Origin of the sequence: Pseudomonas sp. B6001, from assembly GCF_013386015.1 — a bacterium.
Taxonomy (GTDB): Bacteria; Pseudomonadota; Gammaproteobacteria; order Pseudomonadales; family Pseudomonadaceae; genus Aquipseudomonas.
In genome coordinates, this window is the sequence record NZ_JACAOX010000007.1 from 57672 (window position 1) to 172296 (window position 114625).

The following is a 114625-nucleotide window of genomic DNA, read 5'->3' on the forward strand; positions in this document are numbered from 1 at the left end:
CAACCCACATCGAGGATGCGTTTGCCCTTGAGGTCCAGGTGCGGCGCGACCCGCGACCATTTCCAGTCCGAGCGCCATTCGGTGTCCACGTGCACGCCGAACAGATCGAACGGGCCCTTGCGCCACGGGCAAAGGCCCATCAGCGCAGTACGCATTTGCGCACGGGTGTCGTCGTCGCAGTCGGTATCGAGCACCAGGCCGTTCAGCAGGTCGATTTCACTGGGCATGATCTTCGGCAGCGCATCCAGCGCGCTCTGCCAGCGTTCCAGGTCGCCATGGCCTTTTTCCATCTTTGCATCGAGTTGCGCTTGCAGGCCCTGGGCCCATACGGCCAGGGGAGTGCCGACCAGGTGGCGGGCGAGGGGAGACAGATCAATCATGGCAAGGCAATCAACGAGGCAAAGTTAAGACACTGGAACCACGGCACGACTTTCGAGAATCCGGCCGCCAGCAGGCGTTCGCGGTGTTCTTCGAGGCTGTCGGGCTTCATGACGTTTTCGATGGCGCTGCGCTTCTGGGCGATTTCCAGTTCGCTGTAGCCGTTGGCGCGCTTGAAGGCGATGTGCAAATCGGTGAGCAGCGCATGTTCTTCCGGGTCATTGAAGCGCAGCTTTTCCGAAAGGATCAGCGCTCCGCCCGGCAGCAGCGATTGGCGAATGCGCGAGAGCAACGCCTGGCGTTGTTCGGGGGCGATGAATTGCAGGGTGAAGTTCAGCGCCACTACCGAAGCCGGCTGGAATTGCAGGGCGAGGATATCGCCCTCGATCACCTCCACCGGCAGCAACTCCTGGAACATCGAGTCCTGGCCGTTGAGGTATTCGCGGCAACGCTCGACCATCGCCGCCGAGTTATCCACCGCGATCACCCGGCAACCGTCGGTGCGCACGTGACGGCGCAGGGCCTGGGTCACCGCGCCGAGGGATGAACCGAGGTCGTAGAGCACACTATTGGGCTGGGCAAACTGCGCCGCGAGTACGCCGAGGTTCTCGACGATGGTCGGGTAGCCGGGCACCGAGCGCTTGATCATGTCCGGGAAAACCCGCACCACGTCTTCGTTGAAGGCGAAGTCCGGCACCTGGGGCAGGGGCTGGGCGAATAGGCGATCGGGTTCTTTGCTCACGGCTGTTCCGGCGACGAAGGGGGAGAGCCGGGCATTTTAGCGTAGGAGCTGGCTTGCCGGCGATGTTCGTTAACGATGACGCGGACTTTCTGGATGAACGCGGCAACTGTGGGTTTTTTCGCTGGCAAGCCAGCTCCTACAGGTTGACGGTTTTTTTCTGAGGAAAGGAAGAGGCCGTAATGCCCCACTGCCCCAGCCAGTAGCTGACGATCAGCAAATACGGCGCCGCTTCAAACGCCACCACAAACCGATTGATCCCGATCAGCGTGTCGGAAAACACGAACGACGCCGCACCTGCGGCCGCCAGGTATGCCGAGCGCTTGGGTACATCGCTGCCCAATCGTGCCAGCGCTCGCCACAGCATCGCGCTGATCACCAGTGCATAAACCACCACCGGCACCAGCAATGGGCCCAGGCCATGGGAAATCAGGATGCTCAGCAAGATCGCACCCACCACCAGCGCCAACACCAGCGGCAAAATGGCCGGGCGGCGGCAGTCGCTCAAGTAGGCTTTCAGGTACGCCAGGTGCGCGAACAAAAATGCCCCCAGGCCGAAGATGAACAAGTCGCCGGGCCAGGCCAGCAGTACATCGCCCACCAGGGAAAAAATCAGCCCCAGGCTGATCCAGCGTCGATAGTCAGTGGGCGGCGCATCATGCAGCCAGCCCAGCAGCGCCAGTACCGGCAATGGCTTTACCAACAGGCAGAGCAGGGTGGCGTGGGTGCTCAGGCCGTAGATAAAGGTTACCGCCCCCATCAACGCAAGGATCATCCATGGCATATCAGTTCACCGTAATGGCGCAGTCGAAGGTTTCGGCCGGTTCTGCTTCCGGCTCCCAGGGTTGTTGTGAGGTGAGGCGCAAACGGCCCTGGCCGGCGTTGAAGGCCTGGAAGCGCCAGGTGGATTGGCCGCCACTGCCGACCACGCCGGTGTCGTCGGTGTTGCTGTAGACCTCGGGGCTCAGGCTGCGCAGCACGCCGCCGGCCGAGTCCTGGATGGCCCAGCGGTAACCGGTGGTGGGATTGCTGGGCAGGGTCAGGATCAGGTTTTGCCCGGTCTTGAGTTGCAGCGGGCAGGCGCTCTGTTTTTCCACGGTGACGTTTTGCTTCGGCGCACTGGCGCAGGCGGCGAGCAGGCAAAGGCTCAGGGGGAGAAGCAGACGGGCAGCGGTCATGGGGGCTCCGTTGTTTGGCGACGAAGGGCGAGCATAACCGAAGATGAGACAAGGTGTGACAGATGGCGTTGTGTTGGCTGCACCGGCCTCTTCGCGAGCAAGCCCGCTCCCACATTCGACCGCATTCCAAAGCATGGACTCGGTCAAGTGTGGGAGCGGGCTTGCTCGCGAAGAGGCCAGCTCAGGCGCTACATAACTATCAGAACAACACCTTCGCCACATCCGCAAAGCGCTTGGCAAAGTGCACCGTCATCCCTTCCTTCAGGTACTCCGGCAGCTCTTCAAAGCTCCCCCGGTTAGGCTCCGGCAAGATCAACTCGTGAATCTTCTGGCGCCGCGCCGCAATCACCTTCTCGCGCACCCCGCCAATCGGCAGCACATGCCCGGTCAGCGTCAGTTCACCGGTCATCGCCACGCCTTTTTTCGGCGGCTGGTTACGCGCCAGCGACAGCAGCGCACTGGCCATGGTCACGCCCGCGCTCGGGCCGTCTTTTGGCGTGGCACCTTCCGGCACGTGCAGGTGCACGAAGGCTTCATCGAAGAACTTCGGGTCACCGCCAAACGACTTCAGGTTCGAGCTGATGTAGCTGTAGGCAATCTCGGCCGACTCCTTCATCACTTCACCCAGTTGCCCGGTGAGCTTGAAGCCACGGTTCAGCGTGTGGATGCGCGTCGCCTCGATCGGCAGGGTCGCGCCGCCCATGCTGGTCCAGGCCAGGCCGGTGATCACACCGGTGCCCGACAGCACTTGCTCGTTACGGAACACCGGCATGCCCAGGGAGGCTTCCAGGTCCTTGTTGCCGATCTTGATTACCGAGTCCGGCTCATCCAGCAGCTTGACCACCGCCTTGCGCACCAGTTTGCCCAGCTGTTTCTCCAGCTGGCGCACCCCGGCTTCGCGAGCGTAACCATCGATCAGGGCGCGCAGGGCGCCGTCGCTGATGGACAGGCTGTTTTTCGACACGCCGGCTTTTTCCAGCTGCTTGGGCCACAGGTGACGCTTGGCAATCGCGACCTTTTCTTCGGTGATGTAGCCCGACAGGCGAATCACTTCCATCCGGTCCAGCAACGGGCCGGGGATCGAATCCAGGGTGTTGGCGGTGCACACGAACAGCACTTTGGACAGGTCCAGGCGCAGGTCCAGGTAGTGGTCGAGGAATTCGACGTTCTGTTCCGGGTCGAGGGTTTCGAGCAGGGCCGAGGCCGGGTCGCCCTGGTAGCTCTGGCCCATCTTGTCGATCTCGTCGAGCATGATCACCGGGTTCATCACTTCCACATCTTTGAGGGCTTGCACCAACTTGCCCGGCATCGCACCGATGTAGGTGCGGCGATGCCCCTTGATCTCGGCCTCGTCACGCATGCCGCCGACGCTGAAGCGGTAGAACGGCCGGCCGAGGGATTCGGCAATCGATTTGCCGACACTGGTCTTGCCCACGCCCGGCGGGCCCACCAGCAACACGATGGAGCCGGCGACTTCGCCCTTATAGGCGCCCACGGCGAGGAACTCGAGGATGCGACTCTTGATGTCATCCAGGCCGGCGTGGTGTTTGTCGAGCACCTTGCGGGCGTGCTTGAGGTCGAGTTTGTCCTCGCCATACACGCCCCACGGCACCGAGGTGGCCCAGTCCAGGTAGTTGCGGGTGACCGCGTACTCCGGCGAACCGGTTTCCAGGATCGACAGCTTGTTCATTTCTTCGCTGATGCGTTTCTGCGCCTGGGTCGGCAGGACCTTGTCCACCAGGCGTTGTTCGAATTGCTCGACGTCGGCGCTGCGATCGTCCTTGGTCAGCCCCAGCTCTTGCTGGATGACCTTGAGTTGTTCCTTGAGGAAGAACTCGCGCTGGTGTTCGCCGATCTTGCGGTTCACTTCGGCGGAGATTTCTTTTTGCAGGCGCGCGACTTCGACTTCCTTGCGCAGCATCGGCAGGACTTTTTCCATGCGCTTGAGCATGGGCACGCAGTCCAGCACTTGCTGCAGTTCAGTGCCGGTGGCCGAGGTGAGGGCGGCGGCGAAGTCGGTCAGCGGCGACGGGTCGTTGGGGCTGAAGCGGTTGAGGTAGTTCTTCAGTTCTTCGCTGTACAGCGGGTTGAGCGGCAGCAGTTCCTTGATCGCATTGATCAGCGCCATGCCGTAGGCCTTGACCTCGTCGGTCGGCTGGGTCGGCTGGTGCGGGTATTCGACTTCCACCAGGTACGGTGGGCGGTGGTGCTTGAGCCAGGTCTTGATCCGCACGCGGGTCAGGCCCTGGGCGACGAATTGCAGCTTGCCGTTTTCGCGGCTGGCGTGGTGCACCTTCACCAGGGTGCCGTACAGCGGCAGGCTGGAGGTGTCGAAGTGGCGCGGATCTTCGGGCGGGGTTTCCATGAAGAACAGGGCAAGGGAGTGGTGGTCGGACTTGCTCACCAGCTCCAGGGTTTCGGCCCACGGCTCTTCATTGACGATCACCGGCAACACTTGCGCCGGGAAGAAAGGCCGGTTGTGGATCGGGATGATGTAGACCTTGTCGGGCAGGTTTTGCCCTGGGAGGGCCAAGCCAGTGTTGGCGGAAGTGTGTTCAGCGTTTTCCGGGTCGGCGTAGTCGTTGAGGTCGATGTCCGGGAATTCTTGCTGGTCGCTCATGGGGCACCTGCATAAGGAAGTATGCAAGTTAGATGGGGCGGGTCGGCAGTGGTTTCAATGGGTGGGGTGAGATAGCAACATATTGCACAATATTTTCAAAAGCACCGCTGAACAAATGTGGGAGCGGGCTTGCTCGCGAAGGCGGTCTGTCAGTCAATGCATCTTTGACTGATGCGCCGCCTTCGCGAGCAAGCCCGCTCCCACATTTTCGATTGCATTTCGTCAGCTGAGTTTGTGCAAGTAGGCCGGTAAAGGTTGTTCAGGCAGCACCGACAGCACCTTCAAACGCTGCAACATCCGCTGCCGGGCCCGTTGCAGGTGCTCGCGCAGGTTCAGGGCGGCGGCGTCGAAGGCGCCATGCAGCAACAGCTCAAGGATCAGCCGGTGCTCGGCCAGCATCGCCGGATCGGCACCGATGCCCAGCAGCCGGTAGAAAATCCGGCTGATGATCATCGGGCTCTGCCCCTGGCGAATCAGCGCGGCGATCTTGCGATTTTGCAGGCCGGCGAGGCAGTGCTGGTGCAGGTCTTCCTCGATCTGCTCGATCTCTTCCAGGCTGCAATGGGCGCTGTTTTGCGCATCGAGCACGCGCTGCAACATGGCGTGCAGCAGGTCGCGGTCGAGGTTCGGCGCGCTCTGGCGCAGGGCTTCGGGCTCCAGGCAGGCGCGCAGTTCGTAGTCTTCGGTGACTTCCCGGGCAGTCAGTGGCCCGGCCAGCCATTGGGAATAGGGTTCCTTTTCTACCAGGCCACGGTCCCGCAGGCGCATCAGCGCTTCACGCACCACCGCGCGGCTGACGTTGTAGTGCTCGGCGGCGGCCTGTTCATCGAGGCGATAATGCCCGAAGGCGATACAGGTCGAGAGCGCTGCGCCGATTTCCTCGACGATGCGCTCCCCCAGTGGCCGGGTGTCCACCAATTCATCTTCACCGTTGAGGCCCAGGTGCGCATGGCTCAGGGGCAGGCGCAGCGGCTCCATGTCCAGGCCGTCGGGGTTGATCAGGTAACCCCGGCCATCGAAGCGGCAGATCAGTCCTTCGTCATGCAACAGGTTCAGCGCCTTGCGCACCGGCACCCGGCTGGTGCCGAACAATTCGGCCAGCGGCGCTTCCAGCAACACCAGGCCATGGCGGGCGGTGCCGTGGGTGATGGCGTCGCGCAGAACCTGGTGAATCATCGCGTAACGGGAAGCCGAGGCTGACACTGCTTTCATCGGGCTCTCTGGAGCAAACGGGTCGGTGGCCGGGGATTCTCTCATAGTTGCGCCTGTCACTCTGCGCCACGTCGGTGGCACTTTTTTGGGGCCTTCAGAGGGTTGATGTTACTTTTCTGCACCAAAATGTATTTATTAATAAAAGATACATTATTTCATTCCAGGCGAGCCTTAAACTCCAGCCGATATTTCTTTTAATGCCTGAAACCCATCTAGCCCGTGGATCTGCTCCAAAGTGCCAGGTGTGGCAACCGAGCTGTCCACGAGACTGGCACGAAAGCTGCCTTTGTAAAATGTACATTTTATTAATATGTACATTTTTCAAAGGTCATTCCCATGTCAGACGCCACTTCAATGGCCGAGGATTTCGCCAGCGGTCGCAGCGACCCGGTGCAGGTCCTGGAACAGGCACTTGCCCACGCGAGCATGGCCCCCTGCGTGTTCATCTCCCTGACCGCCGAGCGCGCCCGCCGTGAGGCCGAAGCGTCGGCCGCCCGTTGGCGTGCCGGCCAGCCGTTGAGCGTGTTCGACGGGGTGCCACTGGCCTGGAAAGATCTGTTCGATGTGGCCGGCAGCATTACCACGGCGGGCGCGGCCTATCGCCGTAATGCGCCGGCCGCCTTGCTGGACGCGCCAAGTGTGGGCCTGTTGTGCCGCGCCGGCATGGTCAGCGTCGGCAAGACCAACCTCAGCGAGCTGGCCTATTCCGGCCTGGGCCTGAACCCGCATTTCGGCACGCCGCACAACCCGAGCAGCGTCGACCAACCGCGGATTCCCGGCGGTTCGTCGTCGGGTTCGGCAGTCGCGGTGGCGGCCGGCATCGTGCCGATCGCCATGGGCACCGACACCGCGGGCTCCATCCGTATTCCGGCTGCGCTGAATGGCGTGGTGGGGTATCGCAGCAGTTGCCGGCGCTACAGCCGCGACGGCGTTTTCCCGCTGGCTCACACCCTCGACAGCCTCGGCCCGCTGACCCGCAGCGTGCGCGATGCACTGGCCATCGACGACCTGCTCAATGGTCGCGACCAGCGCCCACCACGCCCGCCCCGCAGCCTCAATGGCCAGCGCTTCTGGGTCGAGCAAAGTGTGCTGGAAGACGCCCGGGTTGAACCTGCGGTGCGCGATAACCTGCAACGTTGCGTGGACCAATTGAAGGCGCACGGCGCACTGATTGAGGTACGCCCCTCGAAGACCTTCCAGGCCACCCTCGACCTGATCCTGCACCAGGGCTGGCTCGGCGCCTTCGAAGCCTTCGCCCTCCACGAAGCCCTGCTCGACAGCCCTGATGCCGAGCAACTCGACCCCCGCGTTCGCCGTCGCCTTGAAGCGGCCCGCACACTGCCGGCCAGCCAACTGCTGGCGCTGTACGACGCCCGTCGCCGCCTGCAACAGCAGCTTGTCGACGAACTCGACGGCGCGATCCTCATCACCCCCACCGTGGCCCATGTGGCCCCGGCCCTGGCGCCGTTGGAAGCCGACTTTGAACTGTTCGTCAGCACCAACCTCGCCACCCTGCGCCTGACCATGCCCGGCAGCCTGCTGGACATGCCCGGCGTCAGCCTGCCCAGCGGCCGCGATGTCCTGGGCCTGCCCACCGGCCTGTTGCTCAGCGCCCCCAGCGGCGAAGACGCGCGCCTGCTTCGGGCCGCGCTGTCAGTAGAAACCGCACTCACTTTTTAAGGAGACACATCATGGCTAAAGACATCCTCTGTGCATTTGGCGTCGACGTCGACGCGGTCGCCGGCTGGCTCGGTTCCTATGGCGGCGAAGATTCCCCGGACGACATTTCCCGCGGCCTGTTCGCCGGTGAAATCGGTGCGCCACGCCTGCTCAAATTGTTCGAGCGCTACGGCCTGCGCACCACCTGGTTTATCCCCGGCCACTCGATGGAAACCTTCCCCGAGCAGATGAAGGCGGTGGCCGACGCCGGTCACGAAATCGGTGTGCACGGCTACAGCCACGAAAACCCGATTGCGATGACGGCCGAGCAGGAAGAAATCGTCCTCGACAAATCCATCGAGCTGATCACCCAGGTCACCGGCAAACGCCCCACCGGCTACGTCGCGCCGTGGTGGGAATTCAGCAAGGTCACCAACGAACTGCTGCTGAAAAAAGGCATCAAGTACGACCACAGCCTGATGCACAACGACTTCCACCCGTACTACGTGCGCAAGGGCGACACCTGGACCAAGATCGACTACAGCCAGCACCCCGACACCTGGATGAAACCCCTGGTGCGCGGCGAAGAAACCGACCTGGTGGAGATCCCGGCCAACTGGTACCTAGACGACCTGCCGCCGATGATGTTCATCAAGAAAGCCCCCAACAGCCACGGCTTCGTCAACCCGCGTCACCTCGAAGAAATGTGGCGCGACCAGTTCGACTGGGTCTACCGCGAGCACGAACACGCGGTGTTCACCATGACTATCCACCCCGACGTGTCCGGCCGCCCGCAAGTGCTGCTGATGCTTGAGCGGCTGATCGAACACATCCAGAGCCATGCCGGCGTGCGCTTCGTCACCTTCGACGAAATCGCCGATGACTTTATCCGCCGCCAACCGCGTACCTGACACCCGTACCTAAACCCTGGCCAACCTCCCGAGGCGCGATTCATGTCTATCTACAACAAGCTTGATCTGACTGGCTGGAAACCCCGGCAACTGACGCCCAAGGAGGTGCGTTTCGCCACCTGGATCGCGTTTTTCGCCTGGGTGTTTGCGGTGTATGACTTCATCCTTTTCGGCACCTTGCTGCCGGAAATCGGGCGGCACTTTAACTGGGGTGAAGTGGAGCAGGCGGAGATTGCGACATGGGTGGCGGTAGGCACCGCCGTGGTCGCGCTGGCCATCGGTCCGATCGTGGACAAACTGGGTCGGCGCAAAGGGATTATTTTCACCGTGGCCGGTTCGGCGATCTGCTCGGCGCTCACCGCCATTGGTGGTGCGTGGGGCAAGTCTTCGCTGATCCTGATCCGTTCGCTGGGCGGCCTGGGGTATGCCGAGGAAACCGTCAACGCGACTTACTTGAGCGAACTGTACGCGGCTTCCGATGATCCAAAACTGGCCAAGCGTCGCGGCTTTATCTACAGCCTGGTGCAGGGTGGCTGGCCGGTGGGCGCGTTGATCGCGGCGGGTTTGACCGCGCTGTTGCTGCCGGTGATTGGCTGGCAGGGGTGCTTCGTGTTTGCGGCGATCCCGGCGATTGTCATCGCGGTCATGGCGCGCAAGCTCAAGGAAAGCCCGCAGTTCCAGATTCACCAGCGCATCAGCGAGCTGCGTAAAAGCGGCGCGGTGAAAGAGGCGCAAAACGTCGCCGTGACCTACGGCGTGGACTATGACGAACACAGCAAGGCCGGCCTCAAGGCCGCATTCCGTGGCCCGGCCCGCCGTGCAACCCTGGTGATCGGTGCGGCGCTGCTGCTCAACTGGGCGGCGATCCAGGTGTTCAGCGTGCTGGGTACGTCGGTGATCGTCAGCGTGCACCACATCTCGTTCGAGAACTCGCTGATCATCCTCGTGCTGTCGAACCTGGTGGGCTACTGCGGCTACCTCAGCCACGGCTGGATGGGCGACAAGATCGGCCGGCGCAATGTCATCGGCCTGGGCTGGATGCTCGGCGGGCTGTCGTTTGCCGGGATGCTGTTTGGCCCGAGCAACATGGCGATGGTGGTGGGGCTGTACAGCCTGGGCCTGTTCTTCCTGATCGGGCCGTACTCGGCGGCGCTGTTTTTCATCAGTGAAAGTTTCCCCACCAGCATCCGGGCTACCGGTGGCGCGATCATCCATGCCATGGGGCCGATTGGTGCGGTGGTCGCCGGGTTCGGCGCGACCCAGGTGTTGTCGGCCGGGAGTGACTGGCAGACCGCTGCGCTGTGGTTTGGCGCAGTGCCGTGCTTCCTCTCCGGTGCGTTGATGTTTGCCGCGCGCCATGTGCGTCCGGAAACCGTCCAGTAAGGAGTTGATTCGATGAGTCGTAAAGTTGCATTGATTACCGGTGCCGCCAGCGGCATCGGCCAGGCCCTCGCGGTGGCGTACGCCCGCAGCGGCGTGGCGGTGGTGGGTGGGTATTACCCGGCCGATCCCCATGACCCGCATCACACGGTTGCGCTGGTGGAAGAGGCGGGCGGTGAATGCCTGATGTTGCCGCTTGACGTGGGCGATACAACCTCGGTGGATAACCTGGCGGCGCAGGCGGTCCAGCACTTCGGTCGCCTCGATTACGCGGTGGCCAACGCCGGTTTGTTACGCCGTGCGCCACTGCTGGAGATGACCGACGAGCTGTGGAACGAGATGCTCAACGTCGACCTGACCGGGGTGATGCGCACCTTCCGGGCGGCGACCCGGCACATGCATGAAGGCGGTGCGCTGGTGGCGATTTCGTCGATTGCCGGTGGCGTGTATGGCTGGCAGGAGCACGCGCACTATGCGGCGGCCAAGGCCGGTGTGCCGGGGTTGTGTCGGTCGCTGGCGGTGGAATTGGCGCCGTTGGGGATTCGTTGCAACGCGGTGATTCCGGGGTTGATCGAAACGCCCCAGTCGCTGGACGCGAAGAACTCCCTCGGGGCGGAAGGGCTGGCGAAAGCCGCGCGGGCGATTCCGCTGGGCCGGGTCGGGCGGGCGGATGAAGTGGCGTCCCTGGTGCGGTTCTTGACCAGTGAGGAGTCGAGCTACCTGACCGGGCAGAGCATTGTGATTGATGGTGGCTTGACCGTGCGCTGGCCGGACTAACCCCCAGTTTTAAGCCGGACTCGCTCCAAATGTGGGAGCGGGCTTGCTCGCGAATGCGGAGTGCCAGCCAATACATGCGGAACTGATCCACCGCATTCGCGAGCAAGTCGAATCGTCGCACCGCCGCTCCCACATTTTTGACCGCGTTCGCCGTTTGATTATTTCAGGAGTTCACCATGCCCCAACTCGCTAACCGCCGTGCTGTGATCACCGGCGCCGGCAGCGGCATCGGCGCCGCCATCGCCCGTGCCTACGCCGTCGAAGGCGCGCGCCTGTTGCTGGCCGACCGCGATGCCGCCACCCTCGCCGAAACCGCCATCACCTGCCGCAACCTCGGCGCCGAAGTCCTCGAGTGCGTGGCCGATGTCGGCACCGTCGACGGCGCCCGGGCCAGCGTCGATGCCTGCGTCACCCACTACGGCGGCATCGACATCCTGGTCAACAACGCCGGCATGCTGACCCAGGCCCGTTGCGTCGACCTGACCCTGGACATGTGGAACGACATGCTGCGCGTCGACCTCACCAGCGTGTTCGTCGCCAGCCAGCGCGCCTTGCCTCACATGATCGCCCAGCGCTGGGGCCGGATCATCAACGTCGCCTCGCAACTGGGGATCAAGGGCGGCGCCGAGTTGACGCACTATGCGGCGGCCAAGGCCGGCGTGATCGGCTTCACTAAATCCCTGGCCCTGGAAGTGGCCAAGGACAACGTACTGGTCAACGCTATCGCACCCGGGCCTATCGAAACGCCATTGGTAGGCGGCATCAGCGACACCTGGAAACGCGCCAAGGCCGCCGAGTTGCCCCTGGGTCGTTTCGGCCTGGCGGACGAAGTCGCGCCGACTGCCGTGCTGCTGGCCAGCGAGCCGGGCGGCAATCTGTTCGTCGGCCAGACCCTTGGCCCGAACTCCGGCGACGTCATGCCATGAGCGGGTACTAAGCATGTGCGGACTTTGCGGCCTGCTGGGCGAAGACCTGCACTGGAGCGATCCCTTGGGCGATGAATTGCCGCGCCGACGCGAACGTCTGCGCCGCATCGCGGCGATCAATCAGGTGCTGGCGGTGTTCCGGCTCAAGGTCGAAGACTTCCAGGGCGCGTCCTATCTGCTGCTGGGCGCCACCGGCAAACAGGAACTGGCCAGCGGCCTGGATCAATTGTGGCAGGCGGCAGAGACCATGCTCGGTCGACCGCTGGACCCGTTGGACCCGCGCCTGCTCGATCATCTGGAACTGTAGGAGCCCGGCTTGCCGGCGATGGCGTCCTTGATATCGCCATCGCCGGCAAGCCGGACTCCTGCAGGGGCATCATTGAGGTAGAACTATGAGCATCGCGCTAAACGTCATCACCGGCTTCCTCGGCAGCGGCAAGACCACCTTGCTCAAGCGCCTGCTGCAAGGTGAAAGCCTCGGCGACACAGCGTTGCTGATCAATGAGTTCGGCGACGTCGGCATCGACCACCTGCTGGTGGAGGAAGTCGCGCCCGACACCGTACTGCTGCCCAGCGGCTGCGTGTGCTGTTCGATTCGCGGCGAGTTGAAAGACGCCTTGCTCGGCCTGTTGCAGCGTCGTGAGCGGGGCGAGATTCCGCCCTTCAAGCGGGTGATCCTGGAAACTACCGGCCTGGCCGACCCGGCGCCAATCCTCGCCACGTTGAACAACGACGTGCAACTGCGCGGGCGCTTTCATATCGGCCTGGTGGTGACGCTGGTGGACGCCAGCCACGCCGCCCTGCAAGAGCGCCTGCACCCGGAATGGCTGGCGCAAGTGGCCGCTGCCGATCGCCTGCTGTTGAGCAAGACCGACCTCGTCGAAGACTGTGGCCCGTTGCGCTTGCACTTGCAGGCACTGAACGCCGGTACGCCGATCCTCAATACCTGCGATATCGACAGCGGTGAACAACTGCTGCTTGGCGAAGGCCTGCGCAGTGCCGAGCCCGCTGCAGAAGTCAGCCGCTGGAAACTCCATCAAACCACCGCCGCCAACCACGGCGCTGCGCAAGTCTGTTGCCTGACCTTCGATCAGCCGCTGGATTGGGTCGGTTTCGGGGTCTGGTTATCGATGCTGTTAAGATGCCACGGCGAACGTATTCTTCGCGTCAAAGGACTGCTCAACGTGAACGCCAGTAACGCTCCCATCGTCATTCATGGCGTGCAGCATTGCCTGCATGCCCCGGTTCACCTGCCTGCCTGGCCGGGGACCGATCGGCAATCGCGCCTGGTGTTTATCCTGCGCGGGCTTGACCCGGCTCTGCTGCGGCGCTCCTTTGAAGTGTTCTCCAGAAGGTTCGCCGCATGATCACGCTTCGCGTCCTCGGCACCTCGGTGACCTTGCTCGAAACCTTGCGTGTGCGAGCGGAAAAAGAGCTGGGCATTCGCCTGGTGTACCAGGTGCATGATGTCGAGCAGGCCCAGCGCATTGCGGTGATGCAACCTGACAGCTACGACCTCTACGACCAGTGGTTTCACAACGTCGACTTCGTGTGGCCGGCGCGGGCGATCCAGCCGATCGACACCCGGCGCATTGCGCTGTGGCACGAGATCAACGACCTGCCCAAGCGCGGACGCTTGTCCGCCAACGACCGTCTGGGCAGCGGCAGTGTGCCCAGCGAGCGCCTCTTCGTGCAGCACGACGGCAGCCTCGGCAGCACCGTCACCGAACGCATCAGCATGCTGCCCCTGACCCACAACGCCGACAGTTTCGCCTACCGCCCCGAGCGCTTGCCCGAAGGGTTCAACCGCGCCAACGAGAGTTGGGGCTGGTTGCTGGACCCGGCCTGGGGCGCACGCACTGCGTTGCAGAGCGACGCCGCCATCGGCGCCCTGGACGCGGCGCTGGCCGTGCAAGGCGCGGGCCTCGCGACCTTCAAGGACATCGGCAACATGAGCATCGAAGAGATCGATGTACTGGCCGATATCCTGGTGCGTAAACAGAAGGAAGGCCACTTCGCGGCGTTCTGGTCCGATGACAAGGAAGCCGCGCAACTGATGCTCAGCCCGAGCATCGATATCCAGAGCCTGTGGTCACCGACCCTGATGCGCCTGCATCGGGCCGGGGTCAAATACCGCCTGGCGGTGCCCCGTGAAGGCTATCGCGCCTGGTTCGGCGGGTTGTCGCTGTCGCGCCATGCCAAGGGCCCGGTGCTGGATGCGGCCTATGCCTACCTCAACTGGTGGCTGTCCGGCTGGCCGGGTGCGGTGATGGCGCGCCAGGGTTATTACATCGGCAACCCGGCTCGCAGCCGTGATCACCTGAGCAGTGCCGAATGGGACTACTGGTACGCCGGGCTGCCCGCCCGGGAAGAGCTGTTGGGCAGCGATGGCTTGCCGCTGATCGATGTGGGTGACGTGCGCGACGGCGGTTCCTATGAACAGCGCATGGGGCATATCGCGGTGTGGAACTCGGTGATGGATGAGCACAACTATCTCGTGCGGCGTTGGGGGGACTTCATGCGGGCGCGAACGTCGTAACGGCAGCCTGTCGCCAAATTAATGACATATAAACTCCCGTATTTATTGGGTGCACTTCTTCTCTTGCGCAGCTAATCTGGATAATTCAAATATCCCTGTAAAAAGGATATTTATTTGACGCCGGTTCAGCTATCGCGAGGGACGCGTATGACGAAGGGACGTTTCGGCTGGAGGGGGCAGGCGCTGCCAGAGGGCAACAGAATGAGGTGGCGCCATACGTTTCAAACCCGGATTGCCGGGGTGCTGGCGCTGCTGTTGCTGGTGGTCGTGGCGGCGGTGTATTTCGCGGTGAAGACCGCCACCAATCGCGCCGTGGAAAACCAGGCCCAGGTGCAGCTGGAAACCGGCAGCCAGGTGTTCGAACGCCTGCTCGACCTGCGTGGCCGGCGCCTGCAATACGGCTTGAACTGGCTGACGGCGGACCTGCCGTTTCGCCAGGCTGTCGCCGATGGCGAGCCCGACGCGATTCTCGCGACCCTGCGCCGGCATGGCACCGGCCTGAGTTCCAGCGAGGTATTTGTGCTGGGGCTCGACGGCCGCGTGATGGTCAGCACGTTACCGGCGCTGACGTCCGGCCAGGCCTTTCCCTATAACGATGCCTTGCGCCAGGCCCGGCGCAGCGGCCTGCAAATGTTGATCGTGGCCCTGGATGGCCGGCCTTTCCTGCTGGTGCAACAGGAAGTCGTCGACCCCGCACCGATCGCCCGTGTCGCCATGGGCTTTCCGATGGACGAAATCTTTGCCAGTGAATTGCGCTCCATGAGCAACCTGGAAGTGTCGTTCATCAGCGCGCAGCATGGTCAGCCCGGCGAATTGTTCAGTACTCAGCCCGAGGCGCTACAGGCGTCGATTGCCAGCGACCTGCAGGGCGCGTACATCACTCCGGTGGCGCAATTGAACCTGTTCCACGGCCAGCGCTATCTCAGCCAGGTGCTGCCGTTGGGCAACACGGCAGACGGTGGCGAGGTCCGGGTGCTGCTGCAAAGCCCGCTGGACCACGCCCTTGAATCCTTCGCGCCGCTGGACCGGCAATTTCTCGCGATCGCCCTGGTGGTGCTGCTGGTGTCGCTCGCGGGTGCGTTGTTTCTGGCGCGGCGGGTTTCACGCCCACTCAACGCGTTGGTGCAGGCGGCCGAACGCATCGGGGCCGGTGACTACCGCACACCGGTACAGGTGCGCAGCCACGATGAATTCGGCCTGCTGGCCCAGGCCTTCAACGCCATGCAAACCGGGATCGCGGTACGTGAGCGACAACTGGCCCACAACGCCTTGCACGACCCGCTCACCGGCCTGCCTAACCGCGCGCTGGCCATGGAGCGCCTGGGCAGCGCCATCAGCGCTGGCCGGCCGGTGGTGTTGCTGTACCTGGGGATTGAAAACTACCGGGTGATCAACGAAGGCTACGGCCCGGAAGGCGTGGAAGAAATGCTCCGCGAAGCCAGCCGCTGCCTGCTGTCGAGCCTGTCGGCCAGCGACACCGCCGCGCGCATCACCGGCAGCGAGTTTTTGCTGCTGCTGGAAAACACTGCGATCGACCGCGCGGTGGCCCTGGCTGACCGCTTGTATGGGCTGCTCACCGAACCCCAGCGCATTGGTGGCGATGAATTGCGCCACGAAGTGAGCATCGGCATCGCCGCCTACCCGGCCGACGGCCAGCAGGTTGAAGAGCTGATCAGCCGCGCCGCGATTGCCCGCCACGATGCGGCAGCGTTCCCGGGTTACTTACAGATCTACCAGCAGGACCGCGACCTCGCCCATCAACGCCAGATCAGCCTGATTCGTGACCTGCGCCGGGCGCCGACGGAGGGCGAGTTGTACCTGTGTTACCAGCCCAAGCTCGACCTGCACCATGGCCATGTGCGCCAGGCCGAAGCGCTGTTGCGCTGGCAGCACCCGACCCTGGGCCTGGTGTCGCCGGCCGAGTTCATTCCCCTGGCCGAGCGCACCGGCAGCATGGGCAGCCTGACCCAGTGGGTGATCGAAGAAGCCATTCGCCAACTGGCCGAGTGGGCGGTGCGCGGGTTGGAGGTGCAGTTGTCGGTGAACATCTCGGTGGATGACCTGGCCGATGACGGCCTGGCCCCGCGGGTGACCGAGTTGCTGGCGCACTACCGGGTATCGGCCCGGCAACTGATTTTCGAAATCACCGAAAGCGCGATCATGCACAACCCGGCCCAGGCCCTCAGCGTGCTGGAGCAACTGCGCGCTTGTGGCATCAGCCTGTCGGTGGATGACTTCGGCACCGGCTATTCATCCCTGGCGCAACTGCAACGCCTGCCGGTGCAGGAATTGAAGATCGACCAGTCGTTTGTGCGCAACCTCGACAGCACTTCCGGCGACGGCGTGATCGTGCGCTCGACCATCGAAATGAGCCACAACCTGGGGCTCAAGGTGGTGGCCGAAGGGGTGGAATTCGAGCCCAGCCTCAAGCTGCTCAAGCTCTGGAAGTGCGACACGGCCCAGGGCTATCTGATCAGCCGGCCGTTGAATGCCATGGCGTTTGAGATGTGGATGCGCCGCGAGCGCGTGCCGGTCTAGGGCGTCGGTGGCTGCACCGACGCCGGTCTTTCAGTGGTCAACCGTTGCATCGACCAGGGTTTGCAACCGTTCCCACAAGCCTTCGACGTGGTGGCGCTCCGTCCCCAGCGCGCCAATGGACACGCGTACCATCCAGCGCTCGTCGAGCACCGCGGGAGTGACGTAGGCGCTGCCTGAATGGTTGAGCTTTTCCGCCCAGGCCCGGGTGTAGTTATCCAGCGCCTCACCATCAAGGCCTGGTGGCTCGTGGCGAATGCACAAGGTTTGCAGGGTGACGGCGGCTACCAGTTTCCAGTGTTTGCTGCCTTCAATCTGTTCTGCCAGCCAGCGGGCATTCTCCAGGTCACGCCGCAGCCGGGCCTGCAGGCCGCTGACGCCTTGCTCGCGGATCAGGAACCACAGCTTCAGTGCGCGGAACCGGCTGCCCAGGGAGATCCGCCAGTCGCGGTAGTTCCTGACCTGGCCGTCAGCCTTGGACTGTAGATAGCTGGGGTTGGTGGTCATGATGCGAATCAAGTGCTCGGGGTCGCGTACAAAGTACACCGAGCAATCAAACGCCGCCCCCAGCCATTTGTGAGGGTTGAGGACCAGCGAGTCGGCGTTCTCGATGCCGTGCCACAGCGCGCGGCATTCCGGGAGGATCATCGCGGCCCCGGCCATGGCTGAGTCGACATGCAACCACAGGCCGTGGCGTTGCGTCAGGGCGCCGATGGCTTCCAGGGGGTCGATGGCCATGGCTGCCGTTGTGCCGGTGGTCGCAATCACCACACAGGGTCTGTTCCCGGCAGCCAGGTCTTGTTCGATTGCCCGCTCCAATGCATGCGGTGACATTGCATTGTGTTCGTCGGTTGCCACGGTACGGATATTGTTCTGGCCGAACCCCGCCAGGATCGCGGCCTTGTTCACTGAACTATGGGCGTGGGCCGAGGTGTAGACGATCAAGGGGGCGCCGCTGTTTTGCAGGCCATCGTGCATCAGCGCGTAGTGGGAGCTGCGTTCGCGGGCGCTGATCAGCGCCACCAGGGTGGAGGTCGAGGCCGAGTCCTGGATCACTCCGCTCCAGTTGGCGCTCAGGCCGATCATGTCGCGCAGCCAATCGGTGGTGACTTCCTCTATTTCGGTCAGGGCCGGGCTCGATTGCCACGACAATCCCACCACGCCCAGGCCGGTACTCAAGCAATCGCCGAGGACGGAGGACAGTTCCACATTCGACGGGAAGAACCCGAAGAAACTTGGATGCTGCCAATGCAACAGACCGGGCATGATCAGTGTTTCGACGTCGCCCATGATCTGTTCGAACGGTTCGGCTGTCTCAGGCGGGCTGGCCGGCAATGCGGACCTGATTTCGCCCGGGGCCGTGGTGGGTTGCACACCGCGTTGCTCGATGTTTTGTCGATAGTCTGCAATCAGGTCGATCATGGCGTGGCCATGTCGGCGGAATTCTTCAGGTGTCATATCAGGGTGTCCGTCAGGAAGAGAAATAAAGGCGTTAGCACCAGAAGTAAAACGGCTGGCCAGTGGTATAGCCGATAAACGACTGGATGCTGATGCGCTTGCCTGAATCGAAACCGCAAATGGCATGGGGACGGCGAGTATTGATAATCACCAGTTCGTTTTTCTGCGGCTGGATGCGCAGCGGTTTTTGCAAACGATCTTCGGGCAGTTCCGCCCCTTCGAAACGGATGACCTCGTCGTAGGTAAACGCCTCGGTATCCCAAATGACCAGTTCACCTCCCGAAGGTGGTACTTCGAGGTAAATATTCGCGCTGAATTGATGTTCCAGTTCGGCAATCGACAAGGGCAGGCAATCGACATGGGGGACTGTTTCGGAGAGGTGGGCTGTCTCCGGGAACATGGCGCGGATAATGCCGCAGAACATCGGCTGGCCCTGGAACGCCGCGGTTGTCGCACCTTCTGGCCACACCTGCCGGATATGCTCCATCAGTAGATGGATGGGTGGTTTGCGCGGGGCACAGAGGTCATCGATCACGCAGCGCATGTGGGTGGCGTCTGCGTAGTATTTCTGTTGCGAATAGCTGTCTGCGGCCTTGCCGTAGGTGGAGTTGAACGGTGTTCCCCAGCGATGGACACCATAGAAATGCTGGACAACTTTTCCGTGCTCATAGGTCTCGTGGTTATATTCCTGGAGCGTCGCCGTTTCGTTGATATGTTTATTTAGTACTTCGCTGGTTTGTTCATTCGCGTAGTCAGGTACCCGGATGGCAAGTATTTCTCCGCGAATAAGTTTTTCCAGGCTGAGTGTGTCGAGTTGCTCAAGCGCCAGGATCCCGGGCGCCTGGCTATGCGGGACTGCAGGTATTGATTCAACGCTGTTGAGGTCCGTCATGATGAAAACTCCATGTTAGTTACAGCACGTCATATAGATAACGTTTGTTTGGCTGGGGATTTACTGGCGACAGTGAGCGTCGGATGGCGCAGGGCCAAAGTTGAGGGAAAGACTTTTGGGGAGGTATAGGACTTTTCCGAGTAAACTTTTAAATACATCGGCGCTATCGGATCGCTTTATTTCACGCATAAAAAAAGGCGGCTACCCACTTAGGTAGCCGCCTTTTTCTTACTGCCGGTTTTGCTTAATCCGGCAGTTTGAACGCCATCACATAGTCACCCTGCTTGGTGCCCAGGGAACCATGACCGCCGGCCATGACCAGCACGTACTGCTTGCCGTCCTTGCCGGTGTAGGTCATTGGTGTGGTTTGCGCGCCTGCTGGCAGGCGGCCTTCCCACAACTGCTTGCCGTTTTTCACGTCATAGGCACGCAGGTACTGGTCAAGGGTACCGCTGAGGAAGGACACGCCACCGGCGGTGGTAAAAGTCCCGCCCAGGCTTGGCACGCCCATGGTCAGTGGAATCGGAACCGGCGAGCTGTCACGCACGGTGCCGTTCTTGTGCATCCAGATGGTCTGGTGGTTGGTCAGGTCGACCGCGGCCACATAACCCCACGCCGGCGCCTGGCACGGCAGGCCCAGTGGCGACAGCATGGCTTCGAGGATCACACCGTATGGCGCGCCTTTGTTCGGCTGCACGCCTTCGGTTTCGCTGACCCGTGGGCCTTGCTTGGCAATGTCGGCGGCCGGGATCAGTTTCGATTTGAACGCCATGTAGCTTGGGTTCACGAACGCGATCTGGCGAACCGGGTCGACGGAAATGCCACCCCAGTCGAACACGCCGAAGTTACCTGGGTAAACGATCGAGCCCTGCAGCGATGGCGGGGTGAACGGACCGTCGTAGCGCATGGATTTGAAGTCAATCCGGCACAGCATCTGGTCGAACGGCGTCACGCCCCACATGTCACGCTCCTTGAGGGGCGGTGGCATGAAGTTCAGGTCGGACTTCGGTTGGGTCGGTGCGGTGTGATCGCCGGCCACTGCGCCTTGCGGTACAGGGATTTCATTGATCGGCACTACAGGCTGACCGTTCGAGCGGTCGATCACGTAGATGCTGCCTTGCTTGGTCGACGCCATCACCGCTTGCTTCACGCCGTCAGCGGTCTTGATGTCGATCAGCGAAGGCTGGCCGCCCACGTCCATGTCCCACAGGTCATGGTGAGTGAACTGGAAGGTCCACTTCACGTGGCCGCTGTCGATGTCCAGGGCAGTCAGGCCGGCGCTGTACTTCTCGGAGTCCGGAGTCCGGTCGCCGCCGTACTGGTCGGGCATCTGGTTACCCATCGGCAGGTAGAGCATGCCGAGTTTTTCGTCCACCGCGAACATCGACCACATGTTTGGCGAGTTGCGGGTGTAAGTCTTGCCCTCGGCCAACGGGGTGGTGTCGTCCGGGTTGCCGCTGTCCCAATTCCACACCAGCTTGCCGGTGTGCACGTCGAACGCACGGATCACGCCGCTAGGCTCGTCGGTGGAGACGTTGTCGGTCACGTGACCGCCGATTACCACCAGGTTCTTGGTAACGGCCGGTGGCGAGGTGGAGTAGTAACCGCCCGGGGCGAAGGTGCCGATGTTGGCACGCAAGTCGATCTGGCCTTTGTCACCGAAGTCTTCGCACATCTTGCCGGTGTCGGCGTTCAGGGCGATCAGACGGGTGTCGGCGGTAGGGACGAAGATGCGTTTCGGGCAGGCATTCGGCGCGGCGGCCGGGCTGGCGCTGCCAGTCGGGCTCTGTTCCGAGGCATAGACCGCGTCATCGTGATACGACACGCCACGGCAGGTCATGTGCGCCCAACCCTTGAAGTTGGCAGCACCTTCGCTGCTGATCTTCGGGTCGAAACGCCAGATTTCCTTGCCGGTGTCCGGGTCCAGGGCAATCACCTGGCTGTGGGGCGTGCACACGTAGAGCATGCCGTTGACTTTCAGCGGGGTGTTTTCCGCGGTGGTTTCACCGGGATCGCCTGGGCCAGGGATGTCGCCAGTACGGAAGGTCCAGGCTGGAACCAGCTTGTGGGCGTTTTCCGGAGTGATCTGTGCGAGTGGCGAGTAACGATCACCGAAGGCCGAACGGCCGTAGGAGTTCCAGTCACCATCAGCCTGGGCCGGCGCAGTGCTGGCCATGCCCGGTACCGCATCGCGGTCCAGCTGGCCTTTCTTGACCATGGCGCCCGGGTCGGTGAATTGGCTGGCCAATGCAGCGGCGCCGGCCAGTACGACGGCGACGCTCAGCGCGCCAGTGCCCAGCGGCGAGGCTTGGCCACGCAGCAACGGACGGCGGAACCACGGGAGCAGCATGACGATGCCGAGGGCAAACAGCAGGGCCAGGCGCGGTACCAGTTGCCACCAGTCCAGGCCGACTTCCCACAGCGCCCATACGGTGCTGGCAAACAGCACCAGTGCGTACAAGCCCAGCGCCGCACGGCGTGTAGCCAGCAGCAACAGGCCTGTGACGGTGATGCCGAGACCGGCCAGCAGGTAATACAGCGACCCGCCGAGCATGCTCAGCTTGATCCCCCCGGCCAATAAGGCCAGGCCCATTATCAGCAGCAAGATCCCCAGCAGCCTGGGCAGCAGGCGACTTGGACTTGAAGCACCATCAGTGCTCATAGTGTGGTTCTCCGTTACGTTTTGAATTGATTGCGCACAGTTCACTGTAGATGACGTTCCGGCGCAGGCTTGGTTCAGGGCTAATTCGTTTTCTTCAGAATTTACTTACAACGTCAGAATGAGCTTTGCAGCTTGATCCCGCCGATGAGCGCGTCATCCACCTGGGCCACGGCTCCGGGGTGACGGATGTATTGCAGGTTCGGGCGCACCGTCAGCCACTGGGTGACATGGATGCCGTAATAGAGCTCAGCGCTGTATTCCGTGTGTTGAATCGGCAGGTAGGATGGGTCATCGAAGTCGTATACCGCGTGGGCCTGGTTGCTTGCCTCGGCATTCTTGCGGTAGGCCGGGTTGACGTGCACCCGGGCCACGGCGAAACCGATATCGTCCTTGGCGCGGGCGTCGAACAGGCCCTTGTAGACCACGCCGGCTTGCACGTAGTTATCCACAGCGTTGGTTTTCTTGTCGTGCATCGTGCCGTTGGCGAACACGTTCAAGCCCCGCGAATGGTCGCTGGCCAGGCTGGTGACTTGCTGCTGCACCCCCAGCCACACCCCGTGCTTGCTGGAGGCGCTGCGATAGGCCTCGCCGCTGAGGGCTGCCGGCTGGTCGTTGCGGTCTTTATACACATCGCTGGCCTTGGCGCTGCTGTAGTAGTAGCCGGCGCGGTATTCGCCGGGCAGGCCGTTCAGCGTAGGCGTCCATACCAGTTCAACCGGGAGCAGGGCGCCTTGGGTGCCGCTGCCGCTGAGCTTGAAGCCGTTGCCGCGATCGAGGTTGGACGGGTTCTGTTCGTAGGCGCCGACCTGGGCGTACAACTCGGGCGTCAGGTGATATTTGACCCGCAACGCCCACTGGCTCACCGGCCAGTTGTACCAGATGCTGCCAACCCAGTTACCGACCTGCGAGCCGCAGAATGCGAGGTTCTGGAAGTCGCAGGGGAAGCTGTTGAAGTCTTCACCTTCGCCAAAGCGCCCGGCCTTGATGTCGAGCTTTTGGTCGAAGAATTTCTGCTGGTACCACATCTGCGTCAGGCGCCAGGTCTGGCCACGGCCCCAGACTTCCTGGGACGAGGTAAAACCGCCCACACGCGGATCGTTGACCCGGTCATTGGTGATGTTGTTGCCGCTGCGCTCGGTCACCGTCAACTGGAACTCGGCGTCGTGCCAGCCGAGGATCTTCTGCAGATCCAGGTGCGTGCCCAGGCCGAATTGGTCGCTGTAGCGCGCAGTGCGGTCGTGATCCGAGCCGCCGTGCAGGTTGCTGCCCATTTCGCCGGTGTAGTCGAATTTGAAGTCGTAGCCTAGTTGAGACAGCGCTGTCCGAGTGCCGCCGAAATCACCCAGCATCCACGGTGATTCAGCGTCAAAGGCAGGTGCGGCCTGGGCACAGTTGATCAGGCCGAACGGTAACAGCGCAGCGCACAGGCGCAGGTTTGGGAAAGCAGGCATAGGCAAAATGGGGTCTTAATATTTTATGGTTTTGAAACGCAAACAGCGGCCTGGCGCGTTCGCACAAGGGCGTTGAACACGGGCGGTCGATGGTTTGGTGGAATGATGAAACGTTTCAGTTTGTTGCTGACAAGGATAAAGCCCTGGCGCGGGGAGAGAAAGGGCTAAACGGAAGATGGATTCTTTCGGATTTGGTAATAGTGCGCTGGATCGTCGGATTTGGTAGCAATCTGTGCGTTGGTTTGTGTTTGAGGGCGTGGTTATCTGCGTCACCAAAACAGATGGGGGGTCGACATGGAAGGCGACGACAACGTAGGTGAGGCAAAGGCCGTAACAGCCGGGGAACTAGTCATTATTCTCGGTCAGTATCACAGTGCAATTGCTAGGCTCGGCTCCGGCATCATTAGCTTGTCCGGTGCGCTCAAACATAGTGAAGACGTGGATGTAAAACAGGCGGCAGATGAAGCATGGGTGAAGCTGAATGAGTTTATCGACTGCATGGAGGGTGTAGCTGATGGACTGAATGCTTTGACCCAAAAGAAGGAGGCCTGAAATGGCGAATGACCTCAAGGATAATGTGAGCTATCTTCGCCAGGAGTACCGTCAAGGTTCGTCATCAGGCTACGACCGCAAAGGCGGCGCAGGCGGTGGGGGCAACGGAGGAGAAAACGATTTGGAAAAGCGTATTTCACAAGTTGAGGCAAGATTGGAGCGCGTCGAGACGAAGCTGGATGGCATGCAGGAGCACATGGCCACCAAGTCCGATCTGATGCAGACCAAAATAGACCTGCTCGAAGCAACCTCCAGGTTGGATCTCTCAATCGCCAATTTCAGAACGGATATGCAATCGTTGGAAACCCGACTGCTGAAATGGTTTGTCGGAACAGCTGGCGCCTTGTCTGCCATCGCCTTTGGCGTCGCCCGACTCGTCCACTGACGTTTTCCGTTCGAAGCCCGGCTTCCCGCCGGGCTTTTTGGTTTTTAAGCCAACTTCGCCAAACACTCTTCAAGAATATCCAGCCCTTCCTCCAGCACCGCCGCTTCAATCGTCAACGGCGCCAGCAGGCGGATGATATGCCGCGATTTGCCGCTGGGCATCAGCAACAAACCCGCCTCGCGGGCCAGTGCCAGCAGCTGGGTCAGTTGTTGTGGCGCCGGGCTGCCGTCGGCGTTGGCCAGTTCGATGCCACGCATGGCGCCCACGCCGGTCAAGCGGCCGAGGTAGGGGGAGAGCCTTTTCGAACACCATGATTCATAGCGACTGACGATCGCTTCTTCCTGCTGCGTGCCCCAACCTTGCAGGTGCTCGTCCGTCATTTCATCCAGGGTGGCCAAGGCCGCCGCGCAGGCAATCGGGTTACCGGAGTAGGTGCCGCCGAGGCCGCCTTTGGGCAGGTTGTCGAGCAATGTCTTGCGACCCACCACCGCACCCAACGGCACACCGCCGGCGATGCTTTTGCCCAGCAGGATCAGGTCCGGTTCGATGCCCAGGCGTGAGAAGGCGAAGCGCTGGCCGGTGCGGCCGAAGCCGGACTGGATTTCATCGGCAATCAACAGGATGTTTTTTTCATCGCAGAAGCGTCGCAGGGCCTGGGCAAATTCCACGTCCAGCGCCAGGAAACCACCTTCGCCCTGCACCGGTTCGATGATGAAACAGGCCACGTCGTCGACGTCGATTTCCACGCTGAACAGGCGGTCCATCGCCTTGAGTGCTTCGCCGCAGGTCACGCCGTTATCGCGGCTGGGGTAGGGCAGGTGGAACACCGGCCCCGGCAATACGCCGACTTTTTGCTTGTAGGGCGCGACCTTGCCATTGAGGTTGAGCGTCGCCAGCGTGCGCCCGTGAAACGCACCGTCAAAGGCGATGACGGCGGTGCGGCCAGTGGCGCCGCGGACAATTTTCAGGGCGTTTTCCGCCGCTTCCGCGCCACTGTTGGTGAGCATGCCACTGACCGGGTAATCCACCGGGATGAATGCGGTAAGACGGTCCATCAGTTCGATGTAGGGCGCGTGAGGCGCAGCATTGAAGGCGTAGTGGGTGAGCCTGGTGGCCTGGTCGCGGATCGCCTCCACCACACGCGGGTGGCAGTGGCCCAGGTTGAGCACGCCGATGCCGCCGACGAAATCGATGAAGCGCTTGCCGGTGGTGTCCCAGACTTCGGCGTTCCGGCCATGGCTGAGGCTGATGGGGTGGACGATGGAAATCGACTGGCTGATGGTTTGGCGGCTCATGGATCCGGGACTCAAGAATAGGATGCGTCCTTTTATCTAAGCCGTGAGCCGCCTTGCCCCGCAAACGAAATAAAGTCGCCGGGTCATTATTAAAAGTCGGGATGTGCTATGGCGAGGGAGCAAGCTCCTTCGCCACATCCACCATCCAGTTCAGGAACGCCTTCACTTTCGGGATCTCCCCGGCATGTTCGGCATGGGCGATAAAGTGCGCGCCGGCACTCGGCATTCTGTAATCCCAGGGGATCATCAGGCTGGCGTTCGCCAATTCCTCGGCCACCAGATACTGCGGCACCAACGCCACGCCGTACCCCGATTGCGCGGCGCGGATGCACATGTAGAACGTGTCGAAACGCGGCCCGTGGTAGCTGTTTTGCGAGTGCAGGCCCTGTTCCAGAAACCACTCGTGCCAGGCTTCCGGGCGCGAGGTGCATTGCAGCAAGGTGTGGCGGGACGAGGCGTCGCTGCCAGCGGCAACAAACCCGGGGGCACAGACCGGCACCACGGCTTCGCGAAACAACTCGATGCAAGTTGCCCCCGGCCACGCTCCCTGGCCGAAGAAAAACGCGATATCCGCCTTGGCCTGCAACACGTCGAACGGCTCCAGTTCGTTGCGCACGTCCAGATGGATATTGGGATGGCGCGCGGCAAAATCCTTGAGCTTGGGCACCAGCCAGCGGTCACCGAAGGTCGGCTGGGTGGCGATGCGCAGCACTTCGGTCTCGCCACCGTAGGTGAGGATGTAGCGGCTGGAAATATCCACCTGGTTGAGGATCTTGCGTACTTCCTCCAGGTACAGCGAGCCCGCCGGCGACAGGTACAAGCGCTGGCGTACTCGCTGGAACAGCGGGTGGCAGAGCATCTCTTCGAGCTGTGCCACCTGCTTGCTCACCGCGCTCTGGGTCAGGTGCAGTTCTTCGGCAGCGCGGGTGAAACTCAGGTGGCGGGCGGCGGCTTCGAAGCACTGCAGGGCGGTCATCGAAGGGGTCAAGCGTTTCGAGATCATGAGAAGTTCATTCCAAATCGGAAGGAGCCTTTGCCTAAACGTCGTTTGTGGCCAAGGTGTAAAGCCGTTGATACTGACCGGCAACACTATAAACGGCGCGGGTTTGTGGCGCCGAATAATAAAGACCGACAGGGAGCGCCTTGCATGAAGCACATGAAATCCACGTTGGCGGCATTCACCGCCGCAGCATTACTGGGACTGGCAGGGAGCGCCCACGCAGGGGCGACCCTGGATGCGATCCAGAAGAAGGGTTTTATCCAGTGTGGGGTCAGTGATGGGTTGCCGGGTTTTGGCGTGCCGGACGCCAACGGCAAGATGACCGGCATTGATGTGGACGTGTGCCACGCCGTCGCCGCAGCACTCTTTGGTGACGCGTCGAAAGTGAAGTTCAGCCAGTTGACCGCCAAAGAGCGTTTCACTGCGTTGCAATCCGGCGAGATCGATCTGATTTCCCGCAACACCACCTGGACCAGTTCCCGTGACGCGGGCATGGGCATGGTGTTCACCGGCGTGACCTACTACGACGGCATCGGGTTCCTGGTGAACACCAAGCTCGGTGTGAAGAGCGCCAAGGACCTGGACGGCGCGACCATCTGCATCCAGGCCGGCACCACCACCGAGCTGAACGTCTCGGATTACTTCCGCGCCAACGGCCTGAAGTACACGCCGATTACCTTCGACACTGCTGACGAAAGTGCCAAGGGCCTCGAAGCGGGCCGCTGCGACGTGCTCACCACCGACCAGTCGGGGCTGTACGCCCAGCGGATCAAGATGGCTCACCCGGATGAGTTCGTGGTGTTGCCGGAAGTGATTTCCAAGGAGCCATTGGGCCCGCTGGTGCGCAAGGGCGACGACGAGTGGTTCAGCATCGTCAAGTGGACGTTGTTCGCCATGCTCAATGCCGAGGAAATGGGCATCACTTCGCAGAACGTTGAAGAGCAAGCCAAGTCCAGCAAGAACCCGGACGTCGCCCGTTTGCTCGGCGCAGACGGTGACTACGGCAAGGACCTGAAACTGCGCAAGGACTGGGTCGTGCAGATCGTCAAGCAAGTGGGCAACTACAGCGAGGTGTTCGAGCGCAACATCGGCCAGGGCAGCGTGCTGAAGATCAAGCGCGGCCTTAATGCCCTGTGGAGCAACGGCGGGATCCAGTACGCGCCGCCGGTTCGCTGAGGTTTCACGAAGAAACCGTGTCCTTGCCCGCCGCCTTGGAGCGATACAACGCCTGATCGGCCCTGGCCATCAGGCAGGCGGGTGACTCATCGTTGCGTCGCTCTACCACGCCGAGGCTCAACGTCACCTTGAAGCTGCCCACGGCGGGCAAGTCCTTGAGCGCACAGCGCATTCGCTCGGCCAATTCCCGCGCGGTCTCCAACGTGCTTTTGGGCACGATGACCATGAATTCATCGCCGCCCCAGCGGGCCAGCAAGTCGCCGTGGCGAATGCAGGCCTCCAGGCATTCCACCACGCGCACCAGGGTTTCATCGCCTACGGCATGGCCGTGCTGATCGTTGATGGGCTTGAAGTCGTCAATGTCCATGGCGATCAGCGACAGCGGCAGGCGAAACCGTTGGGCGCGAGCGCACTCTTCCAGCAGGACGCGTTCAAGGCGGTAACGATTGGCCACGCGAGTCAAGGCGTCGCGTTCGGCCAGGGAGCGATTCTCGTCCAGTTGCAACTGCAGTTGTTGATTGACCCGCGACAGCTCGCGGGTGCGCTCGGCCACCAGGGCTTCAAGGGATTGATTGCGGCGCTCCAGCTGTTCGATGGACTGTTTGCGCGCCTGGATACTGCGGTGGGCGCCGACCATGCGTGCCACCGAGCCGTCGTCGTTACGTGCGATCACGTAGCCGCGGTCTTCGATCCACAGGTAGGAGCCGTCTTTCTTGCGGCAGCGGTATTCGGCTTGATAGTGAGTGGTGCGGCGGTTGATGTAGTTATCAAACAGCACCATCACTTGGGGATAGTCATCGGGATGAATCACGTTTTCCCAGGTGAATACGCTGTTTTCCAGGGAGTGATGGGCATAGCCGAGCATTTCGTACCAGCCGGGGTTGCGGTAGACGAACCCGGTGTTGGCGTTCCAGTCCCAGATCCCGTCGCTGACCAGCTCCATGATGGCATGCAGCATGTCGGCGTTAAGGTCGCAAAAGTCCTTCCTTGACGGTTCGCTGCCGGATGTATCGTCCATTGCGCACTCCCTGCGTGGACTGGCTCCTGGGGCCAGCCAAAATTGATGCCGATACTCCGTGGCTGGCGGTACTGTACAACGGCGCCTTGGCGCTTAGAAGGGGGTCTTTGGTCTAGTGAGAGTGTGGCTAAAAGCCACTACTTGTTTGGGTTCAGCTTCTGATCAGGCGCCGCCATCCTGGTCCTGGGCGCCCCATTGGCATTGTGCTGATAAATCGCCTCAGGCTGCCCCTGCCGGTTAAAAAACACCTGCCCGATCCCGGCAGAATTCCAGAGCCGTTCGCCCGCTTCAGCGTGTTCCGGAATATGCGGCACTACCTGCATGAGTCGGCGACGGGTGAACCAGTTCAGCGGTGAGCGCGGTGAGTAGAGCCATCGATTGAGACGGTCGAACCATTCCAGCAAGCGCGGCGGGAATTCGTTCTTGATGCCGCTGCTGGTGATCTGCCAGATTTTTGGACCGGCATTGCGGTGGCGAATCAGCACTTCATAGACGAACGAGTAGTGCACGTCTCCCGAGAGGATCACGTAGTTGCCCGGTGTGCGGGAGTGACGAAAGATGTTGAGGATCACCTGTGCCGCGCCGCGGTGGGCCATCCAGTTTTCCGCGTCCACCAACAGCGGGTAGCCGCACCAGCTGAAGGCCTTCTGCACGGTTTCGATCAGCTTGACGCCGAAGATCGGCGCCGGTGAAACGATGATCGCGCAAGGGTGATCCAGCAGCTCCTGTTGCAGTTCGCTCAGTGCTTCCCAGTCCAGCAGGCCGGAGGGTTGCTTGAGGTTGAACTCGCTGCGCCAGCGCCGGGTACGGGTGTCGAGCACTACCAGTGCGGGGGTGGTGGGCAGCACGTAATGCCATTGCTGGAACTTCAGCAGGTCATCCACCAGCTCATCTTGAGCGACAGGCTGCAGGTAGTTGTCGTGGGCCTGTGTGGTGAGCGCCAGGGTTTTGCCGATCACCGTATCGAACGCATCCGGGTTATTGCCCCAGCCCTGGCACAGCATGTAGGCCAGCAGTGCGTTGCCGATGATGCGCTTGGAGAACGGATGCCCGTAGGCGGTTTCTTCCCATTGGGCGCTGAGGTTCCAGTCGTCGGTGATGTCGTGATCGTCGAAGATCATCAGGCAGGAGAGGTGGGCGAACACCCTGGCCACGCCACCCAGGCCGTCACGGAACGTGTCGATCTGCACTTGCTCGTGCCCATAGCGTACGTGCCCTTCGGCGCGCAGTTGCGGCGCTTGCGGTGCGATCAGCTGCCACGGTACGGGCGACCACGCCAGCAGGTACATCGCCATGACTTCGGCAAAAGTCACCAGGTGGTTGTCGGCGCTGCTGCTGGTGAAAATAGGCTTCTTCACCCCGCCAAAAAAACGCTCGCGCAGGGTCTCGTTGCTCTTCAGGGCGGGCAACAGGTCGGCTCGATGGTAGTAGCTGGCGGCATGCTCATAAAGCGCGGCGCTGTTGTCGACGACGGCACCGTCGAGGTGTTCATCGAACAGGCCGAGGCGCGTGATCAGCGCATGAATGGCCCGCAGCATCGGCCCCGCGACATCGTCGGCGTAGACCTGGTCGCCACTCATCATCAACAAGGCCGGGCGTTCCTCCAGGGTGTTCGATTCGGCCAGCAGCCGGTCGACACACAGCAAACCGTCGGCTGCGCTGTGATGGGGCTTGCGGCAGGAACCGTGGACCAATTGGTGGATGCGGCTGTGCAGGACGAAATGCGGGCCTTGTGCGCCCGGGTAGAGCAGGTGCGGCGCCCATTCGGCGATACCGGCACGGTTTACCAGCAGGTCGTAGCTGATGCTCACGTCCTGGGGCAGGGCTTCCGCCAGCGGTACGTCGATCAGGTGGATAAAGGCCTGGCGCCCGACGGGCACCACCTTGCATTGGCTGGCGTCCAACTCGATATCGAGCGCCGCGCCTTGGGCGACTTGCAGCCTCAGGGTCAATGCCAGGGGACGACTTCCCACCAGCCACATCACCAGGCGCCGCGGTTCCAGGCGTCGCAGCAACGGGCCGGCGAGTACAGCGGGAAGTGTGTCGGGGTGAGGCATCAAGGCAACGGCTCTGGGCAAGGTTGGGCCGAAAAGGTAACGCATTGAATGTCAGCGTTTTGTTAAGGCGCGATACCCGGGCGAGCGGCAAATTACCCGGCGCCCACTGGCCCGGGCTATAAACCTTTCATCTCAAATCATGACTGCGTGGCGCAGGTCTCGCCTTCGGCAATCATCCAGCGCAGCAGTTCGGCCAGGGCCACACTGTGCTGGCGCTCGACCCAGCGCACACCCTGCGGGCTGTACCGTTCGACATAGCGGCTCAGCACCAGGCGGCCCTGCTCCGACGACAGGCTCAGGCGGGTCTCCCGGCAGAGCAGGGCGCTGGTCCCGCGTTTACGAACCTGACGTTGCAGGACCAGTGAGCTTGATTCAGAAATCATCGCCGGCTCCCTGTGCACAATTATCGGCCTGAGGCGACGTCGCCCCCTGCTTGCCCTCCAGCACAAAGGCCGCGCGGTGTTCGGCCACCACGTTACGCAAGGCACTGTAGTAGTCCGGCAGCTTTTGCAGGCTGTCGGTCAGCGGCAGCAACGAGGCGCGCGTGTCCACTGTGCCACCCACCAGGCTGATGGTGCCCAGGGTTTGCACGGTATCGCTGTCGCCCAGCGGCGCCACCAGGAAGTTCAGGACCTTGCCCGCCGCATCGCGGCTGTTGCCGGTGCCCAGCAACGGCAGTTCGACAATCGGCCCGTTGCCAATCCCCCACACGCCAAAGGTCTGGCCGAAATCGGCGGTGTGGCGAGGGATGCCCAGCGGGTCCGAGACATCAATCAAGCCGACGATCCCCACGGTGGTGTTCACCGCAAAACGTCCCAGGGTGTTGATCGAACGCCGTGGGTTGCCTTGCAGCAGGTCGTTGATGAAGACCTTGGGCTCGCTGAAGTTGCTGGCGAAGTTATGCACACCCTGCTGGAAAAACTCCGGCATGTATCGGTAGCCTCGGGCTACAGGCGCCAGGGCGTAGTCATCCACCGCGCGGTTGAAGGCGAACACGCCCCGGTTGACTGGTTCGGCGGGGTCATACACCGGGTAGGAAACCTGTGCGCAGCGTGTGGTACTCGTTACGTTGGCCGGGCTCGCGCAGCCTGTGAGGTAAGACACAGTCAGCAACAACACCGCCTGGCGAGCCAGGTGCTGGGGATACGTCAGCGAGCGCATGGGGTCAGTCTCCGGGAAAAGGAAGCCGATGCTGGCAGCCGCAGCTTGCGCAAAGATGTCTGCTTTATTGCGCCGTTGACGCTTTATTGCACGATTGAAATATATGACGGGCCGCGTCGAATGGTTTTAGATGGCGCATCGACAAGACCAAGTGATGCCCATCGGTGAGCCATCTTTTAATCGTGGACGATGACCTCGAGGTCCTCGCCCTGCTGAAGAAATTCTTCCTGCAACATGGCTACACGGTCGAGACCGCCGCCAATGGCGCCGAGCTGTGGGCGGCCATGGAGCGTACACCTGCCGACCTGATCATCCTCGACCTGATGCTGCCGGGGGATAACGGCCTGTTGCTGTGCCAGCGCCTGCGCCAGCAATACGCAACACCGGTGATCATGCTGACCGCCATGGGCGAACTGAGTGATCGCGTGGTGGGCCTGGAAATGGGCGCCGATGATTACCTGAGCAAACCTTTCGATGCCCGTGAATTACTTGCCCGGGTGCGCGCCGTACTGCGTCGGGCGGGTGAAAACCGGCCGACGTTGGGCGACGTGTCGCGCCCGCTGATTCGTTTCGCCGGCTGGCAACTGGACCTGACGCGCCGTGAGTTGCGCTCGCCGGACCAGGTGATGATCCCGTTGTCGTCCGGGGAGTTCGACCTGCTGCTGGTGTTCGTCGAACACCCGCAGCGCGTGCTCACCCGCGAGCAATTGCTGAACCTGGCGCGGGGCCATAGCCACGACGCCTTCGACCGCAGCATCGACGTACAGGTCAGCCGCCTGCGACGCAAGCTGGAGTTCGACACCAAGCGCCCGGCGATGATTCGTACCGTGCGCAACGGTGGTTACCAGTTCACCGTCGCGGTGACCCGCTCATGAGCCGCTTCAAACCTCGGGACACCGTGGCCCGCTGGATTGCCCTGACCATCCTGATTGCGATGCTCACTGCGCTGGCCTTCAATGCGCTGTTTGTGCAACTGGCTGGCGTTTGGGCCAGGCCGCCGTTGGGTGAAACCGGCCTGTTGGAGAAGGTCGCGGTGATCGTGCGGATGATCGAAGCGGCAGAGCCGTCCCAGCGCGCGCAACTGACTCGGGCAGTGGCCGATGACAGCTTCAATGTGAGTTGGTCGGCCACCCGCACAGGCATTGATGTGCCGGTTCTGGAAGACCCGGGGTTTCACTCCGACCAGGTGTTCAAGCAGCTGCTCAAGGGGCCGGAGCGGCGAATGGAAGCCTACGAACCGTCCGACTGGCCTGGCCCCGGCGGGCGCTATGCGCTGGTGGTGCAACTGGTGGATGAATCCTGGCTGATGTTCAGCGCGCCGTCGCGCAGCTGGGGCCTGGCGGAAGGCCCGCGAAGCCTGATCGTGCTGATGCTGGTACTGATTTCCACCGCGCTGGTCACGCTGATCGCCACCCGGCGCCTGGCCCGGCCGCTGCAGTATTTCGCCCAGGGTGTGCGACGTTTCGGCGCCGACTTTCGTGCGCCGCCTATCGAGCCGGTCGGCCCCCAGGAAATCCGCCAGGCGATTCTCGCGTTCAACGGCATGCAGGCGCAGTTGCAGCACTTCATCCAGGACCGCACCCAGATGCTCGCCGCGATTTCCCATGACCTGCGTGCGCCGCTGACCCGCCTGCGCCTGCGGGGGGAATTCATCGAAGATGCCGACCAGCAGCACCGCCTGTTCCGGGATGTCGACGAGATGCAGGCGATGATCAACACCGCGCTGGAATTCTTTCGCGACGATGCGCGCCTGGAACAGGCCACCCAACTGGACCTTGCGGAGTTGCTGCAAACGCTGATTGACGACTACCGCGATCAGTCCATCGACATCGGCTTCAATGGCCCGCCACGGCTGGTGTATTTCGGTCGTCCGCTGGGGCTCAAGCGAGTGATGACCAACCTGATGGACAATGCGATCCACTACGGGCTGGCGCCGCAGATTGAGCTGCAACAGAGCCCGGGAAGGGTGACGGTGCGGGTGCTGGACCGTGGCCCGGGCATCCCGCAGGAGCAGCATGAGCAGGTATTCCTGCCGTTCTTTCGTCTGGAAGGTTCACGCAATAAAAGTACCGGGGGTGTCGGTTTGGGACTCTCCACGGCACGGGCGATCGTCCTGGAACACGGTGGAACGCTGACCCTGGAAAATCGCCCGTGCGGCGGGTTGGCCGCCGTGGTGGTGTTGCCGGTTTAGGAAGGCTTAAACCCTCACGGCAAATTGCCTTTTCCCAGATCAGTCAGATTACCGCTATTCGACTGAAAAATTTGCTGGTTGGAGCTGCTACGCGAGGGCTCATCGTTTGGTTTGAGGGCCGGCTGAACAGGTTGGACGGGTTGAGTGGCTTGAGGCGAATGAGTGGGTTGATTGAAGGATTGGATATGGAAAGCGCTGCCAATGATTGGAAAGGACATAGATGTTGGCTCTCATTAGAAAGGACGTGAAGTGTGCGCATTCACCTCCCTTTGAGTGCGTCCTGATCAGTGGCCCTGGCCCGGTCCGGCGTTCCGGGCCTTTGGGTTTCCATATGCTTCGCCGTCTCGATGAGGCGCCGTTTCAAGCCGGCTTGGGCACCGTAAACCGAAATTCGCTGCCTCGCCCCAACTCACTCTCAGCCTCGATCCGCCCGCCGTGAGCCTGCACGATGCCTTGGGTGATGTACAAGCCCAGGCCGCTGCCGGTGGGATTGTTTTCGGTTTGCGTCCAGTAGCGATCAAACACGTGAGGCAACTGATCAGGGGCGATCCCTTCGCCGGAGTCACGCACCGAAAACACAATCTCTTCGCCATTGCTCAACGCACTGATGCCGATATTGCCCTGGCGCGGGGTGAACTTGATGGCGTTGCCGATCAGGTTCGACAGCACCTGGAACAACCGTTCCGGGTCGGCATGGATTTGCAGCCCGGGTTCGGCATTGAAGGACAGGTCGATGCCCTTTTCCATCGCCAGGGGCGCGAGCAGTGAATAGGCCTCCTCGAACATCTGGCTCACGTCCAGGGCCACCGGCTTGACGGTGTAGCGCCCGGCTTCGATCTTCGAGGTGTCGAGCAAATCTTCCAGCAGCACATTCATGCGCCCAGCGGCTTGTTGCATGGTATCGATGGCCGAGGAAATCCGTCGCGAGGTGTGTGGGCCATCGGAACTGAAGGCCTTTTGCATCATGCCGCAGAGCATCGAGATCACCGTCATCGGGTTGCGCAGGTCGTGGGAAACCACCGCCACCAGTTCATCCCGGGCGCGCACCGCCTGTTGTTCACGCAGCACCTGGCGGGCCAGGTCATTTTCCAGGGCCGAGCGGCGCAGGTCGTTGGCGGCGAAGCGGTCACCGTGGCTCCATTTGGTGGAAATGCCGGCCATCTCCACCTTCCAGATTTCAAACGAGGTGCGTGGGCGAAGGTGCAGGCCCGCGTCGGTGCTTTCCAGGTCCAGGGGTTTGTTCGGGTCGCCGCTCCAGTTGATGTTTTCCTTCACTTCGGGACGAAACCACAACACGCCGTTGTCCACCGGCTTGGGCAAGCTCATGGCCAGCACGCCACTGGCTACGTGCTGGTATTCAGCCGCCGGCGGGTAAACCGAGGCCAGGTTATGGCTGGCAAACACCGGCTGCCCGGTCTCTTGCAGCCACTTGTGCAGGGCGCGAATCTGCGCAGGTTCCGGGCAATTGCCGTAACGGTGCAGTTGCTTGTCTTCGATGATCGCCACACCGCCTGCGAGGGTCAGGTCCATCAGCAATTGCGGACGCTGCGCCAAGCCATCGAAGACGTTTGCGGGCGAGGCCTGCATGGCCTGGCTGAGCAGGGCCAGGGCCTCGACTTTTTCTTCGCGCTGGCGGCTTAGGTCCAGGGCCTCCATGGCGCTGATCTGCAACGACAGCACCTGGCCGATGGTCTGGCACGCGGTGCGCAAATCATTGGGCACCAGCAGCGGCTGGCGGTTGCCGCAACTGATCAGGCCCCAGAGTTTGTCGCCGGCCATCAGGGAGATGCTCATGGACGACAGCACCCCCATGTTTTTCATGTACTGGCAGTGAATCGGCGACACGCTGCGCAGGGTGGCGAAGCTCAGGTCCAGGGGCTGGCCGGTGTCCGGGCGCAACCTGGGCACCAGCGGCACTGCCTCATAATCGGCATTGGGGATGATCCGCAGCCAATTGGTGCGGTACAGCTCCCGGGCTTGTTCGGGGATGTCAGACGCCGGGAAGAACAGGCCGTTGAACAATTCCATCGACGGGGCGGACGCTTCGGCGATCACCTGGCCGTGGCCTTCCTCTTCGAAACGATAAATCAGCACCCGGTCGTAGCCGGTCATGGCCTGGATTTCGTTGACGCTGATTTCATACAACGCTTGCAGGGTTTTCGCCGCCTGCAGGCGTTGAAGCATCTTGCCCAGGTTGCTGGTCCGGCCATTGAGTGCCCGCGGCTGGAAGTCCTTGAGCCGTGGTTCGAACTCCAGCACCAGCACATCCTGATGGCGGTGCAGCAAGCCTTCGAACTCGGCGCCGTTGAGGGTCATGTGCAGCGGTGCGGCGTCGAAAAAGCTGTTTTGCGTGACCATGGCCCGGACGGCTTCGGCATGTTCAATGCCGATCAATGTGTGCAGCGGCTGGCCCAGCAGGGATTCCGGTGAGTGGTTGAACAGTTCGGCTACGTTGGCGCTCACCTGCACGATATGCAGGTCCGGCTCGGACAGGGTCAGCAGCGCACCGTGGGGCTGGATGGCCCCCGGGAAGCGGATGGGTTCGTCTGCACAGTTGGCAAGCAACTCTTCAAAATCTTCGGGTTTCATAGCAGTACCTCCTGGCTGTCGAGCCATTGCTCAAAGCAGCTGAATGTCGAGCGGGCCGCGTTCACGGCGCGCAGTTTGGCGTGCGCATCGAGGGGCACATGGCTCAGGTAGTCGAGAAAGTCTTTCCAGCGCCGACCGGTTTCAGCGCCGTACACGTTGAGAAACGCGCCGCCGTTGTCGGCATCCAGTCCCAGGCGCTGGGCCATTTCCCGGCGCAGGATTTGCCCGCCCAGGGTGGCGCCTTCCAACACATACAGCGCGCCCAGGCAGGCGGCCGGCGTGTCGAGGAGCGGTAGCGACATGCAATGGGGAAGGGCGGCGATGGCTCGGGCGTCCAGGCCCAGAGCGTGAAGATCCGTCAGCAAGGTGGGAGCTTTGCGACGCAGCACCTGATCAAACCCCACGGGTATCAAGCCGCTGTCGTGCAGCGTCGTTTCCAGAGGGTTGTAGAACCCGTAATAGGCCTGGAGCAGGCGTTTATACCGAGTGTGATCGAGCTGCGGGGAGAAAAACGGCAAGCGCTTTTCCAGGGCGACGTGCAGTAAAGCGGTACCCGAGCGCAGGGCTTCAAGTACAGGGGGCGCACCAACGTCATGGGCCTGTGAATGCATTCAGTAAACTCGAACTGGGGGCCTGCTGGCCATGTAAGGTTGCTTAATAACTGACCGCAGGAGTCGCCGTGAAGTTCGCCTTGGCTGATATCGCGATGCTATCAGTGCATGGGCGAACCCTGCACCAGGGCCGACTGCACGCAGTCGATCAGGCGCTTGGTGGTCCACGGCTTGGGCAGGAACCGCACGGTGCTGCCCAACTGCGAGGCCATTGCGGTGTTGCCCGAGGTCAGCACCACCGGCAGCGTCGGCCAGCGATGGGCGACTACTTTGCTCAAGTCGTAGCCATTGAGCAGGCCGGGCATCTGGATATCGCTGACAATCAAGTCTACCGGATCACTGGCTCGTTCAAGAAAAATCATTCCTTCGTCTGCGGACGGGAACGAGGTCACCACCGCGCCGAAATCCTCCAGTACATCTACCATCAACGAGCGAATGATTTCGTCGTCTTCCAGCACCAATATCGATGGCTGAGCCATGATCCTTACTCCACCATCCGGGTTAAGTAAGGTGGAGTGGGGCGCCGTCGATTAGGTTCGATTGGATGTTTTTTTTGCGATGGGTGGTCATTTGGTTGTCTTTGAATTGCGTCAGGGCAGGGCGCTCCACTGGCGAAACCTGCTAGAAGCGTTCATCCAGCAGCGCCGGCAACGTCAGCTCCTTGACGAAACTGGCGCCGGACAGGCTCAAGACCATACGCACCACCTGCACCACGTCATGCACCGGAATCAATTGGCCCTCACCGCGCTGTTCGGCCTGGGTGCGTGAGGTGCTCAAGGAATCTTCGGTATTCAGATAGCCCAGGTTCAGGCAAGTGACGCCCAGGCGCTGCTGGCGATAGCCTTCACGCAGCGCATCGGCGATGCCGCGCAAGGCGAATTTCGAGGCGCCGAACGCCACTTCGGGCCGGCCGCTCTGGGGCAGTCCCGAGGTCGAGCCTGTGAGGATGATGCGCGGCTGTGGGCTCTTCAATAACACCGGCAGCAGCCGCTTGATCAACAACAGCGGTGCGGTGATGTTGCAACTGACGATGGCTTCCAGTTGCGTGTCCTCGTCGGTGAGATAGCTGTACGCCGGATCAAACGCCCGCGCCTCCCAGATGCCCAGGTTATAGATCAGTGTGTCCAGCCCGCCTGCCGCCACCGCCTGCTCGATGACGTGCGCCGCTTGGCCAGGCACGCCAAGGTCTGCTTCCACCCAGCGCACCTCGGCGCCAGTGCTGCACGTCAAGGGATCAGGGCGACTGCGGGACACCCCGATCAGCGTATCCCCAACCCCGCCCAGCCCTTCCATCAAGGCCCTGCCCAATCCTTTGCTTGCACCGACCACCATGGTTTTCATCGCTTGTCTCCTGAACCGCTGTGCCGAGAGGAGCGGGCATGCAAGCAGAGTGGTGGGGTGATATCAATTGAGTGGCTGTTTCCAGATGTTAATCTCAGGTGTTTCAACGATCCCGGGTTGCCTCATGCTCACTGTTATCCGACTTGCCGCCGCACCCGACGCAGTGTGTTTACCTGCAATAGAGCGCAGTGCGGCCCAGTCCTTTCGTGCGATCGAATCCTTGAGCTGGCTGGCCGATGCCGAGGTCATGAGTGTTGAACGTCATCTGCAGTTGATCGCGTGGGGTACGTGTTGGGTGGCGGTGGATGCTGCTGGCCAGGTCCAGGGTTTTCTCAGTGCACAGATGCTTGATGACGACCTGCACATCCATGAACTGTCGGTGGCGCAGGTCATGCAGGGCCGTGGCGCAGGGCGGCAATTGCTTGAGGTCGTGATGAATGAGGCTCGCTCGCGCCGGTTGCGGGCAGTCACCTTGACCACATTTTGCGACGTGCCCTGGAACAGCCCGTTTTATCAGCGGCTGGGATTTGAGCAAGCACATTCGCTGGCGCCGGATCATCGTTTGGCAGAGGCTCTGCGTGAGGAGTATCGTCACGGTTTTGCGCCGGGCAGTCGCTGTGCCATGTCATGGCAAGTCCCCAGCTGAACCGGCACAACGGATGGAAAGTTACCCATGAAGTACGTCGTATTATTCAGCCTCGCCCTGATTGCCGGTCTCGTCAGCCTGCCGGCAGCGGCGGCGGGAGACGCCGAAGCCGGTGGAAAGTTATTCAGCAAAACCTGCGGCGGTTGCCATAGCGTCGGCGAAAATGCCCGGGGCGGTTTCGGGCCGCAGCTCAACGGCATCATTGGCCGCCCGGCCGGCACGACCACTGATTACCAGTATTCAGATGCGATGAAGAATTCAGGCGTGGTCTGGACGCGGGACAAGCTGGCCGCCTACATCGAGGCACCGAAAAAGGTCGTGAGCGGCACTCGGATGATTTTCTGGGGGATCAGCGACCAGGAGAAGATCGATAACCTGCTGGCGTACCTTGCGACGTTCCAGGCGCAGTAATTCACATTGATTGACGGCACGCGTCCCGATAATGCCTCGGGGCCTTTCCTGTCACTCGCTTGAAGGCGTTGCTGAACGCACTTTCAGAACCGTACCCCAACGACTGCGCTAACACGCCCACTGACAGATTCCCCTCGCGCAACGCTCGTTGCGCAAGGCGCATGCGCCACTCGGTCAGGTACGCCAACGGTGGTACCCCGGCAACGCTCTTGAAGTAGTGCGAAAAGGTGGTGCGCGACATCGCAGCCGCCGTAGCCAGGTCTTCCAGTGTCCAGGCACGCCCCGGCTCGCTGTGCATCAAGCGCAGCGCGGGGGCCAGGCGCTTGTCGCTGACCGTGCGCAGCCAGCCTTCGGGTAATACGCCCGAGGTCTCGACATAGGCCCGCAGGATCTGGATAAACATCAACTGCGCCAGTTGCGCCGACGCCAAGCTTGCCCCGAGCAAATTGGCTTGCCCCTCATGTGCCAACTGGCCGAGTAGCCATTGCACGATTGTCGCTTGCGGCGACGTGGCTCGCACGTGGATCAGGGGCGGCAGCGCGTTGGCCAGCAGGCCGCCACTCTCCGGGTCCAGTTGCACGTAGCCGCCGATTTGCACACAGCCCTGGCCGTCACCGATTTGCGGGAAGCGGCCGGCGTCAGCGAATAATTGCCGCGCTTCCAAAGGCGCGACCGACACATCGCCTGCAAGCACAAACGAGCGTTGCGCACACAGCAGGAACACATCGCCCGCCTCAATCAACACCGGCGCCAGTTCGCCATCCATCCACAACCAGCACTGCCCCTTCACCACCCCGAAAAACTTGATCTTGTCCGGCGCGGGAAAACGCAGGGCCCAGGCGCCGCCCGCGCTGAAGCCGCCGGTCATCACCGATTGGGCATTCACGAACGTCAGAATCTCGGAAAACGGGTCGCTGGGCATATTCGTACTTTTACGCATGTAAACGGGATGTTCGAGTATTCAGAGTACGGCTTTCGAGGGGTAGCGTGTTAACCACACGTCCAATGGAGACTCTGTCATGCCCACAGTACAAAAACCGATCCACAGCGGCTATGGAGCAGCAACCACCGTCGCCGAAGTCATCCGGGGCGTCGATCTCTCGGGCAAGGTGGCGATTGTCACGGGCGGCTACTCCGGCATTGGCCTGGTCACCGCCCGTACCCTGACTGCCGCGGGCGCCCGCGTGATCGTCCCGGCCCGTGACCTGGCCAAGGCACGCGCCGTCCTCAAACCTTACCCACAGCTGCAACTTGAACCCCTGGACTTGATGGACGCCCAGTCCATCGAACAGTTTGCCGAGCGCTTTCTGGCGACAGGCTGCCCGCTGCACCTGCTGATCAATAACGCGGGCATCATGGCGCCGCCGCTGAGCCGCAATGCCCAGGGCTACGAATCTCAGTTCGCGACCAACCATCTCGGGCATTTCCTGCTTACCCAGCGCTTGTGGCCGGCCTTGCAGCGCGCCGAAGGTGCACGGGTGGTGACGCTGTCCTCACGGGGGCATGTGCACGGCGCCGTCGACTTTGACGACTGGAATTTCGAGCGCCAGGCCTACGATCCATGGAGGGCCTACGGTCAGTCCAAGACTGCCAATGCGCTGTTCGCCGTGCATCTGGATACGCTCGGTGCGGCGAGTGGGGTAAGGGCTTTTGCGGTGCATCCCGGTGGAATCATTACCGATCTGGTGCGGCACATGAAGCCTGAAGTCTTGCAGGCATCAGGCTATGTCGACGAGCACGGGAAACCGGTGATCGACCCTGAGCGGAACATGAAAACCCCGGAGCAAGGCGCGGCCACCAGTGTGTGGTGCGCGGTGAGTGGGCAGTTGGCGGGAATGGGCGGGGTCTATTGCGAGAACTGTGATGTGGCGGCGGCAGTGAGTGCGGAATCGGAAGAGCAGTTGGGTGTCAGGCCGTGGGCGGTGGATACCGGGTTGGCGCAGCGGCTGTGGATACTTAGCGAGCAGCTTGTCGCAGGGCGATAGGCCGCAGTGTGGGGTCAGCTCACTGACCCCATCGGCCCATCAAGAACCCTGCGGCGTTTCTCCGCGCGCCAAACGCGCATTGATATCGTCGATCACCGCCGGCAGTTCGACGATGGTGTCGATCAGGTAATGCGGCCGCGAGCCCTCGAACATCTGTGTAATGCGCGCACGCTCCAGCGCCAGCTCAGCAGCAGGCAGCGCCTTGTATTGCTCGTAGGTCAAACCCAGTGCGTTGCCGGAACAGGTCAACGCCACCGTCCACATGCCGGCGCTACGGCCTTCCAGGATCCCCGGCCAGGTGTCGTCGACCTTCACGCACGCGGCCACATCGCTGACCCCCAGGGCAATCACGTTGGCCAGTGCCTGCGCCGGATGCGGGCGCCCGTTGGGCACTTCGTCGGTCGCCACCACATGGTCGGCGACGTAGCCGTTCTGTCGCGCCAGCTCGACCACCTTGGCCATCACCACCGCCGGGTACCCGGAGCAGGAGCCAATCTTCAAGCCCTGCGCGCGCAGGGTGTTGATCGCCTCAAGGGCGCCGGGAATGACCGCCGAATGCAGCGCAATTTTCTCGATCTGCAACGGCATGAAGCGCTCATACAGTGCGGTGACATCCTCGTCAGTCGGCAAGCGATCAAATACCGCCCGATAACGCTCGGCAATCTGTGGCAGGTTGCACAAGGTGCGGATGTGATCCCACTTGCCCATGCCCATCGGGCCGCGGGCTTCCTCCAGGGAAACGGCGACGCCGAACTCGCCGAACGCCTCGACAAAAATCTGCGTGGGGGCGAAGGAACCGAAGTCGACGACGGTGCCGGCCCAGTCCAGGACCACGGCTTGCAGCTTGGAAGGTTGTTGGTAGTGCATGGCAAGTCTCCATTTTCAGGTGTGAGCAGGCCGTCCCTCTCTCAAAGAAGAGGTAATCGCCTGGTGAGGGTTTAAACGGTCAAGACGATCAGGTGGCCGGGATCGGGCTGGCCTCGAATAGCTCGGCGATCATCGGTCGGTTGCGGCGGATGCCCAGGCAACACAAGTGGTAGTCGATGAAAAACGGATGGTCGACGAAGGTGATCGGCGTGGTGCCCGGGGTTTCGGCGTATTCCACGGCAGACACAAAGCCGATGCCGATGCCCTTGGTGATCGCGTGCACAATGGCTTCGCGACTGTTCAGCTGCATCACGCAGTTCACGGCGATGCCCTGGCGCTTGCAGCTTTCTTCCACCAGTTGCCGGGTGCGTGAGCTTTTCTCGCGCATCACCCACTTTTCGCGGCTGATCTGTTCCACGTGCACCTCTTTCTGCCGGGCCCACGGGTGGTCATCGCGCACCACCGCAATAATCGGATAGCGCCGGTACAGCTGGGTATCGAAGCGCTGGTCGAACTCCGAAAGGGCCAGGATCGCCACGTCGATATCGAAGTTGAAGAGCCGGTCCAGGGTTTCCTTTTCCGGGGAAAACGAGGTTTCCAGTTCGATGTCCGGGTGGCGCTGCATCAGCTCGTAGGTCAGGTTCATCGCGATCGGCGGCGACACCGCGCCCAGGCGCAGCAGTCCGGTCTTGCGCTGCTTGAAACTCTGCAACAGTTGCATGGCTTCATCCTCCTGGCCGAACAGCCCCTGGGTGATCCCGTAAAGGGTGTGCCCGGCGGCACTCATCTCGATAAACCGCCCGCGACGGTGGAACAGCTCCACCGAGAACTGCTTCTCCAGCCCGTTGACCTGCTCGCTGACCGTCGGCTGGCCGACGCTCAGGTATTCGGCGGCGAGGGTGAAACTGCCGGTCTTCGCCACCGCATGAAACGAGCGCAGCCACTTGTGGTACTGGTACATAACGAGTCCTGTTCCTGAGGTCCGCCGGGCCGGTCATCAACGTCGGATAAACAACGCCACCGCTGCGCTGCACAGGCAGGCCGAGGTCACGACGATGAAGATCAGCGAGGTATTGCCGGTACTGTCGAGCATACTGCCGATCAGCGGTTCCGCCAGGCCGGCGAACAGATAGGATGAGAAATTCATCACGCCCGTGGCCGTACCCGCACGCTTGGCGCCGACCAGGTCCGGGCACAGCGCCCAGAAACTCGACGCCGGGCCATACACGAAGAACCCGCAGAGGAACAACGCTACCAGGCCGATTGCGCTGTGGGGCGGCAAACTCCACATCCACAGGCTGGTGGCGGCGCCGAGGAACATGTAGAGCATGATCGCCAGGTAGCGTTTGGAGCCGAACAGCTTGTCCGAGACCCAGCCGTTGCTCAGGGCGCCGATGGCCATGCCCACCGGCAGGGCCACGGTGATCCACTTGGGGTCGATCATGCTGTCGCCGCTTTTCCAGTTGGCCCCGAGGAAGTGCACCGGCACCCAGACGATCAGGCCGTAGCGGGCGGCGTTCTGGAAACCCAGGGAGATCGCGGCGATGATCAGCCGCGGATTTTTCAGCACCGCCTTGTAGCGCTGCGCCGAGGATTCGACTTCGCCGTGGGCCACTTCATGATTCTTGTCTTCGGCATTCGCCACGCCAGTATCGGCCAGGGGCTCGAAGCCCATGTCTTGAGGCCGCTCGCGGGCCACCAGGTAGAAAATAATGCCGCCCGCCAACATCAACAGCACCGGCAGGCGGAAGATCCAGCGCCATTCCAGTTGGAACACTTCCAGCACCACGATGGAGGTGACGTACGACAGGACCGAGGCGCACCCGGCCGCGAACACATAAAAGCCATACACCTTGCCGCGCTCGCCGGCGCTCCACCAATTGGAAATCAGCCGGCTGCCGGGTGCCCAGCCGAGGGCCTGGAAGTAACCGTTGATGCCCCACGGCAGGATCAGCCCGGCAAAGCCGCTGGCGAAACTGGTGACCCAGTTGGCCGCGCAGGACAGCACCGCGCCCAGGGTCATGATGCGGCGGCCGCCGAACTTGTCGGCGAGGTTGCCGTTGATCGCCTGGCCAATCGCGTAGGCCCAAAGCATCGCCGCGGAGGCCCAGCCGAGGGTTTCCTTGGTCAGGCCGAACTCGGCCTGGATCCCGGGGATGGCAAAGCCGAAGGTCTGGCGGCCGGTGTAGAAAAACAGATAACAAAACATCGCCGCCAGCAGCATGCGCCACTGGGCTACGCGAAACGATGAGGTACGGACGGCAGGAACAGGCAGCACATGTGCACGATTCATGATGTTTTCCTTATTGTTATTCGCCCCGGCGACCGCAGCCGCTGGGGGGCACTCTTGATAGGTGCAACAGGAAACGACTGAATTACGGTGAGTCTAGGCCGCTTGCGCGCCGATGAAATTCTTGCCGCGTGCGCCTTGCAGGGCGAAGCGGATCATCGCCTCGGCCTCGGTGGCATTCACGCCGTAGTCGGCAAATTCGGTCTTCACGTCCAGGCTGTGGAGGAAGTCGCGCAGCTGCGCCTGGGCCTGCTGCAGGTCGGTGCCGAATACCCGTTGCAGGGTGCGGTCCCGCGCGGCGTCGTGCCCCCATGCCAGGCCCAGTACCAGCGGCAAAGTGAAGGAACAGGCGATGCCATGGGGCAGGCCGTGGTGCAGAGTCATCTCATAAGAGATGGAGTGGGCGAGGGCGGTCTTGGTGTTGGAAAAAGCCAGGCCGGCTTTCAGCGCCGCCAAGGCCATGCGCGAGCGCAATTCCTGGTTGCCGAGGTCACGCCGCAAGCGCGGCAGGCATTCCAGGATGTCTTCGATGGCGGAGATGGCGAAGGTGTCCGAGACCGGGTTGGCGTTGACGTTCCAGATCGATTCCAGCGCATGGGACAAGGCATCCAGCCCGGTGGACACCGTGACCCCGGCCGGCACCGTCAGCATCAACTGCGGGTCGATGATCGCCACTGTCGGCCAGGTGCAGTCCAGGTGCAGCGAATACTTCTTGAGGCTGGCGGAGTCCCAGATCGTCGCCCATGGCGTGACTTCGCTGCCGGTGCCGGCGGTGGTCGGTGCGGCAATCAACAGCTTGTGGCGGGCCGGCGCGAAAGGTTTACCGGTGGCCAGCAACGCCAGCAGCTCGTCGAAATCCCCGGACTCGGTCCCGACGATCAGGGCCTTTGCCGTATCAATTGCACTGCCACCGCCGACGGCGACCACCACCTGGCAGTCACCGGCCTGCAGCCAGAAACGCTCGTAGGTGTCGCGCAGTTGGGCCACGTCAGGGTTGGGCTGTACGTCTTCAATGACGTACACCAGGCGCTCACCCAGCAGGGCCTGGATGCGGTCTACCAAACCGAGCCCGCGGGCTTCGGGAAAGGTCACGAGGGCGACGGTCTGGCCTTCGGTAAGAGCGGCGAGTTCTTGCAGGCAGCCCCAGCCGAAGCGGGTGTCTACCGGGTTGTGGAAGCGGGCAGTCATGGCGGGTTCCTGGTTTTTGTTATTGGAAGTGCCGCCATAGTCGGGGAGGGTGAGGTGGACCTCAAATCGATAGATTGTGGGGATGGATTGGCTGGGCCGATAGTACAGCCCAACCGTCAGGTGACTTCAGCGCACGTTCCGGAACAACATCAATCGCGCACTCTCATGCAGGCCACGGGTCAGCCCCTGCAACCGCTCAAACTCCTCGGGATACTGCTGAGCCACATTGTCCCTCGGCGTTTGCGACGCCAGGTCATGCAGGGTCGGCGAGCTGCCGTCGTGCTCCATTTGCAGCAGGAAGTCCTTGGTCACGCCGCCGATCAGCGGGAACGTGCCCTCGCGCAATACCAGCGGCACCACGCGCTCGCCTTCCGGCGCAGGTTGCTGGATATCCCGGCCCATCGCGCCATTGCGGAACGGTATGCCCGCCATGCCGGCCACGGTCGGCAGCAGGTCCGCCAGGCCGACGGCTTCTTCGATCACCCGGGGTTGCAGGCCGGGCGCGTGGATCATCATCGGCACGTTGTTGCTTTCCAGCCCAAGCTGCTCGAATGCCGGCGCCATGTGCGGAATCTGGCTGATTCGGGTGTTGTGGTCGCCGAAAAACACGAAGATGGTGTTGTCGTAGTAACCGCCAGCCTTGGCGATTTCCATCAGGCGGCCGATGTTGAAGTCCAGCAGGCGCACGGCGTTGTACTGCTCGACGCTGCGGCTGCCTGCGGCCTGGACTTGTTCCACGGTGAGGTCATGCACCTTGAAGCCATCGTTGGTCTTGGGGATGGTGAACGGGCGGTGATTGCCGGAGGTTTGCAGGTAGGCGAAGAACGGTTGGTCCTTGGGGATGGCCCGCAGCAGTTCGTCGCCTTCCTTGAACAGGTCCAGATCCGAAACGCCCCACACGTCCACCCGTGGCGAGCGCCAGTGGCTTTCGTCATACAGCTTCACGCCGTCGATGCTCTGGCGGATCAAGGCGTTGATATTCGCCCAGCCGGCATTGCCGCCGATCATGTAGAGCTTCTGGTAGTCCTCGAACGCATTGATCAAGGTGTGTTGCCGGGTGATCAGCGGGTTGCGGGTCGCCGTCTCCTGGCGGGTAACGTCGGGCACGCCGGTGATGCTCGCCCACACGGTTTTGGCGGTGCCGGTGACGGGCACGTAGAAGTGTTTGAAGAACCAGCTTTCCTTCGCCAGCTTGTCGAGGTTCGGCGTGGGGTTCAGCGGGTTGCCATAGGCGCCCACGGCGCTGGTGCCGAGGGACTCGAGCATCACGAAGATCACGTTCGGCGGGCGCTCGCCCTTGAGCCGATAAGGCTGCACGGCTTGTTCACGGGCGAAGTTCAACTGCTCGGGGTCGGGCTGGCTGACCCCCAGATAATTCGCGACTTGCGGGTAATGCTCTCGCACCCGCGCCTCATCGAATTGCGACTGGCCGACCTTGAGGGTGTCGTACAGAAACAGCACCGGGTTGAGGCCCGCGGCGGCGATCTGGTTGTTGCCGGAAAAGAACGCGTCGCTCCAGCGCAGGGGCACGGGATTTTCGATATTGAGGTTGGCGACGCGGCCGAGCAGGGCCAGCAATACCGCGATCACGCCGACGGTGGCCACGGATGCGATGGCCAGCTTGCCAATGGGTTTGCGTTCGCCATCCAGGGTGATGCGTTCAAGGCGAACCAGGGCGTAGGTCCATAGGCCGACGGCGGCAAGCCAACTCAAGGTTATCCACAGCACCGGGTAGGTTTCCCACACCATCTGTTGTGAAATCTGCGCGTCTTCCAGGTAACGCAGCACCGTGGCGTTGATGCGCACACCGAGGTAGGCGTAGTGGCCGAAGTCGATGATGTACACCAGCCCGACGATGGCCAGCGCCAGCAGCAGATAACCCCGTGCCAGCCAGCGCAGGGCGGGGACAGTCACCAGGTTCCAGCGTGGCAGCCAGGCGAGCAGTGCCAGGGGCAACAGGATCAGCACCGCCAGGCGCAGGTCGAAACGCAGGCCGATGCCCACGGTTTCCAGCAGTGCGGGCTCCCTCAGGCCGACCCCGGAAAATCCCCATACAAACACCAGCCGCAGTGCCGCCAGCAACGCAAATACCAAACCGATCGCGCCCACGCCGTAGCGCAGGCGGCGCGAGTGCAACCATCCCATCATTGACCTCTGTGCAATTTTAAAAGAGGGCGCCAGGCAGCCATCGCCAGCATCCACAACCCGGCCACCAGGCAGTAGCCCGTCAGCAGTGGGTCGATCAGATAGTCCCAGTAGTTTTCCGAGGCCTTGAGCCGCAGCGCGAACGCCAGGGTGCCCGCCGCGAGCATCCACACCGCCAGCGTATTACGCAGCCAGAGCATCAACAGTGCTGCCGCGCCTATCAGCACGATCATCGGCCGAGGGTTGAAACCCCAGCGGTAGGGGTCAAAGTACGTCAGGCCCATCGTTGCCGGGTACAGCACCAGGCTCAGGATGCCAAACAGCAGCAGCACCTGGACCTTCAGCGGGCGCTGGAGCGGCTGCACCACACCCAACCGGCACAGGCTGACCCACGCCAGCAACACCAGGGTGCTGATGGCCAGGTCATCGGTGAAGCTGCGCACATACGCCGCCAACGGCAGTTCGTTGACCGGGATAAAACTCACCACCACCAACACCGGCAGCAGCCAGGGGCGCCAGGGTGTTGTGACGCGCAACAGGCTGAGCAGCACAAAACCCAACAGCACAAAACTCAAATGCGCTTGCCATACAGAAACCATCACAGGCGCTCCGACAGCCAGGCTTCGTTGAAGCTGACATGTTTGATAAAGGTGTTATTCCACGAGTACACCAGGTGGTACATGCCGTCCGGGCTGCGGCTGAAGTACGGGTACTCGTATTCGAAATCGCAGCCACGGGGCTTGCACACCCGGTAGTCCAGGTTGCTGAGGAAGCGTTGTTCCAGCGGCAGGCGCAGGGTGCCGCTGGAGGCGCGGAAGCCTTCGCCGATGATTTCCTTGTAGGCCTCGGGGGAGAACGGTTGGCCCAAGGGGTCGGGGGATTGATCCAGTTCCACCACGGTGCGCCACTGATTGAGCTTGGCATCGGTGCCGTACAGGCTGAGCTTGAAGCGGCCGTCCTGCAGGTCGTTGAGGGCCACGAGCAAACCGTCGCCTTCAGTGCTGACGGCTGCCAGCGAGGAGTTGGGATTGGACGGTTCCAATGGGTAAGGCTCGCTCCAGGTTTGGCCGGCGTCTTCGGTGCGACTGGCGAGGACTCGGTGATGGGTTTCGCCGGCGTAACGCAACATGGCGATGGCGCGTTGGCCGTCCTGCGGGACGATGGTCGGCTGCAGCGAGTTCTTCCCACGGCTGATACGGAATTTGTCGACCACCGCACCGTCGGGGCTCAAGTACAGGTACTCGGCGAATTTGCCCATGAACTCGTGGTACACCGGCAGGCCGATGGAACCGTCAGCGTGGAATACCGGTGCGGCGCGCACCAGCGTGCTGATATTGAAGAAAGGCGAGGTGATCAGTTGCCGAGGGGCCGACCAGTTCGTCCCGAGGTCATCCGAGACCATCACGTTGATCGCGCTGGTGGCCCAGCCGCCTACCGACACCGAAACGTAGAACATCCACAGGCGATTGTCCGGTGCCAGGGCGATCACCGGGTTGCCCAGCTTGCGGATGTAGCGGTGCGTGCCGTCGCGCGTGCTTTCGCGGGTGGCCAATACGTGCTCCGGGCCCCACTCGGCACTTTTCGCGTCAAAGCGCGCGGTGCGCACCTGCACATCGGCGGCGCCCTCGCGGGAACCGGCAAACCACACGGCCATCAGGTCGCCGCCGGGCAGGGCGGTGACCGAGGAGGAATGCACAAAGTCATTGAGCTGCGAGGAGACAAAGCGGCTGCTGTATTGCGGGGCGGCCTCTGTTGGCGAGCTGTCCTTGGGGCCTTGGGCAAACGGCGCCAATACGTGGGGCGGATGACTTTGCCAGGCAGCGAAAAACACCACCAGCAGACTGCAGATCATTAAAAGCGGGCGCATAGAGAACCTGTCGGGAAAAAGGATTACTGCGCACGGTCATCCGGCAGGCGCCTCCTGCGGCCGGTGAGCATGGATAACGGCAGGTTGTCCCGCACCTGGATACTTTCAAACAACGCCGCCAGCACATGCACGCCTACCAGGCCGGCCAGTACATTGGCGGCAGTTTCGTGCAACAGCAGCGGCCAATCGGCGCCCCACAGGGCGTCGACTTCCTGCATCAAAAAGCCACTGGCACCGATAGCCAGCAGCGCCAGCAACATCAGAATCATCACCAGCGCGCCAATGGGCGAATGGCCCAGGCGGTGCTGCGGCCGGCGGTTGAGCAGTGAACGCACATGGCCCATGAGCCGTTCCGGCGTTGGCCAGAAGTCCGCCCAGCGCGCGCTGCGCGGACCGACAAATCCCCACACCAACCGCACCAGCAACCAGGCCATGGCGTAATAGCCCAGCCATACGTGCCAGTCGTCGCCTGCTTCGTTGAAGAAGTAATTGGCCACAAAGACGCCGGCGATGGAGAGGTGAAACACCCTCACCACCGGGTCCCAGAGGCGCAGGGAGGTTGCTGGCATCAGCCCTTGATCTCTGTCTTCACGGCCTTGCCGGTGACTGGATCGTGGTAGATCTCGACCTTGCGCTTGTCCTTGTCAAAGCCATAGATCTCGTAGCAGTTGCCGTCAGTAACCTTGAACTTGCTGATCTCGTAGCCCTGGGCCTTGAGTTGCTCCTGAAAGGCCTTCTGGTCCTGCCATTGCGAGCGCTCGGCAGTGGTGCATTGCGGGCCGGCGAAGGCCATGGGGCTGGCGATAATCAGCGACAGCAAGAGAATTTTGCGCATGGAAGCACTCTCAGCAGATGTGGGAGATTTCACTGTGCAAAACCAACCTTAGCGAAAGCTTAGTTGGCAACGGCCCGTAACATCTTTCCCGAAATAGCCTCGACGGTTACACGGCATCATGCCGCCGGTTACTCCAGAGAATCAGTTATGCGCCTGCTCCTTGTCGAAGATGATCGTGCCCTTGGCCAAGGGATCCGCGTGGCCCTGGGCGCCGAAGGCTACACCCTGGACTGGTTGCAGGATGGCGTCAGCGCCTTGCACGCGTTGCGCACCGAAAGCTTCGACCTGCTGCTGCTCGACCTCGGCCTGCCGCGCCTTGACGGCCTCACACTCCTGCAAACCCTGCGCGCCGAGCAATACGACCTGCCGGTGCTGATCCTTACCGCCCGCGACGGCACCGCCGAGCGCATCGCCGGCCTGGACGCCGGCGCCGACGACTACCTGGTCAAACCCTTCGACGTCGAAGAGTTCAAGGCCCGTGTGCGCGCCCTGTTGCGCCGCAGCCAGGGCCGCGCGCAACCATTGCTGGAGCATGCGGGCGTGAGCCTGGACCCGGTGACCCAACAGGTCAGTTATCAAGGCGAGGACGTTGTGGTCACGCCGATGGAATACCAACTGCTGCACCAACTGATGGTGCGCCCCGGCAAAGTCGTCACCCGCGAGCGGTTGTCCCGCGCGCTGTACGGCTGGCAGGACCGCGTCGAAAGCAACACCCTCGAAGTCCTTATCCACAACCTGCGCAAAAAACTCTCCACCGAACTGATCCGCACCGTGCGTGGCGTGGGCTACATGGTGGAACTCAAACCATGAATTCGGTCCGCGCGCGCATCCTCATTCCGGTACTGATGCTGATCCTGCTGGGTGATGGCCTGATCAGTTGGCTCGTGCTGCGGGACAGCCACCACGAAATCGAAGAAGTCTACGACGCCCAACTCGCCCAAAGCGCCCGTTTGCTGCAAGGCGTACTGCGCCAGCGCGATCCCGGCGATGCCGACTGGGACCGCCTCTACCAGGCTTTCGATCAAGCCATGAGCCGTGTCGGCGAAGACGGCGCCGCGCACCCCTACGAAACCCGCCTGACCTTCCAGGTATGGCGCGCCGACGGCCAACTGCTGGTGCGCTCCACCGACGCGCCGATCCTCAACGCACCGCCCACCACCCTCGGGCCTCACGACCTGATGGAAAACGGCAATGACTGGTGCGCGTTCATGCTCGCCGACATGCAACAAGGCCTGCTGATCTGGGTGGGCGAGCGCGACGACATTCGCCAGGACGTGATCCAGCGCATCATCCGCCACACCCTCTGGCCCATCCTGATTGGCGTGCCGCTGCTGGCGTTGTTGATCTGGCTGACCATCGGCTGGGGCCTCAAGCCCCTGCGCGCCATGGCCCAGGCCATTCGCGGGCGGGACAGCAATACGTTGCGACCGCTGCAACTTGAACCGTTGCCGGCGGACCTGGAACCGATGCAAACCGCGCTGAACCGCCTGCTGGTGCAGGTGGATGACCTGCTGGAGCGGGAGCGTCGGTTTATCGCGGACGCGGCGCATGAACTGCGCACGCCGTTGGCGATATTGCGCATTCACGCGCAGAACGCCCAGAGCGCGGAAACCGAGGAGCAGCGGCGAGAGGCGTTGGACTTCCTGGTGAATGGCGTGGACCGGGCGACGCGTATTGGCAGCCAACTGCTGACCATGGCGCGCATCGAGCCGCAGTTGAACAACACCGTACGAGTGCGTGTGCCGTTGACGGAGTTGGTGCGCGAAGAACTTGCGGAACTGACGCCCCTGGCGATGGAGAAAGGCGTTGAGTTGGTGCTGGAAGGGGATGAGGAATGCTGGATTGAAACGGACCCCGTGGCGTTGGCGATTGCGCTGCAGAACCTGGTGACCAATGCGCTGAATTTCTCGCCGGCGGGGAGTGAGGTGAGGGTGATGGTGCGGGGGACGGATTCAGGAGGGGTGCAGCTGTGTGTGGAGGATGCGGGGCCGGGGATTGATGAGGGGGAGATTGGGCGGTTGTTCGAGCGGTTTTATAGCCGCGGGAATGCAAATGGGGCCGGGTTGGGGTTGGCGATTGTGCAGATGATCGTGGGGAAGATTGGGGGGCGGTTGGAGTTGTATAACCGGGAGGTGGGTGGGTTGTGTGCGCGGTTGAGTTTTAGCGAGGGGGCTGCTTGAAAAGGCCGTCGTTATAACCACGGCTTTCATTGCAAGGCTACGGTGCTGTGCTGAATAAATGCGGATGTTCTGCCTGAAATGCTTTGAAAGTCTTGTACTTCCAGCGGTCGCCGCCCGGGTCTTCATCCGATGAACTGACCTCGCCGAAATACCAATGCTCTGACTCGAACTGTTCTCCGTCCTCATCTTCGTGGATGAAGTGAAAACCCACCTCGTGTAGGCCTGGGGGGATGATCAACCCCCATTCGTTTGCAAGGCTTCTGCCCGTTATTCGGGTTTGACGAAAGTAGTCGTAGTCGAAGGGCAGAATAGCGCCGAGGTAGCGGCTTTTATCGATGTAGACGCAGACTTCGCTTGAGAACATGTCGGGCACCAGAATGGCTGCTACGATCCAGCATTCAGGTGTTTCATCGGGCCGGGCTTGAATCAGGTGCGCGGCCGCGTTGATCAATTGCTGAGCGCAGTGTGCCTGGATCGCCGGGGTTGTTTGCTTGCCTTCGACCAACGTTTCTATGACGGGGATTTTGAAATTTTCAAATCCTCGCCTCACTGGGAAGTCTTCTAAAAACCAGCCTTCGAAACTATCTGCCCATCGGCTTATTGCGCGCAAGCGCCTGGGGATGTTGCGGAGTTTTTTGTCTGAAAGTGCAAGACGACGCATAGGGTATGAATACTCTTGGTTTGCTTCTGTTTGTGAGGCCCGGGCTTATTCTTAATCACCAGGACTTTCTATAATCGAGAGCGAGAAAGTAGTCACTTTCCGACGAAATAATTTTGTGACTGAAGAGCGGCTGTATAGTTAATAGCCATTCTTCACGCAGCTGGAACATTCCGTTGTTAATGTCGTCTTCAACGGACAGTCTGAGCGAGTCGACAACGGTATAGTCCTCGCCCAAGTCTGCGGAGCGCTCTATTCCTAAACCAAGCTCTGTCGACTTATCGAACCATTCCAGTCTTAATTTCAGTCCCATATGCCCTCACAAAAATTTTTTGATATTTCGTTTTTTCTTAGGCTTTTTCAGCCGTTCACCAGTTATGTGGTTGAACGCCCCCAAGTGACTGCCATCGCTTGCTCTCTACGCCTCTAGTTCGCCGTGCTGCGAGTCCCACTCGTAAATTATCCGTCCTTTGTCATCAATCCAGCGCTCTCTAAGCCCTGCCCCACCTTGCTTTGGGGTCTTGGGTTTTGCCTTGCTCAGGTTTAGGAAACCGGTGATTTCGTCTGTGCCAGGAGCGGAATGGTATTTGTGATCGCCCGCCCTAACGCTAACCACCACATACAGCGGCCGAACCCCCGACTCCACCGGAAACACCAGAATAAAATCCCGATACTCCGGCGGATAAATCGGGTTAACCAGAATCTGCTCGGCAGCCTCCGTCGGCGGATAAATCCACATCACCGGAGCTTGCGGTGCAGCTTCCAATGCCGGAATGCCAAGGGTGTCGCCAGGATCAATGGCCGGCGTCCAAATCAGCTCCACACCCTCGCCAAGATCCGCCACGAACTGACTGTCACGACTCTGAAACTGCACCACATCGATCATCTGCCAGTCGGTATTTTTACCGGTGTAAAACCCATACCCCTTGAGCGTCCCGTCGTCGCGTTGCTCGATATGCAAGCGCATCCGCGAGCGGGCTTTTTGCAGGTTACGAAGCTGCTCTTCGCTATAGAGCGCACTGTCGCCAAGCTCCGATGGCCAAGCCAGCGCCACCAGCCCTGCAAGCAAGCTCCCCGCTGCGGCGCCGACCGCCGCAGCCGAGGACTCCAATGCCGCTGTGCGCAATACAAGCTGGCCAAGCCCTACGGGCAGGGCACTACCACTGATTTTCCTGAGGGACACGCCGCCGTGGCTGTCCATCTCCCGCCCGCCTAACAGCGTGAAGTGGCCGTAGTCCTTGATCAGCTCAAGCGGCACATAGCCGGTGGGATTGTTGTAGCTGATGATCCCGTCGGGCAACTGGCACGACTTGGCGAATACGTGGCCTGGAATCCTCGCGGGTTCAGGCGATGGCGGGGGAGGCGCTTCATACAAATCAATGAACGGTGAATTCGAAATCTGCTTAGGCTGCGGAGTCAGGATTCGCCGCTTCAGCTGCTCTTCTTCGGTAATTGGATACGCGCGCTCTGTCATGACGACTCACTTCCCTGTGCAAGGAAGCGAGCCTATGAGAGCGGAGAAGAACCTGAAATTCTCGCTGTTCGATGGGAGGTGTGGGAAATGTCATCAGATCAACAGCGACAATCGCGTCCCACGCTGCAGGCCGCAAAGTACGACGAGTAAGTAGATTCGTCCCCTGTGCTCCTTACTGACGAACAGCTCACTGACTAGCGGTCGTTTCGTTTATTGCGATTTTCGTTTATTTCGTCTAGCGTTGGTCTCACTCAGTTGAGTACTTGCCGGAGCGAAATCATGATTGCCAGCCATCTCCCCAAAACCGTCCTGCCGTTGGAAAAGGAAGTCGAAGCCGCCGTACAAGGCCAGCGAGCGTTGGCGTCTCTACTATCGACCAAGTTTGAGACCCAGCGTATCGACATTTTCGACAAGGAAGACAAGCCTCATACGCTGGTGCTACCTACCTCAGCGCTGCGCCTGCTGGTCGATATTTTGGGTGAGTTGGCCATTGGTAATGCCGTAAAGGTTGTGCCGGTCCACGCTGAACTGACTTCCCAGGAAGCTGCCGACATGCTCAATGTGTCGCGACCGCATTTGGTCAAGATGCTGGAAGAGGGCGCTATTCCATTCACCAAAACCGGACGGCATCGGCGGATACGGTTTTCTGATTTGATGGCGTTCAAGCAGCGGCGTGAGGATGAAAGTCAGGAGGCGATGGATGCGTTGGCGCAGCAGGCGCAGGAGTTGGGAGTGGGGTATGAGGGATGAGGTGTTCGCCTTTTACTGCGGTATACGACGCCTGTGTTCTCTACCCTGCGCCACTCAGGGACTTGCTTATGTGGCTTGGCCTTTCGGGGCTTTTTCGAGCGCGATGGACTAATCAGATTCATGAAGAGTGGAAGCGAAATGTGCTCAAGAATCGACCTGACTTAACGGTAGCTCAAATGGATTGCACTTCGGCGCTGATGGACATGGCGATACCGGATGCTCTGGTGACGGGGTACGAGGATCTTTGTTCGAGCCTGGATTTGCCTGATCCTGATGATCGTCATGTGCTCGCGGCGGCGATCAGGAGTAAGGCCGAGGTTATCGTGACCTTCAACTTGAGGGATTTTCCAGCGCGGGTGTTGGACGCTTACGACATTGAAGCGATGCATCCGGATGACTTTGTTTCGGATCTTTGGGATTTGGATCAGGCAGCTGTGTTGGCTGCGGCGCAGAAGCAAAGGCGATCGCTGAAGAGGCCGCCGATGGATGCGGGGAATTACCTGGAGATGTTGATGCGGCAGGGGTTGGTGCAGACGACTAAGTTTCTTGGGCCTTATGAGGTGATGTTGTAGAGATTGTGTCAGATGGGCTGCATCTGCCGGTCAGATGTTTCTTGGCATATCTGGAGTAAATAGATCTGCCCCCCTAAGTTTCTGACCCCTAAGTTTCTAATGTTGAGATTGATTTCACTCGTCACAGGCGAGGTAGAGCGACGCATTTTTTGGAAGAACCTGTGACGTGAGGTTTTCAATGACCTTGATCTGATTTGCTGTAAGCAGATAGTCGTAGACGCCGTCACTCTCTGTCTGCCAACCCATGATGGTGCGCAAATCTTCAGCTTTCACATTGAGGGAGATTTCAGCTGAAATGTTGTCGCTACTTATAGGCACAACGTATATCAAGTGCTTCACGGCTTTACTCTTTTCAAGTCATCTGTGTCTTTAGTTTCTTCACCCGTTATCGGATCGAAATTCGCCGCTTCAGCTGTTCTTCTTCGCTAATTGGATACGCGCGCTCTGTCATGGCTGCTCACTTCCCTGTACAAGGAAGCGAGCCTATGAGGGCGGAGGCGAACCTGAAATTCCCGTTGTTCGATGGTGTGCGTGGGAAAACTCACTTTCTGAATGGGTGCTCACCTCCTAATCAGGTGTAGGAAGCTTCCAGTTCGCGTGCAGGCGTCGAAAAACCGGTGTGTCGATATGCTAGGGTCATGCGCCATAACCGATAGGGATAAGGCGAGTGCCTGCCCTCAGTGGAAATTGGACAGGACGCCAGTTGATGATTTATGAAGATGTAGACCCGCAACTACTTGCCTTTTTGCATGACCCTATGGCGAACACGACTGCCCTCCCGCCAGCTGGCAAACGTCTCACCTGGCGCAGTCGAATGCTTTACAAAATACCCGCACTGCGTCGGCTGATTTGTCCCGAACAGGTTCAGGCAATACTCTGGGAGAAACTTAAGGCAAACCTGGAACAGGCCCGACAATCGCTGCCGCAGTATCTCTTCGAAGACAACACACCGCTCAACCCTAATACGGTTAACCGGTTCACAGATCAACTGGGTAGCTATTTCAGGATTGAGGTGGCGTCTGCAGGTCATGGTGCGTCATCAGCGTCGGGAAGTGATACGTACGCTGATTTTAGTAAAGCCTACACATGGGCGGCGCTTGAATATACGTGCAACAGGATTGCCGAAAACCTGCAGCTGCGAGCCGTACATAACTTATCCATCCTGAAGAATGCTAACTTGTGGTTGTGTTATTACCTCAGTGAAATCTATTTTCTCATGGGGCATGGGCTTCTGACTGCCAGGTTGGTTGGGAGCACTCTTCACATTGTACCTACCGCGAAACTACAGCGACGGATCAAGGGGTATTGGTTGGCGGAGGTTACTGAGGCTAATTCTAAAATCAGTGATACACGCACATTGTATGACATGGCGGAACTGTTGCAGAAATATGGCCGTTTGAATCCGGATTTGCGTGGGCTTCTGGTGGATCAGACTCTCGATAAATGCCTGTCTATACATTCGGAGTACTTGTCCGCCGCCATGACACGGCATCCCAAGTATCATTACTTGCGAGAAATAGTCGATTTTGCCGTTCACCTGGAGCTGCGTGTGATGTCGGGCGAACGTACAACCGATGAAGCTTACCTGAGGACTATTGTCAGTCCTGCCACGGTGGATATGATCAACAGTGCCTTGGCCGGACGCGCACCAACGTTGGACTCCGCCAGCAGTTTCATAGAATACAAGGGCGGCGTTTATGTGCGGGGAGCGCTGAACTTTAAGTATGGGTTGAGAAAATTCGTCAGGTACTTGCTAGGTACCGCAACCATCAATGGGAAAGAGGCGGACTTTGGCCAACTGCTCGGAGCCGGCTTCGAAAAAGATTACGTTTTAAATTACATTAAAAAACTCAACGATCCACGCCTGGAGGTGTTTGGGGAATTCAAGCCGGGCAATAATGCGAAAATCAAGGGGTATGATATTGATTTGGTGGTTCGGGACCTAGAGGATGATATTTATTACTTTATTCAGGTTAAATATCAATTATCGGAAATTCCAACCTATCTTTCGGAGCAGTGCCAGCTATTTCTTAATGCTAATTTTCGTACCGGCTTTGTCAGGCAGTTGGCCGTGCTAAGGGACACTATTTCCGATGAAAGTATTCGCCAGAAACTGAGCCAGCATGGCCTGGCCGGTGCTCACGCAGGTAATAGTCACTTTGTATTGTTGCACAATATCCCCTTCCTGAACTTTTATGAACTGGATGGTATTTTCTTTTATGAGTGGAATCTGCTTCGGAATATTCTACGTGATGGGCGGGTGCAGGTTCGAAAAGATCAACACATTACCGAAGAGCGAGTGTTGAGCAAACCACGGATGCATCGGCCTCAGGAGATGGTAGACGCTTACTTCAACCAGTCGCAGAGCGGAAGGCAGATGACCGAGCACTATGATGTCTATTGCAGGGCTAATACGCGCTTTGTTTTCGATGAGCTGGACGTGATCTGCAAACTGTTATGACGTCCAGTGGTTTGCCCCTGAGCGGGCGTGATTGTTTAGGTCCGATCACGGGCAAGGCTGGCTTCTTCAATGGTTTTTTCAGGTAGTCCTGAGCAGCGCATTGGTTCAAAGCATATGCCGGGAAATCACCCTCGATATCTCAACAATCGACGTCTTCCCCGTGAACTCAAACTTCACTTTCCCCACCGCCGAAAAGTAAATCTCCAACTCCGAATCCAGGTCAAAGGTCCCCGAGGTTTCCACCGAATACGCGACGATATTTTTATACGGCAGGGACGTGAAATCCTTTTTGCTGCCGGTAATTCCCTGCACGTTCACGGCGATGATGCGCTTGGTGGTGAACACCACCCCATCGCGCATGGCCTTATAGGAATCGATGACCTGCTCATCATCCAGCAGCAATGACGAAACGCGCTCGGCGTATTCGTTGTTCTGCTTGAGCTTGAAGAAGCCTTTGTTGTTGAAGTCGATCATGTGCCTTTCCTTGGGTGAGTGGTGCAGCGGATGCCGGTACCGGTGTATGACGTTTTGCTCGCGGATCTGTATCTAACGGCGTTCCTTTTATCGACCTACCATGGCGCCAACAACCCGCCGGCCATCACAAGGTTTTACGTCGTCAAGGAGCCACACCATGCCCGAACTCTCCAGCCTGCTTGCCTACGGCCTGATCTCGCTCGGCATGGTACTGACGCCCGGCCCGAACATGATTTACCTCATTTCGCGGTCGATCTGCCAGGGGCGATTGGCCGGGCTGATTTCCCTGGGCGGCGTTGCGATGGGTTTTGTCGTCTATATGTTCTGCGCGGCATTGGGTATCACCGCGTTGGTGATGGCGGTTCCCTATGCCTACGACGCGCTGCGGCTCGGCGGGGCGCTGTATCTGGTTTACCTGGCCTGGCAGGCGGTGAAGCCGGGTGGCCGGTCGCCCTTCCAGGTGCGGGACTTGCCCAAGGACAGCCCGCGCAAGCTGTTCATGATGGGCTTTGTCACCAACCTGCTGAATCCCAAAGTGGCAGTGATGTATCTGTCGTTGCTGCCCCAGTTTATCGACCCCAACGGGCACGCCAGTGTGCTCTCGCAATCGCTGGTACTGGGCTTTACGCAGATCATGATCAGCGTGAGCGTCAACGGGCTGATCGCTCTGATGGCGGGCTCGATCGCGGGGTTCTTCATCCGCAAACCGGTCTGGCAAACCGTACAGCGCTGGTTGATGGGCTCGGTGCTGATGGGCCTGGCTGTACGCATGGCGGTCGAAGGCAGGCGTTAAAGGATCGCCTTCAGGTAATCCTTGAGTGCGTTGAGCGGGGCATTGAGTTCTTCGAGTGTCGTCGCTTGGCGCGCATCCACCGCAAGCCGTTGCAGCTCGCGGCCCATCACGGTGTGTGCACCGCCCAGGGATTCGAGGGCCAATGCCAGGCACTCGTCGATCTTATGCTGGATGGCATTGATATCGCCCTTGCGCACCAGCAAGCCAAACACCTCCCGCTCATAGCCGTCCATGACCAGGTCGTCCCGCAGAATCGGGCTCGCGCCTTCGGTCTCATGCACCAGCTTGAGCGCAAAAAGCGCTACAGCTTCCAGCGTCTGTTCCATGGCCAAGGTTCCTCTTTTCTCGCGTTCGCCCGCCCATCATCACTTTCCTGCAGGCGAAAAAAAAGACCTTGAATTTCAAGGTCTTTTTTTAAGATGGTGCCCCGAGGGAGACTCGAACTCCCACTCCTTTCGAAAACGGATTTTGAATCCGCCGCGTCTACCAATTCCGCCATCAGGGCTCAATGGCGGCGAAGTATAGAGATGAGATTACCGTTGGTCAATCACGTTTCATGGTCAATTTTCACTATTTCCGCTAGACTTCCCGGCCCTGCTAGACGAACCCCATCATGCGCGTTGCTGACTTTACTTTTGAGCTCCCTGATTCGCTGATCGCTCGCCATCCTTTGGCCGAGCGTCGCGCCAGTCGACTGCTGACCCTGGACGGGGTCAGCGGTGCCCTCGCACACCGTCAATTCACTGATTTGCTTGAGCATTTACGCCCAGGCGACTTGATGGTTTTCAACAATACCCGGGTGATTCCGGCTCGCCTTTTTGGCCAGAAAGCATCCGGCGGCAAGCTGGAAATTCTGGTGGAGCGGGTGCTGGACAGCCATCGCGTGCTGGCCCATGTGCGCTCCAGCAAGTCGCCGAAACCGGGTTCGAAGATCCTTATCGATGGCGGTGGCGAAGCAGAAATGCTGGCCCGTCATGATGCGTTGTTCGAGCTTTGGTTTGCCGAGGAAGTGTTGCCGCTGCTGGAACGCGTCGGCCATATGCCGTTGCCTCCTTATATAGACCGCCCGGATGAAGACTCGGACCGCGAGCGTTATCAGACGGTGTATTCCCAGCGACTGGGCGCGGTGGCTGCACCGACGGCGGGGCTGCATTTCGACCAGCCGCTGCTGGATGCGATTGCCGCCAAAGGCGTTGAAACGGCCTATGTGACCCTGCACGTGGGGGCCGGCACGTTTCAGCCGGTGCGTGTGGATAACATCGAAGACCACCATATGCACAGCGAGTGGCTGGAAGTCAGCCAGGACGTCGTGGATGCGGTTGAAGCGTGCAAGGCGCGCGGCGGGCGGGTGGTGGCGGTCGGTACGACCAGCGTGCGCTCGCTGGAAAGCGCGGCGCGCGATGGCGTGCTCAAGCCGTTCAGTGGCGACACAGACATCTTTATCTACCCGGGCCGGCCGTTTCATGTGGTCGATGCCCTGGTGACCAATTTCCATTTGCCGGAATCCACGCTGTTGATGCTGGTGTCGGCATTTGCCGGTTATCCCGAGACCATGGCCGCTTATCAAGCCGCCATCGATAACGGATACCGTTTTTTCAGCTACGGTGATGCGATGTTTATCACCCGTAATCCGGCGCCGCGCGGCCCAGAGGAACAATCATGAGTCGTATGTCGTTTGAATTGCTGGCCACGGATGGTAAAGCTCGCCGCGGCCGTTTGACTTTCCCTCGCGGTACCGTCGAGACCCCGGCCTTTATGCCGGTCGGTACCTACGGCACGGTAAAAGGCATGCTGCCGCGTGACATCGTCGCCACGGGCGCCGAGATCATCCTCGGCAACACCTTCCACCTGTGGCTGCGCCCGGGCACCGAAGTGATCAAGAAGCATGGCGACCTGCATGACTTCATGAAGTGGCAAGGCCCGATCCTCACTGACTCCGGTGGTTTCCAGGTGTTCAGCCTGGGCGCCATGCGCAAGATCAAGGAGGAGGGCGTGACCTTCGCCTCCCCGGTGGACGGCGCCAAAGTGTTCATGGGCCCGGAAGAGTCGATGCAGGTGCAACGTGACCTGGGCTCCGACATCGTGATGATTTTCGACGAGTGCACGCCGTACCCGGCCGATGAAGACGTCGCGCGGATTTCCATGGAACTGTCGTTGCGTTGGGCCCAGCGCTCGAAAAACGCCCATGGCGATAACACCGCTGCCCTGTTCGGTATTGTGCAGGGCGGCATGCATGAAAGCTTGCGCAAGCGCTCGCTCGAAGGCCTGGACAAGATCGGCTTCGACGGCCTGGCCATCGGCGGCCTGTCAGTGGGCGAGCCCAAGCACGAGATGATCAAGGTGCTGGATTACCTGCCGGGCCTGATGCCGGCTGACAAACCTCGTTACCTTATGGGCGTTGGCAAACCGGAAGATCTCGTAGAGGGTGTGCGCCGCGGTGTGGACATGTTCGATTGCGTGATGCCAACCCGTAATGCCCGCAATGGGCATCTGTTCATCGATACAGGCGTGCTGAAGATCCGTAACGCGTTCCATCGCCATGATGAATCGCCGCTGGATCCTACCTGTGACTGCTACACCTGCCAGAACTTCTCGCGCGCTTATCTGCACCATCTGGACAAGTGTGGGGAAATGCTGGGTAGCATGTTGAATACCATCCACAATTTGCGTCACTACCAAGTCCTGATGGCTGGTTTGCGCGAGGCTATTCAACAGGGTACATTGGCCGCCTTCGTCGATGCCTTCTATGCCAAGCGCGGGCTGCCTGTGCCGCCCTTGGACTGAGTTTTCCGACCCTAAGATTCACTATTTGCAACTGGAGTGCTAAATGAGCTTTTTTATCTCTAATGCCATGGCTGATGCCGCTGCACCGGCCGCTGCCGGTCCTATGGGCGGTGGTTTTGAGTGGATTTTCCTGGTCGGCTTCCTGGTCATCTTCTACCTGATGATCTGGCGTCCACAGGCCAAGCGCGCCAAAGAGCAGAAGAACCTGCTGGGCAGCTTGCAGAAAGGCGACGAAGTCGTGACCACTGGCGGCATCGCCGGCAAGATCACTAAAGTGTCCGACGCTTTCGTGGTTCTGGAAGTCTCCGACACCGTAGAAATGAAGTTCCAGAAGGGCGCCATCGCTGCCACGCTGCCAAAAGGCACGCTCAAAGCGATCTAAGTAACAACCTTTACCAATCGACGGGGCGCGCAAGGCGCCCCGCGTTATAAGCGGGCGGCGTGATGCTGAACAAATACCCTCTGTGGAAATACGTACTGATCCTGGCGGTGCTGGCGATCGGTTTTATTTATTCCGCTCCCAATCTCTATCCTGATGACCCGGCTATCCAGATCACTGGCGCCAGCACTGCGCTGCAGGTCAATCAGGCTGATCTGGACCGTGCGAGCAAAGCGCTCACCGACGCGGGTATCCAGGTTAAAGCGGCAAGTTTGGCTGCTGATGCGAAGGGCGGCTTGTTGCGCCTGACCAAGCAAGAAGACCAATTGCCGGCAAAAGACGTTGTGCGCAAGGTCATGGGTGATGACTACGTCGTCGCACTGAACCTGGCACAGACCACGCCAAAATGGCTGCGCGCGATCGGCGCACACCCGATGAAGCTGGGTCTGGACTTGTCCGGTGGTGTGCACTTCCTGCTGGAAGTGGACATGGATAAGGCCCTCGACGCTCGCCTGAAAGTCTACGAAGGCGATGTGAAGAGCCTGCTGCGTAAAGAGCGCCTGCGTTATCGCAGCCTGCCGCAGCTCAACGGTGCCATCCAGCTGGGCTTTGCTGACGAAGCAACCCGCGAACAGGCCCGTGCGCTGATCCGCAAGAACTTCAACGATTTCGACATTGTTCCGGCCGACCTCAATGGTCAGGCGGTACTGCGTCTGGCGATGACCCCGGCCAAGCTGGCGGAAATCCGTGAATACTCGATCAAGCAGAACTTGACCACGGTACGTAACCGCGTCAACGAGCTGGGTGTGGCCGAGCCGATCGTTCAGCGCCAGGGTGCCAACCGCATCGTGGTTGAACTGCCGGGCGTGCAGGACACCGCTGAAGCCAAGCGTATCCTGGGTAAAACAGCCAACCTGGAATTCCGCCTGGCGGCTGAGCCGGGTGCTACCCGTGCTACTGCAGAAGAGTTCGAGTTCCGTGAAGGCAATCGTCCACCTGCACTGATCGAGCGTGGCTTGATCATTACGGGTGACCAGGTGACCGACGCCAAGGCTGGTTTCGGCGAGCACGGTACGCCTGAAGTGAACATCCGCCTGGATGGCCACGGCGGCGAACTGATGAGCCGCGCAACCCGCAGCAACGTCGGTCGCAGCATGGCGGTGATCTTCATCGAGCAGCGTCCTGTCACCACCTACACCAAGCAAGTGGTCGACGGCGTCGAGAAAGACGTACCGGTACAGACCTTTAAAGAAGAGAAGAAGATCATCAGCCTGGCGACCATCCAGTCGCCGCTGGGTGCTCAATTCCGCATCACCGGCCTGAACGGCCAGGGTGAGTCGTCCGAACTGGCGCTGCTGCTGCGTGCCGGTGGCCTGGCCGCCCCGATGTACTTCGCTGAAGAACGTACCATCGGCCCGAGCCTGGGTGCTGACAACATCACCAAGGGTATCGACGCTGCACTGTGGGGCATGCTGTTCGTCTCCCTGTTCATCATCGCCATCTATCGCTTCTTCGGCGTCATCGCCACCGTCGCGCTGGCGGGCAACATGGTGATGCTGCTGGCCCTGATGTCGCTGCTGGGTGCAACGCTGACCCTGCCAGGTATCGCCGGTATCGTACTCACCATGGGTATGGCGGTTGACGCCAACGTACTGATCTTCTCGCGGATTCGTGAAGAGATTGCTGCGGGCATGACCGTGCAACGGGCAATCAACGAAGGCTTCGGCCGGGCATTTACTGCAATTCTCGACTCCAACCTGACCACCCTGTTGGTCGGCGGGATTCTCTTTGCCATGGGCACCGGCCCGGTCAAAGGTTTTGCGGTGACCATGTCCCTCGGTATCTTTACCTCGATGTTCACGGCCATCATGGTGACCCGCGCAATGGTCAACCTGATCTTTGGCGGACGTGACTTCAAGAAGTTGTGGATTTAAGGGGCTGCCATGTTACGTACAATCAACTTCATGGGCGTTCGCAACGTTGCGTTCGGCTTCACCATGCTCCTTACCGTTCTGGCGTTGTTCAGCTGGTTCCATAAGGGCCTGAACTACGGTCTGGACTTCACCGGCGGTACGCTCATCGAGCTGACCTACGAGAAGCCGGCCGACGTTAGCCTGGTGCGCAACGAGCTGGTCAAGGCCGGCTATCACGAAGCTATCGTGCAGAGCTTTGGTGCCACCACTGACCTGCTGGTGCGTATGCCCGGCGAAGACCCGCAACTGGGTCACCAGGTAGCCGAGGCCTTGCAGAAGGTCGGCGGCGACAACCCGGCGTCGGTCAAGCGCGTCGAGTTCGTGGGCCCGCAGGTAGGTGAAGAGCTGCGCGACCAGGGCGGCCTCGGCATGCTGATGGCGCTGGTCGGCATCATGATCTACCTGGCTTTCCGCTTTCAGTGGAAGTTCGGTGTCGGCGCCATTGTGTCGCTGATCCACGACGTGATCGTGACCGTGGGCATCCTGGCCTACTTCCAGATCACCTTCGACCTGACGGTATTGGCGGCGGTGCTGGCAATCATTGGCTACTCCCTCAACGACACCATCGTGGTATTCGACCGGGTTCGTGAGAACTTCCGGGTGCTGCGCAAGGCGACGTTGATCGAGAACATCAACATCTCCACCACCCAGACCCTGCTGCGCACCATGGCGACTTCGATCTCCACCTTGCTGGCGATTGCCGCACTGATGGTGTTCGGTGGCGACAACCTGTGGGGCTTCTCGCTGTCGCTGTTCATCGGCGTGCTGGCGGGTACCTACTCGTCGATCTACATCGCCAACGTGGTACTGATCTGGCTGAACCTCAACAGCGAAGACTTGATCCCTCCTGCCAGCACCGGCAAGGAGGTCGACGACCGCCCTTGATGGGTGATTGTTGATCTGCTGTTACAAATAAGGCGCGAGTATTGAACTCGCGCCTTTTTTTTTGCTCCAAGGCTGGGTATAGCGCGGATCGTTCGGTCCGTTTGTGATGGTCAGGAGGTTCACGTGAACAAGTCGTTACTGGTTGGTGCGGTATTGGGTGCTGTCGGTGTGACTGCCGGGGGTGCTGTTGCCACCTACAGCCTGGTAAAAAGCGGCCCTGAGTATGCGCAAGTGCTGGCTGTGCAGCCGGTGAAAACCCAGATTAAAACCCCGCGTGAAGTCTGCAAGGATGTTGCCGTAACCCGGCAGAAACCTGTGCAGGATCAGCATCAGATCGTCGGTACGGTGGTCGGTGCGCTGGCGGGCGGCCTGTTGGGTAATCAGGTCGGCGGCGGTAATGGCAAGAAGCTGGCCACCGTGGCCGGGGCGGTCGGTGGTGGTTACGCTGGTAACAAGGTTCAGGAAGGCATGCAGAACCGCGATACCTACACCACCACGCAAACTCGTTGTAATACCGTTAATGACATCAGCGACAAGGTTGTCGGGTACGACGTACGTTACACCCTGGACGGCAAGGAAGGCTCCGTGCGCATGGATCGTGATCCAGGCAACCAGATCCCCGTCGACAAGGAAGGGCGCCTGGTTATCGGTCAGAACCAGCCGCAGCAGTAATCCCAGGTATAAAAAAAGCACCCCGAGGGGTGCTTTTTTGTGCTCTCTCGCTTAGCGCTTCAGCGAAGCCGGCAGATGCGGCTGGATCGCCGTCAGGACTGCCTTGAAGCATTTGGTGTTGCCGGCAACCACGTGACCCTTCTCCAGGAAGTCGTGACCACCGGTGAAGTCGCTCACCAGGCCGCCCGCTTCTTGAATCAGCAGTGCGCCTGCAGCCATGTCCCACTCGGACAGGCCCGACTCCCAGAACGCATCAAAACGGCCGGCAGCGACATATGCCAGGTCCAGGCTGGCTGCGCCGGCGCGACGGATGCCGGCGGTCTGGCCAACCAGGGCGCGGAACATGCCCAGGTAGTTTTCCAGGTTGTCCATCTGGTCGTCACGGAACGGGAAGCCGGTACCCAGCAGGGCGCCGTCGAGGCTGGTGCGACCGCTGACACGCAGGCGGCGACCGTTCAACTGGGCGCCACGGCCACGGCTGGCGGTGAATTCTTCCTGGCGAACCGGGTCCAGCACAACGGCGTGTTCCAGGCGGCCACGGTATTTGCAGGCAATGCTCACGGCAAAGTGCGGGATACCGCGCAGGAAGTTGGTGGTGCCATCCAGTGGGTCGATGATCCACAGGTAGTCTTCGCCTTCGCCGCTACCTTTGTGCAAACCGGTTTCTTCACCGAGGATGCCGTGGGTAGGGTAGGCCTTGCGCAGCGCGTCGATGATTTTCTGCTCGGCGGCGCGATCCACCTCGGATACGTAATCCTTGGCGTCTTTTTCGTCGACCTTGATGGTATCCAGGCGCTCGATGGAGCGGAAGATCAATTCACTGGCGCTGCGGGCGGCGCGCAGCGCGATATTCAGCATGGGCTGCATGGATGTGTCACCTAAGGTTGTTAAAGAAAGCCGAGCATTCTAGCAGAAACTTTCTTCAGGTGAAGGACGACGTTACCTTTCATGGCATAACCTTAGGCTGTTCTGTAAGATTTGCTCCCCTTTCCCGTGTCCGAGAGCGCCTCCCTTGCTGCAAAACATCCGTGTCGTCCTCGTCAATACCAGTCATCCCGGCAATATCGGCGGCGTGGCGCGAGCCATGAAGAACATGGGGCTGACGCGCCTGGTGCTGGTGGAGCCGCGGGTGTTCCCGCACCACGAGGCCGATGCGCGCGCGTCCGGCGCCAATGACATCCTCGAAAAAGCCCAGGTCGTTGCCACTCTGGAAGACGCCCTGGTCGGCTGCAACCTCGTGCTCGGCACCAGCGCTCGCGACCGTCGCATCCCCTGGCCGCTGCTGGATCCTCGCGAATGCGGGACCAAAGTCGTGGAAGAGGCCGCCGGCGGCGCTGAAATCGCCTTGGTATTCGGCCGTGAAGACTCCGGCCTGACCAATGAAGAGCTGCAGCGATGTCATTATCACGTGCACATTCCATCAGACCCTGAGTTCAGTTCGCTGAACCTCGGGGCAGCGGTGCAGGTGTTGAGCTATGAAGTGCGCATGGCCTGGCTGGCTGCTGAAGGCCAGCCAAGCAAGGTTGAAAAGGATGAGGTTGCATCGACCAAGAGTGGCGAACTGGCCACCATGGACGAGCTGGAGCGATTCTATGAGCACCTGGAGCAAACCCTGGTGGCCATCGAGTTCCTCGATCCGGAAAAACCGCGGCACTTGATGGCGCGTCTGCGCCGGCTATACGGACGCAGCTCGGTCAGCCGGGCAGAAATGAATATATTGCGTGGCATCCTCACGGAAACCCAGAAAGCGGCCCGTGGCGAGCTTCTTAAGCGGAAGGATTAAAAATGTTCGAGCGTTTGCGAGAAGATATCCAGAGTGTTTTCCACCGTGACCCGGCGGCGCGCAACGCCTTTGAAGTGCTGACCTGCTACCCGGGCATGCACGCGATCTGGATCCATCGCCTGTCCGGCGCCTTGTGGGGCATGGGCTGGAAATGGCTGGCGCGGCTGGTGTCGAACTTCGGCCGTTGGTTGACCGGGATTGAGATTCATCCGGGCGCCAAGGTCGGCCGTCGTTTCTTTATCGACCACGGCATGGGCATCGTTATTGGCGAGACCGCCGAGATTGGTGATGACGTGACCCTGTACCAGGGCGTGACCCTGGGTGGCACAACCTGGAACAAAGGCAAGCGCCACCCTACGCTGGAAGATGGCGTTGTAGTCGGGGCGGGCGCGAAGGTGCTCGGTCCGTTTACCGTCGGTGCGGGCGCCAAGGTCGGCTCCAATGCTGTGGTGACCAAGGCTGTACCGCCTGGCGCAACGGTTGTCGGCATTCCCGGGCGGATCATCGTCAAGCCGGAAGTGGGTGATGAGCAGGAAGCCAAGCGCAAGGCCATGGCCGAGAAGATCGGCTTCGATGCCTATGGCGTCAGCGAAGACATGCCTGACCCGGTAGCGCGTGCCATCGGTCAGTTGCTGGATCACCTGCAAGCGGTGGACGGCAAGCTGGACGGTATGTGCGGTGCCCTGAAAGACCTCGGCAGCAGCTACTGCGCCAAGGATCTGCCTGAGCTGCGCAAGGAAGACTTCGCCGAGATCAAGGACGAAAGTGCCGCCACCAAGGCTGGCTGAAGTCTCGCAATCACTGCAAAACCCATGTGGGAGCGGGCTTGCTCGCGAAAGCTGCGCGTCAGTCACCGAATATATTGACTGAATCACCGCATTCGCGAGCAAGCCCGCTCCCACATTTTGACCTTCATTAGCCCCGAATTCCCGCTTGGCCCTGTTCCCGCTGGTCCATCCCGTCCCGCCCTGCTATGATTTGCGCGCCCTTTTTACGGGTATTCCTGACTAAAGTACTAGGTCTTATAGTTGACTTAAATACTCGGGAATCGCATACTTGCTCCCATTCTGAAACACCTTGGTACTTGTCCATGAGACTGACTACAAAAGGCCGATACGCGGTGACCGCCATGCTTGACCTGGCCTTGCACGCGCAAAATGGGCCGGTGTCCCTGGCCGATATCTCCGAGCGCCAAGGCATTTCCCTGTCCTACCTCGAGCAGTTGTTCGCCAAGTTGCGCCGCAGCAATCTGGTTTCCAGCGTTCGTGGTCCAGGCGGCGGCTATCAACTGTCCCGCGACATGCAGGGCATCCAGGTCGCCCAGGTGATCGACGCGGTGAACGAATCCGTCGATGCCACCAAATGCCAGGGGTTGGGTGATTGCCACGCTGGTGACACCTGCCTCACGCACCACTTGTGGTGTGACCTGAGCCTGCAGATCCATGAGTTTTTGAGTGGTATCAGCTTGGCTGATCTTGTGACTCGCCGTGAGGTGCAAGAAGTAGCCCAGCGTCAGGACCAGCGCCGTTGCAACACCAAGGCGCCGCGTCTGGACAAGATTGAAGCGTCCGCCGTCGAGTGACAGCCGAAGAGCTAACGGCACGCCAGCCAGCCTGATTTAGGAGAAAGTCCATGAAATTGCCGATTTACCTTGATTACTCAGCGACCACCCCGGTTGATCCGCGTGTCGCGCAAAAGATGAGCGAATGCCTGCTGGTTGACGGAAACTTCGGTAACCCGGCGTCCCGTTCCCACGTTTTCGGCTGGAAAGCTGAAGAGGCAGTGGAAAACGCTCGTCGCCAGGTCGCTGACCTGGTGAATGCCGACCCACGTGAAATCGTCTGGACCTCCGGTGCCACCGAGTCCGACAACCTGGCAATCAAGGGTGCGGCGCATTTCTACGCGACCAAAGGCAAACACCTGATCACCACCAAGATTGAGCACAAGGCTGTCCTCGACACCATGCGCCAACTGGAGCGTGAAGGTTTTGAGGTGACCTACCTCGAGCCAACCACCGACGGTATCGTGACCCCGGCGATGATCGAAGCCGCGATGCGTGAAGACACCATCCTGGTTTCCGTGATCCACGTGAACAACGAAATCGGCACCATCAACGACATCGCCGCCATCGGCGAGCTGACCCGCTCCAAGGGCGTGTTGCTGCACGTCGACGCTGCTCAGTCCACCGGCAAGGTCGATATCGACCTGTCGAAACTGAAAGTCGACCTGATGTCGTTCTCTGCCCACAAGACCTACGGCCCTAAAGGCATTGGCGCGCTCTACGTCAGCCGCAAGCCTCGCGTACGTATCGAAGCCACCATGCACGGCGGCGGTCACGAGCGCGGCATGCGTTCGGGCACCCTGGCGACCCACCAGATCGTCGGCATCGGCGAAGCGTTCCGTGTGGCCAAGGAAGACATGGCTGCCGAAAACGTGCGCATCAAGGCCCTGAGCGATCGCTTCTACAAGCAGGTCGAGCACCTTGAAGAGCTGTACATCAACGGCAGCATGACCGCCCGTGTACCGCACAACCTGAATTTGAGCTTCAACTACGTCGAAGGCGAGTCGCTGATCATGGCGCTCAAGGACCTGGCGGTTTCGTCCGGCTCGGCTTGCACCTCGGCTTCCCTTGAGCCGTCTTACGTCCTGCGCGCCCTGGGCCGCAACGACGAACTGGCTCACAGCTCGATCCGCTTTACATTCGGCCGTTTCACCACCGAAGAAGAAGTCGACTACGCCGCGCAGAAAGTCTGCGAGGCCGTCACCAAGCTGCGTACCTTGTCCCCGCTGTGGGACATGTACAAGGACGGTGTCGACATTTCCAAGATCGAGTGGGCGGCACACTAAATATAGAAGCCGCCACCCAAAAGGCTCTGTAAAGACGTGGCGGAAAACGCAGGCGTGTTTGCAGGGTTCCAGAGCGGCCCTGATGAGTGAGGATTCAGTACCATGGCTTACAGCGAAAAGGTCATCGACCACTACGAAAACCCGCGCAACGTCGGCAAGATGAACGCGGAAGACCCTGATGTCGGCACCGGCATGGTCGGCGCTCCGGCGTGCGGCGACGTTATGCGCCTGCAGATCAAGGTCAACGAAGCTGGCGTTATCGAAGACGCCAAGTTCAAGACCTACGGTTGCGGTTCGGCCATCGCCTCCAGCTCCCTGGCGACCGAATGGATGAAAGGCAAGACCCTGGATGAGGCTGTGACTATCAGCAACACCCAGCTGGCCGAAGAACTGGCCTTGCCGCCAGTGAAAATCCACTGCTCGGTACTCGCAGAAGACGCCATCAAGGCGGCCGTTCGCGACTACAAGCAGAAGAAAGGCTTGATCTAAGCAATTTGGCGACGAGTAAGGAGTCACGATGGCTATCAGCATGACAGAAGCGGCTGCGCAGCACATTCGCCGCTCCCTGAATGGGCGCGGTAAAGGTGAGGGGATTCGTCTGGGTGTTCGCACCACAGGCTGTTCCGGCCTTGCCTACGTGCTGGAGTTTGTCGACGAGGTGGTCGAGGAAGATCAGGTGTTCGAGAGTCACGGCGAAAAAGTGATCATCGACCCGAAAAGCCTGACCTACCTGGACGGCACCGAACTCGATTTCGTCAAGGAAGGGTTGAACGAAGGCTTCAAGTTCAACAACCCCAACGTGCGCGGTGAATGTGGCTGCGGCGAAAGCTTCAACATCTGAGGCTGATCGTGGGTACTCCTTGTCATTTCGCTTTGTTCGAGCTGCAGCCGAGTTTTCGACTGGACCTTGAACAGCTTGCCACGCGCTACCGTGAATTGGCGCGTGGGGTGCATCCGGACCGCTTCGCTGACGCTTCCGAGCGTGAGCAACGCCTGGCGCTGGAGCAATCAGCCAGCCTCAACGAAGCCTATCAGACGCTCAAGAACCCTCCCAAACGCGCGCGCTACCTGCTCGCGATGGGCGGTCGCGAGCTGCCGCTTGAAGTCACGGTCCAGGACCCTGATTTCCTGATGCAGCAGATGCAATGGCGCGAGGAGCTTGAAGAACTGCAGGACGAGGCTGATCTGGCCGGAGTCGCAGTGTTCAAGCGCCGTCTGAAAGTGGCCCAGGATGAACTCAACGAAAGCTTCGCAGCCTGTTGGGATGATGCAGCGCAACGTGAACAGGCCGAACGCCTGATGCGGCGCATGCAGTTCCTCGACAAGCTCACCTACGAAGTGCGCCAGTTAGAAGAGCGCCTCGACGATTAACCCAGTGCCGCCCAGGTTGCACGCCTGATATACAGATAAGTCCTGATTACCATGGCCCTACTGCAGATCGCCGAACCCGGTCAAAGTCCTCAACCGCACCAGCGTCGTCTGGCGGTCGGGATTGACTTGGGCACTACCAATTCGCTGGTCGCTGCATTGCGCAGCGGTCTTTCCGAGCCGCTGCCCGACGCGGATGGCCAGGTCATCCTGCCGTCTGCCGTGCGTTATCACGCTGACCGCACCGAAGTGGGCGAGTCGGCCAAGCTGGCGGCGTCTACCGATCCTTTGAATACCGTGCTGTCGGTCAAGCGCTTGATGGGTCGTGGTTTGTCCGACGTCAAGCAACTGGGCGACCAGCTTCCCTACCGCTTTGTCGGCGGCGAATCACATATGCCGTTCATCGACACGATCCAGGGCCCGAAAAGCCCGGTGGAAGTGTCGGCCGATATCCTCAAGGTCTTGCGCCAGCGCGCCGAGACCACCTTGGGTGGCGAACTGGTAGGTGCGGTGATTACTGTTCCAGCATATTTCGATGACGCTCAGCGCCAGGCCACCAAGGATGCGGCGAAACTTGCCGGCCTGAACGTGCTGCGCCTGCTCAACGAGCCGACCGCAGCCGCTGTGGCTTACGGCCTGGATCAGCACGCCGAAGGCCTGGTGGCTATTTACGACCTGGGCGGCGGTACCTTTGATATTTCGATCCTGCGCCTGACCGGCGGTGTCTTCGAAGTGCTGGCTACCGGTGGCGATACCGCCCTGGGTGGCGATGACTTCGATCACGCCATTGCTGGCTGGATCATCACCAGTGCCGGCTTGTCTGCCGACCTGGACCCGGGTGCGCAACGTAATTTGCTGCAAACTGCCTGTGCCGCCAAAGAAGCGCTGACTGACGCTGCGTCGGTTGAAGTTTCCTACGGTAGCTGGTCGGCTCAACTGACCCGCGAAGCGTTCGATTCGTTGATCGAACCGATGGTCGCCCGCAGCCTGAAAGCCTGCCGCCGCGCCGTGCGTGATTCCGGTGTCGAGCTGGAAGACGTGGTCGCCGTGGTCATGGTGGGTGGTTCGACCCGCGTGCCGCGTGTTCGTGAGGCGGTCGCTGAAGCCTTCGGCCGTCAGCCGCTGACTGAAATCGACCCGGATCAAGTGGTGGCTATCGGTGCCGCGATCCAGGCCGATACCCTCGCCGGTAACAAGCGTGATGGTGGCGAACTGCTTCTGCTTGACGTGATCCCGTTGTCCCTGGGGCTGGAAACCATGGGCGGCCTGATGGAGAAGGTGATTCCACGCAACACCACCATCCCCGTTGCCCGCGCCCAGGACTTCACCACGTACAAAGATGGTCAGACGGCCATGATGATTCATGTGCTGCAGGGCGAGCGTGAGCTGATCAGCGACTGCCGTTCCCTGGCGCGCTTCGAATTGCGCGGCATTCCGGCGATGGTGGCTGGTGCGGCGAAGATTCGCGTGACCTTCCAGGTCGACGCCGACGGCTTGCTCAGCGTTGCCGCTCGCGAACTGGCCTCCGGCGTTGAAGCCAGCATCCAGGTCAAGCCGTCCTACGGCCTGACCGACGGTGAAATCGCCAAGATGCTCAAGGATTCGTTCCAGTACGCCGGTGACGACAAGGTCGCCCGCGTGCTGCGTGAGCAGCAAGTCGACGCCCAGCGCCTGCTTGAAGCCGTGCAGGGCGCCCTGGAAGCTGACGGCGAACGTCTGCTGGATGCCGAAGAGCGCATGGTTATCGACCTGCAAATGCAGGAACTGGCTGAATTGATGAAAGGCACCGATGGTTACGCCATCGAGCAACAGACCAAGCGCCTGTCGCAAGTGACCGATGCCTTTGCCGCCCGTCGTATGGACCAGACGGTAAAAGCCGCCCTGGCGGGCCGCAACTTGAATGAACTTGAGGATTAACTGATGCCGCAGATCATTTTTCTGCCACACGCCGAGCATTGCCCGGACGGTATGGTTGTGGAGGCTGAGACCGGCAAGTCCATTCTCGAAGTCGCTCACGATAACCACATCGAGATCGAAAGCGCCTGCGGCGGCGTTAACGCCTGTACCACGTGCCATTGCATCATCCGCGAAGGTTTCAATAGCCTGGAAGAGGCTGATGAGCTGGAAGAGGACTATCTTGATAGGGCGTGGGGCCTTGAGCCGACGTCGCGATTGAGCTGTCAGGCAAAAGTGGGAACAGAAGACCTCACCGTCGAGATTCCGAAGTATTCGCTCAACCATGCCGCCGAAGCGCCGCATTGATTCAAGGAAATGTCATGAGCCTGAAATGGGTTGATGTACAAGAAATCGCTATACAACTTGCTGAAGCTCACCCGGATGTCGATCCTCTGTCGGTGAACTTCGTCAAGTTGCGCAACCTGGTGATGCAGCTGCCGGAATTTGACGACATCCCGGATCGGGGTGGCGAAAAGGTTCTTGAGGCGATACAAGGCCTGTGGATCGAAGAAGCAGACTGAATCGCCTTTTTACGCAGTTAGGCAATACCCAAGAACCCGCGTATAATTCGCGGGTTTAATTTTTCGCAAATTACCGTTTCTGGAGTTACACCATGGCTGTTCAACGTACTTTCTCCATCATCAAGCCTGACGCTGTTGCAAAAAACGTCATCGGCGAGATCACCACTCGTTTCGAAAAAGCCGGCCTGAAGGTTGTAGCTTCGAAACTCAAGCAACTGTCCAAGGCTGAAGCTGAAGGCTTCTACGCTGAGCACAGCGCTCGTGGTTTCTTCGGCGACCTGGTTGCCTTCATGATCTCCGGCCCTGTTGTTGTTCAGGTTCTGGAAGGCGAAAACGCTATCGCTCTGAACCGTGAGCTGATGGGCGCTACCAACCCTAAAGAAGCTGCTGCCGGCACCATCCGTGCTGACTTCGCTGAATCGATCGACGCCAACGCCGTTCACGGTTCGGACTCCGAAGCCGCTGCTGCCCGCGAAATCTCGTACTTTTTCGCTGCTACTGAAGTAACCGCTCGCTAAGCATTGGCTTAAAAGAGCGAAGGTGAATCCATGACTACATTGACTGCAAAAACCAACCTGCTGGGTCTGACTCAACAGGAAATGGAAAAATTCTTCGACTCAATCGGGGAGAAGCGTTTTCGTGCCGCTCAGGTAATGAAGTGGATTCACCATCTTGGCGTCGATGATTTCGACGCCATGACGAACGTCAGCAAGGCCCTGCGCGACAAGCTCAAGGCCATTGCCGAAGTTCGCGGCCCCGAAGTGGTCAGCGAGGACATTTCCACCGACGGCACCCGTAAGTGGGTGGTGCGCGTGGCGTCCGGCAGCTGCGTCGAGACCGTGTACATTCCCCAGGGCAAACGCGGCACTCTGTGCGTTTCGTCCCAGGCAGGCTGTGCCCTGGACTGCAGTTTCTGCTCCACCGGCAAGCAAGGTTTCAACAGCAACCTCACCGCCGCCGAAGTCATCGGCCAGGTGTGGATTGCCAATAAATCGTTCGGCAGCATCCCGGCGACCGCCGACCGTGCCATCACCAACGTGGTGATGATGGGCATGGGCGAGCCGCTGCTGAACTTCGACAACGTTGTCGCGGCCATGCACCTGATGATGGACGACCTGGGCTACGGTATCTCCAAGCGCCGCGTGACCCTGTCGACCTCCGGCGTGGTACCGATGATCGATGAGCTGGCCAAGCACATCGACGTCTCCCTGGCGTTGTCGCTGCACGCACCGAATGACGCATTGCGTAACCAATTGGTGCCGATCAACAAGAAGTATCCGCTTAAGATGCTGCTCGAATCTTGCCAGCGCTACATGGCGACCTTGGGCGAAAAGCGTGTGTTGACCATTGAGTACACCATGCTCAAGGACATCAACGACAAGGTCGAGCACGCGGTCGAGATGATCGAGTTGCTCAAGAACGTACCGTGCAAGATCAACCTGATTCCGTTTAACCCGTTTCCCCATTCTGGCTATGAGCGGCCGAGCAACAACGCCATCCGCCGTTTCCAGGATCAACTGCACCATGCAGGCTTCAATGTCACCGTGCGCACCACCCGCGGCGAAGACATCGATGCGGCATGTGGCCAATTGGTAGGACAGGTGCTGGATCGCACCCGTCGCAGCGAACGTTATATCGCCGTGCGTGAATTGAGTGCCGCCGACGATATGCCGCAAAGCGCCGCGACTCGAACCTGAGAGAGGATCTCTATGCCCTTGCGCCTTGCGCTGCTTTTGCTTGTTGCCAGCCTCGCGGCTGGCTGTGTTTCATCGGGCCATGACAGCCCGTTGCAAACCGGCAAGGGCCGTGACGAAGCGCGCGCTGCCTATGTGCAGCTGGGCTTGGGGTACTTGCAGCAAGGGATGACCGAACAGGCCAAGGTGCCGCTGAAGAAGGCCCTTGAGCTGGATGGCAGCGACGCTGACGCCAATGCTGCGCTGGCTTTGGTGTTCCAGGCCCAGGCCGAGCCTGAATTGGCCGATCAATATTTCCACAAGGCCCTGGCCACACGCCCTGGCGACCCAAGACTGCTGAATAACTACGGCAGTTTTTTGTTTGCGCAGAAACGTTATGCCCAGGCATCCGAATATTTCCAGCAGGCTGCGGCCGATACCCTCTATCCTGAGCGTTCGCGGGTTTTCGAGAACCTGGGGGTGACCTCAATGCTTCTCGGCCAGCGCGACACCGCACGCCAGCAACTGGAAAAAGCCCTGCACCTGAACCAGCGCCAGCCACGGGCCTTGCTCGAAATGGCTGAGTTGTCCTTCGAAGACAGGCATTATGTGCCGGCACGTGACTATTACGAGCGTTTTAGCCTGCTGAGCGGGCAAAATGCACGTAGTCTATTGCTCGGTGTGCGCCTGGCGACGGTTCATGAAGAACGCGACAAGGCCGCACGTTTTGGCCAGCAACTCGAACGACTCTATCCCGGTACGCCGGAATATCAGCAATACCTGTCGGAGCAATGATGAAAGCGGCGCACCCGGAAGTTGTAGCAGCTAATCGTGGAAACCCAGGCGAGACCTTGCGTCAGGCCCGCGAAAGCAATGGTTGGTCGCTGGCAGAAGTGGCCCTCAAGCTCAATTTGACCACGACTTCATTGGGCAACCTTGAAGCTGGCGCATTCGACAAGCTGCCAGGGCATACCTTTGCCCGCGGCTATATCCGCGCCTACGCGAAGTTGCTGGGTATCGACCAGGCTGCATTGGTCCAGGAATTCGACCAAATCACCGGTACCGATTCCCAGGGCAGCAATGTCCATGGTCTTGGCCGCATTGAAGAGCCTGTGCGGGTTTCCCACACCATTTTGCGCATTGTCAGCCTGTTGCTGCTCATCGCCGTGATCGGCGGTGGTTTTGTATGGTGGCAGGATCAGACCGCCCAGCGTGGCAAGGACTTGTCCAGCAACGCCATGGAGCACGTCGAAGTCGAAAGCGCCGACGGCACCACCCAGATTCATCCGTTGGATGAGCCGGAAGACCAGGCCGTGGCCCAGAGTCAGGCGGCGCCTGAGGCAGAGCCAAGCGCCGAGCAGCCTGCGCCCGAAGCAGGTACTGCCGCCGCAGTGGCACCCGTCGCACCCGCTCCAGCGGTTGCAGTGACGCCTGCTGCTCCAGCTCATACGCCAGCAACGCCAGCAGTACCGGCGCAGGCTCCGGCAACAACGGCTCCCGTCGCCCCGGCGATTTCCGCGCCAACCACCCCGGTACTGATCGCCGGTGATGGCCGAGTACAAATTACCTACGTCGCTGACTGCTGGACGCAAGTCTCCGATGGCAACGGCAAGGTGCTGTTCAGTGGTCTGAAGCGTAAGGGAGATACACTTGACCAGGGCGGCAAGCCTCCTTTGACGCTGCGTCTGGGCTTTGCCCGTGGCGCGCAAGTGGCCTACAACGGCCAGCCTGTGGACGTGGCGCCGTTCACCAGTGGCGAGACTGCTCGCCTCAAGTTGGGACAATAAAGTCATGCACGGCGAATCTCCAATCAAACGTCGCGTATCGCGCAAGATCTGGGTCGGCTCGGTGCCGGTGGGCGGCGATGCCCCCATCGCAGTACAGAGCATGACCAACAGCGACACCAATGATGTGGCGGCCACTGTCGCCCAGATCAACCGCCTGGAAGCGGCGGGCGTCGACATCGTGCGGGTTTCCGTACCGGACATGGACGCTGCCGAAGCCTTTGGCCGCATCAAGCAACTGGTCAAGGTGCCGCTGGTCGCCGATATTCACTTCGACTACAAGATCGCGTTGCGCGTGGCCGAGTTGGGCGTCGATTGCCTGCGGATCAACCCGGGCAACATCGGCCGTGAAGACCGGGTTCGCGCCGTGGTGGATGCCGCCCGTGATCGCGGGATTCCAATCCGCATCGGCGTCAACGCCGGCTCCCTGGAAAAAGACCTGCAAAAGAAGTACGGCGAGCCGACGCCGGCCGCACTGGTCGAGTCCGCGCTGCGCCACGTAGAACACCTTGAACGCCTGAATTTCCAGGACTTCAAGGTCAGCGTAAAGGCTTCCGACGTGTTCATGGCGGTAGAAGCGTACCGCCTGCTGGCCAAGGAAATCGTCCAGCCGCTGCACCTGGGTATCACTGAAGCCGGCGGTTTACGCTCAGGCACAGTGAAATCTGCGGTGGGTCTCGGTATGCTGCTGGCCGACGGGATTGGCGATACTATTCGCATCTCCCTCGCGGCAGACCCGGTAGAGGAAGTGAAAGTCGGTTACGACATTCTCAAATCCCTGCATTTGCGTTCCCGTGGCATCAACTTCATTGCCTGCCCGAGCTGCTCGCGGCAGAACTTCGACGTGGTGAAAACCATGAACGAACTGGAAGTACGCCTCGAAGACCTGCTGGTGCCGCTGGATGTCGCGGTGATCGGCTGTGTGGTCAACGGGCCGGGTGAGGCCAAAGAGGCCCATGTGGGCCTGACCGGTGGTACGCCAAACCTGATTTACATCGACGGCAAGCCGTCGCAGAAATTGACGAATGACAATCTGGTGGATGAGCTGGAACGGCTGATCCGCCAGAAAGCGGCCGAAAAGGTCGAAGCTGACGCAGCGGTTATCGCGCGCGGCTGATCGAACGAATTTAAGGATTTGATGTGAGCAAGTCTCTGCAAGCCATTCGTGGCATGAACGACATCCTGCCTGAGCAGACGCCCCTGTGGCGCTACTTCGAGGGCACTGTCGCGCGCCTGCTGGATAACTACGGTTACAAGCAGATCCGCATGCCGATCGTCGAGTTCACCGAGCTGTTCAAGCGCTCCATCGGTGAAGTGACCGACATCGTCGAAAAAGAGATGTACACCTTCGAAGACCGCAACGGTGACTCCCTGACCCTGCGTCCGGAAGGTACTGCCGCGTGTGTGCGTGCGGTGCTCGAACATGGCCTCACCGGCGGTGGCCAGCCGCAGAAGCTCTGGTACATCGGCCCGATGTTCCGCCACGAGCGTCCGCAGAAAGGCCGTTATCGCCAGTTTCACCAGATCGGCCTGGAAGTCTTCAACCTCGACGGTCCGGACATCGACGCCGAGCTGATCGTGCTGACCTGGCGCCTGTGGGGCATGCTGGGCATCCGCGATGCGGTCAAGCTTGAACTCAACAGCCTGGGCACCAGCGAATCCCGGGGCCGCTACCGCGAAGCCCTGGTGGAATTCCTGTCGGCCCACCTGGACAAGCTGGACGAAGACAGCCAGCGCCGCCTGAAAACCAACCCGCTGCGGGTACTGGACACCAAGAACGGCGAGACCCAGGCCGTACTGGTGGACGCGCCGAAAATGGCCGACTACCTGGACGACGAGTCCCGTATCCACTTCGAGGGCCTCAAGGCTCGCCTGGATGCAGCCGGTATTCCTTACGTCATCAACCCGAAACTGGTGCGTGGCCTCGATTACTACAGCAAGACCGTGTTCGAGTGGGTCACCGACAAGCTCGGCGCCCAGGGCACGGTGTGTGCCGGTGGTCGTTACGACGGCCTGGTCGAGCAGATGGGCGGCAAGCCGACCACCGGCGTAGGTTTTGCCATGGGCATCGAGCGGCTGATCCTGCTGCTGGAAACCCTGGAGCAGGTTCCCGAAGAAATCTCCCGTCAGGTGGACGTGTACTTCTGTGCCTTTGGCGAGGCGGCCGAACTGGCTGCCCTGGCCCTGAGCGAGAAACTGCGCGACCAACTGCCGAACCTGCGCCTGCAAGTCAATGCCGGCGCCGGCAGCTTCAAAAGCCAGTTCAAGAAAGCCGACAAGAGCGGTGCGTTGTATGCACTGATCCTGGGTGATGATGAGTTGGCCCAGCAAGTGGTAAGTTTCAAACCCCTGCGTGGTCAGGGTGAACAACAAAGCATTGCCTTTGATGCGCTTGCAGCGCACCTGGCCACCTGCATCGTGCAGGGTTGAAGCTGTCAAACAGCCGATTTAGCGATTAAGGAGTATTGGGGTGTCGAGTACTGATGATGACCAGCTGGCCGAGTTCAAAGACTGGTGGCAGCGCAACGGTAAGCCCCTGGTCACTGGCGGCTTGCTGGCTTTAGTAGTGGTGTTCGGCTGGCAAGCCTGGCACAAGTATCAGGCTAACCAGTCGCAAGGCGCCTCGATTATCTATCAGCAACTGCTGGAAACCACGCTGACGCCAAACGGCAAGCCTGACCTGGCCCAGGTTGCAGACCTGGCCGGCAAGCTGAAGAGCGAATTCGGCGGTAGCACCTACGCGCAATACGGCAGCCTGTTCGTCGCAAAAGTTGCGGTCGACAACGGCAAGCTGGATGACGCAGCCTCCGAGCTGAAAGCCATCACCGACAAGCCGGCCAACCCGACACTGGGTGAAATCGCACGTCAGCGTCTGGCTCAGGTACTGGCGGCACAGAACAAGGCCGACGAAGCACTGAAACTGCTCGACGGCGATGCTGACAAGGCATTCCTGGCCACTCGTGAAGAGCTCAAGGGCGACCTTCTGGTCCAATTGGGTCGTACCGACGAAGCCAATGCTGCGTACCAAAAAGCCAAGGCGGCGCTGTCTGATGAAGCGGCGGTCGGTGGCTTACAAATCAAGCTCGACGACTTGGCCAAAGGGGATGCGTGACGTGATCCGTTGGAAACATGCAGCATTGCTGGCTCTGGCCGTTTTGGCCGCGGGTTGCAGCAGCAACAGCAAAAAAGAACTGCCTCCGGCCGAGCTGACCAGCTTCAAGGAAGAAGTGGTCCTGCAAAAGCAGTGGAGCCGCTCCATTGGTGACGGTCAGGGCGATCTGTACAACCTGATGGTCCCGGCGATCGACGGTGACACTATCTACGCCGCTGATTCCACCGGTGTTGTGGTCTCCATGGATCGCATGAACGGCGACGTCAAGTGGAAGAAAGACCTCGAACTGCCTGTGTCCGGCGCCGTTGGCGTGGGTTCTGGCCTGGTGATGCTCGGTACGCTGAAAGGCGACGTCGTGGCACTGGATTCGAGCACCGGTGAAGAGAAATGGCGCGCTCGCGTGACCAGTGAAGTGCTCTCGCCACCGGCTACCAACGGTGACGTGGTTGTCGTGCAGACCCAGGATGACCGTGTGATCGGCCTTGACGCCGCCACCGGTAACCAGCGCTGGTTGTATGACAGTACGCCGGCGGTCCTGACCTTGCGCGGTACCAGCGGTCCGGTTGTGACCAGCAACCTGGCACTGGCAGGCCTGTCGACCGGTAAAGTGGTCGCCCTGGACACCCAGAACGGCGTCCCGGCCTGGGAAACCCGGGTCGCGATTCCTCAAGGTCGTTCGGAACTGGACCGCGTAGTGGACATCGACGGTGGCTTGCTGCTGTCGGGTGATACCCTTTACGTCGCTACTTATCAGGGCCGTGTTGCGGCGCTGGACGTGCAGAGCGGCCGGATCAACTGGCAGCGTGATGCTTCCAGCTACGCCGGTGTCGCCCAAGGGTTTGGCAGCGTCTACGTAAGCCTGGCGTCCGGCACCGTTGAAAGTGTCGACGAGCGTTCCACCACTGCATTGTGGAGCAACGACTCCCTGGCCCGCCGTCAGTTGTCGGCACCGGAAGTGTTCTCCAGCTACGTGGCGGTAGGCGACTTTGAAGGTTACCTGCACCTGCTGAGCCAGGTGGACGGTCGCTTCGTGGGTCGCGAACGTATCGACAGCGACGGCCTGCGTGCCCGTCCGCTGGTGGTAGGTAACATGCTTTACGTGTATGGCAACAGCGGCAAACTGGAAGCGCTGACCATCAAGTAATGGTTTGACTATGCTTGGGGTAATTCCCAGGCGGCCCTGCTTCGGCAGGGCATGCGGCGCTTTCGAGCGCTGCCCCGAGCACCAGCCGCTGCCTTGCAGCGGCTTTTGTATTTTCTGAAATAACGAAGTGGAGAGCCGCATGGTTCCCGTAATCGCCCTGGTGGGCCGACCGAACGTCGGCAAGTCCACCTTGTTCAACCGCCTGACCAGGACTCGCGACGCCATCGTCGGCGACTTGTCCGGTCTGACCCGTGATCGCCAATACGGTGAGGCAAAGTGGCAAGGGCGCTCCTACATTATTGTCGACACCGGTGGTATCTCCGGTGACGAGCATGGCATGGACGAAAAGATGGCCGAGCAGTCGCTGCTGGCCATTGAAGAAGCTGATGTCGTGTTGTTCCTGGTGGACGCCCGCGCGGGCTACACCGCTGCAGACCAGATGATTGGCGAGCACCTGCGCAAGCGCAACAAGCGTTCCTACGTGGTGGCCAACAAGATCGACAATATCGATCCTGAAATGGCCCGCGCCGAGTTCAGCCCGATGGGCCTGGGCGATGCGATCCCGATCGCCGGTGCCCACGGTCGCGGCATCACCCAGATGCTGGAAATCGCCCTGCGCGACTTCCCGCGTGATGACGTGGATGAAGTCGAAGGCGAAGAAGAAATCGTTGCCGAAGGCGAGGAAGCCAAGCGCATTCCTGGCCCAAGCGAAAAAGACGGTATCAAGATCGCGATCATCGGCCGTCCGAACGTCGGCAAGTCGACCCTGGTCAACCGCATGCTCGGTGAAGACCGGGTAATCGTCTATGACGAGCCGGGCACCACTCGCGACAGCATCTACATCCCGTTCGAGCGTAACGACGAGAAGTACACGCTGATCGACACTGCCGGTGTGCGCAAGCGCGGCAAGATCCACGAAGAAGTTGAAAAGTTCTCCGTGGTGAAAACCCTGCAGGCGATCAAAGACGCCAACGTAGTGATCTTCGTCATGGACGCCCGCGAAGGCGTGGTAGACCACGACCTGAACTTGCTGGGCTTTGCCCTGGAAGCCGGTCGCGCCCTGGTGATTGCGATCAACAAGTGGGACGGCATGACGCCGAGCGAGCGCGACTACGTCAAGGTCGAGCTGCAGCGTCGCCTGTTCTTCGTCGAGTTTGCCGATATCCACTTTATATCGGCACTGCACGGTACCGGCGTGGGTAACCTCTACGCCTCGGTGCAGAACTCGTTCAAGTCCGCGGTTACCCGCTGGCCGACCAACCGCCTGACCCAGATTCTTGAAGATGCGGTCAGCGAGCACGCGCCGCCGATGGTCAACAACCGTCGGATCAAGCTGCGCTACGCTCACTTGGGTGGTGCCAACCCGCCGATTATCGTGATTCACGGTAACCAGCTGGAGAAGGTGCCGAAGTCCTACGTGCGTTACCTGGAAAATACCTACCGCCGCGTCTTGAAACTGGTCGGTACGCCGATCCGTATCGAGTTCAAGGGTGGCGAGAACCCGTACGAAGGTAACAAGAACAGCCTCACCGACCGCCAGGTCAACAAAAAGCGCCGGATGATGACGCACCACAAGAAGGCCGACAAAAAGCGCCGCGACAAGCGCTGATCCTGATCGGTTGAAAAAGGGCTCTTTCGGAGCCCTTTTTTTGTGCCTGGCGGTTGACCCTTCGCGGCATGCAGCTTAAAACTTGGGGCTCACCGCAAGGGGCGCACCGATGATCACCAGCAAGCTGCCGAATGTCGGCACCACCATCTTCACCACCATGTCGCAACTCGCTGCCGAAACCGGTGCGCTCAACCTGTCCCAGGGCTTTCCCGACTTTAACGGGCCCCAGGAGTTGCTCGATGGAGTGGGCAGACACATTGCCCTGGGCCATAACCAATACGCCCCCATGACCGGCCTGCCGGTACTGCGCCAGCAAGTGGCGGCCAAGATCGCCCGCAGCTATGGCGCAACGGTGAATGCCGACAGCGAAGTGACCATCACCCCAGGCGCCACTGAAGCGATCTTCTGTGCGATCCAGGCGGTGATCCGCAGCGGTGATGAAGTCATCGTGTTCGATCCGGCCTACGACAGCTACGAGCCTTCTGTGGAACTGGCAGGCGGTCGCTGCGTACACGTGCAACTGGGCCTGGATGATTTCGCCCTGGACTTCGAGCAACTGCGCGCTGCGCTGTCGCCGCGCACCCGCATGATCATCCTCAACAGCCCGCATAACCCCACCGGTGCCCTGATCAGCCGTGCCGAGCTGGACCAGTTGGCCGAGTTGATCCGCGACCGCGACATCTACCTGGTCAGCGACGAGGTCTACGAGCATCTGGTATTCGACGGAGTGCCCCATGTCAGCGTGTTGGCCCACGAAGAGCTGTATCAGCGTGCGTTTGTGGTCAGTTCGTTCGGCAAGACCTACCACGTCACCGGCTGGAAAACCGGCTACGTGGTCGCGCCGCCAGCCCTCAGCGCCGAGCTGCGCAAGGTGCATCAATATGTCAACTTTTGCGGCGTGACCCCGTTGCAGTACGCTTTGGCAGACTTCATGGCCGAACACCCGGAACACGTCGAGGAGCTGCCGGCTTTTTATCAAGCCAAGCGCGACCTGTTCTGCGACCTGCTGGAACCGTCGCGTTTCAGCTTTACCCGGGTGGCCGGTACCTACTTTCAATTGGTGGATTACTCACAGATTCGCCCGGACCTGGATGACGTCGCCATGTCGCTGTGGATGACCCGCGAACACGGCGTTGCGACCATCCCGGTCTCGGTGTTCTACCGGAACCCACCGCAAGGCCAGCGCCTGGTGCGACTGTGCTTTGCCAAACGCGAGGAGACGCTGCGTCAAGCAGCCGAGAAACTATGCGTGATCTGAGTGCACTGCCCAACCTGAACATCGCCCTGGTGCAAACCACCCTGGCCTGGCACGACCGCCAGGCCAACCTGGAGCATTTTGAACTGTTGCTGGAACAGGCCAAGGGTGCCGACCTGATCGTGCTACCGGAGATGTTCACCACCGGTTTCTCGATGGAATCGGAAACCCTCGCCGAGCCTGAAAACGGCCCCACCCATCAATGGCTGCAGGCCCAGGCGAAGAAGTACAACGCGGTGATCACCGGCAGCGTGATCATCCAGGCCGCCGATGGCAGCCACCGCAACCGCCTGCTGTGGGCGCGACCGGATGGTGAGGTGTTGCACTACGACAAGCGTCACCTGTTCCGTATGGCCGGTGAACACGACCACTACACCCCCGGCGAGCGCCAGGTGCAGTTCGAACTCAAGGGGTGGCGGATTCGTCCGTTGATCTGCTACGACCTGCGATTCCCGGTGTGGAGTCGTGACGCCCAGGACACTGACTTGCTGCTGTACACCGCCAACTGGCCGGGCGCACGTCGCCAGCACTGGAACCGTCTGCTGCCGGCACGGGCCATTGAAAACCTGTGCTACGTGGCGGCGGTGAATCGGGTGGGCACCGACGGCAAGGGCTTTGCCTACACCGGCGACAGCCAGGTCCTGGACTTCCAGGGCGAAAGCCTGCTGAGCGCAGGGGAGGCGGACGGGGTGTTCCAGGTGTGCCTGGACGCAGCGGAATTGGCGGAGTACCGCACGCGCTTCCCGGCGAACCTGGATGCGGACAGCTTCGAGTTCGTATAAATCGTTCCCACGCTCTGCGTGGGCACGCCTCTTGTGACGCTCCGCGTCACGCTTCGGGACGCGGAGCGTCCGAGCTGCATTCCCACGCGGAGCGTGGGAACGATCATAAAAAAGGCCCCTGGATTCTCATCCCGGGGCCTTTTGCATTTCAGCGGTCAGTGTTTATGCCGCTTTCGCTTCCAGCTGGCTCAACGAGCGGTTCAGCGCGCTGAACACCGCCTTGAAGCTCGCCGTGGTGATGTTTTCATCAATGCCCACGCCATGCACCGGACGCTCACCGTTCACTCGCAGCTCGATGTAGGCCGCCGCCTTGGCATTGGTGCCGGCGCCAATCGCATGTTCGTTGTAATCCATGATCTCCACACCAATCGGCAGCCCGGCCACCAGCGCTTCCAGGGCGCCGTTGCCTTTGCCGTGCCAGCGCAGGTTGGTTTCGCCCTGGCCCTTGCCGGAGACTTCAACTTCCACCGAGCTGTTGCCGTTCTCTTCCTGCAAGCGATGGCTGACCAGCGCGTAAGGAATGTTGGCTTGCAGGTATTCACGCTGCAACAAGCTGTAGATCTGCGCGGCGGTCATCTCCAGGCCCACGCGGTCGGTTTCGGCCTGTACCACCTGGCTGAACTCGATCTGCATGCGGCGCGGCAAGCTGATGCCGTATTCCTGCTCCAGCAGGTAGGCGATGCCGCCTTTGCCCGACTGGCTGTTGACGCGGATCACCGCCTCGTAGCTGCGGCCGATGTCGGCCGGGTCGATCGGCAAGTACGGCACTTCCCACAAGGCGTCGTCTTTCTGCTGGGTGAAGCCCTTGCGGATCGCGTCCTGGTGGGAGCCGGAGAAGGCGGTGTGAACCAGGTCGCCGACGTACGGGTGACGCGGGTGCACCGGGATCTGGTTGCACTCTTCGACGACTTTGCGAATACCGTCGATGTCGGAGAAGTCCAGCTGAGGGTCGAGGCCCTGGGTGTACATGTTCAAGGCCACGGTGACCAGGTCGACGTTACCGGTACGCTCGCCGTTGCCGAACAGGCAGCCTTCGACACGGTCGGCGCCGGCCATCAGGCCCAACTCGGTGGCGGCTACGCCGGTGCCACGGTCGTTGTGGGTGTGCAGGCTGATGATCACGCTGTCGCGACGGTTGATATGACGACCGAACCACTCGATCTGGTCGGCATAGATGTTCGGGGTGGCGCACTCGACGGTGGCTGGCAGGTTGAGGATCACCTTGTGCTCAGGCGTCGGGTTCCAGACCTCGATCACCGCGTCACAGACTTCCTTGGCGAACTCAAGCTCAGTGGCGCTGAACGTCTCTGGCGAGTATTCGAAGGTCCACTGGGTTTCCGGCTGCTGGGCGGCGTATTTGACGAACAGCTTGGCCGCGTTGACCGCGATCGCCTTGATGCCATCCTTGTCCTGGTTGAACACGATGCGGCGGAACGACGGCGAGGTGGCGTTGTACAAGTGAACGATGGCTTTCTTCGCCCCGCGCAGGGATTCGAAGGTGCGTGCGATCAAGTCTTCACGGCCCTGGGTCAGCACCTGGATGGTGGTGTCCTCGGGGATGTGATTGTCTTCGATCAGGGTGCGCACGAAGTCGAAATCGGTTTGCGACGCAGCCGGGAAGGAGGCTTCGATTTCCTTCACACCGACGGCCACCAGGGTCTTCCAGAAACGCAGCTTTTTCACCGCGTCCATCGGTTCGATCAGCGACTGGTTGCCGTCGCGCAGGTCGGAACTGCACCAGATCGGCGCGGTGGTGATGGTTTTCGAAGGCCAGGTGCGGTCCGGGATATCAATGGTCGGGAACGCGCGGTACTTCGAAGACGGGTCTTTGAGCATGCTCATCGGGAAATCCTTTGTCTAGGGGCCGAGAAAAGGCGGCCTGCCGTAAAACTGTTATTGGGGATGAAGCAGAAGACGAGGCAGATCGATTCAGCCTGGCAGTCGTGCGCTGACTAGGCACAGGCTGCGGTGCTGGCGGAGCTGAATGAGGGTGTGAGAGGTTTTCATAGGTCCAACCCTAACCGCCGGGGTGAAAGATGGCAAGCAGTCGGAAAAAATTGAGAGAAGTTCTGCTATTGCTGAGGAAAACGAGATTTTATGGTTGAGAATTGTGCGCGGGGTTGTTTTGTTTGCGCACCCTTTGCCGGGTGCGCAATTGAGCATCAGGGCTGAAACGCGCCGATAAAGATCGCCGGATCCACCCGTGCGTCGTTCAGGCTGATGTTCCAATGCATATGCGGCCCGGTCGCCCTGCCAGTGGAACCGACCTTGCCCACCACCGCACCACGAGCCAGTTGCTGGCCCACGCTCACATCAATCTTCGACATATGGCAGAACATGCTGATAAAGCCCTGGCCATGGTCGACAAACACGGTGTTGCCGTTGAAGAAGTAGTTGCCGGTCAGGATCACCTTGCCCGCTGCCGGGGTCTTGATCGGCGTGCCGGCGCCCACGGCAAAGTCCAGGCCGGAATGCGGATTCCGCTCCTCGCCATTGAAGAAACGTCGTACGCCGAACTTGCTCGACAGCGGCCCGTTCACCGGCTTGTCCAGCAGCAGGTTGCTCGGCGTGTTCGGGCTGAAACTGCGATACGCCTTGAGCTGGACCGCCAGCTCGCCTTCGATGCGCTTGAGTTGCGCCGGGTCCGGGTTCACCTGGCTCTTGTTCTTCAGGGTGATGTGCTGCTCGGGGTATTTCTTGAAGCCCACGACAAACGGCAGGTTCTGGCTGCCGCTGGTAATGCGTTGGGTGCCGGGCTTGACCGTCAGCGGGATGCCCACAATCGCCAGCCAGTTGTTTTGCTCCTTCACCACCAGCACTGGGCGGTTCATGTAGGTGGCTTTGGGCGCCGTGGCCGAAGTGCCGAGGTCGACCACCGCCACGCCACCGGGCACCGGCTTGTTCAGCAGGCGGGTGATGTAGCTGTCGGCATGGGCGTTAAAGGTCAGGCACAGCAGCATCAACAAACTTAAAAAGCGTGGCATCAATCAATCCAGTAACGAGAGGGTGACGGGCGTCAGGTGGTTGTCTTCCACCCGTACCTGCAATTGGCCTTCACCGAGGCGCGCGGTCAGGCGCTGGCCGGTGTGGGTTTGCGCGGCGTTGCGAATCGCCTGGCCGCGTTCGTCGAGCAAGATGCTGTAGCCGCGTCCAAGCGTCGCCAGCGGGCTGACCACGTGCAGCGTCTGCACCTGGCTTTGCAGTTGCAGGCGACGGGCCTTGAGGCCTTCGCGCATGGCACGGGGCAAGCGTTCGGCAAGGCTGTCCAGGCGTTGGCGCAACAGCGCCAGTTGGCGGCCGGGGTGTTGGCCGGCGAGGCGGGTTTCCAGGCGGATCAAACGCTCGCGACGGGTGTTGAGGCTGCGCTCGAAGGCACGCCGCAGGCGCATGTCCAGGTCATCCAGGCGCTGGGCCTGTTGGCGCAGGCGCTCGCCCGGGTGACGCAGGCGACGAGCCATACCTTCCAGGCGCAGGCGGTCGTGGGTCAGGCGGTTGCGCATCAGCATCACCAGGCGGCGGTGCAGGTTCTCTACCTGGCGAGTCAGGTGGCTGGAGTCCGGCGCCAACAGCTCGGCAGCGGCGGAAGGCGTTGGGGCGCGTACGTCGGCGACAAAGTCGCTGATCGACACATCGGTCTCATGGCCAACGGCGCTGACGATGGGCGTTACGCAGGCATCCACCGCACGCGCCACGGCTTCTTCGTTGAAGCACCAGAGGTCTTCCAGCGACCCGCCGCCACGGGCCAGGATCAGCGCGTCGAAGCCGCGTGCATCGGCCAGCTTCAGTGCGCGGACGATTTGCGCCACGGCTTCACGACCTTGTACGGCTGTCGGGATCAACGTCAGTTCCACGTTGGGTGCCCGGCGGCGGAACACGCTGACGATGTCGCGAATCACCGCGCCGGTGGGCGAGCTGATAATCCCGATGCGCCGTGGGTGGGCGGGCAGCGGCACCTTGCGCTCGGCACTGAACAGGCCTTCGGCGCTGAGTTTTTCCTTCAGCGCGTCGAAGGCCAGGCGCAGTGCGCCGTCACCGGCCGGCTCCACCGTGTCGAGAATCAGCTGATAGTCGCCACGGCCCTCAAACAGCGAGACCTTGCCCCGCACCTTCACCGCCAGGCCGTCTTTCAACGCCTGGCGCACCCGTGCGGCGTTCTGCCGGAACAGCGCACAACGCACCTGGGCGCCACTGTCCTTGAGGGTGAAATACACGTGGCCGGAGGCCGGGCGGGCGAGGTTGGAGATCTCGCCTTCGACCCAGATATTGGTGAACACGTCTTCCAGCAACACCCGCGCGCGGCCGTTGAGCTGGCTGACAGTCAGGACTTCGCGGTCCAGGCCCAGACGGGCAAAGGGATCTTTAATCATGGGCGGCAGTTTATAGGCATTCGTGCAGGGTTTGACAGAACTGCTCCACCAGCGCGTTCGGCGTTTGCTGGCAGGCGAGGGCGACGGTGCTTTGGCAATCGGGATCGGCCAGGGGTAAAAAATGGATGTTGGCCGGCGCAATGTCCTGCATCGACTCCGGCAGCAAGGCGATGCCGAATCCGGCCTGGATCAGCTGTAACTGCGTGGTCTTGCGCGACATCACCCGCGCCGCCTTGGGGAAAAATCCTGCACGCATGCACAACTCGGCTGACAGGTAACTCAGCCCTCCGCGCTGGGGGTGAGGGATCGAGATAAACGCTTCGTTCTTCAGTTGCGCCAAATCGATACCGGATGTGTGCCCGGCCAACCGGTGGTTCGGCGGCACGGCCAGCAACAGTCGCTCGCTATATAAAGGGACGATGCGCACGCCTTCGCGCTGGCGCAACACCGGTAAGCGCAACAGCCCGACCTCCAGTCGGCCGTCGGCGATTTCTTCCAACTGGGCTTCGGAGGACAGTTTGGCGATGTCCATCGACACGCCCGGGCATCGTTCCAGCCAGGCACCGATGCCGCGCAGCAGGCGGCCACTCATCGGCACCGTGCTCGAATGGCTCATCCGCAGCGTGCCGAGCTGTCCATTGCCCACTTGCGTCGCCATCTCACTGGCCTTGAGCAATTCGCCCAGCAGGTTGCGTGCCCGCGGATAGAAAGCCTCTCCCGCAGCCGTCAGTCTTGGCTGGCGCGCGGTACGCTCGAACAATGGCGTTTGCAGCAGGTTTTCCAGCTCCTTGATCTGCCGACTCAGTGCCGATTGCGCCACAAACAGCCGCTTGGCCGCTGCGCTGAAGCTGCCGCTCTCGGCGATTTCGACGAAGTAACGCAATTGCCGGGTGGAAATCACAAGTCATGCCTTTTCGAGATGAGTGAAGGGCTTTGAAGATATTAGTCGCAACGCTTGCCAATGGCTAAAGTGATGGCCATCTCTAATAAGGAATACGTCATGAGTCCGGTCGAGCTGTTGAGTCATTGGTCGTTTGGCGGTGTGGACTGGCTGGTGATCGGCGTGGCGATTGCCCTGGCGTATATCGTGTTCGGCATTGCAGGCTTTGGTACCGCATTGGTGGCGGGGCCGATCCTGATTCTGTTCATGCCGCTGTCGAAGATCATCCCCTTGCTGGTGCTGCTGGATTTTGTCGCGGCCTTCGGCAACCTTCTGCAATCGCGCCGGGATGTGGTGAAACCGGAGTTGTTCAGGCTACTGCCGTGCATGGCGATTGGCTGCACCCTTGGGGTGATCTTCCTGCTCAACCTGCACTCTGATTTATTGCTGCTGTTGATGGGGCTGTTTATCAGCGCCTATGCGATCTACAGCCTGGCGGTGAAGGCCAAGCCCACGCAGATGGCAGCCGGCTGGGCGATTCCCATGGGGGTTGTCGGCGGGCTGTTTGGCGCGTTGTTTGGCAGTGGCGGCTTTCTGTATGCGATCTACCTCAACAGCCGATTGCCCAAGGATGGCGCGCGGGCGACCCAGAGTGCGTTGATCAGTTGCAGCACGGTGGTGCGCCTGAGCCTGTTTCTGATCGCGGGCGTGTATGCCGAGCTACCCTTGTTGATGTTGGCGGTGTGCCTGTTGCCGGCCATGGCGCTCGGGCTGTGGGCGGGGCGGCGGTTGACCCTGCGCATGTCCCGCGAGGCGTTTGTGCGGTTGGTGACCTGGCTGGTGCTGGCCAGTGGCATTGCCTTGATTGCCCGTTACTTGAGTACTTGACCTGATTGTTTCAGGGATTAAGCTGCCAGCCTTCAGGGCCTCTTCGCGAGCAAGCCCGCTCCCACATTTGGAACGCATTCCCCCTGTGGGAGCGGGCTTGCTCGCGAAGGCGCCAGTAGCCACGCCGCAGGACTCCCATGAATTCCCAAAGCATCCTTGTCCCGAAAATCTCCACGCTACCCGTCCACGAACCCCGCGCCCGGGCGATCGTGCGCTGGCTGGTGCGCAAGAACATCGTCAAGGAAGAACTCACCACCTGCGGGCGCACCGGCAACCGCATGGGCTATGCCCTGGCCGACGGTGCCCGCGCCGTGGTGCTGCACCCCGACGCGCTGCCGTTCAACGAGCCGATCAACGGCCTGGAGATCATCTACAAGCGCTGCATCTACACCCCGGCCAAAGGCTTCCTGGAAGAGGCCGGCTGTCCCGAGTGCCTCAAGGAAGTCGGCGAAGCCCTGTTCGAAAGCCTGGAAGACTGGATGCCCGGCCACACCGATAACTTCACCTGCCCGCTGTGTGGGCATGAGGACGACATCAACGGTTTCCTGTTCCTGCAGGAATGCGGCTTTTCCAACCTGGGATTCATCTTCAATAACTGGGCGGAGGCGGGGTTCAAGCAGAGTTTTATCGACGAATTTGCCGACTGGCTGGACCAGAAGATGAGTTGGGTCAAAGTCGAACTTTAATCCGATGTGAGCGTTCCCACGCAGAGCGTGGGAACGCTCAGTGCTGCAAAAATCATCCATCTATCAGTATTACCAAGTTTGTCAGAGTTTTACATTGAACCCGAGGGGGTGTCTGACTATAATGGCGCGCTTCCATTTTCCCGCTCGGGAGCCCCCGCGATGCTGCGTATCAGCCAAGAAGCTCTGACATTCGACGACATTCTCCTAGTGCCCGGTTATTCCGAGGTGCTTCCTAACGAAGTCAGTCTCAAGACCCGCCTAACCCGTGGCATCGAGCTGAATATTCCTCTGGTTTCCGCTGCCATGGACACCGTCACTGAAGCCCGTTTGGCAATCGCCATGGCTCAGGAAGGCGGCATCGGCATCATCCACAAGAACATGACCATCGAGCAGCAAGCTGCCGAAGTTCGCAAGGTCAAGCGTTACGAAGCCGGTGTGGTCAAGGACCCGATCACCATCGAGGCCGATGCCACCGTTCGTGACCTGTTCGACCTGACCCGCCTGCACAACATCTCCGGCGTTCCGGTGCTGCACGATGGCGACCTGGTCGGCATCGTCACTTCCCGTGACGTGCGTTTCGAGAACCGTCTTGAAGTCACCGTCCGTGAAGTGATGACGCCTAAAGAGCGCCTTGTTACTGTCAAGGAAGGCGCCGACAAGAACGATGTGCGCGAGCTGCTGCACAAGCACCGCATCGAACGCGTACTGATCGTCGACGACAAATTCGCCCTCAAGGGCATGATGACCGTCAACGACATCGAAAAAGCCAAGGCTTACCCGCTGGCCAGCAAGGACGATCAAGGTCGTCTGCGCGTAGGCGCTGCGGTCGGTACCGGCAAAGACACCGGTGACCGTGTAGCGGCCCTGGTGGCTGCCGGTGTTGACGTGGTGGTGGTCGACACTGCCCACGGTCACTCCAAAGGCGTGATCGACCGCGTTCGCTGGGTCAAACAGAATTTCCCTGACGTGCAAGTGATCGGCGGCAACATTGCCACCGGCGCTGCTGCCAAGGCCCTGGCCGAAGCCGGTGCTGATGCGGTCAAGGTCGGTATCGGCCCTGGCTCGATCTGCACCACCCGTATCGTGGCCGGTGTAGGCGTGCCGCAAATCAGCGCCATCGCCAACGTCGCCGCTGCCCTTGAAGGCACTGGCGTACCGTTGATCGCCGACGGCGGCATCCGTTTCTCCGGTGACCTGTCCAAGGCCATCGTCGCCGGTGCTTCCTGCGTGATGATGGGCTCGATGTTCGCCGGTACTGAAGAAGCGCCGGGCGAGATCGAACTGTTCCAGGGTCGTTCGTACAAGGCTTACCGTGGCATGGGTTCCCTGGGCGCCATGTCCCAGGCTCAAGGCTCTTCCGACCGCTACTTCCAGGACTCCTCCGCGGGCGCCGAGAAGCTGGTACCGGAAGGCATTGAAGGGCGTGTTCCGTACAAGGGCACCCTGAGCGCCATCATCCATCAACTGATGGGCGGCCTGCGTTCCTCGATGGGCTACACCGGCAGCGCCGACATCGAAGAAATGCGCACCAAGCCTGAGTTCGTGCGGATCACCGGTGCCGGCATGGCCGAGTCCCACGTCCACGACGTACAGATCACCAAGGAAGCGCCAAACTACCGCGTAGGTTGATGCTTCCAGCAAATAGTTAAGTAACCGGGGCTGTCTTATTCAGCCCCGAGTTGTTTCTGATTCATTAGACGAGACTGATCTCATGGCCCTCGACATTCACGCCCACCGCATCCTGATCCTCGACTTCGGTTCCCAGTACACCCAGCTGATCGCCCGCCGCGTGCGTGAAATCGGCGTGTACTGCGAACTGCATCCGTTCGACATGGACGACGAAGCGATTCGCGAATTCGCTCCAAAAGGCGTCATTCTCGCCGGCGGCCCCGAGTCCGTGCATGAAGCCAACAGCCCGCGTTGCCCGCAGGCGGTGTTTGACCTGGGCGTGCCGGTCTTCGGTATCTGCTACGGCATGCAGACCATGGCCGAGCAACTGGGCGGCAAGGTTGAAGGTTCCGAGCTGCGTGAATTCGGTTACGCCCGTGTCGACGTAGTCGGCAAGAGCCGCCTGCTGGACGGCATCGAAGACCACATCGACGCCGACGGCCTGTTTGGCCTCGACGTATGGATGAGCCACGGTGACAAGGTCACCCGGATGCCGGAAGACTTCCACATCCTGGCCAGCACCCCGAGCTGCCCGATTGCCGGCATGTTCAACGACGAGCGCGGCTACTACGGCGTGCAGTTCCACCCGGAAGTGACCCACACCAAGCAAGGCGGTCGCATCCTGTCGCGCTTCATCCTCGACATCTGCCAGTGCGAAGCCCTGTGGACCCCGTCGAAGATCGCTGAAGACGCCATCGCCAACGTACGTGCCCAGGTCGGCACCGACAACGTCCTGCTGGGCCTGTCCGGCGGTGTTGACTCCTCCGTGGTTGCGGCGCTGCTGCACAAGGCCATCGGCGACCAACTGACCTGCGTCTTCGTCGACAACGGCCTGCTGCGCCTGCACGAAGGCGAGCAAGTGATGGCCATGTTCGCCGAGAACATGGGCGTCAAGGTGATCCGCGCCAACGCTGAAGATCAGTTCCTGAACAACCTGGCCGGCGAGTCCGACCCGGAGAAGAAGCGCAAGATCATCGGTCGCACCTTCATCGACGTATTCGATGCCCAGTCCAACAAACTGGACAACATCAAGTACCTCGCCCAGGGCACCATCTACCCGGACGTGATCGAATCGGCCGGCGCCAAGAGCGGCAAGGCCCACGTGATCAAGTCCCACCACAACGTGGGCGGCCTGCCTGAGGAAATGAACCTCAAGCTGGTAGAGCCACTGCGCGAACTGTTCAAGGACGAAGTCCGTCGTCTGGGCCTGGAACTCGGCCTGCCGTACGACATGGTCTATCGCCACCCCTTCCCGGGCCCGGGCCTGGGCGTGCGGATCCTCGGTGAAGTGAAGAAGGAATACGCCGACCTGCTGCGTCGCGCCGACCACATCTTCATCGAAGAACTGCGCAAGGCCGACTGGTATCACAAGGTCAGCCAGGCATTCGTGGTGTTCCAGCCGGTGAAATCGGTTGGCGTGGTCGGCGATGGCCGTCGTTACGCATGGGTTGTTGCCCTGCGTGCGGTGGAAACCATCGACTTCATGACCGCCCGTTGGGCACACCTGCCGTACGAACTGCTGGAGACTGTCAGCGGTCGTATCATCAATGAGATCGAAGGTATTTCGCGCGTGACTTATGACGTGTCGAGCAAGCCGCCGGCGACCATTGAGTGGGAATGATCCTGCCGTAGCAGGTGAGCGCTGAATAACAAAACCCCGGCCTGGTGCCGGGGTTTTGTGTTTCTGGCGTTTGTCTACCGCCGCGCAATATCCGAAAAGTAAAACTTATCCAGCGTATGCCGCGACTCGGTGTACTCGAACTGCCGTCCATCCTGCAAAAACGTCTGGTTGCTCACCACGATCACATGGCTCTGACCTTCGAGGTCCAGGTGTGTCTGGTCGTCCTTTCCCCGTGGCAGCGCTTCGATGGTGCGCTGGGCATAGCTGATCTGCAGCTGCAAGGTCTGTTCGATAAACGCATAGATCGACTGCTCGGCAATCTCCCGATCCAGCCCCGGTATCAGGTCGGCGACGAAGTGGTTGATGTCGAGGATCACCCGTTTGCCGTCGATCCGCCGCACCCGTTTGACCCGGGTGATGAGGCTGCCAGCTTCGGCCTCAATGTGCTGCATCAACGGGCCTTCCAGCGGGAACTGGCTGAACTCCACCACTTCGGTACTGACGTCGTCGCCGAGGGCGGCGTGGGTCTCGCGAAAGCTGACGATACCGCCGAGCTGGAACTCGATGGGGTTGGGTGACAGCACGAAGGTGCCCTTGCCGTGGATCTTTTGCGCGAAGCCGCGCTCCTGCAATTGCTCGATCGCCCGGCGTACCGTGCCACGGCTGGCCTGGTAGGCGTCCATCAATTCGGTTTCGGAGGGCAGGCGCGTGCCGCGTTGCAGGCGTTCGGTGGTGATGCTGGCAAGCAGATCGGTATAGATCTGGTTGTATTTACTCATGGGGAAGGGCTCTGTGCCGCGTTGGCGTTCAAGGCAGGAACCTTAGTGGCAGCGATGGGGTTTGTCCATGCAACCCATTGTAGAACTCGGAAATTTCTGACTCAAAAAACAGAAAATTAATCATTTTCAAGCTCGTACATACGAGTTATTGCTTTAACTCGTACAGACGAGTACTTTTGGCTTCGGCGTGCTGCCTATGACCGCCCAATAAAAAAAACCAGAGTGGATACCAAGCATGAGCCACGACTATCCGAATATTGCCCGCGAGATTCTCAAGAACCTTGGCGGCAGCGACAACCTTGAGCAAGCTGCCCACTGCGTGACCCGCTTGCGCCTGGCCCTCAAGGACCCGAGCCTGGCCAACAGCAGCGAGCTGAACCAGGTCGACCTGGTCAAGGGTTCGTTCTTCACCGGCGGCCTGTTCCAGATCGTGATCGGCCCCGGCGAAGTGGAAAAGGTCTACGCCGCCCTGCGTGAGCAAACGGGCCTCGCCGCGTCGACCATCGCGGACGTGAAACAGAAAAGCGCCGACAAGATAAACCCGATGCAGCGCCTGGTGCGGGTGTTCTCCGATGTGTTCATGCCGATTTTGCCGGCGCTGATCATTGCCGGTTTGCTCATGGGGGTGAACAACCTGATGGGCGCCAAGGGCATGTTCATCGCGGACAAGACCTTGCTCGACGCCTATCCGAACCTGGATGGCCTGTGGAGCCTGATCAACCTGATGGCCAACACCTCGTTCGTGTTCCTGCCGGCACTGGTGGGCTGGTCGGCGGCCAAGCGCTTTGGTGGCAGTGAAATCCTCGGCATTGTCCTCGGCCTGATGCTGGTGCACCCCGATCTGCTCAACGCCTGGAACTACGGCAAGGCGGTCGCCGGCCTCGACGGCCAGAGCCTGCCGTACTTCGATATTTTCGGCTGGTTCAAGATCGAGAAGGTCGGCTACCAGGGCCAGATCCTGCCGATCCTGCTGGCCGCCTACGTGATGAGCGTGATTGAGAAATGGCTGCGGGCACGGGTGCCGAATGCCATTCAGTTGCTGGTGGTGCCGATCACTACCATCGTCGTCACCGGCGTACTGGCGCTGGCGATCATCGGCCCGGTGACCCGCCACCTCGGCATCCTGATCACCGAAGGCGTGGTCACCCTGTTTGACCTGGCGCCGATGGTCGGCGGCGCAATCTTCGGCCTGCTGTATGCACCGCTGGTGATCACCGGCATGCACCACATGTTCCTCGCCGTGGACCTGCAACTGATCTCCACCCAGGGCGGCACCTTTATCTGGCCGATGATCGTCATGTCCAACCTGGCCCAGGGCAGCGCGGCGCTCGGCGTGTTCTACATGAGCCGCAATGCACGGGACAAGAGCATGGCGTCCACCTCGGCGATTTCCGCCTACTTCGGCATCACCGAGCCGGCGATGTTCGGGGTCAACCTGCGCTTCAAGTTTCCGTTCTACGCGGCGCTGACCGGCTCGGCGCTGGGCAGTATTTTCCTCTCGCTGAACAAGGTGCAGGCCTCGGCGATTGGCGTGGGTGGCTTGCCCGGGTTCATCTCGATCATCCCGCAGTACATCCCAAGTTTTGTCATCGGCATGGTCGTCGCGATTGTCGTGCCGTTTGTTTTGACCTGTGTGTTGAGCATGAAAATTGTCCGGCCTGGCTACCGGGTCGCCTGATCTACCGCTATCGCAGGCAAGCCAGCTCCCACAGTTGATCGCATTTCCAGATTGAAGGAACCCGTCATGCAAAACTGGCAACATTCGGTGATCTACCAGATCTACCCCAAAAGCTTCCACAGCCACGCGGGTAACGCCACCGGTGACCTGCTGGGCATCGTGGACAAGCTCGATTACCTGAAGTGGCTGGGCGTCGACTGCCTGTGGATCACCCCGTTCCTGCGCTCGCCCCAGCGCGACAACGGCTACGACATCAGTGACTACTACGCCATCGACCCGAGCTACGGGACCATGGGCGATTGCGACCTGCTGATCAGCGAAGCCGCCAAGCGCGGCATCACGCTGATGCTCGACATCGTGGTCAACCACACCTCCATCGAACACGAGTGGTTCCAGCAGGCCCGCAGCAGCCTCGACAACCCGTACCGCGACTTCTACATCTGGCGCGACCAGCCGAACAACTGGGAATCCAAGTTCGGCGGCTCGGCCTGGGAATACGAGGCGCAGACCGGCCAGTACTTCCTCCACCTGTTCGACCACACCCAGGCCGACCTGAACTGGGACAACCCCAAGGTGCGCGCCGAAGTGTTCAAGCTGATGCGCTTCTGGCGCGACAAGGGCGTGGGCGGTTTCCGCCTGGACGTGATCAACCTGATCTCCAAGCCGGCGGATTTTCCGGAAGACAACAGCGACGGTCGGCGCTTCTACACCGACGGCCCGAACGTGCATGAATACCTGAAGGAAATGCACCGCGAAGTGTTCGAGGGGCATGACCTGATCAACGTCGGTGAGATGTCGTCCACCAGCCTTGAGCACTGCATTCGTTATTCGAATCCACAGTCGAAAGAGCTGTCGATGACCTTCAACTTTCACCACCTGAAAGTCGACTATCCGAACCTGCAGAAGTGGGTCGCGGCCGACTTCGACTTCCTGCAACTCAAGCAGATTCTGTCCGACTGGCAACTCGGCATGCAGGCCGGTGGCGGCTGGAATGCGCTGTTCTGGTGTAACCACGACCAGCCGCGGGTGGTCTCGCGTTTTGGTGACGACGGCGAGCACCGCGTGGTCTCGGCGAAGATGCTCGCCACTGCGCTGCACTTCCTCCAGGGCACGCCTTTCGTGTACCAGGGCGAAGAGCTGGGGATGACCAATCCGGGCTTCGACACCATCGACCAATACCGAGATGTCGAGACGCTGAACATCTATCGGCTCAAGCGTGAGGCCGGTGAGTCCGAGGCATCGAGCATGGCGGCGATCATGCAGAAGTCCCGCGATAACAGCCGCACACCGATGCAATGGAATGCCGAGCAAAACGCCGGCTTCAGTCGCGGCGAACCGTGGATCGGCATCCCGGCCAACGCGGCGCAGATCAACGTGCAAAGCGAGCTGGATGACCCGCAATCGGTACTGCATCACTACCGTGCGCTGATCAAGCTGCGTCGGCATGAGCCGCTGATTCAGGAAGGCGTTTACCGCCAACTGCTGCCACAGCACACCCAGGTCTGGGCGTACCTGCGCGAAGGCCACGGCGAACGCCTGCTGGTGCTGAACAACTTCTACGGCACGCCATGCCAGATCGAACTGCCCGATGGCCTGCTGACGGCGGCGAGTGAGCAACGCCTGCTGATCAGCAACTACGACGACTGCCCACAGCGCTCGAGCCAGGTCTCGCTGCGCCCGTATGAATCGTTTGTGCTGCATCTCAAGGACTGAGACCCGCTTTACCCCCGGCGTGGGAGAGCCGGGGCGCTTAAAAAAACATAATAAAAATATCGGAGTGCTTCATGAAAACAACAATAAAGCTGGGCCTCGTTGCATCCTGCCTGACCTTGCCGATGGCAGCCCAGGCGTTGGAATTTGCCGGCTACTTGCGTAGCGGTGCGGGGACTTCAACCGGCAGTGGCAAGCAGCAGTGCTTCCAGTTGCCGGGTGCACAATCCAAATACCGCCTGGGCAACGAGTGCGAGCAGTACGCCGAACTCGAATTGCGCCAGGACCTGCTGACCCTCGACGACGGCTCGGTGTTCAGCGTCGACGCCATGGCTTCGCTGTACAACAAGTACGACCGGGCGCTGAAGTTCCAGGGCGAAGACAACGGCTCGGCACGCATGCCGCAGATGTATGCGCAGTGGTCGAACATCCCCAGCCTCAACGGCGGTTCGCTGTGGGCCGGCCGGCGCTACTACAAACGAAACGATATCCATATCTCCGACTTCTACTACTGGAACCAGAGCGCCACGGGCGGCGGTATCGAGGACGTGAAAATCGGCGACCTGAAATACAGCTACGCGCTTTCCCGCAAGGACAACCTGTACCAGAAGGAATACGCCACCCGTCACGACTTCAACGTGGCCGGCTTCAAGACCAATCCCGGCGGCGAGCTGGAACTGGGCTTGAGCTACATCGAAAAAGCCGGTGGCCGTGACACCAACAGCGGCTGGGCCATTACCGCCCAGCATGTGCAGAAACCCTTCCTCGGCGGGCGCAACAAATTTGCCCTGCAGTACGGCGAAGGCCCCGGCACCGGCCTCGGCTACACCGGCGATACCTTCCTCGATAAAAGCAGCAAGAGCTACCGCGCAGTGGAGTTCTTCGACTGGCAAGTGACGCCACGGTTTGGCGGGCAGATCGAGGCCGTGTACCAGAAGGATATTCGCCCGGGCAACCAGGATCAGACCTGGATGTCGCTGGGCGTGCGCCCGGCCTATGCGATTTCCGAACAGTTCAAGCTGGTCACCGAACTCGGTCATGATCAGGTCGAGGCTACCGGTGGCACGCGCAAGCTGAGCAAATTTACGTTCGCCCCGACCTGGTCGCCCAAAGGCCCGGATTTCTGGGCACGACCGGAAGTGCGCTTGTATTACACCTACGCGACCTGGAACGAAGCGGCCAAGCGTGCGGCCAATGAACTGGCGGCAGGTTCGGCGTTGTCCGACACCGGCAGTTATGGCTCGGCGTTGCATGGCTCCAACTTTGGTGTGCAGGTTGAGTACTGGTGGAAATAAGCCGTCGATGCCCAATGATTTTTACAGAACCAAACAGCAGGTGAAGTCATGACCACAACCCAATCCCTGGAATTGCTGGCGCCATTGTCCGGGGTGCTGCTCGCCCTGGACCAGGTGCCTGATCCGGTGTTCTCCAGTCGCCTGATCGGCGATGGCCTGTGCATCGATCCGACCTCGCAGACCCTCTGCGCGCCACTGGCCGGGGTGATCAGCAATATCCAGGACAGTGGTCATGCGGTGAGCATCACCGATGACAACGGCGTCCAGGTGCTGATGCACATCGGCCTGGACACCGTGAACCTGGCGGGCAAGGGTTTCACCCGATTGGTCGAGGAAGGCCAGCGGGTGGAAGCCGGGCAACCGCTGATTGAATTCGATGCCGACTACGTGGCGCTCAATGCCCGTAGTTTGCTGACCCTGATGCTGGTGGTCAGTGGCGAGCCCTTCAAGCTGCTGACGCCCGAGCAGGGCCTGGTGGACGTGGGGCAGCCACTGCTGCGAGTCACGCCGCAAGCCGTTGCCGACGAGGTGAAAGACGAGGAGGGTGACGCTCTGTTCTCCAGGCCACTGACCTTGCCCAACGCCAACGGCCTGCATGCGCGCCCGGCGGCGGTGCTGGCGCAGGCGGCCAAAGGCTTCAAGGCGAGTATTTACCTGCACAAGCAAACCGAGAGCGCCAACGCCAAGTCGCTGGTACGGATCATGGCATTGCAAACGGTGCAGGGTGACACCTTGCAAGTCAGCGCGGCCGGCGAGGATGCCGAAGCGGCGATCCAGGCGCTGGTGACCTTGCTGGCCGAAGGCTGCGGCGAAACCGTCGCGGCTCCTCAACCTGGCGCTGCACCCGTGGCGCCTGATTCATCGGCGACCTTGCTGCGCGGCGTGTGCGCCTCGCCCGGTTCGGCGTTCGGCCAGGTGGTGCAGGTCAAGGAGCCGGCACTGACGTTCGTAGAGACCGGCAAAGGTGAAGCGCTGGAACGTGCGGCCCTGACCCATGCCCTGAACAACGCCAATCAGGCGCTGCAAGCCCTACAGGAAAAGGCCGTCGGCACTGCCCAGTCCGAGATCTTCCGCGCCCATCAGGAGTTGCTGGACGATCCGGCCCTGCTGGAACAAACCCGCGACCTGCTGGACCAGGGCAAGAGCGCGGCCTTCGCCTGGAACAGCGCCACCGAGGCCACCGCCACGCTCTTCCAGGGCCTGGGCAACGCCTTGCTTGCCGAGCGCGCTGCCGACCTGGCAGACGTTGGCCAGCGGGTGCTGAAATTGATCCTCGGGGTTCAGGACAGCGCCTGGGATTTGCCGGAGCAGGCAATCCTGATTGCCGAACAACTGACTCCCTCGCAAACCGCCAGCCTCGACACGCGCAAGGTGCTGGGTTTTGTGACGGTGGGCGGCGGCGCTACCAGCCACGTCGCAATTCTCGCCCGCGCCCTTGGCTTGCCGGCCATCTGCGGGGTGCCGGCGCAGGTGCTGGAACTGGCCAACGGCAAGCAAGTGCTGCTGGATGCCGACAAGGGCGAGTTGCACCTGGACCCGGACCTGGCCGAGATCGAACACTTGCAAGCCAGCCGCCAACAACAAGTGCTGCGCCGCCAGCGGGAAGTGGAGCAGGCGTCGTTGCCCGCCACGACCCGCGACGGTCATCACGTCGAAGTGACGGCCAACGTCGCATCGTTGCAGGAGGTGGAGCAGGCATTGTCCCTGGGGGGCGAAGGCGTTGGTTTGCTGCGTTCCGAGTTCCTCTACCTGGACCGCAACCGCGCGCCGAGCCCCGAGGAGCAGGCGGGCACCTACAGCGCCATCGCCCGTGCATTGGGGCCGCAGCGCAATCTGGTGGTGCGCACTCTCGACGTTGGTGGCGACAAGCCGTTGGCCTATGTGCCGATGGACAGCGAGACCAACCCGTTCCTTGGCCTGCGCGGGATTCGCCTGTGCCTGGAGCGCCCGGAACTGTTGCGTGAACAATTCCGTGCGATTCTCGCCAGTGCCGGTTTCGCCCGGCTGCACATCATGTTGCCGATGGTCAGCCTGCTCTCGGAGCTGCGCCTGGCGCGGCAGATTCTTGAAGAGGAAGCGCTGGCCCTGGGGCTGACGGAACTGCCGAAGCTGGGAATCATGATCGAAGTGCCATCGGCGGCATTGATGGCCGATCTGTTTGCGCCGGAGGTGGATTTCTTCTCCATCGGCACCAACGACCTGACCCAATACACCCTGGCCATGGACCGCGATCACCCGCGCCTCGCCAGCCAGGCCGACAGCTTTCACCCGGCGGTACTGCGCCTGATCGCCACCACCGTCAAGGCGGCCCATGCCCATGGCAAGTGGGTCGGCGTATGTGGGGCGTTGGCGTCTGAAGCGCTGGCAGTGCCGGTGCTGATCGGGCTGGGGGTGGATGAGTTGTCGGTCAGCGTGCCGCTGATCCCGACCATCAAGGCTACCGTGCGCGAGCTGGACCTGGCGGATTGCCAATCCATCGCCCGCCAGGTGCTGGGCCTGGAAGAAGCGGCGCAGGTTCGCGAGGCGTTGCGCCTGTACCACGCGGCTACCGTTGAAACCTCATTGGTTGTGGAGAACTGACATGTTCGAGAAATTTCAGCGGGCGTTCTGGAAGGCCCTGACGCCGGATCTGGTGCTTGAAACGCCGCAGGCAGCTCCAGTGAGCGAAACACTGTTGGCCCCGGCAGTGCTGAATGCGCTGGGCGGGGCGGAGAATCTCAAGTCGCAGCAGCGGGTAGCACTGACCCGGGTGCGGGTGCAGTTGCAGGATGCGGGGCGGTTGGATGCGCAGGCGCTCAAGGCGGCAGGCGTGCCGGGCGTGATGGTGTTGGCGGGTGGGGTGGTGCACCTGCTTACCGGCCTGAACACCGCTCTATAAGACGACGAAGATCAAATGTGGGAGCGGGCTTGCTCGCGAAGGCGGTGTGTCAGTCAATCCATGTGCTGGTTGAACCACCGCCTTCGCGAGCAAGCCCGCTCCCACATTGGTTTTGTGGTGTTTGGAGAATCGGGGGATTACAGCGGCGGGGTTTCTTCCGTCGGCTTGGTCTTGTCCACACCCGGCACATGCAGGTTGCCTTCGACCACCTGGTTGCCTTCCAGCTGCGGCTGCGTCACCCACGTCAGAATGTCGTAGTAACGCCGGATGTTCGCCACAAAATGCACGGGCTCACCGCCACGGGCATAGCCATACCGCGTCTTGCTGTACCACTGCTTCTGCGACAGGCGCGGCAGCATCTTCTTCACATCCAGCCACTTGTTCGGGTTCAGGCCTTCTTTTTCGGCCAGCTTGCGCGCGTCGTCCAAATGGCCGGTGCCGACGTTGTACGCCGCCAGGGCAAACCAGGTGCGGTCCGGCTCGGCAATCTTGCCGTCCAGCTCATCCTTGATCTTGGCCAGGTACTTGGCGCCGCCCATGATGCTCTGCTTGGCGTCCAGGCGGTTGGACACGCCCATGGCCTGCGCCGTGTTCTGGGTCAGCATCATCAGGCCGCGCACGCCGGTCTTGGAGGTCACCGCCGGCTGCCAGAGTGATTCCTGATAGCCGATGGCCGCCAGCAGGCGCCAGTCGACCTTTTCTTCCTTGGCATAGGCCCGGAAGTGTTTCTCGTATTTGGGCAGGCGCTGCTGCAGATGCTGGGCGAAGGTGTAGGCGCCCATGTAGCCGAGTACGTCGACGTGCCCGTAATAGCGATCTTTCAGGCGTTGCAGCGTGCCGTTCTTTTCCACCTTGTCGAGGTAGTTGTTGACCTCGTTGAGCAGGCTGTTGTCTTCACCGGCGGCGACCGCCCAGGCTTGATGGCTGGCGTCACCGAGGTCAAAGGCCACCCGCACGTTGGGGAAGTACACCTGGTTCATCGCCACTTCGTTGGAGTCCACCAGGGTCAGGTCGATCTGGCCCTCATCCACCATGCGCAGCAGGTCGACCACCTCAACGGCGTCGGACTCTTCGTATTCAATCCCGGGAAACTGTTTTTTCAGCTGCGCCAGTTGCTCGGCGTGGGTGCTGCCCTTGAGCACCATGATCTTCTTGCCCACCAGGTCTGCCGCGGTGGTCGGCCGGGACTGGCCGTTGCGGTAGATGATCTGCGGGGTGACTTCCAGATAAGGGTGGGAGAAACGCACTTGCTGGCGACGCTGCTCACTGCTGACCAGGCCGGCGGCGGCCAGTACCGGGCCGTTGGGCTTGCCGATCTGCGAGAACAGGTCATCCAGGTTGTCGGCCGCCTCGATCTCGAGCTTTACCCCCAACTCGTCGGCAAAACGTTTCACCAGTTCGTATTCGAAGCCGGTTTCGCCGTTACGGTCCTGGAAATAAGTGGCCGGACTGTTTCGGGTGACCACCCGCAATACGCCATCCTCCTTGATTCGCTCGAGCGTGTTGGGTTTATCCACACACGCACTGAGCAGCAGGAAGAGTCCGGTAACGAAGAGCCATTTGGCGCATCGCGGGCGTAAAGCAGTAGGGGAGAACATCTGCGCAGTATACGCAAAGGACCCTCGGCGCCATATCTCGACAGCGGGGCACTTGTCTGCTAGCGCCCGTAAACCTTGGCTGCAGCCCGCAGAAACGGGGCTTGGCAGCCGATTGTGACGGTTAAAATAACTGCCCGGAATCGCCTGTATGGCCATATGATATCGTGCGATTTATGCCAACTGACGTCCGGCTGCGGCCACTGGTGCCGTTTCGGGTGCCGTTGGCGACGGTTTACGCTAGAATGCACGGCCTCAAAGCACACCCCCTTCCCGAGGCTGTCCCGAAGATGTTGATCCTGCGCGGCGCTCCTGCCCTTTCTGCCTTTCGCCACAGCAAACTCCTTGAGCAACTGAGCCAGAAGGTACCTTCTGTCAGTGGCTTGTATGCTGAATTTGCTCACTTCGCCGACGTTACTGGCGTTTTGACCGCCGACGAACAGCAAGTGCTGGCGCGCCTTCTGAAGTACGGTCCCAGCGTTCCTGTTCAAGAGCCTAACGGCCGCTTGTTCCTGGTCCTGCCACGGTTCGGCACCATCTCGCCCTGGTCGAGCAAGGCCAGCGACATCGCCCGCAACTGCGGACTGGACAAAATCCAGCGCCTGGAGCGCGGGATTGCCTTCTATGTAGCAGGCCAGTTCAGCGAGGCCGAGGCCGAGCTGATCGCCAGCAGCCTGCACGACCGCATGACCCAGATCATCGTCAGCCAGCTGGAACAGGCCGCCGGTCTGTTCAGCCACGCCGAACCCAAGCCGCTGACCGCGATTGACGTGCTCGGTGGTGGCCGTGCCGCCCTGGAAACCGCCAACACCGAGCTGGGCCTGGCCCTGGCCGAAGACGAAATTGACTACCTGGTCAACGCCTTCATCGGCCTGAAGCGCAACCCGCACGACATCGAACTGATGATGTTCGCCCAGGCGAACTCCGAGCACTGCCGCCACAAGATCTTCAACGCCAGTTGGGACATCGACGGCCAGAGCCAGGAAAAAAGCCTGTTCGGCATGATCAAGAACACCTACGTGATGCACAGCGAAGGCGTTCTGTCGGCTTATAAGGACAACGCCTCGGTCATCGTCGGCTCTGTCGCCGGCCGTTTCTTCCCGGACCCTGAAACCCGCCAGTACGGCGCGGTGCAGGAGCCGGTACACATCCTGATGAAAGTCGAGACCCACAACCACCCGACCGCGATTGCCCCGTTCCCGGGCGCAGCCACCGGTTCCGGCGGCGAGATTCGCGACGAAGGTGCAACCGGTCGTGGCGCCAAGCCAAAGGCCGGCCTCACCGGCTTCACCGTGTCCAACCTGCAGATCCCGGGCTTCGAACAGCCGTGGGAAGTGCCGTACGGCAAGCCTGAGCGCATCGTCACCGCGCTGGACATCATGATCGAAGGCCCGCTGGGCGGCGCCGCGTTCAACAACGAATTCGGGCGTCCGGCCCTGACCGGTTACTTCCGTACTTTCGAGCAATCCATCACCACCCCGCGTGGCGATGAAGTGCGCGGTTACCACAAGCCAATCATGTTGGCCGGCGGCATGGGCAACATCCGCGCCGAACACGTACAGAAAGGCGAGATTCTGGTCGGCTCCAAGCTGATCGTCCTCGGTGGCCCGGCGATGCTGATCGGCCTGGGTGGCGGCGCCGCTTCCTCCATGGCCACCGGCACCAGCTCGGCCGACCTGGACTTCGCTTCCGTACAGCGTGAAAACCCTGAGATGGAACGCCGTTGCCAGGAAGTCATCGACCGTTGCTGGCAACTGGGTGACAAAAACCCCATCAGCTTCATCCACGACGTCGGCGCAGGTGGCTTGTCCAACGCCTTCCCGGAACTGGTCAACGATGGCGACCGTGGCGGCCGTTTCGAACTGCGCAACATTCCAAACGACGAGCCGGGCATGGCCCCGCACGAAATCTGGAGCAACGAATCCCAGGAACGCTACGTGTTGGCGGTAGGTCCTGCAGACTTCGAACGCTTCCAGGCGATTTGCGAGCGCGAGCGCTGCCCGTTTGCGGTAGTCGGCGAAGCCACTGCCGAGCCGCAACTGACGGTCACCGACAGCCACTTCGGCAACAGCCCGGTGGACATGCCGCTGGAAGTGCTGCTGGGCAAAGCCCCGCGCATGCACCGTTCGGCCGTGCGTGAAAACGAACTGGGCGACGATTTTGACCCGTCGACCCTGGCCATCGCCGACTGCGTGGAGCGCGTCCTGCACCACCCGGCCGTTGCCAGCAAAAGCTTCCTGATCACCATCGGCGACCGCACCATCACCGGTCTGGTTGCCCGTGATCAAATGGTCGGCCCGTGGCAGGTCCCGGTGGCTGACGTTGCCGTCACCGCTACCAGCTTCGACGTGTACACCGGTGAAGCCATGGCCATGGGCGAGCGGACTCCGCTGGCGCTGCTGGACGCCCCGGCGTCGGGCCGCATGGCCATCGGCGAAACCCTGACCAACATCGCGGCTTCGCGTATCGCCAAGATCTCCGACATCAAGCTGTCGGCCAACTGGATGTCCGCTGCCGGTCACCCGGGTGAAGATGCGCGCCTGTACGACACCGTGAAAGCGGTCGGCATGGAGCTGTGCCCTGAGCTGGGCATCACCATTCCGGTGGGCAAGGACTCCATGTCCATGGCCACCCGCTGGAACGATGAAGGCGTGGACAAGAGCGTCACCTCGCCGCTGTCGCTGATCGTTACCGGCTTTGCGCCCGTCACCGACATTCGCCAGACCCTGACCCCGCAACTGCGCATGGACAAGGGCACCACCGACCTGATCCTGATCGACCTCGGTCGCGGTCAGAACCGCATGGGCGCCTCGATCCTTGCCCAGGTGCACGGCAAGCTCGGCAAGCAGGCCCCGGACGTCGACGACGCCGAAGACCTGAAAGCTTTCTTCGCCGTGATCCAGGGCCTGAACGCCGACGGCCACCTGCTGGCTTACCACGACCGTTCCGACGGTGGTTTGCTGACCAGCGCCGTGGAAATGGCCTTCGCCGGTCACTGCGGCCTGAGCCTGAACCTCGATGGCCTGGCAGAAACTTCCGCTGACATCGCAGCAATCCTGTTCAACGAAGAGCTGGGCGCCGTTATCCAGGTTCGCCAGGACGCAACCCCGGACGTACTCGCACAGTTCAGCGCCGCTGGCCTGGGCGACTGCGTGGCCGTGATTGGCCAGCCGATCAACAACGGTGAAATCAACATCGTCTTCAACGGCGAAACCGTGTTTGAAGGCCAGCGCCGCCTGCTGCAACGCCAGTGGGCCGAGACCAGCTACCAGATCCAGCGCCTGCGCGACAACGCCGACTGCGCCGAGCAGGAATTCGACGTGATCCTGGAAGAAGACAACCCGGGCCTGAGCACCAAGCTCAGCTTCGACGTCAACCAGGACATCGCCGCGCCTTACATCAAGAAAGGCATCCGCCCACAAGTGGCCGTACTGCGTGAGCAGGGCGTCAACGGCCAGGTGGAAATGGCGGCGGCGTTCGACCGTGCCGGCTTCAATGCGATCGACGTGCACATGAGCGACATCCTCGCCGGTCGCGTCGACCTCAACGAGTTCAAAGGCCTGGTTGCCTGCGGTGGTTTCTCCTACGGCGACGTACTGGGTGCCGGTGAAGGCTGGGCCAAGTCGGCCCTGTTCAACAGCCGTGCCCGTGACGCGTTCCAGGGTTTCTTCGAGCGTAACGACAGCTTCACCCTGGGTGTGTGCAACGGTTGCCAGATGATGTCCAACCTCAGCGAACTGATCCCGGGCAGCGAGTTCTGGCCGCACTTTGTGCGTAACCGATCCGAGCAGTTCGAAGCGCGGGTTGCGATGGTCCAGGTACAGGAATCCAACTCGATCTTCCTGCAGGGCATGGCCGGTTCGCGCATGCCAATCGCCATCGCCCACGGTGAAGGCCATGCGGAATTCGCCAGCGAAGAAGCACTGCTGGAAGCCGACCTGTCCGGTACTGTGGCCCTGCGTTTTGTCGACAACCACGGCAAGGTCACCGAAGGCTACCCGGCCAACCCGAACGGCTCGCCGCGCGGGATCACCGGGCTGACCAGCCGCGACGGTCGCGTCACCATCATGATGCCGCACCCGGAGCGTGTGTTCCGCGCCGTGCAGAACTCGTGGCGCCCGGAAGAGTGGAACGAAGACGGCGCGTGGATGCGCATGTTCCGTAACGCTCGCGTCTGGGTGAACTAAGTCGGTGTACAAGCTCAGCTTCTTTGTGCCCGACAGCCACGTGGAGACGGTGAAAACCGCCGTCTTCGCAGCCGGCGGCGGGCGCATCGGCAACTACGACAGCTGCGCCTGGCAGGTCCTGGGCCAGGGCCAATTCCGCGCGATGGACGGCAGCCAGCCGTTTATCGGGCAGGTGGGGCAGGTTGAAGTGGTTGAAGAATGGAAGGTTGAGCTGGTGGTGGCGGATGAGTTGATCGTGGCTGTGGTGGCTGCGTTGAAGCTTAGCCATCCGTACGAGACACCGGCGTATGAGGTGTGGCAGTTGGCGGATTTTTGATTCGCTGGTTGAAAAACAAGAAACCCGCTGGGCCAGTTTGGTCAGCGGGTTTTTTGTTGCCTGTCACGGCCATTCGCGAGCAAGCCCGCTCCCACATTTGACCGCGTTGCCATGACGGGCACCGATCAAAATGTGGGAGCGGGCTTGCTCGCGAAGAGGCCCTGATGCTCAGCAAAGATTCAGGCTTTTACCCCAACCTCACGGCCACTGACCAACCGCTCCAACGCCTCACCCAACCCCGAAGCCTTGTCACCAATCAGCAAGTGCCAAACCCCACTCTCAAGCTGGCTCACACCCTGGCAACCCAGCGCCGTCAGTTGAGATTCCGACAACACCGAACCATCCCCCAACTCCACCCGCAGCCGCGTCATCGCCACCGCATCCAATTGCAAAACATTGGCCCGACCGCCCAGCGCACTCAGCCATTTCTCGGCCTCATGCACGTTCACCGGCTTGCTCTTCTCAACAGGCGCTACCACCACCGCAGGCGCCGCAACATACGAAGGCATCGCCAACCGAATCTCATCGGCAATGCTGTCCGCCATCGGCCCGACCACCACCTGCAAACTCCCGCCATTACCCGGTCGAACCACGGCCATCGCACCCAGCGCCTTCAACTCGGCATCCACCGCCTTGTTGCGATCCACCATGTCCAGCCGCAGACGCGTCGTGCAAGCACCCACACTCAGTAGATTCTCCGCACCACCCAGCGCGCGAATGTAAGCGCCGGCCCGCTGGTTATCAGTCATGGCCTCAGCCTGCACCACCTGAATATCCTCACGCCCGGGCGTCTTCAAATTGAAGCGACGGATGCAGTAGTTGAACACGCTGTAGTAGATCACCGCATACGCCAGCCCAACCGGGAATACCAACCAGCCGTTGGTGGATTTACCCCAACCCAGCACCATGTCGATAAACCCACCGGAGAAGGTAAAGCCCAGGTGAATGTTGAGCATGTTGGTGATCGCCATCGACAACCCGGTCAGCAGCGCATGCACCAGGTACAGGAACGGCGCGAGGAACATGAAGGCGAATTCGATCGGCTCGGTGACCCCGGTCAGGAACGAGGTCAGCGCCATCGACAGGAAAATCCCGCCCATGATCTTGCGCCGCTCCGGCAGTGCATTGCGGTACATCGCCAGGCACGCCGCCGGCAGGCCGAACAGCATTACCGGGAACATGCCGGTCATGAACTGCCCACCTTTCGGGTCGCCGGCAAAATAGCGAGTCAGGTCGCCGGTCACTACCGCGCCGGTCGTCGGGTCGGTGAAGGTGCCGAACACAAACCACGCCATGTTGTTGAGGATATGGTGCAAGCCGGTGACGATCAGCAGGCGGTTGAACACGCCAAACACGAACGCACCAAAACTGCCGCTTTCCATCAGCAGCACGCCGAAGCTGTTGATGCCTTGCTGCACGGGTGGCCAGATCAAACCAAAGATCACCCCCAGCGCCACCGCGGAGAACCCGGTGACGATCGGCACAAACCGTCGCCCACCAAAGAATGCGAGGTACTCCGGCAGCTTGATGTCCTTGAAGCGGTTATACAGCGCACCGGCCATCAAGCCGCTGGCGATGCCCGCGAGCATGCCCATGTTGATGCTGGCGTCCATCACCTTGAGGGTGGAGACCATCACCAGGTAACCGATGGCGCCTGCCAGGCCCGCCGTGCCGTTGTTGTCGCGGGCAAAACCCACGGCAATGCCGATGGCGAAGATCAGCGCCAGGTTGGCGAAGATCGCCTGCCCGGCGTCGTGCATCACCGCGATGTTCAGCAGGTCAGTGTCGCCCAGTCGCAGCAGCAGGCCGGCGATCGGCAGAATCGCGATCGGCAGCATCAGCGCACGGCCCAGGCGTTGCAGCCCTTCGATAAAATATTGGTACACGGCGTGTCTCCCTATTCTTGTTGTTTTCAGCTCAGCGGCCAGTGGTGTTGACAGGCTTGGCGAACGGCTTTGGCGCTGCTCAGGTTAAGCAGGCTTTGGCTCAGTTGCCGGCATTGGGCTGCGTCCAGGTGACGGACACGGTCCTTGATTTCTCCGATCTGCGGCGGGCTGACGGACAGCTCGCTGATGCCCAGACCGATCAGCACCGGCGTGGCCAGCGGGTCGGACGCCAGCGCCCCGCACACACCGACCCAGCGCCCATGCTTGGCTGCGCCGATGCACGTCTGGGCGATCAGCCGCAACAGCGCCGGGTGCATGGCATCGACCCGGGCGGCGAGGCCGGCGTGGTCGCGGTCCATGGCGAGGGTGTACTGCGATAGGTCATTGGTGCCGATGGACAGAAAGTCCGCGTGCTCGGCCAGTTGTTCGGCCATCAGCGCCGCCGCGGGCACTTCGATCATCACCCCCAGTTCCGGGCGTTGGGTCAGTTCCAGCTCGGCGCACAGTTCATCGAGGCGCTGGCGAATGTGCAGCAGTTCGTCGACTTCGCTGACCATTGGCAGCAGGATGCGGCAACGTTCCAGCGGGCTGACCTGGAGAAGGGCACGCAGTTGCTGGTCCAGCAGTTCCGGGCGTACCTGGGCCATGCGAATGCCCCGCAGGCCCAGCACCGGGTTGGTCTCGAACGGCAGCGGCAGGTAGTCGAGTTGCTTGTCGCCACCGACGTCGATGGTGCGGATGATCACTGATTTGTCGCCCATGGCATCCAGCACGGCTTGGTAGGCCTGGCGCTGCTCTTGCTCGTCGGGCGCGGTGCGGCGGTCGACGAAGAGAAATTCTGTGCGCAGCAGGCCGACGCCATCGGCGCCATTCTCGAAGGCCAGTTGGGCTTCGACGCTGGAGGCGACATTCGCGGCCACTTCAATACGCACGCCATCCTGAGTGCTGGCGGTGCCTTGAGCCTCCGCGTGCTGCTGTTGGCGCCGCAGTTTCTGTGCATCGCGCAACTGGTGAACCTGGGCGTGGCGCGCATCATCCGGCGTCAGCTCCAGGCGGCCGTTGGCGGCATCCAGCACCACGCGTTGGCCTTGGGGCACATCAAGCAATTCAGTGCCCAGTGCAACCACGCACGGCAAGCCTTTACCCCGCGCCAGAATCGCCACATGAGACGTCGCGCCGCCTTCGGCCATGCAGATACCGGCGGCGTGTTGATTGCTCAGTTGCAGCAGATCCGATGGGGTCAGCTCATGGGCCGAGACGATAGCGCCGGCCGGCAAATCAAAATTCCAGGCCTCGCCCAGCAACGCCCGCAGCACGCGTTGCTGCAAGTCGCGCAGGTCGTTGGCGCGTTCGGCGAACAGCGGTTTGCCTAGGG

105 protein-coding genes, 1 tRNA gene and 1 pseudogene (2 of these 107 only partly in view) are annotated in these 114625 nt (G+C 60.8%); 61 read left to right on the plus strand and 46 right to left on the minus strand.

The window, feature by feature from the left end; all coding sequences use genetic code 11:
* The 6 genes from cmoB to HX821_RS09350 form a co-directional block, all read right to left on the minus strand.
* Positions 1-380 carry the 5' end (the start) of a tRNA 5-methoxyuridine(34)/uridine 5-oxyacetic acid(34) synthase CmoB gene (gene cmoB / locus HX821_RS09325; RefSeq protein WP_177035653.1) on the minus strand. It extends 577 nt beyond the left edge of the window, so only the first 380 of its 957 coding nucleotides appear in the window; it begins with the start codon at positions 378-380; its stop codon lies beyond the left edge, outside the window.
* Positions 377-1120 (minus strand): carboxy-S-adenosyl-L-methionine synthase CmoA, encoded by a 744-nt coding sequence (gene cmoA, locus HX821_RS09330; RefSeq protein ID WP_003210418.1) that lies wholly within the window; start codon positions 1118-1120, stop codon positions 377-379. The genes cmoB and cmoA overlap by 4 nt, the downstream gene beginning before the upstream one ends.
* 136 nt (positions 1121-1256) lie before the next feature.
* A complete protein-coding gene (locus HX821_RS09335) occupies positions 1257-1901 on the minus strand; it encodes a lysoplasmalogenase (RefSeq protein WP_177035654.1) in 645 nt (214 codons plus the stop codon).
* 1 nt (position 1902) lies between these two features.
* A complete protein-coding gene (locus HX821_RS09340; RefSeq protein ID WP_003210413.1) occupies positions 1903-2295 on the minus strand; it encodes a protease inhibitor I42 family protein in 393 nt (130 codons plus the stop codon).
* A 199-nt stretch (positions 2296-2494) separates the two neighbouring features.
* Positions 2495-4915: an endopeptidase La gene (gene lon / locus HX821_RS09345; RefSeq protein WP_003210412.1), complete on the minus strand. Its 2421-nt coding sequence runs from the start codon at positions 4913-4915 to the stop codon at positions 2495-2497.
* A 222-nt stretch (positions 4916-5137) separates the two neighbouring features.
* The gene (locus HX821_RS09350) at positions 5138-6127 is read right to left on the minus strand and encodes a GntR family transcriptional regulator (RefSeq protein ID WP_003210410.1); all 990 of its coding nucleotides are present in this window, start codon (positions 6125-6127) and stop codon (positions 5138-5140) included.
* 336 nt (positions 6128-6463) lie between these two features.
* Between HX821_RS09350 and HX821_RS09355 the strand changes: the two genes are divergently transcribed.
* The 9 genes from HX821_RS09355 (at position 6464) to HX821_RS09395 (ending at position 16857) form a co-directional block, all read left to right on the plus strand.
* Positions 6464-7807 carry an amidase gene (locus HX821_RS09355; protein ID WP_177035655.1) on the plus strand — a complete coding sequence of 448 codons (1344 nt, stop codon included), beginning with the start codon at positions 6464-6466 and terminating at the stop codon, positions 7805-7807.
* Positions 7808-7818: 11 nt separating this feature from the next.
* Positions 7819-8697, plus strand: coding sequence for a polysaccharide deacetylase (locus HX821_RS09360; RefSeq protein ID WP_003210406.1), 879 nt, complete (start codon positions 7819-7821; stop codon positions 8695-8697).
* A 42-nt stretch (positions 8698-8739) separates the two neighbouring features.
* A complete protein-coding gene (locus HX821_RS09365; protein ID WP_003210404.1) occupies positions 8740-10080 on the plus strand; it encodes an MFS transporter in 1341 nt (446 codons plus the stop codon).
* 12 nt (positions 10081-10092) lie between these two features.
* Positions 10093-10854 carry an SDR family NAD(P)-dependent oxidoreductase gene (locus HX821_RS09370; protein WP_177035656.1) on the plus strand — a complete coding sequence of 254 codons (762 nt, stop codon included), beginning with the start codon at positions 10093-10095 and terminating at the stop codon, positions 10852-10854.
* Positions 10855-11030: 176 nt separating this feature from the next.
* Entirely contained in the window at positions 11031-11780 is a 750-nt protein-coding gene (locus HX821_RS09375; RefSeq protein WP_177020385.1) for an SDR family NAD(P)-dependent oxidoreductase, read from the plus strand.
* Positions 11781-11793: 13 nt separating this feature from the next.
* Positions 11794-12087, plus strand: coding sequence for a hypothetical protein (locus HX821_RS09380; RefSeq protein WP_003210398.1), 294 nt, complete (start codon positions 11794-11796; stop codon positions 12085-12087).
* Positions 12088-12172: 85 nt separating this feature from the next.
* On the plus strand, positions 12173-13147 hold the full coding sequence (locus HX821_RS09385; protein ID WP_177027928.1) for a GTP-binding protein: 975 nt from the start codon (positions 12173-12175) through the stop codon (positions 13145-13147).
* Positions 13144-14319 carry a PotD/PotF family extracellular solute-binding protein gene (locus tag HX821_RS09390; RefSeq protein ID WP_177035657.1) on the plus strand — a complete coding sequence of 392 codons (1176 nt, stop codon included), beginning with the start codon at positions 13144-13146 and terminating at the stop codon, positions 14317-14319. The genes HX821_RS09385 and HX821_RS09390 overlap by 4 nt, the downstream gene beginning before the upstream one ends.
* Positions 14320-14520: 201 nt before the next feature.
* Positions 14521-16857, plus strand: a complete 2337-nt coding sequence (locus HX821_RS09395; protein WP_008438502.1) for a bifunctional diguanylate cyclase/phosphodiesterase — start codon at positions 14521-14523, stop codon at positions 16855-16857.
* Between the two features lie 30 nt (positions 16858-16887).
* Here HX821_RS09395 and HX821_RS09400 read toward each other — a convergent pair whose 3' ends face one another.
* The 4 genes from HX821_RS09400 to HX821_RS09415 all read right to left on the minus strand — a co-directional run bounded on the left by HX821_RS09400 (position 16888) and on the right by HX821_RS09415 (position 23317).
* Entirely contained in the window at positions 16888-18312 is a 1425-nt protein-coding gene (locus tag HX821_RS09400; protein WP_177035658.1) for a pyridoxal-dependent decarboxylase, read from the minus strand.
* Positions 18313-18346: 34 nt separating this feature from the next.
* Positions 18347-19204, minus strand: coding sequence for a 2OG-Fe(II) oxygenase (locus HX821_RS09405; RefSeq protein ID WP_102368166.1), 858 nt, complete (start codon positions 19202-19204; stop codon positions 18347-18349).
* A gap of 244 nt (positions 19205-19448) precedes the next feature.
* Positions 19449-21866 (minus strand): glucose/quinate/shikimate family membrane-bound PQQ-dependent dehydrogenase, encoded by a 2418-nt coding sequence (locus HX821_RS09410; protein ID WP_008438499.1) that lies wholly within the window; start codon positions 21864-21866, stop codon positions 19449-19451.
* 113 nt (positions 21867-21979) lie between these two features.
* On the minus strand, positions 21980-23317 hold the full coding sequence (locus HX821_RS09415; RefSeq protein WP_087695158.1) for a carbohydrate porin: 1338 nt from the start codon (positions 23315-23317) through the stop codon (positions 21980-21982).
* A 294-nt stretch (positions 23318-23611) separates the two neighbouring features.
* On the opposite strand from HX821_RS09415, the gene HX821_RS09420 reads away from it, so the two are divergent.
* The gene (locus tag HX821_RS09420; RefSeq protein ID WP_003210383.1) at positions 23612-23869 is read left to right on the plus strand and encodes a hypothetical protein; all 258 of its coding nucleotides are present in this window, start codon (positions 23612-23614) and stop codon (positions 23867-23869) included.
* Between the two features lies 1 nt (position 23870).
* Positions 23871-24254, plus strand: a complete 384-nt coding sequence (locus HX821_RS09425; protein WP_003210382.1) for a DUF1640 domain-containing protein — start codon at positions 23871-23873, stop codon at positions 24252-24254.
* Positions 24255-24298: 44 nt separating this feature from the next.
* Here HX821_RS09425 and HX821_RS09430 read toward each other — a convergent pair whose 3' ends face one another.
* The gene (locus HX821_RS09430) at positions 24299-25549 is read right to left on the minus strand and encodes an aspartate aminotransferase family protein (protein WP_177035659.1); all 1251 of its coding nucleotides are present in this window, start codon (positions 25547-25549) and stop codon (positions 24299-24301) included.
* 106 nt (positions 25550-25655) lie between these two features.
* Complete coding sequence (locus HX821_RS09435) at positions 25656-26552, minus strand: LysR substrate-binding domain-containing protein (RefSeq protein WP_102605928.1); 897 nt, start codon at positions 26550-26552, stop codon at positions 25656-25658.
* 144 nt (positions 26553-26696) lie between these two features.
* Here HX821_RS09435 and HX821_RS09440 point away from each other — a divergent pair, with 144 nt between their 5' ends.
* Positions 26697-27725: an amino acid ABC transporter substrate-binding protein gene (locus tag HX821_RS09440; protein ID WP_003210376.1), complete on the plus strand. Its 1029-nt coding sequence runs from the start codon at positions 26697-26699 to the stop codon at positions 27723-27725.
* 4 nt (positions 27726-27729) lie between these two features.
* On the opposite strand, the gene HX821_RS09445 is transcribed toward HX821_RS09440, so the two are convergent.
* The 4 genes from HX821_RS09445 to HX821_RS09460 all read right to left on the minus strand — a co-directional run bounded on the left by HX821_RS09445 (position 27730) and on the right by HX821_RS09460 (position 31961).
* Entirely contained in the window at positions 27730-28743 is a 1014-nt protein-coding gene (locus HX821_RS09445) for a diguanylate cyclase (RefSeq protein WP_023659140.1), read from the minus strand.
* Positions 28744-28880: 137 nt separating this feature from the next.
* A complete protein-coding gene (locus HX821_RS09450) occupies positions 28881-30800 on the minus strand; it encodes an alkaline phosphatase D family protein (protein ID WP_177035660.1) in 1920 nt (639 codons plus the stop codon).
* Between the two features lie 137 nt (positions 30801-30937).
* A complete protein-coding gene (locus tag HX821_RS09455; protein ID WP_177035661.1) occupies positions 30938-31183 on the minus strand; it encodes a hypothetical protein in 246 nt (81 codons plus the stop codon).
* On the minus strand, positions 31173-31961 hold the full coding sequence (locus HX821_RS09460) for a VacJ family lipoprotein (RefSeq protein ID WP_003210369.1): 789 nt from the start codon (positions 31959-31961) through the stop codon (positions 31173-31175). Before HX821_RS09460 ends, HX821_RS09455 begins: the two co-directional genes overlap by 11 nt.
* Before the next feature lie 164 nt (positions 31962-32125).
* Here HX821_RS09460 and HX821_RS09465 point away from each other — a divergent pair, with 164 nt between their 5' ends.
* Both HX821_RS09465 and HX821_RS09470 read left to right on the plus strand, forming a co-directional pair.
* Complete coding sequence (locus tag HX821_RS09465) at positions 32126-32836, plus strand: response regulator (protein WP_023659139.1); 711 nt, start codon at positions 32126-32128, stop codon at positions 32834-32836.
* The gene (locus HX821_RS09470) at positions 32833-34152 is read left to right on the plus strand and encodes an ATP-binding protein (RefSeq protein ID WP_003210366.1); all 1320 of its coding nucleotides are present in this window, start codon (positions 32833-32835) and stop codon (positions 34150-34152) included. Before HX821_RS09465 ends, HX821_RS09470 begins: the two co-directional genes overlap by 4 nt.
* A gap of 360 nt (positions 34153-34512) precedes the next feature.
* On the opposite strand, the gene HX821_RS09475 is transcribed toward HX821_RS09470, so the two are convergent.
* The 4 genes from HX821_RS09475 to HX821_RS09490 form a co-directional block, all read right to left on the minus strand.
* Entirely contained in the window at positions 34513-36741 is a 2229-nt protein-coding gene (locus HX821_RS09475) for an ATP-binding protein (RefSeq protein WP_102605925.1), read from the minus strand.
* Positions 36738-37352 (minus strand): biliverdin-producing heme oxygenase, encoded by a 615-nt coding sequence (locus HX821_RS09480; RefSeq protein WP_177035662.1) that lies wholly within the window; start codon positions 37350-37352, stop codon positions 36738-36740. Before HX821_RS09480 ends, HX821_RS09475 begins: the two co-directional genes overlap by 4 nt.
* Before the next feature lie 101 nt (positions 37353-37453).
* On the minus strand, positions 37454-37831 hold the full coding sequence (locus HX821_RS09485) for a response regulator (RefSeq protein ID WP_003210361.1): 378 nt from the start codon (positions 37829-37831) through the stop codon (positions 37454-37456).
* Between the two features lie 142 nt (positions 37832-37973).
* Positions 37974-38693, minus strand: a complete 720-nt coding sequence (locus HX821_RS09490; protein ID WP_008438472.1) for an SDR family oxidoreductase — start codon at positions 38691-38693, stop codon at positions 37974-37976.
* Between the two features lie 124 nt (positions 38694-38817).
* Here HX821_RS09490 and HX821_RS09495 point away from each other — a divergent pair, with 124 nt between their 5' ends.
* Both HX821_RS09495 and HX821_RS09500 read left to right on the plus strand, forming a co-directional pair.
* Positions 38818-39339 (plus strand): GNAT family N-acetyltransferase, encoded by a 522-nt coding sequence (locus HX821_RS09495; RefSeq protein ID WP_177035663.1) that lies wholly within the window; start codon positions 38818-38820, stop codon positions 39337-39339.
* 27 nt (positions 39340-39366) lie between these two features.
* On the plus strand, positions 39367-39750 hold the full coding sequence (locus tag HX821_RS09500; RefSeq protein ID WP_003210355.1) for a cytochrome c family protein: 384 nt from the start codon (positions 39367-39369) through the stop codon (positions 39748-39750).
* A gap of 1 nt (position 39751) precedes the next feature.
* On the opposite strand, the gene HX821_RS09505 is transcribed toward HX821_RS09500, so the two are convergent.
* Entirely contained in the window at positions 39752-40690 is a 939-nt protein-coding gene (locus HX821_RS09505) for an AraC family transcriptional regulator (RefSeq protein ID WP_256348962.1), read from the minus strand.
* A 79-nt stretch (positions 40691-40769) separates the two neighbouring features.
* Between HX821_RS09505 and HX821_RS09510 the strand changes: the two genes are divergently transcribed.
* Positions 40770-41735 carry an oxidoreductase gene (locus HX821_RS09510; RefSeq protein ID WP_177035664.1) on the plus strand — a complete coding sequence of 322 codons (966 nt, stop codon included), beginning with the start codon at positions 40770-40772 and terminating at the stop codon, positions 41733-41735.
* A gap of 39 nt (positions 41736-41774) precedes the next feature.
* On the opposite strand, the gene phnX is transcribed toward HX821_RS09510, so the two are convergent.
* The 9 genes from phnX to HX821_RS09555 form a co-directional block, all read right to left on the minus strand.
* Entirely contained in the window at positions 41775-42602 is an 828-nt protein-coding gene (gene phnX / locus HX821_RS09515; RefSeq protein ID WP_177035665.1) for a phosphonoacetaldehyde hydrolase, read from the minus strand.
* Positions 42603-42690: 88 nt separating this feature from the next.
* Positions 42691-43563 (minus strand): LysR substrate-binding domain-containing protein, encoded by an 873-nt coding sequence (locus HX821_RS09520; RefSeq protein WP_102368178.1) that lies wholly within the window; start codon positions 43561-43563, stop codon positions 42691-42693.
* A 36-nt stretch (positions 43564-43599) separates the two neighbouring features.
* Complete coding sequence (locus HX821_RS09525) at positions 43600-44895, minus strand: MFS transporter (RefSeq protein ID WP_003210345.1); 1296 nt, start codon at positions 44893-44895, stop codon at positions 43600-43602.
* A 93-nt stretch (positions 44896-44988) separates the two neighbouring features.
* Positions 44989-46080 carry an iron-containing alcohol dehydrogenase PsrA gene (gene psrA / locus HX821_RS09530; RefSeq protein WP_177035666.1) on the minus strand — a complete coding sequence of 364 codons (1092 nt, stop codon included), beginning with the start codon at positions 46078-46080 and terminating at the stop codon, positions 44989-44991.
* Positions 46081-46206: 126 nt separating this feature from the next.
* Complete coding sequence (locus tag HX821_RS09535; protein WP_177035667.1) at positions 46207-48225, minus strand: LTA synthase family protein; 2019 nt, start codon at positions 48223-48225, stop codon at positions 46207-46209.
* Positions 48225-48824 carry a hypothetical protein gene (locus HX821_RS09540; RefSeq protein WP_087695143.1) on the minus strand — a complete coding sequence of 200 codons (600 nt, stop codon included), beginning with the start codon at positions 48822-48824 and terminating at the stop codon, positions 48225-48227. Before HX821_RS09540 ends, HX821_RS09535 begins: the two co-directional genes overlap by 1 nt.
* The gene (locus HX821_RS09545; protein ID WP_256344220.1) at positions 48824-50092 is read right to left on the minus strand and encodes an exo-alpha-sialidase; all 1269 of its coding nucleotides are present in this window, start codon (positions 50090-50092) and stop codon (positions 48824-48826) included. Before HX821_RS09545 ends, HX821_RS09540 begins: the two co-directional genes overlap by 1 nt.
* Positions 50093-50115: 23 nt before the next feature.
* Positions 50116-50661, minus strand: coding sequence for a cytochrome b/b6 domain-containing protein (locus tag HX821_RS09550; RefSeq protein WP_003210336.1), 546 nt, complete (start codon positions 50659-50661; stop codon positions 50116-50118).
* Positions 50661-50927, minus strand: coding sequence for a PepSY domain-containing protein (locus HX821_RS09555; RefSeq protein ID WP_003210334.1), 267 nt, complete (start codon positions 50925-50927; stop codon positions 50661-50663). The genes HX821_RS09550 and HX821_RS09555 overlap by 1 nt, the downstream gene beginning before the upstream one ends.
* A 147-nt stretch (positions 50928-51074) precedes the next feature.
* Between HX821_RS09555 and HX821_RS09560 the strand changes: the two genes are divergently transcribed.
* Positions 51075-51737, plus strand: a complete 663-nt coding sequence (locus tag HX821_RS09560; protein ID WP_177021394.1) for a response regulator — start codon at positions 51075-51077, stop codon at positions 51735-51737.
* Positions 51734-53107: an ATP-binding protein gene (locus tag HX821_RS09565; RefSeq protein WP_177035668.1), complete on the plus strand. Its 1374-nt coding sequence runs from the start codon at positions 51734-51736 to the stop codon at positions 53105-53107. Before HX821_RS09560 ends, HX821_RS09565 begins: the two co-directional genes overlap by 4 nt.
* A 37-nt stretch (positions 53108-53144) precedes the next feature.
* Here the strand turns inward: HX821_RS09565 and HX821_RS09570 are convergent, their stop codons facing one another.
* The 3 genes and pseudogenes from HX821_RS09570 to HX821_RS09580 form a co-directional block, all read right to left on the minus strand.
* Positions 53145-53768: a DUF3916 domain-containing protein gene (locus HX821_RS09570; protein WP_177020400.1), complete on the minus strand. Its 624-nt coding sequence runs from the start codon at positions 53766-53768 to the stop codon at positions 53145-53147.
* 55 nt (positions 53769-53823) lie between these two features.
* Positions 53824-54078, minus strand: a complete 255-nt coding sequence (locus HX821_RS09575) for a colicin E3-like toxin immunity protein (RefSeq protein ID WP_102368185.1) — start codon at positions 54076-54078, stop codon at positions 53824-53826.
* A gap of 6 nt (positions 54079-54084) precedes the next feature.
* A pseudogene (locus HX821_RS09580) lies at positions 54085-55239 on the minus strand (S-type pyocin domain-containing protein).
* Between the two features lie 279 nt (positions 55240-55518).
* Between HX821_RS09580 and HX821_RS09585 the strand changes: the two are divergent.
* Both HX821_RS09585 and HX821_RS09590 read left to right on the plus strand, forming a co-directional pair.
* Entirely contained in the window at positions 55519-55989 is a 471-nt protein-coding gene (locus HX821_RS09585; protein WP_177035669.1) for a helix-turn-helix domain-containing protein, read from the plus strand.
* Positions 55986-56561, plus strand: a complete 576-nt coding sequence (locus tag HX821_RS09590) for a PIN domain-containing protein (protein ID WP_177020403.1) — start codon at positions 55986-55988, stop codon at positions 56559-56561. Before HX821_RS09585 ends, HX821_RS09590 begins: the two co-directional genes overlap by 4 nt.
* Positions 56562-56675: 114 nt before the next feature.
* Here HX821_RS09590 and HX821_RS09595 read toward each other — a convergent pair whose 3' ends face one another.
* Positions 56676-56900 (minus strand): hypothetical protein, encoded by a 225-nt coding sequence (locus tag HX821_RS09595; RefSeq protein ID WP_177020404.1) that lies wholly within the window; start codon positions 56898-56900, stop codon positions 56676-56678.
* A 367-nt stretch (positions 56901-57267) separates the two neighbouring features.
* On the opposite strand from HX821_RS09595, the gene HX821_RS09600 reads away from it, so the two are divergent.
* The gene (locus HX821_RS09600) at positions 57268-59022 is read left to right on the plus strand and encodes a hypothetical protein (protein ID WP_177020405.1); all 1755 of its coding nucleotides are present in this window, start codon (positions 57268-57270) and stop codon (positions 59020-59022) included.
* 105 nt (positions 59023-59127) lie between these two features.
* Here HX821_RS09600 and HX821_RS09605 read toward each other — a convergent pair whose 3' ends face one another.
* On the minus strand, positions 59128-59496 hold the full coding sequence (locus tag HX821_RS09605) for a PH domain-containing protein (protein WP_177020406.1): 369 nt from the start codon (positions 59494-59496) through the stop codon (positions 59128-59130).
* Between the two features lie 157 nt (positions 59497-59653).
* Here HX821_RS09605 and HX821_RS09610 point away from each other — a divergent pair, with 157 nt between their 5' ends.
* Positions 59654-60289: a LysE family translocator gene (locus tag HX821_RS09610; RefSeq protein ID WP_102605677.1), complete on the plus strand. Its 636-nt coding sequence runs from the start codon at positions 59654-59656 to the stop codon at positions 60287-60289.
* On the opposite strand, the gene HX821_RS09615 is transcribed toward HX821_RS09610, so the two are convergent.
* Together HX821_RS09615 and HX821_RS09620 are read right to left on the minus strand one after the other, a co-directional pair.
* Entirely contained in the window at positions 60286-60615 is a 330-nt protein-coding gene (locus tag HX821_RS09615) for a hypothetical protein (RefSeq protein WP_003210318.1), read from the minus strand. The genes HX821_RS09610 and HX821_RS09615 overlap by 4 nt on opposite strands.
* A 94-nt stretch (positions 60616-60709) precedes the next feature.
* Positions 60710-60794, minus strand: a tRNA-Leu gene (locus tag HX821_RS09620).
* Positions 60795-60902: 108 nt separating this feature from the next.
* On the opposite strand from HX821_RS09620, the gene queA reads away from it, so the two are divergent.
* The 6 genes from queA to HX821_RS09650 all read left to right on the plus strand — a co-directional run bounded on the left by queA (position 60903) and on the right by HX821_RS09650 (position 66982).
* Positions 60903-61952 carry a tRNA preQ1(34) S-adenosylmethionine ribosyltransferase-isomerase QueA gene (gene queA / locus HX821_RS09625; protein ID WP_177035670.1) on the plus strand — a complete coding sequence of 350 codons (1050 nt, stop codon included), beginning with the start codon at positions 60903-60905 and terminating at the stop codon, positions 61950-61952.
* A gap of 5 nt (positions 61953-61957) precedes the next feature.
* The gene (gene tgt, locus HX821_RS09630; protein ID WP_003210314.1) at positions 61958-63073 is read left to right on the plus strand and encodes a tRNA guanosine(34) transglycosylase Tgt; all 1116 of its coding nucleotides are present in this window, start codon (positions 61958-61960) and stop codon (positions 63071-63073) included.
* Positions 63074-63116: 43 nt separating this feature from the next.
* Positions 63117-63455, plus strand: a complete 339-nt coding sequence (gene yajC / locus HX821_RS09635) for a preprotein translocase subunit YajC (RefSeq protein WP_003175975.1) — start codon at positions 63117-63119, stop codon at positions 63453-63455.
* A gap of 62 nt (positions 63456-63517) precedes the next feature.
* Positions 63518-65386, plus strand: a complete 1869-nt coding sequence (gene secD / locus HX821_RS09640) for a protein translocase subunit SecD (protein WP_003210312.1) — start codon at positions 63518-63520, stop codon at positions 65384-65386.
* Between the two features lie 9 nt (positions 65387-65395).
* Positions 65396-66310: a protein translocase subunit SecF gene (secF, locus tag HX821_RS09645; protein ID WP_003210311.1), complete on the plus strand. Its 915-nt coding sequence runs from the start codon at positions 65396-65398 to the stop codon at positions 66308-66310.
* A 123-nt stretch (positions 66311-66433) separates the two neighbouring features.
* Positions 66434-66982: a glycine zipper 2TM domain-containing protein gene (locus HX821_RS09650; protein ID WP_003210309.1), complete on the plus strand. Its 549-nt coding sequence runs from the start codon at positions 66434-66436 to the stop codon at positions 66980-66982.
* Positions 66983-67033: 51 nt separating this feature from the next.
* Here the strand turns inward: HX821_RS09650 and suhB are convergent, their stop codons facing one another.
* Positions 67034-67849 (minus strand): inositol-phosphate phosphatase, encoded by an 816-nt coding sequence (gene suhB, locus HX821_RS09655; RefSeq protein WP_003175971.1) that lies wholly within the window; start codon positions 67847-67849, stop codon positions 67034-67036.
* A gap of 145 nt (positions 67850-67994) precedes the next feature.
* On the opposite strand from suhB, the gene trmJ reads away from it, so the two are divergent.
* From trmJ to HX821_RS09760, 21 genes are all read left to right on the plus strand, one after another.
* Entirely contained in the window at positions 67995-68765 is a 771-nt protein-coding gene (trmJ, locus tag HX821_RS09660; protein WP_003210307.1) for a tRNA (cytosine(32)/uridine(32)-2'-O)-methyltransferase TrmJ, read from the plus strand.
* Positions 68766-68767: 2 nt separating this feature from the next.
* Positions 68768-69553, plus strand: coding sequence for a serine O-acetyltransferase (cysE, locus tag HX821_RS09665; RefSeq protein ID WP_008438291.1), 786 nt, complete (start codon positions 68768-68770; stop codon positions 69551-69553).
* 302 nt (positions 69554-69855) lie between these two features.
* Positions 69856-70347, plus strand: a complete 492-nt coding sequence (gene iscR / locus HX821_RS09670; protein WP_003210305.1) for a Fe-S cluster assembly transcriptional regulator IscR — start codon at positions 69856-69858, stop codon at positions 70345-70347.
* A gap of 50 nt (positions 70348-70397) precedes the next feature.
* A complete protein-coding gene (locus HX821_RS09675) occupies positions 70398-71612 on the plus strand; it encodes an IscS subfamily cysteine desulfurase (protein ID WP_008438290.1) in 1215 nt (404 codons plus the stop codon).
* A gap of 102 nt (positions 71613-71714) precedes the next feature.
* Complete coding sequence (gene iscU / locus HX821_RS09680; protein ID WP_003209682.1) at positions 71715-72101, plus strand: Fe-S cluster assembly scaffold IscU; 387 nt, start codon at positions 71715-71717, stop codon at positions 72099-72101.
* A gap of 28 nt (positions 72102-72129) precedes the next feature.
* Complete coding sequence (gene iscA / locus HX821_RS09685; RefSeq protein ID WP_003209680.1) at positions 72130-72453, plus strand: iron-sulfur cluster assembly protein IscA; 324 nt, start codon at positions 72130-72132, stop codon at positions 72451-72453.
* Positions 72454-72461: 8 nt separating this feature from the next.
* Positions 72462-72983: a co-chaperone HscB gene (hscB, locus tag HX821_RS09690; RefSeq protein ID WP_008438289.1), complete on the plus strand. Its 522-nt coding sequence runs from the start codon at positions 72462-72464 to the stop codon at positions 72981-72983.
* 51 nt (positions 72984-73034) lie between these two features.
* Entirely contained in the window at positions 73035-74897 is a 1863-nt protein-coding gene (gene hscA, locus HX821_RS09695; RefSeq protein WP_087695132.1) for a Fe-S protein assembly chaperone HscA, read from the plus strand.
* A gap of 3 nt (positions 74898-74900) precedes the next feature.
* Positions 74901-75242, plus strand: coding sequence for an ISC system 2Fe-2S type ferredoxin (gene fdx / locus HX821_RS09700; RefSeq protein ID WP_003209674.1), 342 nt, complete (start codon positions 74901-74903; stop codon positions 75240-75242).
* 14 nt (positions 75243-75256) lie between these two features.
* A complete protein-coding gene (iscX, locus tag HX821_RS09705) occupies positions 75257-75457 on the plus strand; it encodes a Fe-S cluster assembly protein IscX (RefSeq protein ID WP_003209673.1) in 201 nt (66 codons plus the stop codon).
* A 92-nt stretch (positions 75458-75549) separates the two neighbouring features.
* Positions 75550-75975, plus strand: coding sequence for a nucleoside-diphosphate kinase (ndk, locus tag HX821_RS09710; protein WP_003175956.1), 426 nt, complete (start codon positions 75550-75552; stop codon positions 75973-75975).
* A 30-nt stretch (positions 75976-76005) separates the two neighbouring features.
* Positions 76006-77154, plus strand: coding sequence for a 23S rRNA (adenine(2503)-C(2))-methyltransferase RlmN (gene rlmN / locus HX821_RS09715; protein WP_003209670.1), 1149 nt, complete (start codon positions 76006-76008; stop codon positions 77152-77154).
* A 12-nt stretch (positions 77155-77166) separates the two neighbouring features.
* Positions 77167-77925: a type IV pilus biogenesis/stability protein PilW gene (gene pilW / locus HX821_RS09720; protein WP_008438284.1), complete on the plus strand. Its 759-nt coding sequence runs from the start codon at positions 77167-77169 to the stop codon at positions 77923-77925.
* A complete protein-coding gene (locus HX821_RS09725; RefSeq protein ID WP_177035671.1) occupies positions 77925-78917 on the plus strand; it encodes a RodZ family helix-turn-helix domain-containing protein in 993 nt (330 codons plus the stop codon). Before pilW ends, HX821_RS09725 begins: the two co-directional genes overlap by 1 nt.
* A 4-nt stretch (positions 78918-78921) precedes the next feature.
* Complete coding sequence (gene ispG / locus HX821_RS09730; protein WP_003209666.1) at positions 78922-80031, plus strand: flavodoxin-dependent (E)-4-hydroxy-3-methylbut-2-enyl-diphosphate synthase; 1110 nt, start codon at positions 78922-78924, stop codon at positions 80029-80031.
* 23 nt (positions 80032-80054) lie between these two features.
* The gene (gene hisS, locus HX821_RS09735) at positions 80055-81344 is read left to right on the plus strand and encodes a histidine--tRNA ligase (protein ID WP_177035672.1); all 1290 of its coding nucleotides are present in this window, start codon (positions 80055-80057) and stop codon (positions 81342-81344) included.
* A gap of 40 nt (positions 81345-81384) precedes the next feature.
* The gene (locus HX821_RS09740; protein ID WP_003209663.1) at positions 81385-82026 is read left to right on the plus strand and encodes a tetratricopeptide repeat protein; all 642 of its coding nucleotides are present in this window, start codon (positions 81385-81387) and stop codon (positions 82024-82026) included.
* On the plus strand, positions 82019-83170 hold the full coding sequence (gene bamB / locus HX821_RS09745) for an outer membrane protein assembly factor BamB (RefSeq protein WP_003209662.1): 1152 nt from the start codon (positions 82019-82021) through the stop codon (positions 83168-83170). Before HX821_RS09740 ends, bamB begins: the two co-directional genes overlap by 8 nt.
* Positions 83171-83309: 139 nt before the next feature.
* Positions 83310-84779, plus strand: a complete 1470-nt coding sequence (der, locus tag HX821_RS09750; RefSeq protein WP_003209661.1) for a ribosome biogenesis GTPase Der — start codon at positions 83310-83312, stop codon at positions 84777-84779.
* 109 nt (positions 84780-84888) lie between these two features.
* Positions 84889-86037 carry a pyridoxal phosphate-dependent aminotransferase gene (locus HX821_RS09755; RefSeq protein WP_003209660.1) on the plus strand — a complete coding sequence of 383 codons (1149 nt, stop codon included), beginning with the start codon at positions 84889-84891 and terminating at the stop codon, positions 86035-86037.
* Positions 86025-86816: an amidohydrolase gene (locus tag HX821_RS09760; protein WP_177035673.1), complete on the plus strand. Its 792-nt coding sequence runs from the start codon at positions 86025-86027 to the stop codon at positions 86814-86816. The genes HX821_RS09755 and HX821_RS09760 overlap by 13 nt, the downstream gene beginning before the upstream one ends.
* Positions 86817-86978: 162 nt before the next feature.
* Here the strand turns inward: HX821_RS09760 and leuA are convergent, their stop codons facing one another.
* From leuA to HX821_RS09780, 4 genes are all read right to left on the minus strand, one after another.
* Positions 86979-88658, minus strand: a complete 1680-nt coding sequence (gene leuA, locus HX821_RS09765; RefSeq protein ID WP_003209657.1) for a 2-isopropylmalate synthase — start codon at positions 88656-88658, stop codon at positions 86979-86981.
* 320 nt (positions 88659-88978) lie between these two features.
* The gene (locus HX821_RS09770) at positions 88979-89800 is read right to left on the minus strand and encodes a peptidoglycan DD-metalloendopeptidase family protein (protein ID WP_008438272.1); all 822 of its coding nucleotides are present in this window, start codon (positions 89798-89800) and stop codon (positions 88979-88981) included.
* A 3-nt stretch (positions 89801-89803) separates the two neighbouring features.
* Positions 89804-91183 carry an exodeoxyribonuclease VII large subunit gene (gene xseA, locus HX821_RS09775; protein WP_177035674.1) on the minus strand — a complete coding sequence of 460 codons (1380 nt, stop codon included), beginning with the start codon at positions 91181-91183 and terminating at the stop codon, positions 89804-89806.
* A gap of 10 nt (positions 91184-91193) precedes the next feature.
* Positions 91194-92084, minus strand: a complete 891-nt coding sequence (locus tag HX821_RS09780) for a LysR family transcriptional regulator (protein WP_177035675.1) — start codon at positions 92082-92084, stop codon at positions 91194-91196.
* Between the two features lie 99 nt (positions 92085-92183).
* Between HX821_RS09780 and HX821_RS09785 the strand changes: the two genes are divergently transcribed.
* The 4 genes from HX821_RS09785 (at position 92184) to guaA (ending at position 96926) form a co-directional block, all read left to right on the plus strand.
* Complete coding sequence (locus tag HX821_RS09785) at positions 92184-92951, plus strand: sulfite exporter TauE/SafE family protein (RefSeq protein ID WP_003209649.1); 768 nt, start codon at positions 92184-92186, stop codon at positions 92949-92951.
* Between the two features lie 137 nt (positions 92952-93088).
* Positions 93089-93637 carry a hypothetical protein gene (locus tag HX821_RS09790; protein WP_003209647.1) on the plus strand — a complete coding sequence of 183 codons (549 nt, stop codon included), beginning with the start codon at positions 93089-93091 and terminating at the stop codon, positions 93635-93637.
* 159 nt (positions 93638-93796) lie between these two features.
* Entirely contained in the window at positions 93797-95266 is a 1470-nt protein-coding gene (gene guaB / locus HX821_RS09795; RefSeq protein WP_003209646.1) for an IMP dehydrogenase, read from the plus strand.
* An 82-nt stretch (positions 95267-95348) separates the two neighbouring features.
* Positions 95349-96926, plus strand: a complete 1578-nt coding sequence (guaA, locus tag HX821_RS09800) for a glutamine-hydrolyzing GMP synthase (protein ID WP_003209644.1) — start codon at positions 95349-95351, stop codon at positions 96924-96926.
* Positions 96927-97000: 74 nt separating this feature from the next.
* On the opposite strand, the gene treR is transcribed toward guaA, so the two are convergent.
* Positions 97001-97705 carry a trehalose operon repressor gene (gene treR, locus HX821_RS09805; protein WP_003209636.1) on the minus strand — a complete coding sequence of 235 codons (705 nt, stop codon included), beginning with the start codon at positions 97703-97705 and terminating at the stop codon, positions 97001-97003.
* A gap of 235 nt (positions 97706-97940) precedes the next feature.
* Here treR and treP point away from each other — a divergent pair, with 235 nt between their 5' ends.
* From treP to HX821_RS09830, 5 genes are all read left to right on the plus strand, one after another.
* Positions 97941-99383 (plus strand): PTS system trehalose-specific EIIBC component, encoded by a 1443-nt coding sequence (gene treP, locus HX821_RS09810; protein ID WP_177021404.1) that lies wholly within the window; start codon positions 97941-97943, stop codon positions 99381-99383.
* 66 nt (positions 99384-99449) lie between these two features.
* Positions 99450-101096 carry an alpha,alpha-phosphotrehalase gene (gene treC, locus HX821_RS09815; RefSeq protein ID WP_177035676.1) on the plus strand — a complete coding sequence of 549 codons (1647 nt, stop codon included), beginning with the start codon at positions 99450-99452 and terminating at the stop codon, positions 101094-101096.
* 71 nt (positions 101097-101167) lie between these two features.
* Positions 101168-102388: a carbohydrate porin gene (locus HX821_RS09820; protein ID WP_032899755.1), complete on the plus strand. Its 1221-nt coding sequence runs from the start codon at positions 101168-101170 to the stop codon at positions 102386-102388.
* Between the two features lie 48 nt (positions 102389-102436).
* A complete protein-coding gene (ptsP, locus tag HX821_RS09825) occupies positions 102437-104968 on the plus strand; it encodes a phosphoenolpyruvate--protein phosphotransferase (protein WP_177035677.1) in 2532 nt (843 codons plus the stop codon).
* 1 nt (position 104969) lies between these two features.
* Positions 104970-105266: a PTS transporter subunit EIIB gene (locus HX821_RS09830; protein WP_003209625.1), complete on the plus strand. Its 297-nt coding sequence runs from the start codon at positions 104970-104972 to the stop codon at positions 105264-105266.
* Positions 105267-105403: 137 nt separating this feature from the next.
* Here HX821_RS09830 and mltF read toward each other — a convergent pair whose 3' ends face one another.
* Entirely contained in the window at positions 105404-106864 is a 1461-nt protein-coding gene (mltF, locus tag HX821_RS09835; protein WP_177035678.1) for a membrane-bound lytic murein transglycosylase MltF, read from the minus strand.
* 287 nt (positions 106865-107151) lie between these two features.
* On the opposite strand from mltF, the gene purL reads away from it, so the two are divergent.
* Both purL and HX821_RS09845 read left to right on the plus strand, forming a co-directional pair.
* Complete coding sequence (gene purL / locus HX821_RS09840) at positions 107152-111048, plus strand: phosphoribosylformylglycinamidine synthase (protein ID WP_008438262.1); 3897 nt, start codon at positions 107152-107154, stop codon at positions 111046-111048.
* A 4-nt stretch (positions 111049-111052) separates the two neighbouring features.
* The gene (locus tag HX821_RS09845; RefSeq protein WP_087695123.1) at positions 111053-111364 is read left to right on the plus strand and encodes an NGG1p interacting factor NIF3; all 312 of its coding nucleotides are present in this window, start codon (positions 111053-111055) and stop codon (positions 111362-111364) included.
* A gap of 179 nt (positions 111365-111543) precedes the next feature.
* Here HX821_RS09845 and nagE read toward each other — a convergent pair whose 3' ends face one another.
* Together nagE and ptsP (HX821_RS09855) are read right to left on the minus strand one after the other, a co-directional pair.
* Entirely contained in the window at positions 111544-113202 is a 1659-nt protein-coding gene (nagE, locus tag HX821_RS09850) for an N-acetylglucosamine-specific PTS transporter subunit IIBC (RefSeq protein WP_218167991.1), read from the minus strand.
* Positions 113203-113276: 74 nt separating this feature from the next.
* A protein-coding gene (ptsP, locus tag HX821_RS09855; RefSeq protein WP_177035680.1) for a phosphoenolpyruvate--protein phosphotransferase crosses the window boundary here: on the minus strand, positions 113277-114625 show its 3' portion. Its footprint extends 1159 nt past the window's final position; the window shows 1349 of its 2508 coding nt (coding positions 1160-2508); its start codon lies beyond the right edge, outside the window; its stop codon occupies positions 113277-113279.

Excerpts from the sequence above, each read along its gene's own strand:
- HX821_RS09335 (WP_177035654.1), bottom strand. The coding sequence starts at position 1,901 with ATGCCATGGATGATCCTTGCGTTGATGGGGGCGGTAACCTTTATCTAC.
- HX821_RS09340 (WP_003210413.1), bottom strand. The coding sequence starts at position 2,295 with ATGACCGCTGCCCGTCTGCTTCTCCCCCTGAGCCTTTGCCTGCTCGCC.
- lon (WP_003210412.1), bottom strand. The coding sequence starts at position 4,915 with ATGAGCGACCAGCAAGAATTCCCGGACATCGACCTCAACGACTACGCC.
- HX821_RS09350 (WP_003210410.1), bottom strand. The coding sequence starts at position 6,127 with ATGAAAGCAGTGTCAGCCTCGGCTTCCCGTTACGCGATGATTCACCAG.
- HX821_RS09355 (WP_177035655.1), top strand. The coding sequence starts at position 6,464 with ATGTCAGACGCCACTTCAATGGCCGAGGATTTCGCCAGCGGTCGCAGC.
- HX821_RS09360 (WP_003210406.1), top strand. The coding sequence starts at position 7,819 with ATGGCTAAAGACATCCTCTGTGCATTTGGCGTCGACGTCGACGCGGTC.
- HX821_RS09365 (WP_003210404.1), top strand. The coding sequence starts at position 8,740 with ATGTCTATCTACAACAAGCTTGATCTGACTGGCTGGAAACCCCGGCAA.
- HX821_RS09370 (WP_177035656.1), top strand. The coding sequence starts at position 10,093 with ATGAGTCGTAAAGTTGCATTGATTACCGGTGCCGCCAGCGGCATCGGC.
- HX821_RS09375 (WP_177020385.1), top strand. The coding sequence starts at position 11,031 with ATGCCCCAACTCGCTAACCGCCGTGCTGTGATCACCGGCGCCGGCAGC.
- HX821_RS09380 (WP_003210398.1), top strand. The coding sequence starts at position 11,794 with ATGTGCGGACTTTGCGGCCTGCTGGGCGAAGACCTGCACTGGAGCGAT.
- HX821_RS09385 (WP_177027928.1), top strand. The coding sequence starts at position 12,173 with ATGAGCATCGCGCTAAACGTCATCACCGGCTTCCTCGGCAGCGGCAAG.
- HX821_RS09390 (WP_177035657.1), top strand. The coding sequence starts at position 13,144 with ATGATCACGCTTCGCGTCCTCGGCACCTCGGTGACCTTGCTCGAAACC.
- HX821_RS09395 (WP_008438502.1), top strand. The coding sequence starts at position 14,521 with ATGAGGTGGCGCCATACGTTTCAAACCCGGATTGCCGGGGTGCTGGCG.
- HX821_RS09400 (WP_177035658.1), bottom strand. The coding sequence starts at position 18,312 with ATGACACCTGAAGAATTCCGCCGACATGGCCACGCCATGATCGACCTG.
- HX821_RS09405 (WP_102368166.1), bottom strand. The coding sequence starts at position 19,204 with ATGACGGACCTCAACAGCGTTGAATCAATACCTGCAGTCCCGCATAGC.
- HX821_RS09410 (WP_008438499.1), bottom strand. The coding sequence starts at position 21,866 with ATGAGCACTGATGGTGCTTCAAGTCCAAGTCGCCTGCTGCCCAGGCTG.
- HX821_RS09415 (WP_087695158.1), bottom strand. The coding sequence starts at position 23,317 with ATGCCTGCTTTCCCAAACCTGCGCCTGTGCGCTGCGCTGTTACCGTTC.
- HX821_RS09420 (WP_003210383.1), top strand. The coding sequence starts at position 23,612 with ATGGAAGGCGACGACAACGTAGGTGAGGCAAAGGCCGTAACAGCCGGG.
- HX821_RS09425 (WP_003210382.1), top strand. The coding sequence starts at position 23,871 with ATGGCGAATGACCTCAAGGATAATGTGAGCTATCTTCGCCAGGAGTAC.
- HX821_RS09430 (WP_177035659.1), bottom strand. The coding sequence starts at position 25,549 with ATGAGCCGCCAAACCATCAGCCAGTCGATTTCCATCGTCCACCCCATC.
- HX821_RS09435 (WP_102605928.1), bottom strand. The coding sequence starts at position 26,552 with ATGATCTCGAAACGCTTGACCCCTTCGATGACCGCCCTGCAGTGCTTC.
- HX821_RS09440 (WP_003210376.1), top strand. The coding sequence starts at position 26,697 with ATGAAGCACATGAAATCCACGTTGGCGGCATTCACCGCCGCAGCATTA.
- HX821_RS09445 (WP_023659140.1), bottom strand. The coding sequence starts at position 28,743 with ATGGACGATACATCCGGCAGCGAACCGTCAAGGAAGGACTTTTGCGAC.
- HX821_RS09450 (WP_177035660.1), bottom strand. The coding sequence starts at position 30,800 with ATGCCTCACCCCGACACACTTCCCGCTGTACTCGCCGGCCCGTTGCTG.
- HX821_RS09455 (WP_177035661.1), bottom strand. The coding sequence starts at position 31,183 with ATGATTTCTGAATCAAGCTCACTGGTCCTGCAACGTCAGGTTCGTAAA.
- HX821_RS09460 (WP_003210369.1), bottom strand. The coding sequence starts at position 31,961 with ATGCGCTCGCTGACGTATCCCCAGCACCTGGCTCGCCAGGCGGTGTTG.
- HX821_RS09470 (WP_003210366.1), top strand. The coding sequence starts at position 32,833 with ATGAGCCGCTTCAAACCTCGGGACACCGTGGCCCGCTGGATTGCCCTG.
- HX821_RS09475 (WP_102605925.1), bottom strand. The coding sequence starts at position 36,741 with ATGAAACCCGAAGATTTTGAAGAGTTGCTTGCCAACTGTGCAGACGAA.
- HX821_RS09480 (WP_177035662.1), bottom strand. The coding sequence starts at position 37,352 with ATGCATTCACAGGCCCATGACGTTGGTGCGCCCCCTGTACTTGAAGCC.
- HX821_RS09485 (WP_003210361.1), bottom strand. The coding sequence starts at position 37,831 with ATGGCTCAGCCATCGATATTGGTGCTGGAAGACGACGAAATCATTCGC.
- HX821_RS09490 (WP_008438472.1), bottom strand. The coding sequence starts at position 38,693 with ATGAAAACCATGGTGGTCGGTGCAAGCAAAGGATTGGGCAGGGCCTTG.
- HX821_RS09495 (WP_177035663.1), top strand. The coding sequence starts at position 38,818 with ATGCTCACTGTTATCCGACTTGCCGCCGCACCCGACGCAGTGTGTTTA.
- HX821_RS09500 (WP_003210355.1), top strand. The coding sequence starts at position 39,367 with ATGAAGTACGTCGTATTATTCAGCCTCGCCCTGATTGCCGGTCTCGTC.
- HX821_RS09505 (WP_256348962.1), bottom strand. The coding sequence starts at position 40,690 with ATGCGTAAAAGTACGAATATGCCCAGCGACCCGTTTTCCGAGATTCTG.
- HX821_RS09510 (WP_177035664.1), top strand. The coding sequence starts at position 40,770 with ATGCCCACAGTACAAAAACCGATCCACAGCGGCTATGGAGCAGCAACC.
- phnX (WP_177035665.1), bottom strand. The coding sequence starts at position 42,602 with ATGCACTACCAACAACCTTCCAAGCTGCAAGCCGTGGTCCTGGACTGG.
- HX821_RS09520 (WP_102368178.1), bottom strand. The coding sequence starts at position 43,563 with ATGTACCAGTACCACAAGTGGCTGCGCTCGTTTCATGCGGTGGCGAAG.
- HX821_RS09525 (WP_003210345.1), bottom strand. The coding sequence starts at position 44,895 with ATGAATCGTGCACATGTGCTGCCTGTTCCTGCCGTCCGTACCTCATCG.
- psrA (WP_177035666.1), bottom strand. The coding sequence starts at position 46,080 with ATGACTGCCCGCTTCCACAACCCGGTAGACACCCGCTTCGGCTGGGGC.
- HX821_RS09535 (WP_177035667.1), bottom strand. The coding sequence starts at position 48,225 with ATGGGATGGTTGCACTCGCGCCGCCTGCGCTACGGCGTGGGCGCGATC.
- HX821_RS09540 (WP_087695143.1), bottom strand. The coding sequence starts at position 48,824 with ATGGTTTCTGTATGGCAAGCGCATTTGAGTTTTGTGCTGTTGGGTTTT.
- HX821_RS09545 (WP_256344220.1), bottom strand. The coding sequence starts at position 50,092 with ATGCGCCCGCTTTTAATGATCTGCAGTCTGCTGGTGGTGTTTTTCGCT.
- HX821_RS09550 (WP_003210336.1), bottom strand. The coding sequence starts at position 50,661 with ATGCCAGCAACCTCCCTGCGCCTCTGGGACCCGGTGGTGAGGGTGTTT.
- HX821_RS09555 (WP_003210334.1), bottom strand. The coding sequence starts at position 50,927 with ATGCGCAAAATTCTCTTGCTGTCGCTGATTATCGCCAGCCCCATGGCC.
- HX821_RS09560 (WP_177021394.1), top strand. The coding sequence starts at position 51,075 with ATGCGCCTGCTCCTTGTCGAAGATGATCGTGCCCTTGGCCAAGGGATC.
- HX821_RS09565 (WP_177035668.1), top strand. The coding sequence starts at position 51,734 with ATGAATTCGGTCCGCGCGCGCATCCTCATTCCGGTACTGATGCTGATC.
- HX821_RS09570 (WP_177020400.1), bottom strand. The coding sequence starts at position 53,768 with ATGCGTCGTCTTGCACTTTCAGACAAAAAACTCCGCAACATCCCCAGG.
- HX821_RS09575 (WP_102368185.1), bottom strand. The coding sequence starts at position 54,078 with ATGGGACTGAAATTAAGACTGGAATGGTTCGATAAGTCGACAGAGCTT.
- HX821_RS09585 (WP_177035669.1), top strand. The coding sequence starts at position 55,519 with ATGATTGCCAGCCATCTCCCCAAAACCGTCCTGCCGTTGGAAAAGGAA.
- HX821_RS09590 (WP_177020403.1), top strand. The coding sequence starts at position 55,986 with ATGAGGTGTTCGCCTTTTACTGCGGTATACGACGCCTGTGTTCTCTAC.
- HX821_RS09600 (WP_177020405.1), top strand. The coding sequence starts at position 57,268 with ATGATTTATGAAGATGTAGACCCGCAACTACTTGCCTTTTTGCATGAC.
- HX821_RS09605 (WP_177020406.1), bottom strand. The coding sequence starts at position 59,496 with ATGATCGACTTCAACAACAAAGGCTTCTTCAAGCTCAAGCAGAACAAC.
- HX821_RS09610 (WP_102605677.1), top strand. The coding sequence starts at position 59,654 with ATGCCCGAACTCTCCAGCCTGCTTGCCTACGGCCTGATCTCGCTCGGC.
- HX821_RS09615 (WP_003210318.1), bottom strand. The coding sequence starts at position 60,615 with ATGGAACAGACGCTGGAAGCTGTAGCGCTTTTTGCGCTCAAGCTGGTG.
- queA (WP_177035670.1), top strand. The coding sequence starts at position 60,903 with ATGCGCGTTGCTGACTTTACTTTTGAGCTCCCTGATTCGCTGATCGCT.
- tgt (WP_003210314.1), top strand. The coding sequence starts at position 61,958 with ATGTCGTTTGAATTGCTGGCCACGGATGGTAAAGCTCGCCGCGGCCGT.
- yajC (WP_003175975.1), top strand. The coding sequence starts at position 63,117 with ATGAGCTTTTTTATCTCTAATGCCATGGCTGATGCCGCTGCACCGGCC.
- secD (WP_003210312.1), top strand. The coding sequence starts at position 63,518 with ATGCTGAACAAATACCCTCTGTGGAAATACGTACTGATCCTGGCGGTG.
- secF (WP_003210311.1), top strand. The coding sequence starts at position 65,396 with ATGTTACGTACAATCAACTTCATGGGCGTTCGCAACGTTGCGTTCGGC.
- suhB (WP_003175971.1), bottom strand. The coding sequence starts at position 67,849 with ATGCAGCCCATGCTGAATATCGCGCTGCGCGCCGCCCGCAGCGCCAGT.
- cysE (WP_008438291.1), top strand. The coding sequence starts at position 68,768 with ATGTTCGAGCGTTTGCGAGAAGATATCCAGAGTGTTTTCCACCGTGAC.
- iscR (WP_003210305.1), top strand. The coding sequence starts at position 69,856 with ATGAGACTGACTACAAAAGGCCGATACGCGGTGACCGCCATGCTTGAC.
- HX821_RS09675 (WP_008438290.1), top strand. The coding sequence starts at position 70,398 with ATGAAATTGCCGATTTACCTTGATTACTCAGCGACCACCCCGGTTGAT.
- iscU (WP_003209682.1), top strand. The coding sequence starts at position 71,715 with ATGGCTTACAGCGAAAAGGTCATCGACCACTACGAAAACCCGCGCAAC.
- iscA (WP_003209680.1), top strand. The coding sequence starts at position 72,130 with ATGGCTATCAGCATGACAGAAGCGGCTGCGCAGCACATTCGCCGCTCC.
- hscA (WP_087695132.1), top strand. The coding sequence starts at position 73,035 with ATGGCCCTACTGCAGATCGCCGAACCCGGTCAAAGTCCTCAACCGCAC.
- fdx (WP_003209674.1), top strand. The coding sequence starts at position 74,901 with ATGCCGCAGATCATTTTTCTGCCACACGCCGAGCATTGCCCGGACGGT.
- iscX (WP_003209673.1), top strand. The coding sequence starts at position 75,257 with ATGAGCCTGAAATGGGTTGATGTACAAGAAATCGCTATACAACTTGCT.
- ndk (WP_003175956.1), top strand. The coding sequence starts at position 75,550 with ATGGCTGTTCAACGTACTTTCTCCATCATCAAGCCTGACGCTGTTGCA.
- rlmN (WP_003209670.1), top strand. The coding sequence starts at position 76,006 with ATGACTACATTGACTGCAAAAACCAACCTGCTGGGTCTGACTCAACAG.
- pilW (WP_008438284.1), top strand. The coding sequence starts at position 77,167 with ATGCCCTTGCGCCTTGCGCTGCTTTTGCTTGTTGCCAGCCTCGCGGCT.
- HX821_RS09725 (WP_177035671.1), top strand. The coding sequence starts at position 77,925 with ATGAAAGCGGCGCACCCGGAAGTTGTAGCAGCTAATCGTGGAAACCCA.
- ispG (WP_003209666.1), top strand. The coding sequence starts at position 78,922 with ATGCACGGCGAATCTCCAATCAAACGTCGCGTATCGCGCAAGATCTGG.
- bamB (WP_003209662.1), top strand. The coding sequence starts at position 82,019 with ATGCGTGACGTGATCCGTTGGAAACATGCAGCATTGCTGGCTCTGGCC.
- der (WP_003209661.1), top strand. The coding sequence starts at position 83,310 with ATGGTTCCCGTAATCGCCCTGGTGGGCCGACCGAACGTCGGCAAGTCC.
- HX821_RS09755 (WP_003209660.1), top strand. The coding sequence starts at position 84,889 with ATGATCACCAGCAAGCTGCCGAATGTCGGCACCACCATCTTCACCACC.
- HX821_RS09760 (WP_177035673.1), top strand. The coding sequence starts at position 86,025 with ATGCGTGATCTGAGTGCACTGCCCAACCTGAACATCGCCCTGGTGCAA.
- leuA (WP_003209657.1), bottom strand. The coding sequence starts at position 88,658 with ATGAGCATGCTCAAAGACCCGTCTTCGAAGTACCGCGCGTTCCCGACC.
- HX821_RS09770 (WP_008438272.1), bottom strand. The coding sequence starts at position 89,800 with ATGCCACGCTTTTTAAGTTTGTTGATGCTGCTGTGCCTGACCTTTAAC.
- xseA (WP_177035674.1), bottom strand. The coding sequence starts at position 91,183 with ATGATTAAAGATCCCTTTGCCCGTCTGGGCCTGGACCGCGAAGTCCTG.
- HX821_RS09785 (WP_003209649.1), top strand. The coding sequence starts at position 92,184 with ATGAGTCCGGTCGAGCTGTTGAGTCATTGGTCGTTTGGCGGTGTGGAC.
- HX821_RS09790 (WP_003209647.1), top strand. The coding sequence starts at position 93,089 with ATGAATTCCCAAAGCATCCTTGTCCCGAAAATCTCCACGCTACCCGTC.
- guaB (WP_003209646.1), top strand. The coding sequence starts at position 93,797 with ATGCTGCGTATCAGCCAAGAAGCTCTGACATTCGACGACATTCTCCTA.
- guaA (WP_003209644.1), top strand. The coding sequence starts at position 95,349 with ATGGCCCTCGACATTCACGCCCACCGCATCCTGATCCTCGACTTCGGT.
- treR (WP_003209636.1), bottom strand. The coding sequence starts at position 97,705 with ATGAGTAAATACAACCAGATCTATACCGATCTGCTTGCCAGCATCACC.
- treP (WP_177021404.1), top strand. The coding sequence starts at position 97,941 with ATGAGCCACGACTATCCGAATATTGCCCGCGAGATTCTCAAGAACCTT.
- treC (WP_177035676.1), top strand. The coding sequence starts at position 99,450 with ATGCAAAACTGGCAACATTCGGTGATCTACCAGATCTACCCCAAAAGC.
- HX821_RS09820 (WP_032899755.1), top strand. The coding sequence starts at position 101,168 with ATGAAAACAACAATAAAGCTGGGCCTCGTTGCATCCTGCCTGACCTTG.
- ptsP (WP_177035677.1), top strand. The coding sequence starts at position 102,437 with ATGACCACAACCCAATCCCTGGAATTGCTGGCGCCATTGTCCGGGGTG.
- HX821_RS09830 (WP_003209625.1), top strand. The coding sequence starts at position 104,970 with ATGTTCGAGAAATTTCAGCGGGCGTTCTGGAAGGCCCTGACGCCGGAT.
- mltF (WP_177035678.1), bottom strand. The coding sequence starts at position 106,864 with ATGTTCTCCCCTACTGCTTTACGCCCGCGATGCGCCAAATGGCTCTTC.
- purL (WP_008438262.1), top strand. The coding sequence starts at position 107,152 with ATGTTGATCCTGCGCGGCGCTCCTGCCCTTTCTGCCTTTCGCCACAGC.
- nagE (WP_218167991.1), bottom strand. The coding sequence starts at position 113,202 with ATGCTGCCGATCGCGATTCTGCCGATCGCCGGCCTGCTGCTGCGACTG.